We start from the raw sequence: 114,862 nt of genomic DNA on the forward strand, positions 1-114,862 counted from the left end.
CCGGGGTAAATTCCAGCCCAAGGCTCTCGGCAACCGCCTTGTTGGTTATGCGGCCACGATGCACGTTCAGTCCGTTGCGCAAATGCGGATTTTCCAGGACCGCGGCAAAGCCCTTGTTCGCGAGCATCAGGCCGAACGGCAGCGTCGCGTTGTTCAGTCCCTGGCTCGACGTCACGGGCACCGCGCCCGGCATGTTGGCGACGCAATAATGCACGACGCCGTCGACCTGATAGGTCGGATCGGCGTGCGTTGTCGGATGCGAGGTCTCGAAGCAGCCGCCCTGGTCGATCGCGACGTCGACCAGCACGGCGCCCGGCCGCATCGACTTGAGCATCCCGCGCGTGACGAGCTTTGGTGCACTGGCGCCCGGCACCAGCACTGCCCCGATCACGACGTCGGCGGCGAACACCTCGTCCTCGACTGCCTCGATGGTCGAGAAGCGGGTGCGCACCCGCCCGAGAAAGACATCGTCCAGCTCGCGCAGACGGGGAACCGAGCGATCGATCACAGTGACTTCCGCACCGAGACCCGCCGCCATGCGCGCGGCCTGCGTTCCCACCACGCCGCCGCCGAGCACGACGACGCGCGCCGGCTGCACGCCGGGCACACCGCCGAGCAGCACCCCGCGGCCGCCGGCTGATCGCTTGAGCGCGGCGCCGGCGGCTTCGATGGCGAGGCGGCCGGCGACTTCGCTCATCGGCGCAAGCAGGGGGAGGTGACCGGCCGCGTCGGTGACGGTCTCATAGGCGACCGCAGTGCAACCCGAGGTGAGCAGGCCCTTGGCCTGTTCGGGATCCGGCGCAAGATGGAGGTAGGTAAAGAGGATCTGACTTTCGCGAAGCTGGGCCCATTCGCTTTTCTGCGGCTCCTTCACCTTCACGATCATGTCGGAGCTGTCGAAGATGTCGCGGGCGTTCTCCGCGATCGCGGCCCCTGCCCGCTGGTACACCTCGTCAGACGCGCCGATGCCGCTGCCGGCGCCGGTCTCGACCGTCACCTGGTGCCCGGCCGCGACATATTCGCGGACGGCGCCTGGGGTGAGCCCGACGCGATATTCCTGCATCTTGATCTCCTTGGGCACACCGACGCGCATTTTGGGCTCCTTTTGATTCACCTCACGATCGTAACGAGGTGGCCAGTTTGGTTTCGTGCAAATATCCGCTAGCTTCGACCTCCCCGCGCCGGTTTCCGGCGTGCAAACGCCCTTTCACGCTGGAAACGAAACCTTGGCCCTCGACCGGAAAGATCTCGCCATCCTCGCGGAACTCACCACCAATGCGCGGGCCAGCCACACCGAGCTCGCCGCGAAGGTCGGACTGTCAAGCACGGCGCTGGCGCGGCGGCAGAAGGCGCTGGAGGACGACGGCTACATCCAGGCCTACCAGGCCGCGCTCGATCTCGCGCAATTCGGCCTGACCACGACGGTGCTGGTCCGCATTGCGCTGGAGAGCCAGAGCGACGAGGCGCTGAAGGCGTTCGAGGCGGAGGTGGTGAAATGTCCGTCCGTCGTGCGCTGCTTCCTGATGTCGGGCACCGACGACTACATCCTGATCGTGCTGGCCCGCGACATCCAGGATTTCGAGCGCATCCACCGTACCGAGTTGTCGCGCCTGCCGCGCGTGGCGCGGGTCCAATCGAGCTTCGCGCTGCGCGAGATCGTGAACCGCGCGGTGCCGACCGTGGTTTTCGGCGAAGCCAAGCGCTGACACTGTGTCGCGGGCGCCGTAATTCCCGGCAAGGAACCAAGCAGCCGGTCGTAAGTTGGACGCCATTGGCAAGCGGAGGCGACGGCGCCTCCGCGTCAGCTCGGCTGACGTCTCGGCTCGGTCGCCGTCGCAGGGAGCAGGACATGAGCGATGTCACGCACGAGATTCCCGAACGCATTCCAGTTCATATCGTCGTCAATGGCGTCGGCCACACGCTCGATCTCATGCCCTGGACCACGCTTCTGGATGCCCTGCGTGACCATCTTGCGCTGACCGGCACCAAGAAAGGCTGCGATCACGGCCAGTGCGGCGCCTGCACCGTGCTGATCGACGGACGGCGCGTCAATTCCTGCCTGACGCTCGCCGTCATGAAGGACGGTGCCGAGATCACGACCATCGAGGGGCTTGCCAAGGACGGGACGCTTCATCCCGTGCAACAGGCGTTCATCGACCACGACGCCTTTCAGTGCGGCTATTGCACGCCGGGACAGATTTGCTCGGCGGCGGGCCTTTTGGCCGAAGGCCGCGCCCGGGATGCCGACGAGATCAGAGAGCTGATGAGCGGAAATCTCTGCCGTTGCGGCGCCTATCCGAACATCGTCAGCGCGATCCAGCAGGCAATGGGCCGACCATGAACAACTTCCAGTATTCCCGCGCCACCGACATCGCCGATGCGATCCGCCTGCTGACCGCCGATCCCGGCGCCAAGCTGATTGCCGGCGGCACCAATCTGATCGACCTGATGAAAGAAAATGTCGAGCGGCCCTCCCGGCTGATCGACATCTCCCGTCTGCCGCTCCGCGACATCGAGGAGACGGCCGACGGAGGGCTGCGCATCGGCGCCTTGGTGCCGAATTCGGACCTCGCCTACCATCCGCTTGTCGAGCAGCGCTATCCCCTGCTCGCCGCCGCCATCCTCGCCGGCGCTTCCGCGCAGTTGCGCAATATGGCCTCCGTTGGCGGCAACCTGATGCAGCGCACGCGCTGCGCCTATTTTTATGACACGGCGACGCCCTGCAACAAGCGAGAGCCGGGCAGCGGCTGCTCGGCAATCGACGGCCTCAACCGCAACCACGCAATCCTCGGCGCGAGCGCGTCCTGCATCGCGACCAACCCGTCCGACATGAGCGTTGCACTTGTCGCGCTCGGTGCGCTCGTGCACATCGCAGGTCCCTCCGGCCAGCGCACGATCGCATTGACCGATTTCCATCGGCTCCCGGAGGATAATCCCCATGTCGATACAAATCTCGGCACCGGCGAGATCATCGCGGCCGTCGAACTGCCCAAGCATGGCTTTGCCCGCAACTACAGCTATCTGAAAATCCGCGACCGGCTGTCCTATGCTTTTGCTTTGGTCTCGGTCGCGGCCGCGCTCGAACTGGATGGCAACGCGATCAGCGAAGCTCGCCTGGCGCTCGGCGGCGTGGCTCACAAGCCCTGGCGCAGCCTTGAGGCCGAAGCGGCGTTGCGCGGCCGGGCGGCGACGCCGGACCACTTTTCGCGCGCGGCCGATCTGCTGCTGCTCGGGGCAACGGCCCGCGCGCATAACCGCTTCAAGATCGAGCTCGCACGCCGCGCCATCGTGCGTACGCTGATACAGGCCGCGAGCGCCACGCCACAATCACAGGCTCACAAGAAAATCGCGTGAGGGACCGATGAACGCCTATGTCGGAACGCCAACGTCCCGCGTCGATGGCCGCGCCAAGGTCACCGGAGCCGCCAAATATGCCGGCGAATTTCCGGCGGACGGCCTCCTCCATGGCTTCGTCGTCGAGGCCACGATTCCACGCGGACGCATCGCTCGCCTCGACGCCAGCGACGCGCTGCAAGTGAAGGGCGTGGTCGACGTGCTCACGCATGTGCATCGTCCGCCCCTCGCCGACAATGACGATGCCTGGAAGGACGAGGTGGCGCCGGAGAAGGGCTCGCCTTTCCGCCCGCTCTATGACGACAGGATCAGGTTCAACGGCCAGCCGATCGCGCTCGTCGTGGCGGATGACTGGGAAACCGCCAAATTCGCCGCGACCCGCGTGCGTGTTGAATACGAGCGGGAGGCATTTGCGACCGATCTCGAATCCGAACATGAGAAGGCCGGCAAAGTGGATCGGCCGCACCAGCCGCGCGGCAACGCTGCCGCGGCGCTGGCTGGGGCCGCTGTCCGGCACCAGGCGGATTACGTCCTGCCGACCGAGCACCACAACCCGATGGAGCTCTATGCGACCACGGTGGTCCGCGACGGCAGCGGCAGGCTTACCGTCCATGACAAGACGCAAGGTGTCCAGAACGTCCATAAATTTCTATGCAGTGTGTTCAACAAGAAGCACGATGACCTCCGCGTGGTCTCGCCCTATGTCGGCGGCGCCTTCGGCTCCGGATTGCGGCCGCAATACCAGGTCGTGCTGGCGGTGCTTGCCGCGCTCGAACTCAAGCGATCCGTTCGTGTCGTGCTGACACGGCATCAGATGTACGGGCTCGGCTACCGGCCCATGACCATCGAGCGTGTCGCGCTCGGCGCAAAGCCCGACGGCACGCTCGATGCCGTCACGCACGAGGCCACCGCCGTGACGTCGCGCTACGAGGATTTTTCGCGCAATGACACCGGCTGGGCGGAACAGCTGTACAAGAGTCCGAACAGCCTCTTCTCCCACAAGCTCGTCGAGCTCGACCTCTCCACACCCTGCGACATGCGCGCGCCCGGCGCCGCGTCCGGCGTCTGCGCGCTCGAATGCGCCATGGACGAGCTGGCCGTCGCGCTCAAGCTCGACCCGATCGAGCTACGGCTGAAGTGCTATTCGGACCGCGACCAGAGCGAAGACCTGCCCTACACCAGCAAGCAGCTGCGCGAATGCTACGCCCGCGGCGCGGACGCCTTCGGCTGGACCCGGCGCAATCCTGCGCCGCGCTCCATGCGCGACGGCAAGGAGCTGGTCGGCTGGGGCATGGCGACGGGGGTGTGGGAGGCGCTTCAGATGCCGGTCGCCGTCCGCATCGTGCTGACGTCGAACGGCCATGCCGAAGTATCCTGCGCCGCCTCCGATATCGGCACAGGCACCTACACCATCGTGGCACAGGTGGCCGCCGACGCACTCGGGCTGCCGATCGAGAATATCGACGTGAAGCTTGCCGATTCGACCTTGCCGCAGGCCCCCGTCGAAGGCGGTTCCTGGATGGCGGCGTCGAGCGCGCACGCCGTGCTGGGCGCGGCCGAAGACATTCGCCTGGAGCTCGCACGGCTCGCCAAGGCGATGCCCGCCTCGCCCCTCGGCGGCGTCGATGCGCCCGACGTGATCCTTGTCGACGGCGCGATCGCCAAGGCCGGCGACAAGGCTCGTGCCGTCTCGATCGCCGATGCGATGCGCCATGGCAAGCTCGAGCGGATCGAGAAGCAGAAGCTCAATCATTTCGCGGAGGACAGGTCGCACGCGCGCAACACCCATTCGGCGGTCTTCGCCGAGGTCAAGGTCGACGAAGAATTGGGCGTCATCCGCGTCACGCGCGTCGTGAGCGCGGTCGCAGCCGGCCGTATCCTCAATACCAAGACCGGCCGCAGCCAGATCATGGGCGGCGTGGTCTGGGGCATCGGAATGGCGCTGCACGAGGAGACGGTGATGGATCACCGCTTCGGCCGGATCATGAACGCGAACATCGCCGAGTACCACATTCCCGTGAATGCCGACGTTCACGACATCGACGTCATTTTCGTCGACGAACCCGACGACCGGATCAACAGGCTGGGCGTCAAGGGCCTTGGCGAGATCGGCATCGTCGGCGTGCCTGCGGCAATCGCGAACGCGATCTATCACGCCACCGGCAAGCGCATCCGGCGCTTCCCGATCACGCTGGACAAGTTGCTGGACTGATCGCCCGTCACACGATCCCCGCCGGATCGGGCGACTGTCATAGAACTGTCATCGAAAGTGCAGAGACCTGCCAGTCTCAGTACATTCGGGACACACCATGGATTATTTCAAGCGCTTCAACTTCCTGTTCGCCGCACCTGTGTTCGACGCCGACGATCTGGAAGGCATCCGCTTCAACCAGATTATCGAGGAGATCCAGCGCTCCGGCTTCGAGGTCGTGAGGGCCCGCAGACTGGAGGACGCCGAGATCGCGGTGCAGACCGACGCCGCGATCGGCTGCATGGTGGTGGACTGGGGCAAGAAGGGCCTCGAGGGGAAGACCTCGGCGCTGATCAACCTGATGCGGCGCCGCGGCCTCGACTTCCCGATCATCCTCCTGATCCGACGCAAGCGCTTCGAGGATTTGCCGGTCGAGGTGCTCGACTTCATCGACGGCTATGTCTTCCTGTCCGAGGAGACGCCGACCTTCATCGCCAAGAATTTGATCAGCCGGCTCAAGCAATATGCCGAGAACCTGAAGACGCCGTTCTTCGGCGCGCTGGTCGATTATGCCGAGGAAGGCAACCAGCTCTGGACCTGTCCGGGTCACAATGGCGGCGTGTTCTACAACCGCAGCCCGATCGGCCGGGTCTTCGTCGAGCATCTCGGCGAATCCGTGTTCCGCGACGACCTCGACAATTCCGTGCTCGACCTCGGCGACCTCCTCACCCACGAGGGTCCCGCCCTGAGGGCGCAGAAAGAAGCCGCGCAGATTTTTGGCGCGGAGAAGACCTATTTCGTGCTCAACGGCACCTCGACCTCGAACAAGGTCGCGCTCGGCGCCCTCGTCACCGACGGCGACCTCGTTCTGTTCGACCGCAACAACCACAAGGCCGCCCATCATGGCGCGCTGATGATCAATGGCGGCGTCCCGGTCTACGTACCGACCATCCGCAATGCCTGGGGCCTGATCGGCCCGATGCGCTGGGACATGCTCGACGAGAAGGCCCTGCGCGAGGCGATCCGGAACCATCCGCTGGTGACGGACAAGGACGCCTGGCGCAAGGAGCGGCCGTTCCGCGTCGCCGTGGTCGAGCAGTGCACCTATGACGGCTCGATCCACAGCGCCGAGATGATCCTGAAGCGCATCGGCCATCTCTGCGAGTACATCCTGTTCGACGAGGCCTGGGCCGGCTTCATGAAGTTCCACCCGCTCTATGCCGGCCGCTTCGCCATGGGGCTGGCGAACCTTCCTCCCGAAGCGCCCGGCATCATCGCGACGCAATCCACCCACAAGCAACTCGCGAGCTTCTCGCAGGCCTCCCAGATCCACATCAAGGACCGCCACATCCGCGGCCAGAAGCGGCGCGTCGAACACCGCCGCTTCAACGAGAGCTTCATGCAGCACGCCTCGACCTCGCCGTTCTACCCGCTGTTCGCCTCTCTCGACGTCGGCGCTCAGATGATGAAGGGCCGCTCGGGCGAGGTGCTGTGGGACGACACGATCCGGCTCGGCATCGAGCTGCGCAAGAAGATCCGCGCCATGCGCCGGGAGTTCGAGGAGAAGGAGCAAAATCCGGATCGCCGCTGGTTCTTCGAGCCCTTCGTTCCCGATCGCGTCGCGATTCCCGACGTCAGCCGCCCCGGCGCCGCGCACAACGTCGCCTGGGAGACCCTCTCAACCGATGAGCTCGCCACCAATCCGGCGCTGTGGCAGCTCTCGCCAGATACCAACTGGCACGGCTTTCCCGATCTCGCGGAAGGCTTTGCCATGACCGACCCGAACAAGCTGACGCTGCTGACGCCCGGCTTCGATCGCACCACCGGCGCCTATGCCGAGCACGGCATCCCCGCGCCTGTGGTCGCGCAGTATCTGCGCGAAAACCGCATCGTCCCTGAGAAGAACGACCTCAACTCCCTGCTCTTCCTGCTCACCCCCGGCGTCGAGGCGAGCAAGGCCGGCACGCTGATCTCCGGACTTGTCGCATTCAAAAGGTTGCATGACGACAACGCGTTGCTGGCCGACGTCATCCCTGAATTCTACCAGCGGCGCCAGGCGCGCTATGCCGGCGTGCGGCTGCGCGATCTCTGCGGCGACATGCACCGCTTCTTCCGCGCCGCCGATGTCAGCGCCCTCCAGGCCCGGCAGTTCATGCCCGAGCACATGCCCGAGATCGCGATGTCGCCCCGCGATGCCGCGCGCTATCTGTTCAAGAACGACGTCGACTATCTGCCGATCGAGGCGATCGCGGGCCGCATCGCCACCACGCCCTTCGTGGTCTACCCGCCCGGCATCGCCACCATCGTCCCTGGCGAGCGGCTGACGGAGCGGGCCAAGCCCATGGTGGATTATCTCAAGATGTTCGAGACCTGCTTCAACAAGTTCCCGGGCTTCGATGTGGAGATCCAGGGCGTCTACAAGGAGATCGATGCGCAGGGCCGCATCGGCCTCTATACTTACGTCGTTGCCGAGTAGGTGCCGATGAACGAAACAGCGATTGCGCGTACAGATGACGAACCGGTTCTGGTCCGCCCCTCACGGGAGAGCGATGTCGAGGCGATGCTGGCGATCTACCGCCATCACGTCCGAAATGGGGTGCCGCGCGACGTCGAGGGAACCGGCGCGCCCGAACCGGACGATCTGCGCGACCGCCGCAAGAACCTGAAGCAGACCCGCCTGCCGCATCTGGTCGCGACCTACCGCGGCGAGGTGGTCGGCTATGCCTATGCCGTGCTGTTCCGCAAGCGTCCGGCCTACCGCTACACCGCCAAGCATTCGATCTACGTCCACCACGAGCATCTCGGCCGTGGCGTCGGCCGGCTGTTGCTGCAGGGAATGATCGATGCGTGCGCGGCGGCCGGCTTCCGCCAGATGATCGGCTATATCGACGCCGACAACGCGCCGTCGCTGGCGTTGCACGAAAAGTTCGGCTTCGCGCGCGCCGGCCTGCTCTGCGGTGTCGCCTATCGCCACGGCCGCTGGTCGGACACGGTCATGGTGCAGCGATCGCTCGGCGCGGGCGTCACCGCTCCGCCGACGCTACCGGCACCGGGCCGTTAAACCTTACGAGGGAAAGTCAGCCGGTTTGACCTGGATCCGGTCGGCATGCAGCGACCAGTGATGCAACGCCTGGTCCTTGCAAAACCTCGCCTTCGCCCGCTCCCTGGCTTCGTTCTCATCGGTGGCGTCGATTTCGAGCGTGCCCTGGCAAACCTCGATCTGCCGGCCGTACTGGCCGAGCACGTCCTTCATGAACCTGACGACATAAGTTGACATGGGACCTCCTGCCTGCGCCAGCCTGCCCCGGCGGCACTCTAATCCCATTTAGCCTGAACCGGGAAAGGAGATTTTGACGCGGATCAAAGTCGATGAGGCAGTGCGGACAATCCATTGCGGAACCGGCCACCCGGGTCTAAGCCGGGATGCCGGCCGCTTCCATGAGGATCTTGCCTTGCACTTTGTCTCCGACACCGAAGTCACGAAGGTTTTGACGTTTCCGATCCTCATCGCGGCCCTGGAAGAAGCGCACCGCCGGCCGAAGATGGAGGTGCTCGACGCCTTCCTCGGCGGTGAGAAGGCGCAATACGTGATCCGGAGCGCGGTCGATCCCGGCCGGTACATGGCCAGCAAGATGTTCACCAGCTTTCCGGCCAATCTGGCGGAAGGGAAGATGCCGGCGGTGCAGGCCGTGTGCGTGCTGTTCGACGGCAAGAATGGACGGCCGTTGGCGGCGATGGACGGCACAGAGATCACGCATTGGCGTACGGCTGCGGACTCCGCCTTGGGCACGAAATTGCTGGCATCACCGAATCCCGAGACGCTGCTTTGCGTCGGCGCCGGTGAGATGTCGGAATGGCTGATCCGGGGGCATCGCACCGCGCGGCCGTCGCTGCAACGCGTGCTGATCTGGAATCGGAGCCCGGACCGGGCGGATGATCTCGCCCAGCGACTGACGGCGGACGGCGTGACGGCGGAGGTGATCACAGATCTCGACGCCGCGACGCGCGAGGCCGACCTCATCACCACCTGCACGAGGTCGCATCAACCGCTGATCAAGGGCCAAAACCTGCGGCCAGGCACGCATCTCGACCTCGTCGGCGGCTACACGCCACAAACGCGCGAAGCCGATGACGAGGCGGCAAAGCTGTCGCGCGTCTTCGTGGATCGGCGGGAATCCGCCTTCCACGGCGTCGGCGACATTCTGCAACCGATCGCGAGCGGCGCGATCAGCGAGACCGATGTCCTCGGCGACCTCTACGACCTCGCCGGCGGCCGCGTGCAAGGACGAACGTCACCGTCCGACATCACCTTCTTCAAGAACGCGGGCGGCGGCCATCTCGACCTCATGACTTGCGAGGCCGTGTTCCAACAACTTGGCGCGAAGCTGGGGTAGAGACGCCTTACCCCGGCGTTATGCCGATGGAGGGCGGACGGGTAGGATGCCGGCAAGACAGGCCGACATCAGCCATCACGTCTTGATATCGAGCAGCGTATCTTCAGTCTCGGCGTAGGCTTGAATGACCTTCGCATTGGCAATGAAGCTGTACTTTGCGGTCGCAAGCTCAGCGAATTCGCTGGCGAGATCGACATTGGGCGCGGCGACCAGGCCGTCCTCGTTTGCGAAGGGAGCGCCGGGGTCGGATTGCGCGATATAGCTCGGCGAAACCGCCGACACGGTCGCAACCGTACCGCCCGGCGTCGAGCCGCTCGATTGAGAGACCTGATCGACCCGCAGCGGCACATAAGCCGCGGGAAAAGTCGGGCCGATGCTGGGACTACCCGCACCGGCCGATGTGCCCGATCCACCTGACGCAGGTAGCGGGCCGGTCGTGCGGATGTTGGCGATATTGCTCGCGGCCACGTTCACGCGCAAACTCGCCGCAGAAAGTCCGGATGTCGCAATCGAAAATATGCTCATGAACCCTGATCTACAGCACAAGTCATACGTGTTCATTCACGCCATCAATAAAATCCGCCGCTTTCTGTTTTCATCCTCGTAACCAACGATCAGAGCGCGATCAGATTTCGCGCGCCCTTAGGGCGCGTACTCATGAATTCGCATATGTCCGCTTCGCTCCGACAGCGACCGCCGTTGTGCAGCCGCAGCAAATGACGCGATGGGCCAGTTGCAGAGGTGATCGCCTCAAATTGGGTAGCGCCATTTCAATGCGCGTCGCACAAGCAAGAGCGCTGCGAGCACGATGACCAATGAGGCGAGATAAGCCGCGACAGCCCACTGCTCGTGAGGCAGATAACTTGGGGCCAACATGAGCATCACGAGCACGCAGAGGAGTGCCGTTTGCGCGTGGAACAGCGGCGAGCGCAGCATTCCCGTCGGTTTCAGTTCCGCGAGCCGGTCGCCCGCTCGTGTCGCACGACGGTAGAAAAAAACTAAAACCGCCAAACCCACAATCCACGCCATGTAACTGAAGCTACCAGCGCAGGATTTAGAATAGCTTTATCCCTGGCGGAAAAAGCAACCGATGTGATGTCCACCTTGGGTCATTTTCGACCGATTCAGCGGAAATTGTTGGCTGGTCGATGTCCGCTTTGGCTTTAATGAGTCCGCGCCCTACCCCGGCGTCACACCGAACGCCTGCTTGAAGCGCTCCGCATAAACCGGCCAGACTTCGGGGTTGATGATGCGCGGCGGGCGTTCGCCGTCGAGCGTGTCCAGCACCTGCTCGGCGGCGATGCGGCCCATGTTCTGGCGCGCCTCGATCGTCACGCCCGCGGTGTGCGGGCTCGCCAGCACGTTGTCGAACTGGAGCAGCGGATGCTCGGGCGGCGGCGGCTCCTTCGACCAGACGTCGAGGCCGGCGCCGGCGATGCGCTTGTCGCGGAGCGCCTGGAGCAGCGCATCCTCGTCGTGAATGAAGCCGCGCGCCGTGGTGATGAAATAGGCGTGCGGCTGCATCAGCGCGAATTCGCGCGTGCTGATCATGTTGCGGCTTTTCTTGTCGAGCGGACAGGAGATCGAGACAAAATCGGCGCGGCGCAGCAACTCGTCGAGCTCCACCTTCTCGCCGCCCCGCTCGGCCATCACCTCAGCCGTCAGGTACGGATCGTAAGCCAGCACCTTCATGCCGAGCAGGCCCTTGCACAGCGCGCCAATACGGCGGCCGACATTGCCGAGGCCGATGATGCCGACGGTCTTGTGCTCGACCTCGTTGCCGACGAGCTCGTTGCGGTTGACGTTGGCCTCCCTGCGGAGCTTGCGGTCGGACTGGATGATGCGCTTGGACAGCGTCAGCATCATCGCCAGCGCATGCTCGGCGACGGAATGCGCGTTGCCGCCGGACTGGTTGACGACCAGCACGCCCGCATCGGTGCAGGCCTCGACGTCGACGGGGTCGAAGCCCGCGCCATTGCTGGAGACCAGCAACAGGTTCGGCGTGCGCTTCAGGAAGGCGGCATCGACATGGAAATGCGGGGCAAGTTCGTCGCGGGCGGCGCCGATCTGGTAAACATGCGCCGCGTTCAGGATCGGGGCGTAGAAATCTTCGGGGCTTTCGTTCTCGATGCGATCGAGCCGGACGTCGGACCGCGCCTTCAGGATGTCGATATAGATCGGATTGGCCAGGTATTTGACGTAGAAGACGCGCTTGCTATTGACGGACATCAGGACCCTTCCGGCTCTCTCAAGGAGACCCGCAAGGCCAGCGCTCCCCGCGCTCCGTCCATGCGTCCCTCCCGTTTTTGCATTATCGCCGCTTATGACATGGCGGTGCCGGCCACGGCAGGCCGTCTGGCGCAGATCACGGTGCCGGCCCGGACATGTTGACAATCCCGCTGCCTGCGTCAAGTTCGGCAGACCGCCGCGACGGCCAGAACCAAGAAGCATGCGCGGCTCAAGGGAGAACGTAATGGCGCTTGCGGAACAGCAGACCTCGCCCCAGGCGGCACAAGGCGCCAGCGACAGGAGCTGGCACGGCATCGTCCTGCAGACCCTGAAGCGGAACGAGATCAGCCTGATCCCTTACGTGCCCGACCGCGTGCTGACGCCGCTGATCAAGAATCTGCACGCCGACCCCTTCTTCACCACCTTTGCCACCGCCCGCGAGGAGGAGGCCGTCGGCATCGTCTCCGGCGCCTGGATGGGCGGGCGTCGCGGCGCGGTGCTGATGCAGACCTCCGGCTTCGCCACGCTCGCCAACGTGCTGGCCTCGCTCGCGGTGCCCTACCAGATCCCGCTGATCATGTTCGTCTCCGAGCGCGGCACGCTTGGCGAGTTCAATTACGGGCAGTCGCTGGTCTGCCGGACCATGCGCCCGGTGCTGGATTCACTCGCGCTGGAGCACCACACCATCACCCGGCTCGACGAGCTCGAATTCATCGCCGACCGCTCGATCAAGCAGGCCGTCACCACGCAGGCGCCGGTGGCGCTGATCCTCAACCCGCTGCTCACCGGCGGCAAGGTTTTCGACAAGTGAGGCCGGCAAGAATGAGCACAGATTCGGACAATCGCAACACCAAGGTCATGAACCGCTTCGATGTCACCTCGCGCCTGATCGCCAAGCTCAAGCACGAGGAAGCGGTGATCGGCGGCATCGGCAACACCAATTTCGATCTCTGGGCCGCCGGCCATCGCCCGCAGAACTTCTACATGCTCGGCAGCATGGGGCTGGCTTTCCCGATTGCATTGGGCGTCGCGCTGGCCCAGCCCGATCGCCGCGTCTTCGCGCTCGAAGGCGACGGCTCGCTGCTGATGCAGCTCGGCGCGCTCGCGACGATTGCGGCGTTGAAGCCGAAGAATCTCATCATGATCGTGATGGACAACGGCATCTACCAGATCACCGGTGCGCAGCCGACACCGGCCGCTGGCGTCGCCGACATCGTCGCGATCGCCACAGGCTCGGGACTTACCAACAGCGCCTGGGCCGCGGACGAGGAGGATTTCGAGCGGCTGGTCGACGGGGCCATGTCCGCCTCCGAGCCGAGCCTGATCGCGGTCCGCATCGACGACAAGCCGGGCGTCGGCACCACCCGCAGGGATCCCGTCCAGATCCGGGAACGCTTCATGCACGGCCTGGGCGTGCGCGAGCCACTTTAACGTTTCGTCATTAACTACACGGCGATCTGATCCCCGCCCCGTAACAGGCCGTTGCCAATCCGTGCTATCGGCACCGGATGCCTATTTTTGTTCGATTTTTTGCCTGGCTGCTCGCGGCCGCCGTCACTTTCGCAACCCTCGGCCCGCCCGGCCTGCGGCCCCATTCCGATCTCGGCCAGGACGGCGAGCACGCCCTCGCCTTCATCTTGGTGGGACTGGCCTTCGGCCTCGCCTACCGGAATCGCCGCTGGGCCGTCGCCGCCGTCGCGGTGGTCCTGATCAGCGCGCTCGAGCTGATGCAGTTCTGGGCACCGGGACGACATGCGCGGCTGGAAGATTTTTTGGTCGATGCCGGCACCGCCTGCATCGGCTTTGCGCTCGCCGCCGTCGCCGATTGGATCATGGCGCGCTTCCGCGCCAGTTCGGCCCTGACGAACTAGGGCCCCGCGGAGTGACGCTCCGCAGGGCCCGGCTCTTCAAAGCCTTCACGCTCTGACCGATCAGTCGATGATCTTGACGACGCGGCGCGTGCGCGGTTCGACGATGACGCGGCGGTCGTTCACGACCGCATAGCGATACTCGGTGTAGTTCGGCACGGGGCGCAGCACCACGGTCGGGGGCAGCGGCTCGCCGACGACGACGCGCTCGTGGATCACGACGGAGTCGTCGCGCGGGATTCCGCCGAGCACGGCATTCGGAATTTCGAGGCCCGCGCCGACGGCCGCACCGACAGTGCCGCCGACCATCGCGCCGATCGGCCCGCCGATGTCGCCACCGGCGCGCGCGCCGTCCCTGGCGCCCTGTTCGGTCGTTGACTGGGCAAAGGCTGCACTCGACGCCAGCAGCGACACGGCAGCCAGCGAAATCGCAAGACGGGTCTTCATGTCCACACTCTCCAGTGTTTGTTGATGCGCCGTCAACCGCGGGACCGGAGCATTGTTCCGGTTCCCCCATGATGAAAGGCACGTCAAATCTGGAGACTGTTACCGGGTAACAGTTCAGGTCGTGGCGATCTCGTGGCCCGCCATCAGTTCCAGTGCGCGCACCATCGCGGAATGATCCCAGGCCTTGCCGCCATGCGCCGCGCAGGACGAGAACAATTGCTGCGCCACCGCCGTGCTCGGCAGCGACAGGCCGAGCGCGCGCGCACCTTCCAACGCGAGGTTGAGATCCTTCTGGTGCAGCTCGATGCGGAAACCGGGCTCGAAATTGCGCTTCACCATACGCTCGCCGTGCACTTCGAGAATCCGTGACGAGGCAAAGCCGCCCATCAGCGCCTTGCGTACCAGCGCAGGGTTTGCACCGGCTTTCGATGCGAACAGCAGCGCTTCGCTCACCGCCTCGATCGTCAGCGCGACGATGATCTGGTTGGCCACCTTCGTCGTCTGGCCATCGCCATTGGCGCCGACATGCGTGACGTTCTTGCCCATCTTGTCGAAGATCGGCTTCATGGTGCCAAAGGCCCGCTCCGGGCCGCCGACCATGATGGTGAGGGTCGCGGCCTTTGCCCCGACCTCGCCGCCCGACACCGGCGCGTCGAGATAGTCCGCCCCCAGCGCCTCGATCTTCTTCGCAAACTCCTTGGTCGCCAGCGGCGAGATCGAGCTCATGTCGACGACGATCTTGCCTTTGGAAATGCCGCTCGCGACACCGTCCTTACCGAACAGCACCGCCTCCACATGCGGGGTGTCGGGCACCATGATGATGACCGCATCCGCCTCCTCCGCGACCTCCTTGGCCGACTTGCAGGCGATGCCGCCCGCCGCGATCAGCTCGGACGACACGGGCGCAACGTCGTGGAGCAGCACGCGATGGCCCGCGGCCAGAAGGTGGCCGGCCATCGGCCGTCCCATGGTGCCAAGTCCGATGAAGCCGATGTCGATCATGTCTACGTTTCCTCAGGTCTCAAATGTCTGCGCGGCGTGCCAGGACAGGCCTTCCAGCGTCGTGGTGCGCGGCTTGTATTCGCAGCCGATCCAGCCGCGATAGCCGATCGCGTCGAGGTGGCGGAACAGGAAGGGGTAGTTGATCTCGCCGGTGCCGGGCTCATGGCGGCCCGGATTGTCGGCGAGTTGGATGTGCGCGATCTGCGGCAGATATTCCTGCATGGTGCGGGCGAGATCGCCCTCCATGATCTGCATATGATAGATGTCGTACTGGACGAACAAATTGTTCGACCGCACCTCGGAGATCAGCTGCACCGCCTGCTCGGTGCCGTTGAGAAAGAAGCCGGGAATGTCGAGCGTGTTGATCGGCTCGACCAGGAGCTTGATGTTCTCGCGCGCCAGCGTCGAGGCGGCAAAGCGAAGGTTGCCAACCAGCGTTTCGTTGAGCTCGCGCGGGTCGGCGTCGGCAGGCGCGATGCCGACGAGGCAATTGAGCTGCTCGCAATCGAGCGCCTTGGCGTAGTCGATGGCACGGAACACACCGTCGCGAAATTCACTGACGCGATCGGGCAGGATCGCGATGCCGCGCTCGCCCGCCGCCCAATTGCCCGCTGGAAGATTGTGCAGCACCTGCGTCAGCCCGTGAGCCTCGAGCTGCTCGCGCAGCAGCGCCTTGTCGAAATCGTAGGGGAAGAGATACTCGACCCCGGAGAACCCCGCTGCTTTCGCCGCGGCGAAGCGGTCGGGAAACGGCATCTCGTTGAAGAGCATGGTGAGGTTGGCGGCAAATTTCGGCATGATGCTGTTCCCCCTATTCCGCCGGCTGCAGCACGCCCGGCCGCGCGGTCGAGACCTCGTCGAGCGGCAGATCCAGCACCTCCTCGAACTCGACGATGTTGTCGATCTCCGTGCCCATCGCGATGTTGGTGACGCGTTCGAGAATGAACTCGACCACGACGGGCACGCGGTGCTTCGCCATCAATTCACGCGCGGTCGCAAACGCGGCCTGCGTATCCTTGGGATCGGTGACGCGGATCGCCTTGCAGCCCAGGCCTTCGGCGACCGCGACATGGTCGACGCCGTAGCCACCGAGCTCCGGTGCGTTGACGTTCTCGAAGGAGAGCTGGACGTGGTAATCCATATCGAAGCCGCGCTGGGCCTGGCGGATCAGGCCGAGATAGGAATTGTTCACGACGACGTGGATGTAGGGCAGATTGAACTGCGCGCCGACCGCGAGCTCCTCGATCAGGAACTGGAAGTCGTAATCGCCGGATAGCGCGACGATCTCGCGATCCGGGCATGCCGCACGCACTCCGAGCGCGGCAGGCAGCGTCCAGCCGAGCGGGCCGGCTTGCCCGGCATTGATCCAGTTGCGCGGCTTGTAGACGCCCAGGAACTGCGCGCCGGCGATCTGCGACAAGCCGATCACGGTGACATAGGTGGTGTCGCGGCCGAACGCCTTGTTCATCTCTTCATAGACGCGCTGCGGCTTGATCGGGACGTTGTCGAAATGGCTCTTGCGCAGCATCGTCTTCTTGCGATCGCGGCAGGCCGCGGGCCACGCCTGGCGCTCGCGCAACCTGCCTGACCGCCGCCACTCCCTGGCGACGGTGACGAAGAGCTCGAGCGCGGCCTTGGCGTCCGAGACGATGCCGAGATCGGGATTGAACACGCGCCCGATCTGGGTCGGCTCGATGTCGACATGCACGAAGGTGCGGCCCTTGGTGTAGGTCTCGACCGAGCCGGTGTGACGGTTGGCCCAGCGGTTGCCGATGCCGAGCACGAAGTCGGATTCCAGCATGGTCGCATTGCCATAGCGGTGGCTGGTCTGAAGGCCGACCATGCCGGCCATCAGCACGTGGTCGTCGGGGATCGCGCCCCACCCCATCAGCGTTGGCACGACCGGCACGTTGGCAATCTCGGCGAATTCCACCAGCAGGTCCGAGGCGTCGGCGTTGATGATACCGCCACCGGCGACGATCAGCGGCCGCTCGGCGGCATTGAGCATCTCCAGCGCCTTCTCGACCTGCTTGCGCGTCGCGGTGGGCTTGTAGACCGACAGCGGCTCATAGGTCTCGTCGTCGAACTCGATCTCGGCCAGCTGCACGTCGAGCGGCATGTCGATCAGCACCGAACCCGGCCGGCCCGAGCGCATGATGTGAAAGGCCTGGCTGAACACACGCGGCACCAGCGCCGGCTCGCGCACGGTCACAGCCCATTTGGTCACGGGCTTTGCGATCGACTCGATATCGACGGCCTGGAAGTCTTCCTTGTAGAGCCGCGCGCGCGGCGCCTGACCGGTGATGCAGAGGATCGGAATGGAATCGGCGATCGCCGAATAGAGCCCGGTGATCATGTCGGTGCCGGCCGGCCCCGACGTGCCGATGCAGACGCCGATATTGCCGGCCTTCGCCCGCGTATAGCCCTCGGCCATATGCGAGGCGCCCTCGACATGGCGCGCGAGAATGTGGCGGATCGACCCGCGCTTCTTCAGCGCCGAGTACAGCGGATTGATCGCGGCCCCGGGAACGCCGAAGGCAGTCGAGATGCCCTCTTTCTCCAGAATTCGCACGGCAGCATCGACGGCTCGCATCTTCGCCATATCGGACCTCGCTTGAGTTGCGTCAGCGAGTGCGATCATCAGGCGTGCAAGATGCGATCTCAACGAGATCGATTTTATTTTCCACGATGCGGCAACCGCGGAAAAACTGCGGCGGTCTCAAGCGGTTAGATCGACATAGGCGTGAAAGCCGCTACTCGAACAGTGGCGCCAGCTCCATCTGCGGCACCAGCACGAGGCCCTTGTCTGTGATGCGAATTTCCGGAATGACCGATAGCGGAATCAAATTGAAGCCCATGTAGGGGATGGTGCAGCCGGCTTCCGCCCATTCCTTCTTCAGCACCTTGACCGCTTCGGCGACCTCGGTGACCCGTTTGTCGGAGAGCAGGCCGGCGATTGGCAGCGGGACCATCGCCCTCACCTTGCCGTCGGCGACGACGCAAACGCCGCCCTGCTCCGCCTTGATGGCCGATATCGCCGCCTGCATGTCGCCCTCGTTGGTGCCGGCGACGATGATGTTATGGCTGTCGTGCCCGACGCTGGAGGCGACCGCCCCGCGCTTCAGGCCGAAATCCTTCAGCAGGCCGTAAGCGACATTGCCGGCCGACTTGCCGTGGCGCTCGACCACCGTGACGAAGCACAGGCCGTAGCGCTCAAACAGCGACGGCCAATCCTTGGCCGGCTCGATCGCGAGCTTCTCATGGATCAGCGTAATGCCCGGCAGCGCGGTCTTGATGGCATTGACGGTACACGCCTTCGCCGGCAGCTCCGGCGTCAGCTTGACCTCCTCCGGAAGCTTGACGGTCGCATAGGCCGCCTTCGGATATTGATAGCGTTGCGACAGCGCCTGATCGAGCCGCGGCGTGATCTTGCCATGCTCGACCACCAGCTCGCCGCCATACCAGGTGCATTGCGGCTTGAGCTGATCGTCCATCAGTACGAGATCCGCGCGGCGGCCGCCGCCGAGCCCGCCAATATCGCCCTCCATGCCGAAGCGTGTGGCGCCATGCAGCGAGCCCATCGACCAGGCCTGTTCGGGCGACATGCCGGCCTTTACGGCCTCGCGCACCACCCAGTCGAGACCGAACAGCAGAAGATCGTCGGCATCACGGTCGTCGGTGCACACGGCCGTACGTTTGTGCGACGCGCCGAGCTCGGTGATGGTGCGGATCGCCTGCGGCAGCGAGTGCCAGGGCGTGGTCGGCGGACCGCCGCGCAGGAACACCCAGACGCCGGCGTCGAGCAGATCGTCGGCGATGTCGCGATCGATCGCCTCATGGGTGTCGGTGACGCCGCTCGCCGCATAGGCTGCGACGAATTCGCGGCCGTAAACGTGTCCGGACACCGGCCGTCCCCGCTTCAAGGCAGCGGCAAGGATGGCATGGCTACGCTCGTCACCCATCGTGACAGGCACGAAATCCATCTTCTCGCCGAGCGCGACCGCTTCGGGCCAGCGGTCGAACAGGCCGGCGATCTTGTCCGGCGTGAGATCGCCGCCCGCGGTCTCCAGTTCCGCCGACGTGGCCGGCACCGTGCTCGGCACCGTCAAAAAGATCGAGAGCGGCGCCTCGCGCGCGTCCTCGAGCATCGCCTCGACACCGGCGACATCCATGACGTTGCCGATCTCGTGGCTGTCGCAGAAGATCGTGGTGGTGCCGTTGAGGAGCGCAGCCTCGGCATAGGCGCAGGCCGTCACCATGGAGGATTCGATGTGGATGTGCGGATCGACCAGCCCCGGCGCGATGAGGCCGCCGGCGGCGTCGTAAAGCGGCACTCCGCCCCAGACCTTCTTCGCCGCCCCGGCCGGCTTCACCGCTGCGACGCGGCCGCCGGTGATCCAGACCTCCCGACCGGGATGGATGCGCTCCGAATAGGTCGAAAGCAGCCGCGCCCCCGTGACCACGAGATCCGGTGCGACGCGGGCGGAGGCGACATCGGCCAGACGCCGGGTCATCGAATGCAGCGGTGCGACGGCGAAGCGGGTAAGTCTGGTCATCGGACCCTCGCGTGGCGTTACGGCCCAGCGATGGTTACGCCCTGCGCTATAGCGGGCAAGCGCAAATATAACGGCAGGCCCTGCTTACGCCTTGGGCGCCGAACTGCCCGTCGTCCCCACCCTTGCAGGCCTGCGCGGGTTCCGCCTTCTCGGCGGTGCGGCGGCGGCGGGCTTGACCCGAATTCGCATCGACCGGCCCTTTGGCTCGTCGATCTCGAACGAATTCGTCTTGCGCACGAGGTCGCTCAGCTTGCGGAACCCGAACGTTCTCGGATCGAAATCCGAGGCCAGATTGGCGAGCTGCCGGCCGACTTCACCGAGCGCGACCCAGCCGTCCTCGCTCTCCATCTGGGTGATGACCTTCTTGATGATGGGCGTGGCGGCATCGGGCGGCTGAAGCGACGTCGATCTTGAGGCGGCATCCTGGGTGGTCGCCGGGACGGAGACCAGGTTCTCGGTGTAGACGAACCTTCGGCAGGCCTGCCTGAAGCTTTCCGGCGTCTTCTGCTCGCCGAACCCGAACACATCGACGCCCTGCTCACGGATGCGGGCGGCCAGACGGGTAAAATCGCTGTCGGACGAGACCAGGCAAAAGCCGTCGAACCGGCCGCTGTGGAGCAGGTCCATGGCGTCGATGACCAGGGTTATGTCGGAAGCATTCTTTCCCGTCGTATAGGCGAATTGCTGCTGCGGGATGATGGCGTGTTTGGACAGGATGTCGGCCCAGCCCCTGGACCGTGCATTGGAGAAGTCGCCGTAGATGCGGCGGACGCTGGCTTCGCCAATCTTGGCAATCTCCTCGAACAGGCCATCCGCAATCTTCGCAGAGGCGTTGTCGGCATCGATCAGAACGGCGAGACGGGGCGAGCGAAGTTCCGACGGCATGGCGTTTCCTCAACGGGCTGGACGCAGCATTAGAGGACGCGCGCGCCGGGACGGCTAGTCCTCGTTCGCCTTGAAGCGCCCCATCCCCTTCAGCACGAACGGGGCCAGCAGCGCAACCAGCGCGATGCCGAGCAGCGTCGCCGAGATCGGGCTCTGGAGCAGCGTTATGGGATCGCCGAGACTGATTGCGAGCGCTCTGCGCAGCTGGCTCTCGGCGATCGGACCGAGGATCAGGCCGACGACGACGGGCGCGATCGGAAAGTCGAACCGGCGCATCAGGAAACCGAGCACGCCGAAGCCGGCCAGCATCGACAATTCGACGACCGAGGGCTTTGCGGCGATGGTGCCCATGGTCGCGAACACGAGGATGCCGGCATAGAGCCAGGGCTGCGGGATCGCGAGCAGCCGCACCCACAGGCCGACCAGCGGCAGATTGAGCACCAGCAACATGCAATTGGCGATGAAGAGACTGGCGATCAGGCCCCACACGAGGTCAGGCCGCTCGGCAAACAGCAGCGGCCCCGGATTAAGGCCGTACTGCTGGAACCCCGCCAGCATCATCGCGGCCGTCGCCGAGGTCGGCAATCCCAGCGTCAGCAGCGGCACCAGCGTGCCGGCGGCGGAGGCGTTGTTGGCGGCCTCCGGTCCCGCGACGCCTTCGATCGCGCCTTTGCCGAATTCTTCCGGATGTTTTGTGAGTCGCTTCTCGGTGGAATAGGACAGGAAGGTCGGGATCTCCGCGCCGCCCGCGGGCAGCGCGCCGATCGGGAAGCCGAACATGGTTCCCCGCAGCCACGGCTTCCACGAGCGCTTCCAGTCTTCCTTGGTCATCCACAACGAGCCGCGCACCGGCTCGAGCTTCTCCTCGGTGTGGTGGCGGCGCGATGCGACGTAGAGCGCCTCGCCCACTGCGAACAGGCCGACCGCAAGCGTGGTCACCTCGACGCCGTCGAGCAATTCAGGAACACCGAACGCAAGCCGCGCCTGCCCCGTCAGCTTGTCGATGCCGACGAGGCCCAGCGTCAGGCCGATGAACAGGCTGGTCAGGCCGCGGATCGGAGAATCGCCGAAGGTCGCCGACACCGTGACGAAGGCGACGCACATCAGCGCGAAGTAGTCCTCGGGACCGAAGCGAACGGCGAAATCGACCAGCCACGGCGCAAGGAACGCCAGCCCGATGGTAGCGATGGTGCCGGCGACGAAGGAGCCGATCGCGGATGTCGCAAGCGCCGGCCCGCCGCGGCCGGCCTTGGCCATCTTGTTGCCTTCGAGCGCGGTCGCCATCGAGGCGCTCTCGCCGGGCGTGTTGATCAGGATCGCGGTGGTCGATCCGCCATACATGCCGCCGTAGTAGATGCCGGCGAACATGATCAGCGAGCCGCCGGGGTCGAGCTTGTAGGTCACCGGCAGCAGCAGCGCGACCGTCAGGGCCGGGCCGATGCCGGGCAGCACGCCGACGGCCGTGCCGAGGAACACGCCGATCAGCGCATAGAGCAGGTTCATCGGCTGGACGGCGACCGCCATGCCGTGGGCCAGCGCCGCAAAGGTGTCCATCACAGCAGTCGCTCCAGCGGGCCGGTCGGAAGGCTCAGCGTCAACAGCCGGTCGAACGCGAGATAGATGAGGGTCGACATCACGAGGGCGATGATGCTGTCGACGACGATGGCACGGCGCCCAAACGCCGCCGACGTCGTCACGAACAGCGCCGACGTCGCCAGGATGAAGCCGCCGCCGAAGCCGATGATGGCAATGAGGAGCGCAAGGCCTACCAGGATCAGAACCACCGGCACGGGATCGGCGCTCTCGCGCGCCGGCAGATTGCCGCGCAGCGCGTCGATGAAATTGCCGATCGCGAGCAGCGCGAGGCCGGTGGCGACCACGACCGGCATTGCCTCCGGTCCCATCCCGTACATCGCAGTGGATTGCAGCCCGCGCGCATCCCAGACCAGCACCGCAGCAAGACCTGCGAGCAATACAGCGATGACTATGCCGGCGCGATCGACGCGCCGCGGCAGGACGGGATCGCCTGAGGTCATGACTTGACCAGGCCGACCGATTTCAGCACGTCGGTGACGCGCACGGTTTCCTTCTTCAGGAAGTCGGCGAAGGCGTCGCCGCCGAGATAGGCATCCTCCCAGCCCTTCTGCTTGAGGATTTCCTTCCAGGCGTCCGACTTCACCATCTTCTCGACCGCATCGCTCAGCGTCTTGCGCTGCTCCGGCGTGATGCCGGGAGGCGCGACCACCGAACGCCAGTTGGCGATCACGAGGTCGATGCCTTGTTCCTTAAAGGTCGGGATGTCGCTGCCGGCGATGCGCTTCTCCGAGGTCACGCCGATCGCGCGCAGCTTGCCGGACTTGATCTGCCCCTCATACTCGCTCAGCCCCGAAATGCCCGCGGTGACCTTGCCGCCGAGGATCGCCGCCAGCGATTCGCCGCCGCCGGAGAACGGGATGTAGTTGATCTTCTTCGCATCGGCGCCGACGGCGCCCGCGAACAGCGCCGCCATGACATGGTCGACGCCGCCGGCCGAGCCGCCGGCGAAGGTCACCTTGGCGATGTCGGCCTTCACCGCGGCGGCCAGATCCTGCGCGGTCTTGATCGGCGAATTCGCCGGCACCACGATCACCTGGATTTCCTCGGTGAGGCGCGCGATCGGCGTCACCTGCTCGAGCGTGACAGGCGACTTGTTCATGGCGAGCGCGCCCACCATGACGAAGCCGTTGACCATCAGCTGGTTGCCGTCGCCCTTGGCGCCGTTGACGAACTGCGCGATGCCGACGCTGCCGCCGGCGCCGGGAACGTTGACGACCTGCACGCTGCGCGCGACGCCCGAAGCGACCAGCGCCTGCTGCATCGAGCGCGCGGTCTGGTCCCAGCCACCGCCCGGGGCCGCCGGCGCCATCAGCTTGAGCTCGAGCTGCTGGGCCAAGGCGGGCGCGGCCGCTGCAAGGGTCAGCGCGACGGCTGCGCCGACAAGGCGCGCGGGAAATTTGAACATGGGGGCATTCTCCAGGGCTCGTGCGGACGTCGTTGATCGGTTGCCGCATTGTGTCGTTTGGTCGCATATCAGCCAAAACGGCCGATGCTGTCCAGCGACAGGCCCGGTTGCTTGTTAGCCAGACTTCGGCATCACCCCGCCGAGCGCGACGGTCAATTCGCCGGCGACTTCGCGCACGATTTGGCCGATTTCCGGCAATCTGTCGTCGGTCAGGCGGCTGGTCATGCCCGAGACGGAAATCGCCGCGAGCGGCTCGGCGCAGTCGTTGTAGACCACTGCGGCAATACAGCGCAGGCCCATACAGGCTTCTTCATCGTCGAGCGCAAAACCCTGCTTGCGGATCTTCTCGAGCTCCTTGAACAGGTCGCCCGGCCGCACGATCGACTTCTCGGTCAGGCGGGGCATGCCGTGATGGCGGATGACCGCGCCGACGTCCTCGTCCGAATAAGTCGCGAGCACTGCCTTGCCGACGCCTGACGTCACCATGGCGACGCGGCCGCCGACCTGGGTCAGCGAGCGCATGATCTCGCGGCTCTCCATGCGGGTCAGCACGATGATGAACTCGTCGTCGACGACGGCGAGGTTGGCGGTCTCGCGGGTGAGATCACGCAGCTTGCGGAGATATGGAATCGCCTGCGTGGAGAAATTACGCCGCCGGGCAAAGCTCGCGCCCACGGTAAAACTGCGCACGCCGACATGCCATTTGGATTCGGCGCGGTCGAACTGCACGAAGCGGCGGTTTTCCAGCGTTGCCAGCAGGCGGTGGACGGTGGAGGCCGACAGGCCGGTGCGCACGGCGAGGTCGCTGAGGCGATAACCCTCGTCGTCTTCGGCCAGCGTTTCGAGGATCGACAGCGCGCGGTCGACGGACTGCACGCCGCCATCGCGCGCGTCGTGGTCGGCCTCCGATGGCGATCGAGGCTCGAGCGATTTGCGCCGGATCACGTTCTTGCTCATCGCGACCTGCCGCTTGTGCATCCGTCATTCCGGGATGGTGCGCCGGGACTGCGCGCAGCGCGGACCTGGCGTACCAGACCCGGAATCTCGAGATCCCGGGTTCGATGCTTCGCATCGCCCCGGGATGACAGGAGAGGTTACGCTCAGAGCAGCCCTGCCCCGCGCGCCCACTTGTACTTGGCGCCGAGCACCTCGACCGGAAGCTCGGTGGAGTAGGCGTAGGCCGGGATGCCGTTCTGGTAGAGATATTCGGCGGCTTCCTCGACCTCGACGTCGCCGGCGAGCGAGGCGACGATCGGCTTCACGAAGCCCTTGGCCTCCATCTCCTTCTTCACCTCGACCATGTTGCGGGCGAACACCATCGGCGGCGTGACGATGGTGTGCCAGTAGCCAAGGATCAGCGAATGGATCCGCTCGTCCGACAGGCCGAGCTTCACCGTGTTGACGTAGGTGATCGGCGGCTCGCCGCCGGTGATATCCACAGGATTTCCGGCCGCACCGAACGGCGGGATGAACTTGCGGAAGGCCGCATCCAGATCCGGCGGCATCGACATCAGCGAGAGGCCGTTGTCGACGCAGGAGTCCGACAGCAGCACGCCAGAGCCGCCCGCACCGGTGATGATCAGCACGTTCTCGCCCTTCGGCGTCGGCAGTACCGGCACGCCACGGGCGAATTCGAGCAGCTGTCGCAGCGAGCGGGCCCGGATCACGCCGGACTGCGCCAGGACGTCCTCGTAGATCTTGTCGTTACCGGCGAGCGCGCCGGTGTGCGACGAGGCCGCCTTCGCGCCGGCCGAGGTGCGGCCGGCCTTGAGCACGACGACCGGCTTCTTCTTGGAGACGCGCTTGGCGGCTTCCGCGAAGGCGCGGCCGTCCTTGAGGTCTTCGCAGTGCTGCGCGATCAGGTTCGTGTTCGGATCCTGCTCGAAGAAGGCCAGCAGATCGTCCTCGTCGATGTCGGACTTGTTGCCGAGGCCGACGATCGCCGAGACGCCCATCTTGGCCGAGCGCGAGAAGCCGATGATAGCCATGCCGATGCCGCCCGACTGCGACGAGAGCGCCGCGTGGCCCTTGACGTCGTAAGCCGTACAGAAGGTCGCGCAGAGATTGGCAGGCGTATAATAGAAGCCGTAGATGTTCGGCCCCATCAGGCGGATGTCATACTTCTTGCCGACCTCGACGATCTCGGCCTGGAGCTCCGGCGCGCCGGCTTCAGCGAAGCCCGACGGAATCAGCACCGCACCCGGGATTTTCTTCTCGCCGCACTCGGTGAGCGCCGCCGCCACGAACTTCGCGGGGATCGCGAACACGGCCGTGTCGATCACCCCCGGAACGTCCTTCACGCTCTTGTAGGCCTTGTAACCGAGGATCTCGGCGGCCTTGGGGTGGATCGGATAGATGTCGCCCTTGTAGCCGCCGTTGATGAGGTTCTTCATCACGGAGTTGCCGATCTTGCCGTCCTCGGCGGAGGCGCCGACCACGGCGACCGCCTTCGGCTGCATGATGCGGCTCATGGCCGCGACGATCTCTTCGGTCGGGCGCGGCTTCGGCTTCGGCACATAGGCGAAGTCGACGACGATGCGCACGTCGGCGGCGATCGCGTCCTTGGCCGTCGCGAACACCGGGTTGAGATCGAGCTCGACGATCTCAGGGAAATCGGTGACGAGCTGCGAGACCTTGACGATGACGTCGGCGAGCGCCGTGCGGTTCACCGCCTCGCCGCCGCGAACGCCCTTCAAAATCTCATGCGCCTGGATGCCGTCGAGCATCGAGAGCGCGTCTTCCTTGGTCGCAGGCGCGAGGCGGAAGGTGATGTCCTTCAGGACTTCGACCAGTACGCCGCCGAGGCCGAAAGCGACCAGCTTGCCGAACGAGCCGTCGGTGATCGAGCCGACGATGACCTCGGTGCCGCCGGCCAGCATCTGCTGCACCTGGACGCCCTCGATCTTGGCATCGGACTTGTACTTCTTGGCGTTGGAGAGAATGGTCTCGTAGGCCTTCTCGGCATCCTCGGCCGTCTTGAGGCCGACGATGACGCCGCCGGCTTCGGTCTTGTGGAGAATGTCCGGCGAGACGATCTTCATCACCACCGGGAAGCCCATCGAGGAGGCCATCTTGCCGGCCTCGCCCGCCGACCTGGCCACGCCCTCCTTCGGCACCGGAATGCCGTAGGCGTCGCAGACCAGCTTGCCTTCCGGCGCGGTCAGGCTGGTGCGGTTGTCCGCCTTGACCTGGTCGAGCACTTTGCGGACGGCATCTTTGGAATTGGACATATGGCTTCTCCCTTGACCTCAGTTCGTTCTTTTCAAAGCGCGCGCGTAGCGGCTGCCGGTGATGCTTGCCATTCGCCGCGCTCTGTTCCATGTCGCGGAACGGAGTGGCACAAAGCCCACATTACTCCGCCGCTTTGGATCAAAAATGGCTGGCGATGGCATTTGGTATGCCAGAAGCCAACTTGTCAAGCTGCTGCATGACTTAGAACGCCGCAAAAAATAGCCAGCTTGACATTCTGGCATGTGGTATGCCAAAAACTTTCCCGTTAATATTCCTGTAAAAGACGACTCCCACTGGAGGAGATTCGTCGTGTCACTGCGGAAACCAACCAAGGCGTTGCCGAACATGACCGAGGCAGATATCGCAATCGTTCGTATTGCCCCGGAGAGCAGCTTCAAGAACAAGGCGTATGACGCCTTGAAGGAAGCCATCCTCAAGATGGACATCTACTCGACGCCCGAGCCGGTGATGCTCGACGAGCGCGCGCTGTCCGAACGGCTGGGTGTCAGCCGCACCCCGATCCGCGAAGCCATCGCGATGCTCGAGCAGGATGGCTTCGTGAAGACGGTTCCGCGCCGCGGCATCATGGTGGTGCGCAGGACCAAGAGCGAGATCGTCGACATGATCCGCGCCTGGGCGGCGCTGGAGAGCATGGCGGCCCGCCTGATCACCACCACTGCACGCAAGAAAGACATCACGGCGCTGCGCGACTTCTTCAAGGATTTCGGCAAGGACCGCCTGCCCGAGGATCACGTCGAGGAATATTCGCGCGCCAACATCGCCTTCCACCAGGCATTGATCTCGCTGTCGGAATCGCCGGTGCTGGTCGATCTCACCAACGATCTGCTGCTGCACGTGCGCGGCTACCGCCAACTCACCATCGGACGCAAGGACCGCACCGCGACCTCGCTGCCCGAGCATCTTGCCATGATCGAAGCGCTGGAAGCGCGCGACACCGAGCTCGCCGAGAAGCGCGCCCGCGACCACACCCTTGGCCTTGCCGCCTACGTCGAAGCGCACGGTCAGGAACTGTTCACCTAGCAACGTCCACCAGAAGGGCGAGCCATTCGCCCGCAAAGCCTAAAACGGCATATGAGACCAGGGAGACAAGGCCCATGCTGAATACCGCGACCAAGTCCGAAGCACCGGGCACCGAGCAGGAATTGACGGATGGTTTTCATCTCGTCATCGACGCGCTCAAGCTGAACGGCATCAACACCATCTATAATGTGCCGGGCATCCCGATCACGGATTTGGGCCGCATGGCGCAGGCCGAAGGCATTCGCGTGATCTCCTTCCGCCACGAGCAGAACGCCGGCTACGCCGCGGGCATTGCCGGCTACCTCACCAAGAAGCCCGGCGTCTGCCTCACGGTGTCGGCGCCCGGTTTCCTCAACGGTCTCACCGCGCTCGCGCACGCCACCACCAACTGCTACCCGATGATCCTTATCTCGGGCTCCTCCGAGCGCGAGATCGTCGACCTCCAGCAGGGCGACTACGAAGAGATGGACCAGCTCGCGATTGCCAAGCCGCTGTGCAAGGCGGCCTATCGCGTGCTGCACGCCCAGGACATCGGCATCGGTCTCGCCCGCGCCATCCGCGCCGCGGTCTCGGGCCGTCCGGGCGGCGTCTATCTCGACCTGCCGGCAAAGCTGTTCGGCCAGGTGATGAACGCCGATGCCGGCCAGAAGTCGCTGGTCAAGGTGATCGATGCCGCGCCCGCGCAGATCCCCTCGCCCGCTTCGATCAAGCGCGCGCTCGACGTGCTCAGGGCGGCGAAGCGTCCGCTCATCATCCTCGGCAAGGGCGCGGCCTACGCGCAGGCCGATGAAGAGATCAAGTCGTTCGTCGAGAAGAGCGGCGTGCCGTTCCTGCCGATGAGCATGGCCAAGGGCCTCCTCCCCGACACGCATCCGCAATGCGCTGGCGCCGCGCGCTCCACGGTGCTGAAAGAATCCGACGTCGTGCTGCTGATCGGCGCCCGGCTGAACTGGCTGCTCTCGCACGGCAAGGGCAAGAGCTGGGGCGAAGCGCCCAAGAAGTTCATCCAGGTCGACATCGAGCCCAGGGAAATGGACTCCAACGTCGAGATCGTCGCACCCGTCGTCGGCGACATCGGCTCGGTCGTCGCGGCGTTCAACCAGGCCATGGCTTCGGGCTGGACCGCCCCGCCCGCCGAATGGACCAAGGCGATTTCGTCCAAGCGCGAAGAGAACGTCGCCAAGATGGCGCCGAAGCTCATGAACAACAAATCGCCGATGGACTATCACGGCGCGCTCGGCGTGCTGAAGAACGTGATCAAGGACCATCCCGAGGCGATCCTCGTCAACGAGGGCGCCAACACGCTCGACCTCGCCCGCGGCGTCATCGACATGTACAGGCCGCGCAAGCGCCTCGACGTCGGCACCTGGGGCGTGATGGGCATCGGCATGGGCCAGGCGATCGCAGCCGCGCTCGAGACCGGCCACCCCGTGCTGGCAGTGGAAGGCGACTCGGCCTTCGGCTTCTCCGGCATGGAGGTCGAGACCATCTGCCGCTACAACCTCCCGATCTGCGTCGTCATCTTCAACAATGACGGCATCTATCGCGGCACCGACGTCAACAGCGTCAACGCCGATCCCGCGACGACCGTGTTCGTCAAGGGCGCGCGCTACGACAAGATGATGGAAGCCTTCGGCGGCGTCGGCGTGAATGCCACCTCGCCCGACGAGCTCAAGCGCGCCGTCAACGAGGCGATGGCCTCGGGCAAGCCGACGCTCATCAACGCGGTGATCGATCCGGCCGCGGGCTCGGAGAGCGGCCGCATCGGCAACCTCAATCCGCAGAGCGTTCTGCAGAAGAAGAAGTAAGGCATGATCCGGAAAAGCGCGCAGCGGTTTTCCGAAGAGATCATGCCCAAACAAAAGAGCTAAAGCGCCAAGCGCGCTTTAGCCTCCTCTCCTTCAACCCTATTCCCTGCCGGGTGCAGGGGCAGACACAGAGTACGGAGCAATACGATGACCAAAGCGCTCAAGGGCGTTCGCATTCTCGACTTCACCCACGTCCAGTCCGGGCCGACCTGCACGCAGCTGCTGGCATGGTTCGGCGCCGACGTGATCAAGGTGGAACGTCCGGGCGTGGGTGACATCACCCGCGGCCAGCTGCAGGACATCCCGAACGTGGACAGCCTGTATTTCACCATGCTCAACCACAACAAGCGCTCGATCACGCTCGACACCAAGAACCCCAAGGGCAAGGAAGTCCTCACCGAGCTGATCAAGAAGTGCGACGTGCTGGTCGAAAACTTCGGCCCCGGCGTGCTCGACCGCATGGGCTTCCCCTGGGAGAAGATCCAGGCGATCAACCCGAAGATGATCGTCGCCTCGATCAAGGGCTTTGGCCCCGGACCGTACGAAGACTGCAAGGTCTATGAGAACGTCGCGCAGTGCACCGGCGGCGCCGCCTCGACCACCGGCTTCCGCGACGGCCTGCCGCTCGTCACCGGCGCGCAGATCGGCGACAGCGGCACCGGCCTGCACCTGGCGCTCGGCATCGTCACCGCGCTCTATCAGCGCACGCATTCGGGCAAGGGCCAGAAGGTCACCGCCGCGATGCAGGACGGCGTGCTCAACCTCGCCCGCGTCAAGCTGCGCGACCAGCAGCGCCTCGCGCATGGTCCGCTCAAGGAATACAGCCAGTTCGGCGAAGGCATTCCGTTCGGCGACGCCGTGCCGCGCGCCGGCAACGATTCCGGCGGTGGCCAGCCCGGCCGCATCCTGAAGTGCAAGGGCTGGGAGACCGATCCCAACGCCTACATCTACTTCATCACCCAGGCGCCGGTCTGGGAGAAGATCTGCGACGTGATCGGCGAGCCCACCTGGAAGACCGATCCGAACTACGCCAAGCCGGCCGTCCGTCTGCCGCGCCTCAACGAGATCTTCGCCCGCATCGAACAGTGGACGATGACGAAGACGAAATTCGAGGCGATGGAGATCCTCAACAAGGACGACATCCCCTGCGGTCCGATCCTGTCGATGAAGGAAATCGCCGAGGACCAGTCGCTGCGCGCCACCGGCACCGTGGTCGAGGTCGATCACCCGACCCGCGGCAAGTACATCTCGGTCGGCAACCCGATCAAGCTGTCGGATTCTCCGAGCGAGGTGGAACGCTCCCCGCTGCTCGGCGAGCACACCGACGAGATTCTGCGCAGCGTGCTCGGCTTCAGCGATCACCAGGTCGCCGACATCCACAAGTCCGGCGCGCTCGACCCGCCGCAGAAGCAGGCCGCTGAGTAAGCGGACTTACACCAGACTAACGAAAGGGCCGCCTGAGAGGCGGCCCTTTTTGCGTGAGAATGCCGTTGAGCACACAGGCTCGAACCAAAAACTGAAAAACAACCCCATACACAGTAGCCAAGTTCCTGATCACAAATTAATTTCTCTTTTGCCGAAATTCCTTTGACCCGTCGGGCAAAACAGGGGTATTATGCCATCATCCGAAAAAATGATGGTCCGTGCTCAGTGGAAGCACCGGGCCACCGTGCGGTATCGAGGCGGCCTTGCTTTGCTCCACCCGGTGGCGGAACACGCTCCAAACATAGCGTTGCAAAGATGCACCCGACGCAGAAATAGGGCGCGGAGCAAGCAGGTCAGTTAGAGAACGGCAACGGCCAGTTTCGGCGGATTCTTGATGGCAGTTCACCCCCTATGACAGTTCGCCCCATTCCGCCGGCTGACAGCCGTCATTGCGAGGAACGAAGCGACGAAGCAATCTAGACTACTTCTTCGTCCAAACTCTGGATTGCTTCGCTTCCGCCGTCGCTCTTCGAGCTATGGCGGACAAGTCGCTCGCAACGACGCATTCCGCGGCGTACCGCCGCGGATTCCTTTGTCCGACGTTCACCGTCAGAGCGCCTCTAATCCGAGCCGGCGGAACAATTTCCGGTCGGCTTCGTCTTGCGGATTGCCCGCCGTCAACAGCGTGTCGCCGACAAAGATCGAGTTTGCACCGGCAAAGAAGCACAGCGCCTGCATCTCGTCGGTCATCGCCGACCGCCCCGCCGAGAGTCGCACGAAAGAGGCCGGCATCATGATACGCGCCAGCGCGACAATACGCACGAACTCGATCGGACCTATCGGCGTCGCCTTCGCCATCGGCGTTCCCGGAATCGGGATCAGCATGTTGATCGGCACGCTCTCCGGCGCTTCCGGGAGGTTGGCGAGTGTAACCAGCATGTCGACGCGGTCCTCTTCGCTCTCACCCATGCCGAGAATTCCGCCGCAGCACACTTTCATGCCGGCCTCGCGGACATGCTCCAGCGTATCGAGACGATCGGCGAACGTGCGGGTGGAGATAACGCTCGGATAGTAGCGCTCCGAGGTATCGATATTGTGATTGTAGTAATCAAGCCCGGCTGCACTCAGCCGGTCGGCCTGATCCCGGTCGAGCATGCCGAGCGTCATGCAGGTCTCGAGCCCGAGCTCCTTCACGGCTCCGACGACCTCGACAATGGCATCCATGTCGCGCGGCTTCGGATTGCGCCAGGCCGCCCCCATGCAATAACGCGTCGCGCCGCTCTCTTTTGCCTTGCGTGCCTCGGCAACGATCTTCCCGACCTCCATCAACTTGGAGGCTGCAAGGGCGGTCGCATGATGCGACGACTGGCTGCAGTAACCGCAGTCTTCCGGACAACCACCCGTCTTGATGTTCAGCAGCCGGCTCAACTGCACGCGATTTGGGTCAAAATGCTCCCGATGTACGGATTGTGAACGGAAGAGCAGATCGTTGAAGGGCAGCCGGTAAGCCGCCCATGCATCTTCAACGGTCCATCTTTGAGACCTTTGCGGCCTTTCCTTTGCGGGGATTGTCTCCCCGTCGTTCGCATCGAGCATTACACATCTCCTGACATTGCGGCGGGACAATCGCACTATCGCAAACCTGGCGCCAGTCCGCAGGCTCCTTGGAACATAAGCGGCGGCGTGCCGTTGTTGTCTAAGCCGGCGTGCTATCCCGACGTACGAGCAACGCGGCCGCCAAGGCGAGTAACTGAAACACATCGCAAAAGCATCTGCGCAACGCTGCAGAATTGGCCTTCTTCTCGCCCCGAAAGGTAGCAAGCCCACGCACAGCGTTTGCGGGTGGGAGGCGTCGGCCAGCACTTGTCCTGTCACAGCTTGTTGATCAAAACGAGGTCGAAATGTTGAGAGATCAATCCTCGGATCGAGCCAGGCGTGAAGCCAACAAGGCGTTCAAGCCTGTCAAAACGCAGAAGCCGATGAATGACTATGCGAAGGATCAGCACTCCTTCAACGAGAATCGCGAACGGCTGAAGGCGGAGCGATTGGCCCGCGAGGCCAAGCCGAAGGGCCACTCTGAATAGGACGCGTTCCCTGCCGGGTTACGATGTTGCACCCGCGCGATGAAGGCTGGCGCTGAGCGCGCCGCGTCGAAATCGATGCTGTGCTAGCCTCGTGAGCGTCGACACGATGCCCCGCTACCGAGCGCTCACCGTACGCCACCAGCAAGCAGCTCTCGTAAGGACCGCACCACTCTCCCTCCAGCCAATCGACTGTGGGTACCGAAAGGCTGCCAAGCGCCACACGTGCCGGCTCCGCCGCGCTGAGATAGCAGATCGCACCCGACAGTACGGGATCGGACTGGAAGCGTGAACGACTTGCTCCCGGCGCTGGCGTCGAGGCAAAGTGCTGGAAACAGGGAGGTCAGCATGTCACTGCTTGGTCAGGCCGCCGTCGCGATGTGGTGGAGCGTCCGCCCCGGGCAGCGTGCGGAATTCGGCGACTGGCATTCCCACGAACATTTTCCCGAGCGGATGAGCATTCCCGGCTTCCGGCGCGGATCGCGCTGGACCAGCACGACGGGCACCGAAGGCTTCTTCGTGCTGTACGAGCTGGAGCGGTACGAGGTGCTCACGTCGAAGGGATATCTCGACCGGCTCAATGCGCCGACGCCATGGTCGACCAAGATGATGCCGCACCATCTCGGCATGGTCCGCAGCCAGTGCCGCGTCGCCGCCAGCTTTGGCGGTGGCGTCGCGACCTCGCTCGCCACCATCCGGCTTTCGCCGGAGGCCGGGCGCGAGGCGGAGTTGCAGGCACATCTCTCGGAGACGCTCGGCACATTGGCACAGATGCCGGGACTGACCGGCGCCCACCTCCTCCTGACCGACACGCCGCGGACCAGCTCGCCCACCACCGAGCAGCAGATCCGCGGCAAGGACGGCGCCGCGGACTGGATCATGCTGTTGTCCGGTTACGATGCCGACGCGATCGAGCAGGTGACCGCCGACCGACTTTCGCCGGCGGCGCTTGGCACCCTGGGCGCGCAGGACGATCCGACGATCGGCCGCTACCGGCTCGCCTTCACGATGACGCCGCAGGATGTGGCAACGATCTGACGGATCGGTCGTCCGGCCGGCCGCGAGGTCGATCTCGCGCCGGGCGAACTCGATTCGATTGAGCGCGCAAACGGCCAACCGTTGCGCATGGGGGGTGTGCTGACAATCGAGCTCGCGGCAGATCGCGGCCAAGGTCGAGAAGCGCATCGCCCTCGCCTTGCCCCGCCGGCTTCGGTGCCCCCCCGTTTATCTGCGATGCCATGTCGGATCGGCGGCATCCCGGTCGTCCTTGAGACATGAATGGGCCGTAGACGCCAAGGTCGGGCCCATCAATGCAAGAGATCAATGGAAGAGGATGAAGGAACATGCCCAGCACTGTACGTCTGCACCGCGTTCTCTCGACCAGTCCGGAGAAAGTCTATCGCGCCTTCCTCGAGGCGGATGCGCTGGCGAAATGGCTTCCGCCGAACGGCTTTACCTGCACCGTCCATCACCTCGAGCCCAAGGTCGGGGGCACGTTCAAGATGTCGTTCCGGAATTTCACGACGGGCAACAGCCACGCCTTCGGCGGCGAATATCTCGAGCTCGTCGCGGGCCAACGTCTCCGCTACACCGACAAATTCGACGACCCCAATCTGCCTGGCGTGATCGAGGTGACCGTGATCCTGAAGAAGGTCTCGGTCGGCACCGAGGTGGACATCACCCAGGCCGGCATCCCTGACGTGATTCCGCCGGAAGCCTGCTATCTCGGCTGGCAGGAATCACTGCGCAACCTCGCAAGGCTCGTGGAGCCGGAGATCAATCAGTAACCTAAAGCCACCATCCGCGGGCGATCTGTTCGATCCGAGGCGCGGATCCACCCACGTCATTGCGAGCGCAGCGAAGCAATCCAGAGTCCCTCCGCAGAACCATTCTGGATTGCTTCGCTGCGCTCGCAATGACGGAGAATGAGGAACCCTCCGAGAGAATAACTCACATCGAACCTGCGGATATCTGCAGGGTCGCATTGAACTGCGGCTGCCAACGATGCAGATCTGATTGCGAACGACTGTTACGCGCTCTTCGGCATAATCCCACCGCTTGCGGTCCATCGATCCGGATCGGGGCTGTGTCCGATCAGCGCGAGGCCGTAGGCGATCGACTCGAACTGATCGCCCGACATCAGCCGCTCGTTGCCGAACCGGTCGGCGAACAGCTTTCGCACCGCCGGCACGAACGAGGTCCCGCCGGTCAAAAACACCTTCTCCACCTCGCGCGCGGTGATGCCGGCCTCGCCCAGCACCTTGTCGACGGTGGCGCCCAATCTGGCGATGTCGTCGGCGATCCAGGCGTTGAAGTTCTTTCGCGTGATGGTCGAGCCGATATCGACCCCGCCGCCTTTGAAGCGGAATTCCACCTGATCCCGCGCCGACAGCGCCACCTTGGCGTCGGACACCGCGCGGTACAGCGAGAAGCCGAGGTCGAGATCGACGATGGAGATGAAGTCCTCGAGCAGAGCGGGCTTCAGCGCGGTGCGCGCAAGCTCGCGGAGCTCGCGCAGATCGCCATTGCTCTTCATCATCGCGAGCTGATGCCAGCGCGCGAGGTTGGTGTAGTGGCCGGTTGGGATCGGCAGCACCTTGTCGAACGAGCGGAAGCTGGACCCCTTGCCCAGCCGCGGCGAGACGACGTGGTCGACGATGCGGTAGTCGAACGTGTCGCCTGCGATGCCGATGCCGGCGTGTCCAAGCGGCTCGGCACGCAAGGCACCGCCCACGCGCGAGAAACGCATCACCGAGAAATCGCTGGTGCCGCCGCCGAAATCCGCAACCAGGACGGTGGCGTCACGCTCCAGCCGGCGGGCGAAGGAGAACGCGGCGCCCACGGGCTCGTAGACATAGCGCGCGTGGCCGGCGCCCAGGCGTTCGAACGCGGCCCGATAGCGCTGCATCGCCAGCGCCTCGTCGGGATTGCCACCGGCGAAGCGCACCGGGCGGCCGACCGTAATGGTTGACGTCTCGAAGCCGAACCTGTCCCCGCCGTGGCGCGCCAGCGTGCGCAGGAATGCCGCCAGAATATCCTCGAACTTGTAGCGCTGCCGGAACACCTGCGTGGTGTTGAAGCTGCTGCTCGCTGCGAAGGTCTTGAACGACTGGAGGAAGCGGTAGACGTGGCGGCCTTCAAGGAACTGCTCGATCGCCCACGGGCCGCCCTCGGCCTGGGCTCCGGCTCCCGGCCGGTCCTCCCAGAAGCACAGGGCCGACACGAAGACGCTGTGCCGGTGTCCGCCATGGTCGAAGCGGATGGCCTCGACCCGGCGGTCGTCCGCCGCGAGGGCAACGACCGTATTGCTGGTCCCAAAATCGATGCCGATCGAGACGGCGGCCGAGGCGCTCGACATGAACCACTCTGACAGTTGGTTGGAAGGGGGCAGACCACTAACGGCTTTGACCGGCCCTGCCAAGGCCCGGATCCTCACGATTTCCGTCAAAATCCGCTCAAATGCGCGGCTTCAGCAGCCGTTTTGCAATTTTCAGCCCGGGACGGCCCCTTTAACGCATCATTATGCTGCAATGCGGGATAGCACATGCTGCTATGCAATGGCATGCATAGACAGTGGCATCTGGTATACATAGATTGCCCTTCGAAATGAGACAGCAATACTGACTGTCTCGAGAAAGGGAATTCCGATGTCCAAAACCGCTTCCGTCGCGCTCGCCCCTCCGCCTCGCTGCTCGCCCGCTTCCTGGCCGCGGTCGACCGCTTCCTGATGGCGAGCGCCGAGATTTCGAATCACAACGGCGACCTGCCCCGCTTCGGCCTCTAAGACGGAGGTCCCAGCGCAGCCGACACGGCGCGCGGTTGGCAGATCCCGCAGACGCGACGTTTGATCAAATGGCCCCGCATGTCGGGGCCATTTGCTTTTGAGCCTGTCCTTGAATCCGCGGGCCGCTCGCCGACACAACTGCGACGATTGGTCCGCCGACGTGACCCGCTGATCCAATTGTTTGTCTACTGGCATCTCGCATACCATTCGTTCACCAAGAACGATTGCACCGTTGAAAGTGCAAGACAGGGGACAGGAACGTTCGAGTGCGCGGCACGCTCGCCGCGACCTTGCCGCGCTCCTCGCCGGAGCCTTAGCCGAAAGGAGCGGATGCCGGGCAACGTCCCCGCTCGTAGAGTTTCGTTTGGAACTGCCATGGGAGATCGACCGCACAAGGTGCCCCCAAGCAGGTGAATCGAGATGGGCTGACGCAAGCCGACAAAGAGCGGCTGCGTTCGAGGTTCGACAGGGAGAGAAGCAAGATGAAGCCATTCGTTCTGAATGTCGCCTTGGCGGCAATCGCGATGTCGTGCGCCAGCAGCACCGCAAGCGTTGCTGCCTGGGAGCCGGTCCGTCCGGTCGAGTTCATCGTGCCCGCAGGCACCGGCGGCGGCGCCGATCAGATGGCGCGCACCATCCAGGGCATCGTCACCAAGCACAATCTGATGAAGCAGCCGCTGGTCGTCATCAACAAGGCCGGCGGCGCGGGCGGCGAAGGCTTCCTCGACGTAAAGACGTCGACGAACAACCCCCACAAGATCATCATCACGCTGTCGAACCTGTTCACGACGCCGCTGGCGACGGGGATTCCCTTCAACTGGAAGGACCTGACCCCGGTCGCAATGCTGGCGCTCGACGAGTTCGTGCTCTGGGTGAACGCCGAGAAGCCGTACAACAGCGTCAAGGACTACGTCGACGCCACCAAGAAGGCGCCGAGCGGCTCGTTCAAGATGGGCGGCACCGGCTCGAAGCAGGAAGACCAGATCATCACGGTCGGCATCGAGAAGGTGATCGACGCGAAGTTCACCTACATCCCCTACAAGGGCGGCGGCGAAGTCGCGGTGCAGCTCGTCGGCAATCACGTCGATTCAACCGTCAACAATCCGATCGAGGCGGTGGCGCAATGGCGCGGCGGTAAGCTCCGTCCGCTTTGCGTCTTCGACGCCCAGCCGATGGCCTATGACGAGCCGATCGCCGACGGCAAGGCCTGGAAGGACATTCCGACCTGCAAGTCGCAGGGCCTTGCGATGGAATATCTCATGCTGCGCGGCATCTTCATGTCGCCCAAGGCGACGAAGGACCAGATCGAATATTACGTCGAGCTGTTCAAGAAGGTCCGCGCCACGCCGGAATGGCAGGAGTTCATGAAGAGCGGCGCCTTCAACACGACGTTCCTCGCCGGAGCCGATTACGCCAAGTGGATCGAGGCGGAGGAGAAGCGCCACGAGGGCCTGATGAAGGAAGCCGGCTTCCTCGCATCGGGGAACTGAGCCGCGACATCGACGACGGCCGAGGACGCTTGCCGTCCTCCCGTTTGCCGCGACCGCACACGACTTGCGATTCCGCCTGGAGGTCCCATGACTGAACGATCCGGATCCGACTCTGGCCCGGCACACAAGACGCTGGAAATCGGCATGGCGCTGCTGATCGGCGTCTTCGGCCTGGTCGTGATCTTCGGCAGCATCAAGGCCGGTATCAACTGGGGCGCGGAGGGCCCGCGCGCCGGCTTCTTCCCCTTCTATGTCGGCGCGGCCATCGTCGGCGCAAGCGCCATCAACCTCTGGAGCGCGCTGCGCGAGGACGATGGCCGGCTGTTCGCCGAATGGGGACAGCTTCGCCAGGTCATGAGCGTCGTGGTGCCGACCGCGATCTATGTCGGCTCGATGCCTTTCATCGGCCTCTACGTGGCGTCGATGGTGTTCATCGCATGGTTCATGCGCTGGCTCGGCGGCTATCGCTGGCTGACGGTCGCAGCCGTGGCGATCGGCATGCCGGTCGTGACCTATCTCGTTTTCGAACGATGGTTCCTGGTCCCGCTTCCCAAGGGGCCGCTCGAGGAATGGCTCGGTTTGTAAGAAGCCGCGCATTGATTCAATTGCTGTTGCAGGACGTCTTGATATGGAAGAGTTGGCCAATCTGTTTCACGGCTTCGCGGTCGCCCTGCAGCCCTACAACATCATGCTGATGATCATCGGCATCACGCTCGGGGTCATCATCGGCGTGCTGCCGGGTCTCGGCGGCGCCAACGGCGTGGCTATCCTGCTTCCGCTGACCTTCAGCATGCCGCCGACATCGGCGATCATCATGCTGTCCTGCATCTATTGGGGCGCATTGTTCGGCGGTGCCATCACCTCGATCCTGTTCAACATCCCCGGCGAGCCATGGTCGGTGGCGACCACCTTCGACGGTTATCCGATGGCGCAGCAGGGCAAGCCCGGCGAAGCGCTGACGGCCGCTTTCACCTCCTCCTTCGTCGGCGCGCTGTTCGCCGTCATCATGATCACGCTGGTTGCGCCGCTGGTCGCGGGCTTTGCGTTGAGATTTGGTCCGGCGGAGAAGTTCGCGGTGTATTTCCTCGCCTTCTGCAGCTTCGTGGGCCTCAGCAAGGAGCCGCCGTTCAAGACCATCGCGGCGATGATGATGGGCTTTGCGCTCGCGGCGGTTGGCCTCGATTCGATCACGGGGCAATTGCGGCTGACCTTCGGCGTCACCGAGCTGCTCAACGGCTTCGACTTCCTGATTGCGGTGATCGGCCTGTTCGGGATCGGCGAGATCCTGCTGACCATGGAGGAAGGCTTGGCCTTCCGCGGCGGCAATGCCAGCATCAACCTCCGCGTCGTGCTGCAGACCTGGCGGGAGCTGCCCAGCTACTGGATGACCTCGCTGCGCTCCTGCCTGATCGGATGCTGGATGGGCGTCACGCCCGCCGGCGCGACGCCGGCCTCCTTCATGAGCTACGGCATCGCCAAGCGGCTGGCACGACGCGGCAACAATTTTGGCAAAGGCGAGATCGAGGGCGTGATTGCGCCGGAGACGGCCGCCCACGCCGCCGGCACCTCGGCGCTGCTGCCGATGCTCTCGCTCGGCGTGCCCGGCTCGCCGACCGCCGCGGTACTGCTCGGCGGACTATTGATCTGGGGCCTGCAGCCCGGTCCGATGCTGTTCGTCGAGCAGAAGGAATTCGTCTGGGGCCTGATCGCCTCGATGTATCTCGGCAATCTCGCCGGCCTCATCGTCGTGCTCACCTGCGTGCCTCTCTTCGCCGCGATCCTGCGCGTGCCCTTCGGCATCATCGCGCCGCTGATCCTGGTGCTGTGCGCGATCGGCGCCTATTCGGTGCACAACAGCACCTTCGACGTGATGCTGATGCTGGTGTTCGGCGTGCTCGGCTATCTCCTGAAGAAGTGCAACTACCCGCTCGCGCCCCTGGTGCTCGCCATCGTGCTCGGCGACAAGGCGGAGGAAGCCTTCCGGCAATCGCTGCTGGGATCGCAGGGGTCGCTCGGCGTGTTCTTCTCCAACGGCCTCGTCAGCACGATCATGGCGCTCGGTCTCGTCGCCCTGTTCTGGTCCGCGATCCAGGAAGGCTACAGCCGGTTGCGCACGTCGATGGCGTGACCCGCGCGGCCTGCGTCAGGCTGCCGCGAGAGTCGCGTCAAATCCGCCGCACCCCCGACTTCTGGAATAAGGAATTCCAGGAATTACGCGCTCACCGGCGGTCGCGCGCCGATGCGCGCGGGCGGCGCACGCCGCCGTGCGAACGCTGAAGATCGAGCGCATTCCGGCTTCCCACAGCCTGTTTACAGCCTCGCGCGACAAGAAAGAAATCCCACGAAATCAAAGCATTGAGTGCGCACGATCGCTGCTATCGCCGCAACGCCGCTGGAATAGGGGCTTTACAATTTGCCTGCCAAAGCGCATGTGGACTGATCCCGCGATATTTCGCCGCACCCTCCAGTCCCCGAGTTGAATCTTGGCATAATGAATACCAAGATGCGGGACAGCGCACGCATAAAAATGATCGGCGCCTTCGGGAGGGTTTTTTATGACGGACATGGTGCAGTCAACAGTGGCCCCTAGTGCCGCGCGCGTCAGCGATGCCTATCGCTGGACGCAGTTGGCGGTCGGTGTAGCGGCGATGGTGATGATCGCCAATTATCAGTACGGCTGGACGTTCTTCGTCCCCGACATCCAGAAGAAGTTCGGCTGGGATCGCGCGTCGATCCAGTGGGCCTTTACGTTGTTCGTGCTGTTCGAGACCTGGCTCGTGCCGGTCGAAGGATGGTTCGTCGACAAATACGGTCCGCGCATCGTCGTGCTGGTCGGCGGCATACTCTGCGCCCTCGGCTGGGTGATCAACGCGCAGGCGACCACGCTCAACGGCTACTATCTCGGCATGATCATCGCAGGCATCGGCGCCGGTGGCGTCTACGGCACCTGCGTCGGCAATGCGCTGAAATGGTTTCCGGACAAGCGCGGTCTTGCCGCGGGCATCACGGCCGCGGGCTTCGGCGCCGGCTCTGCGCTGACCGTCGCGCCGATCCAGGCCATGATCAAGGACAGTGGCTTCCAGACCACCTTCCTCTATTTCGGCCTCGGACAAGGCATCATCATCTGCATCCTCGCCTTCTTCCTGCTCGCGCCGAAAGCAGGCCAGGTGCCGGCCGTGGCGGCGAACGCCAATCTGGTGCAGACACGTCGCAACTACCAGCCGACCGAGGTGCTGCGTCAGCCGATCTTCTGGCTGATGTACTTCATGTTCGTGATCGTCGGCGCCGGCGGCCTGATGGTGACGGCCAACCTCAAGCCGATCGCGGTCGACTGGAAGGTCGACAGCGTTCCGGTGACGCTGATGGCGGTAACGATGACGGCGGTGACCTTCGCGGCCACGATCGACCGCGTGCTCAACGGCCTGACGCGTCCGTTCTTCGGCTGGATCTCCGACATGATCGGCCGCGAGAACACGATGTTCATCGCCTTCGGCATGGAAGGCGTCGGCATCTGGATGCTCTACCTCTGGGGCCACGACCCGGTCTGGTTCGTGCTGCTGTCGGGCTTCGTGTTCTTCGCCTGGGGTGAGATCTACTCGCTGTTCCCCTCGACCTGCACCGACACGTTCGGCGCCAAGTTCGCGACCACCAATGCGGGCCTGCTCTACACCGCAAAGGGTACCGCCGCGCTGCTGGTCCCGATCGCCAACTACATGCAGCAATCGTCGGGCACGTGGGACAGCGTGTTCATCATCGCGGCCGGCGCCAACATCCTGGCTTCGCTGCTGGCGATCATGGTGCTCAAGCCCTGGCGCAAGGTCGTGGTCGCGAAATCGACGGCCGCCTGACGCGCTTCACCGCAACTGCTTCAAGCACGACGCCCGGCCTCACGGCCGGGCGTTTTCGTTTTTGCAGAACCCGCCTTGGCTACCGCTGACCTGAAGGGAACCGTGCACTTTTCTTGCGCTGCGTCACAAGATTGGGCTTGCCTTCTGGAATATGGTATACCAATGTCCCCGCCGTGCTTGCGACGATAAGCCACAATATTTGCGACACTGGGTCATCTTGCAATCCCAGACCGCAATCAATCAGGCGCGTTGGGAGGTTATTGATGATTTCCAGCACGGATGGCGCCGTCACAGCCGCGCCTCTTCGCACCGGTTTCCGTTGGTTCCAACTCGCCATGGGCATCGTCTGCATGGCGATGATCGCCAATCTGCAATACGGCTGGACGCTGTTCGTCGATCCGATCGATGCGGCGCACCATTGGGGACGCGCCGCGATCCAGCTCGCCTTCACCATCTTCGTCGTCACCGAGACCTGGCTGGTGCCGATCGAGGCCTGGTTCGTCGACAAATACGGTCCGCGCATCGTGATCATGTTCGGCGGCGTCATGATCGCGCTGTCCTGGGTGCTCAACTCCTACGCTGACTCGCTCGCCCTGCTCTACGCCGCCGCGGTCGTCGGCGGCATGGGCGCGGGCGCGGTGTACGGCACCTGCGTCGGCAACGCGCTGAAATGGTTTCCCGACCGCCGCGGCCTCGCCGCCGGCGCGACCGCCGCCGGCTTCGGTGCAGGTGCCGCGCTCACGATCGTGCCCATCGCGACCATGATCGCATCGAGCGGCTATCAGCACGCGTTCCTCACCTTCGGCATCGGCCAGGGCCTGATCGTGTTCGTGCTCGCCTTCTTCATTCAGCCGCCGCGGATCTCGATTCCGCCGAAGAAGAAGCAGCTCAACCTGCCGCAGACCAAGATCGACTTCACCCCGCCGCAAGTGCTGCGCAGCCCGATTTTCTGGGTGATGTATCTCGTCTTCGTCATGGTCGCCTCCGGCGGCCTGATGACCGCGGCGCAGATCGGCCCGATCGCGCACGACTTCAAGATCGCCGACACGCCGGTGACGCTCGCGGGCTTCCAGATGGCGGCATTGACGTTCGCGATCTCGCTCGACCGCATCTTCGACGGTTTCGGACGTCCCTTCTTCGGCTGGGTCTCCGACACGATCGGCCGCGAGCACACCATGTTCATCGCGTTCGGCACCGCGGCGGTGATGCTGCTGACGCTGTCGGCCTATGGACACATCCCGATCGTGTTCGTGCTCGCGACCGCGATTTATTTCGGCGTGTTCGGCGAAATCTACTCGCTGTTCCCCGCGACCTGCGGCGACACGTTCGGCTCGAAATACGCAACCACCAACAACGGCATGCTCTACACCGCGAAGGGCACGGCATCCCTGCTCGTCCCGCTCGCCAGCGTGATCTCGGCAACGTACGGCTGGAAGGCCGTGTTCGTGGTCGCGGTGGCGCTGAACGCGACGGCGGCGCTGACGGCGCTGTTCGTGATCAAGCCGCTGCGCCGCTCCTTCATTCTCGGCAAGGAAGCCGAGAGCGCCAACGCCGCGACCGGCACCGCCAAGACCGGCAGCGCCAAGACCGAGACAGCGTAGCGACCACACACGCCTTTCAATCGGTCGAAAGGGGCGCAGCGATGCGCCCCTTTTGCTTTTTGGCACGATGACAAACGTCAGTATTCCTGCCGCAAGAATTTTCGGATCAGCCAAATCGAATGCTTGACGATTGGCATTATGTATACCACACTTCCCCTGTCATTCACCCAGGGAGGTCGCAATGCTGGTCGGAGACATTCTGCGCAAGAAGACACCGCGCGTTGTCACGGTGCGAATGAACGAAACGGTGGGTATCGCCGCCAAGCTGATGCGCGCCAACAACATCAGCGCGCTGGTGGTCAAGGACGTGGTCCGCTCCGAAGGCAACACCGCGGTCGGCATGTTCACCGAGCGCGACGTGGTGCGCGCCGTCGCCGAGCATGGTGCCAACGCGATCAACGTCAAGGTCTCGCAGCTCGTGTCGGTGCAGCAGCTGGTGTCCTGCAGCTCCTCAGACACGATCGAGCACGTCCGGCATCTGATGAACCGCAATCACATCCGTCACCTGCCCGTCATCGACGACTACAGCCTCGTCTCCGTCATCAGCATGCGCGACATCGCAGCCGCCGTTGACGAAGCGCTCAACGGCACGCCGCAAGCAGCAGCTTAAAGCGTCACACTTCCCCTGCGACTACCGGCCCCGGCTCGGACCTCTCCGAGCCGGACCGGATCTTTCGTCCCAAAATTCCGGACACCCGCGAGGATTTCATGAAGATCTGCATCTACGGCGCCGGCGCGATCGGCGGATATCTCGGGGTTCAGCTCGCACGCGCTGGCGCCGACGTCAGCCTGGTCGCACGCGGTGCCCACCTTGCCGCGATGCGCGAGCGCGGGCTGACCCTGCTCGCGGGCGAGGAGAAGCACACCGTGCATCCGCGCTGCACCGACGATCCCGCCGAGCTCGGCGTGCAGGACTACATCATCATCACGCTGAAGGCGCATTCGATCACCGGCGTGATCGAGAAGATGCAGCCGCTGCTCGGGCCGCACACCCGCATCGTCACCGCCGTCAACGGCATCCCCTATTGGTATTTCTACAAGCACGGCGGCCAATACGAGAATTCGACGCTGGAGAGCATCGACCCCGGCGGACGGCAGTGGCGCGAGATCGGCGCCGAGCGCGCCATCGGCTGCATCGTCTATCCCGCCACCGAGATCGAAGCGCCCGGCGTGATCCGCCACGTCTACGGCAACAATTTTCCGCTCGGCGAGCCCTCGGGCGAAATCACCTCGGACGTGCAGCGCCTCGCCGATCTCTTCGTCGCCGCCGGGCTGAAAGCGCCGGTGCTCGACCGCATCCGCGACGAGATCTGGCTGAAGCTCTGGGGCAATGTCTGCTTCAACCCGATCAGCGCACTGACCCATGCAACGCTCGACGTGATCTGCACCGATCCCTCCACGCGTGCGCTGTCGCGCGCGATCATGGTGGAGACGCAAGGCATCGCCGAGACGTTCGGCGTCAAATTCCGCGTCGACGTCGAGCGCCGCATCGAGGGCGCCCGCAAGGTCGGCGCGCACAAGACCTCGATGCTCCAGGATCTCGAGCGCGGCCGTCCGATGGAGATCGACCCGCTCGTCACCGTGGTGCAGGAGATGGGCCGCCTCACCGGCATCGCCACGCCCGCGCTCGACTCGGTGCTGGCGATGGTGACCCAGCGCGCCCGCATCGCCGGCCTCTATGACGGCGTCTCGGCACCTCACGATCCCCGCGCACTGGCGGTGGCATGATGGCGGGCGAGATGAAACAATGGCTGCGCTTCCGCCATGCCGGTGCGACCGGTTTCGGCACGCTAACCTCATCGGGCATCAGCGTCCATGAAGGCGAGATGTTCGGCCGCAACGCGGCGACCGGCAAAACGCTTGCACTGTCGGAGGTCGAGCTGCTCGCACCTTGCGCGCCCAGCAAGATCGTCGCGCTCTGGAATAATTTCCACGCGCTCGCCGCCAAGCTGAACCAGCCCGAGCCGCCGGAGCCGCTCTATCTGCTGAAGGCGACCACCACGATCACGACGCCTGGCGCGGTGATCCGCCGCCCCTCTTATTACGACGGCAAGACCACCTATGAGGGCGAGCTTGGCATCGTCATCGGCAGGGCCTGCGCCCGCGTCTCGCCGGCGGAAGCGGACAGCTTCATCTTCGGCTACACCTGCGTCAACGACATCACCGCCAACGACATCCTGACCAGCGATCCCACCTTCCCGCAATGGGCCCGGGCCAAGGGCATCGATGATTACGGCCCGTTCGGCCCCGTCATCGCGACAGGCCTCGATCCGACCAAGCTTGCTGTGCGCACCATCCTCAACGGGGCGGAGCGGCAGAACTATCCGATCTCGGACATGATCTTCACCGCGCAGGAGCTGGTCAGCAAGATCTCCCACGACATGACCCTGCTTCCAGGCGACCTCATCGCCGTCGGCACCTCGGTCGGCGTCGGGGTGATGAAGGAGCCGGTGAATATTGTGACCGTCGCGATCGACGGCATCGGCGAGCTGACGAACGAGTTTCGGCTGTAGCCCTCCCAGTCATTCCGGGCGCAACTCCGTCGTGCCCCGGAATGAAAGCCCACCGGCCATTTTCGCCGCAGCGCGGCAAAATTGATCCTGCGCAAATCGCGCCGTCGCGGCTGCCTTTATCCTTTCCGGCAATCGATTTCTGATGCCAGGGAGGACGCCATGTCGAATGCCGGCTATGCGCTTTTGTGGACGGCCTTGTACTTTGCTCTCGCGTTCGCCGCGATCTTCGTGGTCTGGTTTGCCGACAAGATGCGCTCGAACTTCCTCGGCAAGTGATAGCGAGCACGACGTCGTAGCCCGGATGAGCGGAGCGTATACGGGACAGACCGTGACGCGGTCCCGCATATCACTACGCTCATGGGGACTACAGGCCTCGCATCTTCGGGAAAACTCGGCAACTCCAGCAGGCCCTTCCACCGTCTGCTGGCACAACCAGTCGTGGATTCGCGCGACCAAGCGCATCAGGCAATCCGCGCGCCCCTTGATCTCGGTTCCGCTCTCCAATAGCAACTATGGCGAGAATGTGTCCCGGGTGGGGAAGTCACGATGTGGCTGTTTTTCGTGGTTGCCTGGTTTGTCCTGCTAGCCGCCATCGCGATCCTCGCCCAGCAGGCGTTTGGTTACGACGTCGCGCACCTGCCCGCGATGTTTGCGGACCTGCCGATGCCGCAGCGTCTCGCAACCGGCGCGATCGTGACGCTCGGGCTGGCGCTGATCGGCGCCCCCGCCTGGCGGCTCTCGCGCCAGGACCGGCGCCTCAATACCCTGCGCGACCGCCTCAAGAAGACCCGCGAGGACGTCGTCGTCGCGCACGCCCTGCAAAACCACCTCGACGCCACCGTCCAGCACCTGATCGAAAGCGATCCCCGGGAGGCCGTCTCCGCCCTCCATGACAAGCTGGGCGAGGTTGAGCAGCGCGCGCTTCTCCAGCAGGGCCGCAACGAATCCACCGACATGCACGACCAGCTCGCCGAGATCCGCCGGCGCCAGCAGGGGGTGCGAGAGATGGTCGGCAAGGTCGCCGATCAGCGGCGCGCGGTCGAGCCTGTTTTCACCGAGATCCGCGACCGCCAGAACCAGCTCGAACGCTCCCTGCTCGACCTCGAGACCGACGACCGCAAGAACAACCTCGCCGACCGCCTGAAGGACGTGGCGCGCGACGTATCGGCGCTGCTGTCACGGGTGAACGCGGTCCAGGACACGTTCGTGACCCTCAACCAGTACAGGGAAGATCTGGCGAAATCCCATGCCGAGCTGGTCCCGCTGCGCTCGTCGGACGCCGGCATCAACGCCCTGATCGGCGAGCTCGGCCTCAGCCATGACCGGCTGGCCAAGAGCATCGACGAGCTCGAGACCGGCGGCGAGGCGCCGCTCGACACTCGCGTCGAGACGCTCTCGAAGAACAAGATCGAGATCGCGCAGCGCCTCGCCCGCATCGACGACAGCTTCAACATCCTGAAAGCGATCCGGCTCGATTTCGAGGAGCTCGGCCAGCGCCAGGCCCAGCTCGAACGCTCGCTCGCCGACGTCGAAACCGACCCCGACGGCAAGACCCTCGTCGATCGCCAGAACGCGCTGAACGATTTCGTCCTCCAGTCGCGCCAGCGGCTCGGCGCGTTGCAGGAGACGCTGGCGACGCTGAACGCCTTCAAGACGGAGCTGTCGAAGTCGCAGGCCGATCTCGTCCCGTTGAAGGCGCCAGTGTTCGGCATCGAGGCCATGATCGCCGAAGTCGGCGCCACCCGCGATCTCCTCGCGAAAGCCGTCGGCGAGATCGAGGCGAACGGCGACGTCACCCTCGCCTCACGTGTCGATGCCCTCGCCAGGAGCAAGCGCGAGGTTGAAGACCGCCTCGCCCGCATCTTCGACAATTTCAACGCGCTCGATGCGCTGCGCAAGGACATCGGCGGCATCTTCTCGACGATCCGGAACAGCCTGAACCGGATCGGATGAAGGCGCACGGCGCGTTCGAACCGCGACCCGCGACCGTGCGACCAACCACCGCATGCGCATCATCCTTGGTCTCCTCTCTGCCCTGCTCGGCGCACTCGCCGGCTGGTTCGCCCTTGCCACACTGGTGATCGCGTTGTCGGGGCCGGACCGCGATGGCGGCATCGCCATGGGCGCCTTCTTCGACATCGGTCCGATCGGCGGCGTCGCCGGCCTGATCGCCGGCGTCTGGCTGTTCACACGCATTGGCCTCGTTCGAAACAAGGCATTGCCTCAAGAGACGGGATCATCCGAGACCGCACCTCGCCCTGGGACGCGCTTGTCGTTTCCCTTTGCTGCGACGCTTTTGTCCGTCGCGGCCATCCTTTGCTGGTGGGGATGGCATGAATTCATCCGCTCGCCCTATCTCAGCCACGGCTACATGACCCTCGAGCTGCAATTCAGGCTTCCTGCCGGCACAGCGCTGCCGGACAACAAGGACGATGTGCGGATCGAGGTCGAGGAAGCGGAGGGATACGCGATGGCCGGACCGGCTGCGAATTGGCGCGCGCATGATGGCGACCGTCCGGCGATCATTGCCTCGGCCTCGCTGATGTACAAGACGCGCCATCGGGCCGTTCGCCTGACGCTCCCCGGCATTCCCACGCAAAGCTGGCCGATCGATCTTCCCGCCAATCCGGATCCGACGCCGGGCTATTCGCCCTGGCACGCTGCGAGCGAACCGTCGCCGACGAAGGTCGAGATGCACTTTCGCCTCACCGCCGACCACTGAAGCGCAGAGCGCAGGATTGCGGACTGACCGACGCACAGCGCCGCGCCGAAACATCCAGACACATCACATCTCCGCGCACCCGATCAATGCCGCCAACTTGTCCCGCGCGCGCCGCAACTTGGACGCATTCCGACGTCCTTTTGTGAAGCGTGTCTGGGGGCACGGCACTGCCGTGTTTGGACTAAACCTTCTAGGGGTATCACTGTGAAGAAGATTGTAATTGCTCTGGGTGCGACGCTTGCTCTGGTGACGGCTGCGAACGCTGCGGATCTGCCGCGTCGCCAGCCCGTCTATCCTGCGGAGCAGGCGCCGATCGGCAAGATGCCGATTGGCAAGAGCCCGATTGGAAAGGCCCCGATCGGCAAGGCGCCCGCCCCGGTCGCTGCGCGCTACTGATAGCGGCATCGCTGCATCAGTGTAACGGCCGGCAGTCGAGGGGGCACAGCGTGAAGAACAAATCTGATCGATCGGGATCCTGCATCCTCGCGGGATTCGCCCTCGCGGCGATGCTCGCCTGCACGACCCCCTCGGCCTCGGCCCACGAAGCGAACAAGCGCGTTGCCGATGCCGATGCGCTTGCTACGACCGACTCCGTATCACGGCCGGCGCCGCAATCGACGCGGCGCCCCGTCGCACGCGCAGAGAAAGGTCCCTACTACGTCGACTTCCGCGCGCGGACGGCGGCGAGCTGGGGCCATGCGTTCGTCTGGTACGGCAAGACCAGCGAGCGCGCCGTCGAAGTCGCGGGCCTCACGCCCGCCGGCGACACCTGGGCTTATGTGCTCGGTCACCTCACCTGGGTGCCAGCCGAAACCGGCGCGAGCTACGGCGATCTCGATCCGGACTATCTGACCGCGAGCTATCGCGTCTATCTGAACGAAGCCGACGCCAAGCGCGTGTTCGCCTACATCAAGAAATTGCAGGCGAGCTCGCCGGTCTGGAATGCCGAGACCACCAACTGCACCGGCTTCATCGGCGACATCGCCGAGTTCATGGGCCTGCAGGTTCCCTACCGCTGGCAGCGCCCGGAAAACTTCGTCAACAGCCTCAAGGAAATGAACGGCGGCCGCCAGATGGTGCGGCTGTCGGCGGAGTAGCCGTTCACTCCATACCCGGTGTCATTGCCCGCGAAAGCGGGCAATCCAGTATTACAGAGACAGCGAGGCTAGAGCCGAGCAGCCGCGGCGTACTGGATACCCCGCCTTCGCGGGGTACGACGGGGGAGTTTGAGGAAAGGGCTTGCCTCATCGGGCAACGACGCCCCTCGATTATCCGCTCCACGGAATCCCCTCACCCCCCGCATGATCGCCCCGCCCCACCGCACGGCGCCGCAATAGACATTTCCCGACCCCGGCGGCATCCTGCCGCCATCAACCGACAACAGAGCGCCACGCGAGGCGGGGGAAACAGATCATGCTGCAGACACGGTTCACAAAGCTCGTCGGCGTCGAGCACCCGATCGTCCAGGGCGGCATGCAATGGGTCGGACGCGCCGAGCTGGTCGCCGCGGTCGCGAACGCTGGCGCGCTCGGCTTCATCACGGCGCTGACCCAGCCGACGCCGGAAGACCTCACCAAGGAGATCGCACGCTGCCGCGACCTCACCGACAAGCCCTTTGGCGTCAACCTCACCATCCTGCCCGCGATCAAGCCGCCGCCCTACGCCGAATACCGCGCCGCCATCATCGAGGCCGGCATCACCGTGGTCGAGACCGCCGGCAACAAACCGCAGGAGCATGTCGACGAGTTCAGGCGGCACGGCGTCAAGGTCGTGCACAAATGCACCAGCGTCCGCCACGCGCTCTCCGCCGAGCGCATGGGCGTCGACGCCATCTCGATCGACGGGTTCGAATGCGCCGGCCACCCCGGCGAGGACGACACCCCCGGCCTGATCCTGATCCCGGCCGCCGCCAACAAGATCAAGATCCCGATGATCGCCTCGGGCGGCTTTGCCGATGCCCGCGGCCTCGTCGCCGCGCTGGCGCTCGGCGCCGAGGGCATCAACATGGGCACCCGCTTCATGGCGACCAAGGAAAGCCCGATCCACCAGCTCATCAAGGAGAAGATCGTCGCCAATGACGAGCGCGAGACCGAGCTGATCTTCCGCACCATGCGCAACACCTCGCGCGTCGCCAGGAACGAGATCTCGACCAAGGTCGTCGCCATGGAGAAGGAAGGCGCCAGGTTCGAGGACATCCGCGAGCTCGTCGCCGGGGCCCGCGGCAAGATGGTCTACGCGACCGGCAATTCCGACGAAGGCATCTGGTCGGCGGGTCAGGTGCAGGGCCTGATCCAGGACATCCCGAGCTGCGCCGAACTCGTCTCGCGCATCGTGCGCGAAGCCGAAGCCATCATTCGCAGCCGGCTCGAAGGCATGATCGCTCATCCGAGCGCGCAAGCCGCTGAATAATCACTGCAAGAAGCGAGAGTAATTCATGAAGGCTTATGTCTACGGCCCTGACGGCGCTCAGATTTCCGACGTCGCTCAACCAAAGCCTAAGGGCACGCAGGTGCTGGTCCGCGTCCGCGCCTGCGGGCTGAACCGCGCCGACACCGGCATGCGCAAGGGCCACGCCCACGGCACCGCCGGCGGTGCCGGCACCGTGCTCGGCATGGAATGGGCCGGCGAGGTCGCCGAGCTCGGACCGGATGCCAAGGGCGTGAAGGTCGGCGACCGCATCATGGGCTCGGGCGGCGCGGCGTTCGCCGAATACACCCTGGCCGATCACGGCCGGCTGTTCCGCGCGCCCTCGAACATGAACTTCGAGGAAGCCGCCACCCTGCCCGTCGCGCTCGCGACCATGCACAATGCGGTCGTCACCGTCGGCGGCATTCAGCGCGGCCAAGCCGTGCTGATCCAGGGGGCGAGCTCCGGCGTCGGCCTGATGGCGATGCAGATTGCGAGGCTCAAGGGCGCCAAGCTGGTGATCGGCTCGTCGACCGATGCCTATCGCCGCGGCCGGCTCAAGGAGTATGGCGCCGACCTCGCCGTCGACTCCTCCGACCCCAAATGGGTGGACGAGGTGCTGAAGGCGACGAACGGCGAAGGCGTCGACCTCATCGTCGACCAGGTCTCGGGCAAGGTCGCGAGCCAGAACCTCGCCGCCACCAAGGTCAAGGGCCGCATCGTCAATGTCGGCCGGCTCGGCGGCACCCATGCCGATTTCAACTTCGACCTGCATGCCGCACGCCGGATCGACTATGTCGGCGTCACCTTCCGCACCCGCACCATCGAGGAGGTCCGCGAGATCTTCGACGAGGTCCGCAAGGACATCTGGGGCGCGGTCGAGTCGCGCAAGCTCCAGCTGCCGATCGACAAGGTCTATGCCTTCGCCGACATCGACAAGGCGTTCGCGCACATGGAGGCGAACAAGCATCTCGGGAAGATCGTCGTCACACTGTAGCGGCAGCGGGGGTCTCGTAGGGTGGGCAAAGCGCAGCGTGCCCACCCTTTCAGCTGGCGATCGCGAAAAGATGGTGGGCACGGCGCTACGCGCCTCTGCCCACCCTACGAGAGCTGGGCAAGTGGCTTAAGCCCGCATTCAATTCAGAAGCATTCGCAATAGCTTCGCTCCTGCAACTCACTCGCGACTACAGCTGTGGATCGTCGCTTGATGTTCAGCCCTAGGCTGCTAAATCCCGGCCATGAGCGCACAGCACAACAAGACCTCGGTCGCCGCGATCTCGATCTTCGCCAGCGGCGGCATGGCGGCGGCCAAGTTCGCGGTCGGCATCGCGATCGGCTCGCTGGCGCTGATTTCCGAGGCCCTGCATTCCGCGATCGACCTGGTCGCGACCATCATCACCTGGGCGGTGGTGCGGGTGTCCGACAAGCCGGCCGACGAAGAGCACCATTACGGCCACGGAAAGCTGGAGAGCATCTCCGCGCTCGGGGTCACCGCCCTGCTCTACGTGCTGGCCGGGGGCATCCTGGTCGAATCCTACAGCCGCCTGCGCGAGGGAACTCCGCCGCCGACCATCTCGGCCGTACCGTTCGTGGTGCTGGTGATCGACATCGTCGTGAACCTGTGGCGTGCCCGCGCCCTGCATCGTGCCGCGCGGGAGACGCGCAGCCAGGCGCTCGCGGCGGACGCGCTGCATTTCGCCTCCGACGTGCTCGGCTCGTTCGCCGTGATCATCGGCCTGATCCTGGCCGCCCTCGGATTCTGGTGGGGCGACGCGGCGGCGGCCGCCGCCGTCGCCGTGATGATCGCCCTGCTCGGCCTGCGCATGGCCGGCTCGACCGTGCAGACGCTGGTCGATCGCGCCCCCGAGGGCGCGCAGGAGAAGGCCACGGCCGCGATCCTTGGCGTGCCCGGCGTGATCGACGTCGAGCGGCTGCGGCTGCGCATGGTGGGCGCGACCACGTTCATCGACACCATCGCGAAGGTGCCGCGGACCTATCCGATCGACCGCGTCGAGGAAATCAAGCGCAAGGCCCAGGCGGCGGTCGACAAGGCATTCGGCGATGCCGACCTCACCTTCACCGCCGTCCCCGTCGCGCGCGACAACGAGACCGTGCGCGACCGGATCATGGTCATCGCACACAATTCCGGCCTCGCCGTCCACCACGTCACGGTGCACGACCTCGGCGCCAAGCTGATCGTCGGCATCGACCTCGAGGTCGATGCCGGGATGCAGCTCGACGCCGCCCATGACATCGCCAACACGCTGGAGCGCAGCATCCAGGAGGAGTTCGGCGCGGACGTCGAGGTCGACGTCCATATCGAACCATTGGAACCGGAACTGCCGTTCGGGGTCGATGCCGTGCCGGACCGGGTGCGGGCCATCGCCTCCGCCCTGACGGAATATGCCGCCGGCGGCGAGATCTACGACATCCACAATGTGCGTGTCCGCAACACCGACGCCGGCGAGATCGTCAACTTCCACTGCCGTGCCACGCCCTCGATGAGCGTGATCAAGGTGCACGAGCATGTCGACGCGATCGAGCGCGCGCTCCGCCGCGCGTTCCCGAGCGTGAAGCGCGTGATCAGCCACGCCGAGCCGCCGCGGGCGTGACGCGACATGTGCGAGGGGTCACACGTTCTCGTTTCGGACTCGCCGCGCACGTAAGTTTGCGGACGCGCGACGCGCAAACTGCGCGTTGGATAAGAATAAATTCGCGTTAACGATTCGTTGACTCTCGACAGCCTGCGAAAACTGGATTCAAATCGGTCATGATTCGGAAGCGATGTGGGGCTGCTTCCGAACTCAAGTTGCAAGCAGGTTTTCCAGGGGGCAGAAGGCATGTCGCGTGCAGACGCCGCGAACGCGTGCGTCCAATCCGATTCGATCAAGGGATTGGCGCAATCGATCGCGAAACCTGCCTATCATCGGCTCCTGATCGCGGAGCCGGCGCTGCGCCGTGCCGTGCCGACGCTGATCATCGCGTTCCTGATCACGATCTGCCTCGGCGCGTTCGTGCAGGTCGTCGATCAGACGCGCCAGAAGCGGCAGGTGCTCCGCCACGACATCTCGGCGCTGGCCGACCTGCTCGCTGAACGGATCGATCGCCTGACCTCCTCGCGGCAGGAACGGCTCAAGAACATCGAGAACCTGCCGACGCTGCTGCCCGATCTCATCCCGTCCTGGGGCACGGCCTCCGGCCGCCACGTCGTCGTCACCTCGGCCGGCGTCGACCGCCGCATCCTCGCCCGCATTCCGATCGACCGCGACCCCTCAGGCAACGACCGCCTGCTCGATGCGATCACCACGGCGCAACTGCTCGCGGCGCCGCCGCGCGACAACAACGTATCCGACATGACCCTGCCGAACGGCAACGCCGCGATGGTGACCTCGCGGCAGATCAAGTCGCTGCCGGGCCTCGTCACCGTGATCCAGGAGCGCAACGAGCCGATCTGGGGCTCGGACGCTGCGCTGTCGGTGACGCTGTCGGCGACCACCGGCTTCGTCGTCCTGATCCTCGGCTTCGCCTTCCACTGGCAGTCGACCCGCGCCCGCGAGGGCGACCTCATCAACGACGCCGTGCGCGGCCGCATCGACACCGCGCTCAACCGCGGCCGCTGCGGCCTGTGGGACTGGGATCTGTCGCGCGGCCGGATCTTCTGGTCACAGTCGATGTTCTCGATGCTCGGCCTCGACGGCCGTAACGAGCTCCTCACCTTCGGCGAGGTCAATGCGCTGGTGAAGTCCGACGACATCGACCTGTTCGAGATCGCCGACCAGCTCATCTCCGAGAAGATCGACCATATCGACCAGACCTTTCGCATGCAGCATGTCGACGGCCACTGGATCTGGCTTCGCGTCCGCTGCGAGAAGACGCGCGGCGCGACCGATTCCAGCGTGCACCTGATCGGCATCGCCGTCGACATCACCGAGCAGAAGAGCCTCGCCGAACGCACCGTCGAAGCCGACCTCCGCCTGCGCGACGCCATCGAGACCATTCCGGAAGCCTTCGTGCTGTGGGACGCGAGCGACCGCCTCGTGCTCTGCAACTCGCACTTCCAGCGCCTGCACAAGCTGCCCGACAGCGCCGTCATCCCCGGCACCTCCTACGAGACCGTGCTCGAGGTCGGCCGCATGCCGGAGGTACGCACCCGCCACAACGAGACCGCCAGCCAGGGTCCTGGCGCACGCACCTTCGAGGCGCAGCTCGACGACGGCAGCTGGCTGCACATCAGCGAGCGCCGCACCAAGGACGGCGGCTACGTCTCGGTCGGCACCGACATCACCCGCATCAAGGAGCACGAGCAGAAGCTGGTCGACAACGATCTGCGCCTGCGCGCCACCGTCATCGACCTGAAGCGTTCCCAGGCCGCCCTCGAGCGCCAGACCAACGAGCTCGCCGACCTTGCCGAGAAGTATCAGCGCGAGAAGACCCGCGCCGAGGAAGCCAACCAGACCAAGTCGAAATTCCTCGCCAATATGAGCCACGAGCTGCGCACGCCGCTCAACGCCATCATCGGCTTCTCCGAGATCATGGGCTCGGGCATGTTCGGCGAGCTCGGCTCGGAGAAGTACCAGGAATACTGCCAGGACATCCTGACCAGCGGCCATTACCTGCTCGAAGTCATCAACGACATCCTCGACATGTCCAAGATCGAAGCCGGCCGCATGAAGCTCGACATGGAAGAGCTCGACCTCGGACAGACGCTCGCGGAGTCCCTCCGCGTCGTCTCCGGCCGCGCGCAAGACAAGCATCTGACGCTCGACGCCGGGATCGAGAAATCGATCTCGGTCGTTGCCGACCGCCGCGCGACCAAGCAGATCATCGTCAACCTGCTCTCCAATGCGGTGAAGTTCACGCCCGACGGCGGACGCATCGTGGTGCGCAGCCGGCAGCTCGACGACACGATCGTGCTGCTGATCGCCGACACCGGCATCGGGATCGCGCCGCATTCGCTGGCACGGCTCGGCCGCCCCTTCGAGCAGGTCGAAAGCCAGCTCACCAAGACCTATCACGGCTCCGGACTGGGACTTGCGATCGCGCGCTCGCTGGCGCAGCTCCACGGCGGCTCGATGCGGCTGCGCTCGAAGATCGAGGTGGGCACCGTCGTCCGCGTGACCCTACCGCGCGATGCGATCAAGGCGGCGTCCGGGATGTCGGCTGCGGCCTAGAGCATTATCGTTCTGATTGAATCAGAAACCGAAGCTCTGGATTCCTGTTTTGACGCGTTTTCTTCACGCGAACCGGTATCCACTTCGCTCGAAAACGCTGTAGACCCTACAATTGAAGCGACGGCGCGACTTCGCGCGCGACGTTGACCAGCGCCGCGATCAGCGGCGTCATCGGATCGCGCTGCGGGATCACCATGCCGATGCTGTAATTGACATCAGGATCGGTGATCGGGATCGAGCGCACCGTATCGGACAGGCCGAGCGTCTCGGCGAGCTTGGCCGGCATCACGCTCGCCCAGCGTCCCGTCTTCACATGCGTGAACAGCACGAGCAGCGAGTTCGAGGTCAGGGTCGGCGTCGCCTCCGCGCCGACCGAGCGGAGCGCGCGGTCGATGATGCGGCGGTTCTGCATGTCGGGCGTCAGCAGGCACAGCGGCACCTGCCCGACCTCCTTCCACGTCACCGTCTCGCGATCGCCGAACATTCCATCCGGCGCGGTGAGCAGGCGATAGCTCTCGTTGTAGAGCGGAATGGTGCGCACCTTGCCGATCGGCTCGTTCTCGATATAGGTCAGCCCCGCATCGACCTCGAGATTTTCGAGCAGCCCCAGCACCTCGGATGAGGTGGTGGACTGGATGCGGAAGCGCACCTCGGGATGCTTGGCGCGGAACGGCGTCGTCAGCTGGGCGACCATGCCGAGCACGGTCGGGATCGCCGCGATGCGGATTTCGCCGGAGAGCTGATGCTTCAGCCCGTTGATCTCGTCACGCATGGCGCGGGCATCGCCCACGATCCGCCGCGCCCAATCCAGCGCCCGCTCGCCCTCGGGGGTAAAGCCCTGGAAGCGGGAGCCGCGCTGCACCAGCATCACGCCGAGGATCTCCTCGAGCTGCTTGAGCCCGGTCGACATCGTCGGTTGCGTCACGCCGCAGACTTCTGCCGCGCGTCCGAAATGCCGCTCCTTCGCCAGCGCCAGCAGCAGTTCAAGCTTGTCGATCAACCGGTCGTCCCCTCGGATGCCATCGTGGCATGCAAGCTAGCACGGCAGGTCATTACCAACACGGAAAAACCGGCAAGCGGAACGCGATTAATTGCATTCCCGTATCGTCCGATTGCATTTCCAGATCGATCGGAATTCGCAATCGCAGCATGAGACAGCTTTATTGATCTTCGAACGATTCCAAATAGTTTGCGATCAAGGGACGCTCAATCTGAGAACAAAGAATGACAGCGGTTTACGAGCCTTGGGACGAGACGCGCGGCGCCGAGATCATCGCCGAACATGCGAAGCAAGAGGGCGCGACGCTGGTCATCCTGCATGCCCTTCAGGAGGCGTTCGGCTATGTGCCGGAGGCGGCGATTCCCATGGTGGCGCAGGCGCTGAATCTGTCGCGCGCCGAGGTGCATGGTGTGTTCACATTCTACCATGATTTCCGCCACAAGCCGGCCGGGCGTCATGTCCTGAAGCTGTGTCGCGCGGAAGCGTGTCAGGCTGCGGGGGGCGATGCTCTCGCCGCGCGCGCCGAGGCGAAGCTTGGCGTGCCCCTCGGCAAGACCACCGCCGATGATCGCGTCACGCTGGAGCCGATCTACTGCCTCGGGCTGTGCGCGACCGCACCGTCCGCCATGCTCGACGGCCGCCTCATTGGCCGGCTCGATGAAAAGCGCCTCGATGCACTCGTTGCGGAGGCCCAGCGATGAGCATGCGTCTATTCGTCTCACGCGACGCGGGTGCGGTGGCCGTTGGCGCCGACGAGGTTGCGCTGGCGCTGGAACAGGCTGCGGCCAAGCGCGGGGTGGCGATCGAGATCGTCAGGACCGGCTCGCGCGGCATGTACTGGCTGGAGCCGCTGGTCGAGGTTGCAACGCCGCAGGGCCGGATCGCCTTCGGCCCGGTCACCGAGGCCGATGTGCCCTCCCTGCTCGACGCCCTCGCCAGCAACACGCCGCATCTGCTGCGGCTGGGCGCAACCGAGGAGATCCCCTGGCTGAAGCGCCAGACCCGTCTCACATTCGCCCGCTGCGGCGTGATCGATCCGCGCTCGCTCGACGACTACCGCGCCCATGGCGGCTACAAGGGCCTCGAGCGCGCGCTGTCGCTCGGCTCGGATGCAATCCTCGCCGAGGTCACTGCATCCGGCCTGCGTGGCCGCGGCGGTGCGGGCTTCCCGACCGGCATCAAGTGGAAGACCGTTGCGCAAGCGAAGGCCGACCGCAAGTTCATCGTCTGCAACGCCGACGAAGGCGACAGCGGCACCTTTGCCGACCGCATGATCATGGAAGGCGACCCCTTCCTGGTGATCGAGGGCATGACGACCGCCGGCATCACCGTGGGCGCGACCAAGGGCTACATCTACATCCGCAGCGAATACCCGCACGCAGTCGAAGCGATGAACGCGGCCATCAAGGCGGCGAAGCGCGGCGGCTATCTCGGCGACAAGATCGGCGGCTCCACCTACAGCTTCGATCTCGAAGTGCGGGTCGGCGCCGGCGCTTACGTTTGCGGCGAAGAGACCTCGCTGCTGGAAAGCCTCGAAGGCCGCCGTGGCCTGGTGCGCGCCAAGCCGCCGCTGCCCGCGCATCACGGCCTGTTCGGCAAGCCGACCGTCATCAACAACGTGCTGTCATTCGCGGCGATCCCCTTCATCCTCGCCGAGGGCGCCAAGGCCTATGCCGATTTCGGCATGGGCCGCTCGCGCGGAACGATGCCGATCCAGCTCGCCGGCAACATCCGCCATGGCGGGCTGTTCGAAACGGCGTTCGGCGTGACGCTCGGCGAGCTCGTCGACGACGTCGGCGGTGGCACGTTCACGGGCCGTCCGGTCCGCGCGGTGCAGGTCGGCGGCCCGCTCGGCGCCTATTTCCCGCGCGCGCTGTTCGACACCCCGTTCGACTACGAAGCCTTCGCCGCCCGCGACGGTCTGATCGGTCATGGCGGCATCGTCGTGTTCGACGACAGCGTCGACATGCGCAACCAGGCGCGCTTCGCCATGGAATTCTGCGCCATCGAATCCTGCGGCAAGTGCACGCCCTGCCGCATCGGCTCGACCCGTGGCGTCGAGACCATCGAAAAGATCATCCGCGGCGAGCGCGTGAGCGAAAACCTCGCGCTCGTCGAAGACCTCTGCAACACGATGAAATTCGGCTCGCTCTGCGCACTCGGGGGCTTCACGCCCTACCCCGTGCTCAGCGCATTGAAGCATTTCCGGGAAGATTTCGTCCCGGCCCCGACCACGCTTCAGGCCGCGGAATAGGAGAACGACGATGTCTCTGATCGAAGAAATCGACTACGGCACACCGCGCTCCAAATCGACGACGATGGTGACGCTGACCATCGACGGCAACCAGGTCACGGTGCCGGAAGGCACCTCGATCATGCGGGCCGCGATGGACGCCGGCCACCAGATCCCAAAACTCTGCGCGACCGACATGGTCGACGCGTTCGGCTCCTGCCGCCTCTGCGTCGTCGAGATCGAGGGCCGCGCCGGCACGCCGGCCTCTTGCACCACGCCTGTCATGAACGGCCTCGTCGTGCACACGCAGAGCGAGCGGCTGAAGAAGCTGCGCAAAGGCGTGATGGAGCTCTACATCTCCGACCACCCGCTCGACTGCCTCACCTGCGGCGCCAATGGCGATTGCGAATTGCAGGACATGGCGGGCGCGGTGGGCTTGCGCGACGTGCGCTACGGCTATGAGGGCGAGAACCACGTCTTCGCGAAATCCCATGGCGAGATCAACGCCGCCTGGATGCCGAAGGACGAGTCCAACCCCTATTTCACCTACGATCCGTCGAAGTGCATCGTCTGCTCGCGCTGCGTCCGCGCCTGCGAGGAAGTGCAAGGCACCTTCGCACTGACCATCTCGGGCCGCGGCTTCGACAGCCGCGTTTCGCCCGGCATGAGCGAGAGCTTCCTCGGCTCCGAATGCGTCTCCTGCGGCGCCTGCGTGCAGGCTTGCCCGACCGCGACGCTGACGGAAAAGTCGGTGATCGAGATCGGCCAGCCCGAGCACTCCGTCGTCACCACCTGCGCCTATTGCGGCGTCGGCTGCGCCTTCAAGGCCGAGATGCGCGGCGAGGAGGTCGTGCGCATGGTGCCGTACAAGGACGGCAAGGCCAATCGCGGCCATTCCTGCGTCAAGGGCCGCTTCGCCTGGGGCTACACCAACCACAAGGAGCGTATCCTCAACCCGATGATCCGCGAGCGGATCGAGGATCCCTGGCGCGAAGTGTCCTGGGATGAAGCGTTCTCGTTTGCCGCTGCCAAGATGCGCGGCATCCAGAAGAAATACGGCCGTGACGCCATCGGCGGCATCACCTCGTCACGCTGCACCAACGAGGAAACCTATCTGGTGCAGAAGCTGATCCGCGGCGGCTTCGGCAACAACAATGTCGACACCTGCGCCCGCGTCTGCCACTCCCCGACCGGTTATGGCCTGTCGCAGACCTTCGGCACGTCGGCCGGCACGCAGGACTTCGACTCGGTCGAGGACACCGACGTCGCAGTCATCATCGGCGCAAATCCCGCCTCCGCTCACCCGGTGTTCGCGTCGCGCCTGAAGAAGCGGCTGCGCCAGGGCGCCAAGCTGATCGTGATCGATCCGCGCCGGACCGAGATGGTGGAATCGCCGCACGTAAAGGCGTTGCACCTGCCGCTGATGCCCGGCACCAACGTTGCGGTCGTGACCGCGCTGGCGCATGTCATCGTCACCGAGGGCCTCGCCAACGAAGCCTTCGTGCGCGAGCGCTGCGACTGGGCCGAGTTCGAGGAATGGGCCGCCTTCGTCGCCCAGCCGAAACACAGCCCGGAAGCCACCGCGATCCTCACCGGCGTCGATCCGCAGGTGTTGCGTGAAGCCGCGCGCATCTATGCCACCGGCGGCAATGGCGCGATCTATTACGGCCTCGGCGTCACCGAGCACAGCCAGGGCTCGACCACCGTGATCGCGATCGCCAACCTCGCGATGGCGACCGGCAATATCGGCCGCCCCGGCGTCGGCGTGAACCCGCTGCGCGGCCAGAACAACGTGCAGGGTTCCTGCGACATGGGCTCGTTCCCGCACGAACTGCCGGGCTATCGCCACATCTCGGGCGACGCCGTGCGCGACCAGTTCGAGGCGCTGTGGAACGTCAAGCTCAACCCGGAGCCGGGCCTGCGCATTCCCAACATGTTCGACGCCGCGATCGAAGGCACGTTCATGGGCATCTACGTGCAGGGCGAGGATATCCTCCAGTCCGATCCCAACACCAAGCACGTGGTGGCGGCGCTGTCGTCGATGGAATGCGTCATCGTTCACGACCTCTTCCTGAACGAGACCGCAAACTACGCCCACGTCTTCCTGCCCGGCTCGAGCTTCCTCGAGAAGGACGGCACCTTCACCAACGCCGAGCGCCGCATCCAGCGCGTCCGCAAGGTGATGACGCCGAAGAACGGCATGGCCGACTGGGAGGTCACCATCGCCCTCGCCAAGGCCATGGGCTTCGAGATGAACTACAGCCATCCGTCCGAGATCATGGACGAGATCGCGGCACTGACGCCGACGTTTACCGGCGTCTCCTACGCCAAGCTCGACGAACTCGGCTCGGTGCAGTGGCCCTGCAACGAGAAAGCGCCCGAGGGCACCCCGGTGATGCATATCGGCGGCTTCGTCCGCGGCAAGGGCAAGTTCATCGTCACCGAATATGTGGCGACCGACGAGCGCACCGGCCCCCGCTTCCCGCTGCTGCTCACCACGGGCCGCATCCTCAGCCAGTACAATGTCGGCGCGCAGACGAGGCGCACCGAGAACGTCGTCTGGCATGCCGAGGACCGGCTCGAGATTCATCCGCACGACGCCGAGCAGCGCGGTGTGCGCGACGGCGACTGGGTGCGGCTCGCGAGCCGCGCGGGCGAAACCACGCTGCGCGCGGAGATCACCGACCGCGTCTCACCGGGCGTCGTCTACACCACCTTCCATCACCCGGACACGCAGGCCAACGTCATCACCACCGACTATTCGGACTGGGCCACCAACTGCCCCGAATACAAGGTCACGGCGGTGCAGATCTCGCCGTCGAACGGCCCGTCCGACTGGCAGAAGGCCTATGACGCGCAGGCGCAGCACTCCCGCCGCATCGCGCCGGCCGAGGCCGCGGAGTAACACCATGCACGTGCCGGTCCAGGCCATCGACCGCGAGATCTGGCGCGACGGTGTCGCGTCCGAAGGCGCGCGCCTGATCCCGGAGGAGACGCCGCTGGCGCTGACCTATAATGGCGGCACCTATGCCGTCATGATGGGGACGCCGCAGAACCTCGAGGATTTTGCGGTCGGCTTCAGCCTGGACGAAGGCATCATCAAGTCGGTCGACGACGTCAAGTCGCTCGAGGTGGTCCGCCTCGACGACGGCATCGAGCTGCGCATGTGGCTGGCGTCGGAAGATGCCGCGCGCATCAGCGAGCGGCGGCGACACATCGCCGGCCCGACCGGCTGCGGCATTTGCGGCATCGATTCGATTGCCGAGGCCGTGCGGCCTGCGGCCGTCGTCCCGCAGGGACAGACGTTCACGCCCGAGCAGATCATGACGGCGATGCAGGCCATCGCGCCGCTGCAATCGATCAATTTGCAAACCCGCGCCGTTCACGCTGCTGCATTCTGGTCGCCTGCCGGCGGCATCATCGCGCTGCGCGAGGACGTCGGCCGCCACAACGCGCTCGACAAGCTGGCCGGTTCACTGGCACGCAGCCGCACCGGTGCGAGCGGTGGCATGGTGCTGCTGACCAGCCGCGTCTCGGTCGAGATGGTGCAGAAGACCGCCGCGATCGGCGCGCCGGTGATGGTCGCCGTCTCCGCCCCGACCGCGCTCGCGGTGCGCACGGCGGAAGCCGCCGGCATCACATTGATCGCCATTGCCCGCCAGGACGGGTTCGAGGTGTTTTCGCATGGCGGCCGGGTTGTCGCCCGCCATGCCACGGAGGTTGCCGATGTCGCCTGACCGCTTGATCTACATGGCCAACCAGATCGGCACGTTCTTCCGCAGCCAGGGCCACGACAAGGCCGTGCCGGGGATCGCCGACCACATCAAGAAGTTCTGGGATCCCCGGATGAAGCGGGCGATCTTCGCCCATCTCGACGCGGGCGGCGCAGGCCTGGAGCCGAACGTGCGCGAGGCGCTCACCTCGCTGAAGCAGACGACGTCCCTTCCAGCAGCGCCGTAAATACGCGCCTCACCTCGCTCTGCGTTTCCTTCACGCGTGCCTCCAGCGACGAGAAGTCGGGCGCATCGCCGGCGCGCGCCATCACGCGCTGAAGGTCGGTGCCGGCGGTCTCCGGCTTGAAGCGGTCGCTGACGCAGAGCCGCAGAATCTGCGTCAGGTCGTGATAGAGCCGCGCCGCCGCGCGCAGGATCTCCGCCTCCGATTGCGGGAGCGCGCCGAGCTTGGCGGCGTTGTCCAGAACCTGAAGGGTGCTGACGTCGAGAATTTCAGGCTTGTCGTGGGCGTGCACGAGCTGGAGATATTGCGCGATGAAGTCGATATCGACCATGCCGCCGGCGGCGTATTTGAGATCCCAATGGTCGCTCTCGCCCTTCTCCTGCGCGATGGCGCGCCGCATGTCGGCGACGTCGTTGGCAATGGTCGCCCGATCGCGGCGGCGGGTCAGGACATCGCGGATGATGCGCTCGATCCGCTCACGGAACTGATCCGAGGCCGACACCACGCGGGCGCGGGTCAGGGCCATGTGCTCCCAGGTCCAGGCCTCGTTCGCCTGGTAGTCCGCGAATGAGACGAGGCTCGATGCCACCGGACCGGCGCGTCCCGACGGGCGCAGCCGCATGTCGATCTCGTACAGCACGCCGTAATTGGTGCGTGTGGTGAAGGCGCTGATCAGGCGCTGGGTGAAGCGCGCGAAATAGTGGGCGCCCTGAAGCGATTTTGGCCCGTCGGAGTCCGGATTGTCGCTGTCGAAATCGTACAGCAGGATGAGGTCGAGATCGGACGATGCCGTCATCTCGCGGCTGCCGAGCCGGCCCATCGCGATGATCGCGGTCTCCTGATCCTTGATACGTCCGTGTTGGGCGGCGAAGCGTTCGGCGACAAGATCGTGCACGGTGTGGACGATGCCTTCGGCGACATCGGCGAAAGCCGTGCTGGCCTGCTGCGCCGAGACAGTACCGGAGAGAATGCGCGTGCCGATCAGGAACAGGCTCTCCTGCCCGAACAGGCGGAGACGGTCGAGAAATTCCTCATAGGAGTCGGCGTCGCGCACCGTCGCGGCCAATCGCGCCGACAATTCCTGCTTGTCCGGCATCGCGCCGAAGAATCTGGGATCGATCAGGCCGTCCATGAGCTGCGGCTTCCGCGCCAGCATCTCGCCGAGCCGCGGTGCCGCGCCGAGCACCAGCGCCACGAGCGCGACGAGATCGCGGTTCTGGCCGAGCAGCGTGATCAGCCGGCCGCCAAGCTGGAGTGCCTGGAGGAACTGATCGAACGCCACGACGGCGCGATCCGGCTCCTCGGCCCGCGCGAGGCCGTCGATCAGGGCCGGCACGAACTCGACGAAAGCGCTTCGCGTCTGGTCGTTGCGGAACACGCGGTAGTCGCCGGTGATCCAGTCGCGTATGGTCTGCGCGAGTGCGGCCGGCTTCTTGAAGCCGAGCGTCGTCAAATATTGCAGCAGGCGCGGATCGTCAGGACCTGCACCGTAGTCGAGCGCCGGCAGCTTTGCCGTGCCGGTCGGGTCATCGCCCTCGAACAGTTTTTCGTAGTGTCCCTGCACGATCTGGAGCTGCCGCAACAGGTCGCGCGCAAAGGCTTCGCGATCCGGATAGCCGAAGAAGCGCGCAAAGCGCTCGACCGCCTCCTTGTCTTCCGGCAGCGCATGGGTCTGCTCGTCGGCGATCATCTGGAGGCGGTGCTCGACGCGGCGCAGGAATTCATAGGCGATGGTCAGCTCGTCACGCGCGGCAATGGTGATCCAGTTGCTGGAGGCGAGAATATCGAGCGCGGCGAGCGTCGGCCGCACCCGCAACTCCGGATGGCGACCGCCGGCGATCAGCTGCTGCGTTTGCGCGAAAAATTCGATCTCGCGAATGCCGCCGCGGCCGACCTTGACGTTGTGCCCCTCGACCGCGATCTCGCTCTGGCCGCGATAGGTCTGCATCTGCCGCTTCATGTCGTGGACGTCCGCAAGCGCGGCGAAGTCGAGATGCTTGCGCCAGACGAAGGGCGCGATTTCGGCGAGCAGCGCCTCTCCCGCTTTGGGATCGCCGGCGCAGGCACGCGCCTTGATCATCGCGGCACGCTCCCAGGTGCGCCCTTCCCGCTCGTAATAGTTCAGCGCGGCGTCTCGCGAAATCGCCACTTGCGTCGAGGACGGATCGGGACGCAGACGCAGGTCGACGCGGAAGACATAGCCGTCATAGGTACGCTGCTGGAGAATGCGCGCGATGCCCTGCGTCACCCGCACGAAGAACGGCTGTGGCTCGATGTCGGGCGCGAGCGTCGTGGCATCGGGATCGAAGAACACGATGAGGTCGATGTCGCTGGAATAGTTCAGCTCGCCCGCCCCCATCTTGCCCATCGCGAGCACGATCAGGCCGCAGCCCTCTTCCGGAGCTTCGGGATTGGACGGCAGGATCTTTCCACGTGCGGCTTCCTGCCGCAGCTGGTACTGGAGCGCAGCCTGCACCGAGGATACCGCGACATCGGTCAGCGCCGCCGTCACCCGCATCACCGGCCAGACGCCGCCAATATCGCACAGCGCGGTGAGAAGCGCCGCTTCGGCCTTCATCCTGCGAAGCCGCCGCATCACCTCGGCTTCGTCGGTCGCCGCGAGGACCGCGTCCCTCGCCTCCGCGATGAGCGCGGCCAGATGCGCGTCCGGATCGCATTCGAGCAGCCGGATCAGGCGCGGCGCGTCGGCGCGCACGAGATCAAACAGATAGGGCGAGAATTCGGCGATGCCGGCCAAAATATCCCGCGTGAAGGGATGGACCAGCAGGACAGCGAGACGGGCTGATTGAACCGGCTCAAGCTCGGCCAGCCAGTTTTCAAGACGTCGTTCATCAATTGTGGAAGCGGCAATATGGGGAGCCTCCGCGAAACGCGCGGCCAGGCCCTCTCCATGCTTGTCCGCGTTTCCCGGCGCGGAGTGGTTCATGCCACCTTCTGTGGCACATCCTGCATTGGCGGAGCAACCCTGTCGCCGGCACGCGCCGGGAGCACCAGCGTGGCGACGAGGCCGGGCTGGGCATCACCCAGCCGCAATTCTCCACCATGCAATGTCGCAACCGCGGCGGCAAGGCTGAGACCGAGGCCGGAGCCCGGCAGCGTGCGGCTGGCTTCAAGCCGCACGAATCGCTCGACGACATGCTTGCGGTCGGCTTCGGGGATACCAGGGCCGCGATCGGTAACGCTGAGCAGCACCTGGTCGCCCTCGCGCTTCGCCTCGATCATGATCTGCCTAGAGTCCATGCTGACCACGGTTCCGCTGGTCTGCGCGACCGGCTTGCCGTATTTGATCGCGTTCTCGACCAGGTTGGCGAGCGTCTGGCTGACCAATTCGCGGTTGGCGTGAACCGGCGTCGGCTCGGCCTTGACCTTCAAGGTCATGCCGTCGTCTTCGGCCAGCGGCTCGTAGAGCTCGTGGATGCCATTAGCGACATCGGCGGCGTCGAAATCATCCATGTTGCCACGCGCCTGGCCGGACTCGGCGCGCGCGATCATCAAGAGCGCGTTAAAGGTGCGGATCAGGCCATCGGATTCCTCGATGGTCCGTTCCAGCGCGGCGCGGTAATCGCCCTCGCCGCCCGATTTCGCCAGCGCCTCCTCCGCGCGGTTGCGCAGGCGCGTCAGCGGCGTCTTGAGGTCGTGGGCGATGTTGTCGGAGACTTCCTTCAGCCCCGCCATCAGCGCCTCGATCCGCTCCAGCATCGCATTGAGGTTTTCGGCGAGGCGATCGAGCTCGTCGCCGCTGCGCCCGACCGGCAGGCGCTCGCTGAGGTCGCCGGTCATGATGCGCTGGGCCGTGCCGGTCATCGCGTCGATGCGGGTGAGCACGCGGCGCGCGACGAAAATGCCACCGCCGAGGCCGAGCACCACCACGATCAGGACCGACCATTGAGCCGCCTTGGCGACGATACCGAACAGCCTTCGCCGCTCGGCGAGATCGCGGCCGATCAGGAGCCGGAAGCCGTTTTCCAGTTCAGTGACGCGCACCAGGGCGCGGTGATCGCGGTCATCGGCATCCTCGATGCGGCGGTAGGCGGTCTCCGACCAGCCGCGCGTCGCCATCACGCCCGGAGCCAGCGAGCCGACATTGCCGGCGATCGCCTGCCCCGTCGGCGTGGTCACGAGGTAGAGGTTGGCGCCCGGACGCAGCGCGCGATACTCGATCGTTCGCACGAGGCCAACCAAGCCGCGGCGATCATAGATCACGTTGATCTCCGAGGTCTCGGCGTTCACCGTCTGGGTGATTTCCTCGGTGATCAGCCGCCGCGTATTCCAGGCGAAATAGCCGAGCAGCGAGGCGGCGAAGATCGCGAACAGGAACAGGTAGACCAGCGTGAGCCGGAATGCCGTGGTGCGGACGAGTTTACCGAATGCCGTCACGGATCAGGTACCCAATCAGAGCGCTGCGCGTGCTATCACCGGTCATCGCAACTTCTCATATTCCATTTTGTTTCAAATAGTTACCGCATTTTATGCCGCTTGGTTCCCGGCCATCTCTGGCGAAAAAGCGGCAAGTTGGCGCGGCTCTCTTCCCAGGCATCTGGTCAGCGGAACGGGAACGTTAAAGTGGCACTCAATTCGAACCAAGTTAAATCCCCGCAAGCTGGCGTTCATGCGGACGGCGGGGCCACCTGGTCGTGGGCGGGAGCGGCGATCGGGTGCGGCCTCACCAATGCGATCGCGGAAGCCTATATCGACGACCAGTTCGGCGCAAAATACCAGACGGTCACCCGCGCAGGCGCCTGGCTGCAGGACCGGATCAACGAGCTGAAGTCGAAGGCGGCGGCAGCCGATCGCGCCGTCCTGGAGTTCAAGGAAAAGAACAACATTGTCGACCTCGGCGGACCGAACGTATCGGCCGGCAGCGCCAGCCGGCTCATCGGCGAACAACAGCTGTTCGAACTGAACAGCCAGCTCGCCGCCGCGCGCGGCGCCACCAGCGAGGCCAAGGCCCGGCGCGACCGGATCGAGCAAGTCCGGAAAATGGACGTCAGCGAGGGCGCCGTCGCGGATATCCTGAAAAACGAGGTCATTCCGCGGCTTCGCAATCAGTACGTCGACCTGCCTGCGCGAGAGGCCAACATCTCGACGAGATATGGTGCGGATCATACGGCCGCGATCAACCTGCGCGACCAGATGGAGGAGACGCGCCGAAACATCCGCGGGGAGCTCGGACGGATCGCTGGCAGCTACAAGAGCGATTACGAGATCGCCAAGACGCGCGAAGAGAGTTTGGAGCGGTCGCTGGCCAGCCTGGTATCCGAAGGGCAGCTCACCAACCGCGATCGGCTTGGATTGGCCGAGCTCGAAAGCTCAGCCAAGGTATATCACACGCTCTACGACACTTTCCTGCAGCGTTATATGGAGGCGATACAGCAGCAGGCCTATCGCAGCCAGTATGGCAGCGACTTCATCAGCGTGACGCCGACCAATCTGTACGGGCCCGGCGATAATTATCACCCCGAGCTGAGCCACGTCGTCGCCGCCCTGATCCGCCGCTTCCACGAGGCGAAGGTTTCGGGAGCAAAGAGCGTCATCGTGTGGGGCACCGGCACGCCGCGGCGCGAGTTCCTCTATGTCGATGACATGGCGGATGCCTGCGTGCACCTGATGAAGACCTATTCGAGCGCGGAGCTTGTCAACATCGGCACCGGCGAGGACATCACCATCGCCAGCGCGCTGCACAGGCCCATCAGGGATACCATTGAAGCAGATTTGTGCTGTTGCGTCCGCATTCCGGCGGGATGGTATCGGCATCTCTGGCCCGACCCAACCGGCACATTTGACCTAAATCAAGCAGGTATCGGTTAGCGGTGACAGCCTCAATCCGCCAAATGGACTGCGGGAGGTCGGAATATGAAAATCCGTTGCCTCACCCTTGCGACCACAGCAAGTGTTCTCGCCCTCGGTTGCATCTCCGCGTCGGCTCAGCAGGTCACGGGCACCCCAGGCTCGCCTGCAGCCACGACTACAATTGACGGCAAGCTGCTTCCGCCGCCGCCTCCAGAATTTGGAGGGGTCATCAACGAGAGAGCGTCGGAGTCGAAGGCGTGGTGGGCACCGCGTGTCGTACCGCCGAAGGGCGCGCCCAATGTGTTGCTCATCATGACCGACGACCAAGGCTTCGGAGCGCCGAGCACCTTCGGCGGCGTTATCCCCACGCCCGCGATGGATCGTATCGCTGCGCAGGGCCTGCGCTACACCAATTTTCATTCCACCTCGCTGTGCTCACCGACGCGGGCGGCGCTCATCACCGGCCGCAATCATCATTCGGTCGGCTTCGGAGTCGTCGGCGAAATATCGACGGGATTCCCAGGTTACGACTCGATCATTCCGATCGAGAAGGGCACCATCGGCACCACCCTGAAGGCGAACGGGTACGCCACCTCGTGGTTCGGCAAGAACCATAACACGCCCTCATATCAATCGAGCCAGGCGGGGCCATTCAATCAATGGCCCAATGGCATGGGCTTCGAGTATTTCTATGGTTTTGTGGGCGGCGATGCCAGTCAGTGGCAGCCAAATCTGTTCCGCAACACCACAGCGATTTATCCATTCCAGGACAATCCAAGCTGGAACCTCACGACCGCGATGGCCGACGAAGCCATCCAGCACGTGAAGCAGCTCAAGGAGATCGCGCCCGACAAGCCGTTCTTCGTTTATTACGTGCCCGGCGGCACGCACGCGCCGCACCATCCGACGCCGGATTGGATCAAGAAGATCAGCGACATGCACCTGTTCGACCAAGGCTGGAACAAGCTGCGGGAGACGATCTTCGCCAACCAGAAGCGGTTGGGCATCATGCCCGACCACGCCAGGCTGACGCCATGGCCGAAGGAATTGCCGCAATGGGATTCCATCGGCGAGTTGGAGAAGAAGCTCTTCATCAAGCAGGCAGATGTCTATGGCGCCTACCTTGCCTATACCGACCATGAGATCGGCCGCGTCATTCAAGCCGTCGAAGACCTCGGAGAGCTCAACAACACGTTGATCATCTACATCGGCGGCGACAACGGCGCGAGTGCCGAAGGAATGATCAACGGTACGCCCAACGAGTTCACGACCTTCAATGGCGTCCCGGTGCCGGTGAAGGCTCAGTACCTCTGGTACCCGTTCTGGGGCTCGGACAAGACTTTCCCGCATTTTGCCGCGCCCTGGGCGTGGGCGATGGACACGCCATTCAAGTGGGTCAAGCAGGTGCCGTCGCATTTTGGCGGGACCGCCCAAGGCGTCGCCATGTCCTGGCCCGGCCATATCAGCGATGTGGGAGGTATCCGTCGCCAATTCCATCACGTCATCGATATTGCTCCGACCATCCTCGAAGCAACCGGCATTTCGCAACCTGACACGATCGACGGTATCAAGCAGAGCCCCATGGAAGGGGTGAGTATGGCGTACACATGGGACAAGGCGAACGCCAATGCCGAGACGGCCCACACGACCCAATATTTCGAGATGCTCGGTAATCGCGCCATCTATCACGATGGCTGGGTTGCGGCGACGACGCCGATCACGCTTCCATGGGAGCTAAGCAGCGCGCCCCCGCCAGATGTGATCACGGGATACAAGTGGGAGCTCTACAACGTCCGGGAAGACCTCACCCAGTTCGATGATCTGGCCGCCAAGATGCCGGAGAAGGTCAAGGAGTTGCAAGCCGTCTTCGATGTCGAGGCGAAGAAGTACAACGTGCTGCCGCTCGATAACACGACGCTCGCGCGTTGGAATACGCCGCGCCCAAGCCTGACGGCCGGGCAGACCGTATTCACCTATTCGGGCGAACTGACCGGTGTGCCGGCTAGCGCCGCGCCGAGCATCCTCAACAAGTCCTATACCATCACGGCCGACGTCGAGATTCCCAAAGGCGGCGCTGAAGGGATGATCGTCACCGAAGGCGGACGTTTCGGCGGCTACGGGCTGCTTCTGAGCAAGGGTGTGGCGGGCCTTCGGCGGGGTAAGCCCGTGTTCCTCTACAACCTGCTCAACCTCAAGCGCACGATCTGGTCGGGACCGGAGTTGAGCGTGGGCAAGCACACCATCGTCTTCGACTTCAAGTCGGATGGGCCCGGGTTGGGCAAGGGCGGTACAGGCGTACTTTCAGTGGATGCCAAGGAAGTAGACCGGAAATCCATAGAACACGGTACGCCGATCACGTTCCCGGAGGACGAGACCTTCGACGTCGGCCAGGACACCCGCACCGGGGTCGCGATGCTCGAGTATCGCTACGATCCTCCGTTCAAGTTCACGGGCAAGATCAACAAGCTGACGTTCAAGCTCGGACCTGAGTTGAAGAACCCGGCGCAAGCCAAGGCAGAACTTGGACCTATGCCAGCGCCGGAGCCGGATCCCATTGAAGAGTCGAAGTCTCAAAAGCCATCCGCGAACATTGGGAAGAAATGAAAGGCGCATTGGCGTTCGCCGCCATCAGCGAAGCTGCAACGGGATTGGCGCTGTTGATCGCGCCGTCGCTGGTTGGCCAGTTGTTGCTGGGCGAGCAGCTTTCCGGTGTCGCAACGCCGGTCGCGCGTGTCGCGGGCATTGCGCTGATTGCCTTGGGGATCGCCTGTTGGCCAGGGTGGCCGACACTCCCGGGCATGTTGATCTACAGCGGAGCCGTCACCCTATATTTGGCCTACCTCGGTTTCGCAGGTGGCTTGAGCGGCGTCCTTCTGTGGCCGGCGGTCGTCCTTCATCTCATACTGACAGTGCTCTCGATGCGCGGCGGTCCGCAAAGCCGCGACCTCTGAATTTTTCATCGACCCGGAAGCTTCAAAATTCTTCCGGCTCAGTGCCTTGCGTATTGAAGAGCATCCAAAGCTTTAACGGATCCCATCCCGGATCATGTACCCGGCGCCGCGGATCGTGTGCAGCAGCGGCCGCTCAAAACCCTTGTCGATCTTGGAGCGCAGCCGCGAAATGTGCACGTCGATCACGTTGGTCTGCGGATCGAAATGGTAGTCCCAGACGTTCTCCAGCAGCATGGTGCGGGTCACCACCTGGCCGGCATGCTTCATGAGGTATTCGAGCAGGCGGAATTCGCGCGGCTGGAGCGTCAGCTCGTCCTTGCCGCGGGCGACGCGATGGGACAGCCGGTCAAGCTCGAGATCGCCGACGCGGTAGAGCGTGTCCTCGGCCGGACCGCCGCGGCGCCGCGACAGCACCTCGACCCGGGCCAGCAGCTCGGCAAAGGAATAAGGCTTCGGCAGATAGTCGTCGCCGCCGGCGCGCAGGCCCTTGATGCGGTCGTCGACCTGCCCGAGCGCGGAGAGAATCAGCACCGGCGTCGAGTCGTCCTTGTCGCGTAGCGCACCGATCAGCGACAGGCCGTCGCGCTTGGGCAGCATGCGGTCGACCACCAGCACGTCGTAATCGCCGTTATCGGCCATGGCGAGGCCCTCCTCGCCGTCGGCGGCGTGGTCGGCAATGTGTCCGACTTCGCGAAACGCCTTCACGAGATAGTCGGCGGATTCGCGGTCGTCTTCGATGATGAGGAGGCGCATCGTGCGTTCGGCGGCGGTCAAGGGGGTCAACCTTCTCTGAACATGGCGCGAGCGGCAATCGCATGCAAGCCAAGCGAACGGGACTTGGGTAGGCAAAAAGGCGGGCGGTGAAGCTGGGGGGACCTCACCGCCCTAGGCCTTCCGACGGAGGGGGCGTAATTCCACCGGAAGGTAGGCTGGGGGAGCGGGCCTTGCGCTGCTCCCCCGAAGGGCGTCGGCGGCGGGGGCGACTGATGCCGAAGACACCCCTCATCTCGTAGACCTCCTGACGGCTTAGCCCTTGGCGATGGGCACGGCGACGAAGCGCGACTGCCCGCCGCTCTTCACGCGCATCAGGACGCTGTTCTTGTTGTCGGTCCGCGCCGTGTTGATGGCGTCGCGGACTTCGCCGGCGGTGCTCACGCTCTTGCCGCCGACTTCGAGAATGACGTCGCCTTCCTTGAAGCCGCGTTCGGCCGCGGCGCTCTTCGGATCGACTTCGGTGACCACGACACCTTCCTTGCCGGCTCCCGCCACGGAGTCGGCGGGCGCGACGGTCATGCCGAGCTTGGGCACATCGGTGCCGCGGCTCGCACCCTTGCCGCTATCCTTGCCGGTGTCGGCCTTGGCCTCGATCGTGTTCGGCAGCTGGCCGAGGGTGAGGTTCACGACCTTGTCCTGGCCCTTGTGCAGCACGTTGAGCTTCACGGTCGCGCCGGGCGCCATGCCGCCGATGGTGCGGGCAAGCTCGCGGGCGTCCTTGACGGATTCGCCGTTGACCGAGGTGATCACGTCACCGGACTCGATGCCGGCCTTCGCCGCCGGACCGTTCGCCTGCGGCTCCGCCACCAGCGCGCCTTCAGCCTTCTTCATGCCGAGGCTGTCGGCGATATCGGACGTCACCGGCTGGATCTGAACGCCGATCCAGCCGCGGCTGACCGAACCCTTGTCCTTGAGCTGGGCCACCACGCTCTTCACGGTGCTCGCGGGAATCGAGAACGCGATGCCGACGCTGCCGCCGGAGGGCGAGTAGATCGCGGTGTTGACGCCCATCACCTCGCCGTTGGTGTCGAAAGCGGGACCACCCGAATTGCCCTTGTTCACGGGCGCATCGATCTGGATGAAATCGTCATAGGGGCCGTTGCCGATGTCGCGGCCGCTGGCCGAGACGATACCGGCGGTCACGGTTCCGCCGAGGCCGAAGGGATTGCCGACCGCGAGCACCCAGTCGCCGATCCGCGGCTTGGCGTCAGCGAGCTTCGCGAACGGGAAGTTCGAGCCGCCCTCGACCTTGATCAGAGCGAGGTCGGTGCGCTGGTCGGTGCCGATCACCTTGGCGGTATAGGTCTTGCCGTCGTCGGTCGTGACCTCGACCTTGTCGGCCCCGTCGACCACGTGGTTGTTGGTCACGGCAAAACCGTCAGCCGAGATGAAGAAGCCGGAGCCCTGGCCCTGCACGACGCGGCCGCGACCGCCACCACCCTTCTGGCCCGGGAAACCATCCGGACCGCCGAAGCGGCGGAAGAAGCGCTCCATCGGCGAGCCCGGCTGGAACGGCGAGGAGGAATCATCGCCATCGTCGTTGCTCGCGGTCTTCTCTTTGATATTGACCTTCACCGAGATCACCGACGGTTTCACGCGCTCGACGATGTCGGCGAACCCGATCGGACGCTCAACCTTCCGGACCTCGTTGTTGACCTGCGCATGCGCCGGGCTGGAGAACAGATCGCTCGGCGAGGTCGACGGGCTGAAGCCGTGGACGGCAATCCCGAGGCCGGCGACGACCGAGGCCATCAGCGCGATCCTCCGCGCGGAGAAAACCGACCGGCGGGGCTGCCGGTAGGACGGAAGGTTCGTGAGGTCGGGACGGTCGGTCATGCAGGAATCTCCAAGGCCTTGAATTCTTTTGGTGCCGGATGGCAGCACGTTACGAACCTGAAGATGGGGGCTCCCGCCTTACCGTGCGCTGGCGACGGGGTTAAACTTTTGTAATGAAGGGTCGCGCCGTTGCGGCAGTTTATCGCACGCCGAAAGTGTGGCTCTACAGGAACTTAATCGAGTTCCCCTGACGAGCGCAGGGCACGCCTTTGGCGAGGTCAGCTCGCCCTGACGCTGACGATGAATTCGTCGACTTCACGCTTCAGGGTTTCGGCCTGCTGCGACAGATCGACGGCGGAATCGCGCGCTTCGGCCGCCATGCGGCCGGTCTCCGCCGACGTCGAGGTGATCTGGACGATGTGGTTGGAGACGTCCAGAGTTCCATGCGCGGCATCCTGCGCGCTGCGGGTGATGTCCTGCGTGGCGTTGCGCTGCTGGGCGGTGTCGACCTCGATGCCCGACATGATCGACGAGATCTCCGACAGCGTCTTCGAGATGCCGTCGATCGCGCCGCGCGTCTCCGCGGTGATGCCCTGGATGCTGGCGACGTGCGAGGTGATCTCCTCCGTCGCCTTGCTGGTCTGGTGCGCGAGGCTCTTCACTTCGGAGGCAACCACGGCAAAGCCCTTGCCGGCGTCCCCTGCCCGCGCCGCCTCGATGGTGGCGTTGAGCGCCAGCAGGTTGGTCTGCGAGGCGATCGCCTGCACGAGTTGCACAACCTCGCCGATCTTGTCGGCGGCATCCGACAGCGTGTGGATGGTGTCGCGGCTCTTCTCGGCCTGCGTCGCCGCGCCTTCGGCACGCTGCGTCGCGTCGGTGACGCGCCGGCTGATCGTACCGATCGAGTTCGTCATCTCCTCGGCCGAGCCCGCGACGATCTGCACGCTGGCGCTGGCCTGGTTCGCCGCGCTCGCGACCGCATTGGCCTTGGAGCTGGTGTCGTTGGCCGTCCGTGACAGCGTTTCGGCATTGCTCTTCAGGTGCACGGCCGAGGACGCCACGCTGTCGACCACACTGGCAACGAGATCGTTGAAGCGCTTGATCCGGGCGTCCAGGAAATTCGACCGCTCGGCCTGATGCTGCGCTTCGTGCAATTGCTGCTCGGTGAGGCGCCGCCGCTCCAGGCCGTTGGTCTTGAAAACCTCTAGTGCACCGGCGAGCAGGCCGATTTCGTTGGTGCCGCCGAGGCCCGGAACAGGCGTCTCGAATTTCTGATCGGCGACCTCGCGCATGGCGTGCACAATTGCCGCCAGCGGATTGAGGATGCCGTTGCGCACGGCAAACCAGGTGGTGAGGCAGATCGCAACGGCGACCACCGCGATCACGCCGCAAGCGATCAGAAAATAGGAGAATGCCAGCTGCGCCTGCTGGTAGATCAGCATTGCATGCTCGCGCGCGGGGCCGCTCAGCGCGGCGAAATCCGACGACAGGCCGGTGATCTCGTTGTTGAGGTAGAGCACCGCGACAAAGCCGGTGCCGCCGCCGATGCCCAGCAGGAACAATAATGCAGCGACGACGGCGCCGACCAGGAAGCGGATCGTCAGATTGCTGTTCGTGAACATCGGCTGAGGACTCAAAAATCTGGAATCGAATTTCGCGACAAGCTTCCAGACAAAGGTCAACAGAGCATGAAACAGGCTGCGGCAGACGGCCTACGTATCATTACGTAGGCCAGGACGACTTGAAGTCGCTAAGACGACTTCGTCTCGTCCGACATCAAGGCGGCGAGCCGCGCCTCTTCCTCGGGCGTGAGCGGCGGAGCTGGCAGGTCTGCACCGCTTCGCGCGCGCCGGCGGATTTGCAGCCAGAGCGCCAGGCCGCCGCTGATCAGCAGCAGCGGCGCGAGCAGCCACAACAGCACGGTCTGCCGCTCGAAGCGCGGCTTGAGCAGCACGAATTCGCCATAGCGCGCGACGAGGAAGTCGAGCACCTGCGAATTGCTGTCGCCGGCCGCGATCCGCTCGCGCACCAGCAGCCGCAAATCGCGCGCCAGCGGTGCGTCGGAATCATCGATCGACTGGTTCTGGCAGACCATGCAGCGCAGCTCGCGCGACAGGTCGCGCGCGCGCGCCTCCTTCGCGGGATCCGACATGATCTCGTCGGGCTGCACGGCGTGGGCGGCGGGCAAAGCCAGCAGCATGAGCGCAACGATCGTGACCATCATCCGCCGCATCGGATCACTCCGCCGGCTGAAGGCGCTGCTTGGCCCGCGCCGGCTTCGGTGCGCCGACCCGCAGGCGCCGGTCGGACAGCGACAGCATGCCGCCGAAGGCCATGAGCACCGGTCCCCACCAGATCAGCAGCACCAGCGGCTTGTGATAGATGCGCACCGCAATGGCGCCATCGGCAGTCGCGTCGCCGAGAGAAACGTAGAGTTGGCTCGCGCCGCGCGTCAGCAATGCGGCCTCGGTGGTCGAGGACCCGCGCGTCGTGAAGTTGCGCTTGGACGGCGTCATGACGCTGATCTTCTCGCCGTCGCGGCTGACGTTGAACTCGGCGATCATCTCGCGGAAGTTCGGCCCCTGACGCTGGGCCAGGCCGTCGAGCTTGAGATCATAGCCGGCGACGTGTGCCACGTCGTTCTGCTTCATGGTCGCGATATATTCGCTGTTCCAGGTGGTCTCGCAGACGATCCCGATCAGCGCGACGCCGAGGCCCGCATGGGCAAACGCCGCCCCCCAGGCCGAACGCGGCAGGCCGCGGGCCCGGTGCAGCGTCGTTGCGAACGGCAGGCGAAACAAGCCTGTCCGTTCGGACAGATCGGTCACGGCACCGGCGATGACGAAGACTCCGAGCCCAATTGCCAATGGCGCCAGCGCACTGCCACCACGGGTCCAGGCCCAGACGATGGCGATCACAACGAGCGCGGCAACGCCAGCCGCGAGCAGCCGCTGGGTGACGCCGAGCAGATCGCCGCGCTTCCACGCCAGCATCGGCCCGAACGGCACCACCAGCAGCAGCAGCGCGAACAGCGGAACGAAAGTGAGATTGTAGAAGGGCGCGCCGACCGACATCTTGAAGTCGAGCGCCTCCATCGCCAGCGGATAGAGCGTGCCGAACAGCACGACCGCGCAGGCGACGCTGAGCAGCAGATTGTTCAACACCAGCGCGCCCTCGCGCGAGATCGGCGCGAACAGGCCGCCTTGCTTCAAGGAGGTGGCACGACCCGCAAACAGCGAGAGGCTGCCGCCGATGAACAGGCAGAGGATCAGCAGAATGAACACGCCGCGCGTGGGATCGGTGGCGAAGGCGTGCACGGAGGTGATGACGCCGGAGCGCACCAGGAAGGTGCCGAGCAGCGACAGCGAGAAGGTCAGGATCGACAGCAGGATGGTCCAGACCTTCAGCGCGTTGCGCTTCTCCATCACCAGCGCTGAATGCAGCAGCGCCGTGCCGGCGAGCCACGGCATCAGCGAGGCGTTCTCGACCGGATCCCAGAACCACCAGCCGCCCCAGCCGAGCTCGTAATAGGCCCAGTACGAGCCCATCGCGATGCCGAGCGTCAGGAAGATCCAGGCCACCAGCGTCCACGGCCGCACCCAGCGCGCCCACGCCGCATCGATCCGCCCCTCCATCAGCGCCGCGATGGCGAAGGAGAACGAGATCGAGAAGCCGACATAGCCGAGATAGAGCATCGGCGGATGCACGGCGAGGCCGATGTCCTGGAGCACTGGATTGAGATCGCGTCCCTCGATCGGTGGATTGGCGATGCGCAGGAACGGGTTCGATGTCACCAGGATGAAGAGGTAGAAGGCGCTCGCGATCCAGGCCTGCACGGCCAGCACATGCGCGCGCAGCGACAGCGGCAGATTGTTGCCGAAGGCGGCGACCATTCCGCCGAACAGCGCCAGGATCGAGACCCACAACAGCATCGAGCCTTCATGGTTCCCCCACACGCCGGTGATCTTGTAGATCAGCGGCTTCATCGAATGGGAGTTCTCGTAGACGTTGGCGACGGAGAAATCCGAGTTCACGTGCAGCATCACGAGGGCGATGAACGACGCACCGACGAACAGCAGCTGCGCCAGCGCGGCGGAGCGCGCCACGTTCATCAGCGCGGCATCGCGCAAGCGTGCGCCGATCAGCGGCACGATGGACTGGATCAGCGCCAGGCCAAGGGCCAGCACCAGCGCGTAGTGTCCGGATTCCGCGATCAACGCACTGCTCCCTGCGGGTTGCCCTGCGCGGTCGTCGCCGCGGGCCTGACGCTATCAGAAGCTTTGGCGCCGTAATCGTCCTTCCAATGCCCCTGCTTCTTCAGGGCATCGGCGACTTCCTTGGGCATGTAGGTCTCGTCGTGCTTGGCGAGCACGGTGTCGGCCTTGAATACGCCGTTGGCGTCGAGCGCGCCTTCGGCGACCACGCCCTGCCCTTCACGGAACAGGTCGGGCAGGATGCCCTTGTAGGCGACCGGCAGCTTGGCGCCGCCATCGGCAACCTCGAAGGTCACGGCGAGATTGTCACCGCGCTGGAGCGAGCCGGGCTGCACCAGGCCGCCGAGACGAAACCGCTTGCCGGGCTCGACGTGCTTTTCGGCGACCATCGTCGGCGTCGAGAAGAACACGATGGAGTCGCGCAGAGCGTTGAGCACAAGCGCGGCCGCAAGCGCGAGCACTGCGAGGGAGCCGCCGATGATGGTCATACGTCGCTGCTTGCGCGTCATGGCGTATCCGTTCTCCGCTCGCCTCGTCCCGACATCGTCATCCGTCGAGCCCGAGAGTCTTGAGGCCTTCGTTGAGCTGGCGCAGCCGCGCGGCGTCGTTGGCGACCGCCTGTCGGGCGTCGGTCGAAGCGCCCATTGCCCTGTCACGATCGCCCATCACGAGATAGGCGCGCACCAGGCGCAGCCACCCCTCGACATCATCGCCGTTCTGCTTCAGCCGGGTGGCCAGGCGTTCGACCATGCCGCGCACCATCGCGTTGCGATCGCCCTCGTTCATGTCCTTGGAGGCTGCGACCGTCTCGTCCGACAGCGCCGGCATCGTAGCGCCACCGCCGCCGACCCGCGCGAGCGAAGTCTGCACCAGAGGACGCCATGGCGCATCCGCCGGCGCTTTCGCCAGCAGTGCGCGCCAGATGTTGGCGGCATCGTCCTTGCGGCCATCCTGCTCGGCGGCGAGCCCGAGGAAATAGTTCGCCTTGGGATCGTCCGCGTTCAGGCCACGCGCGCGCTCGAATTCGGTCTTGGCCTCGGCGGTCACCACGCCGCCGGCAGCAGCCGCGATCGCCTCGCCGAGATCGGCCCGGCGCTCCGAACTCTCACCATTGTAGGTGAGCGAGTTGCGATAGGCTCGCACCGCATCGTCGAAGCGGCCGAGCCGCACCAGCACCGGCGCGAGCACGTTCCAGCCACGCCCGTCGGTCGGATTCTTTTCCAGATGCTGCTCGACCTGCACGACGAGATTCTCGAGCGCCATGCCGGACCCGGCCCCGCGCTCCCGCTGCGCCAGGGGAAAGTCCTGAAGCCTGGGCGAGCCGAGCGGCATGTAGACGCCGATCGCAATGAGCGGCAGGCCGGCAAGCGCCAGCACAGCCGCCGCGCGGCGCCATTTGAGGCTCGATGTCGGTTCCGATGCGGGCTCGCTCCCGGCCGCGGCAAGCAGCCTGCGGCTGATCTCGACACGTGCGGCCTCGGCTTCCGGTGCGGCGATCAGTCCTGCGGCGAGATCACGCTCGATCTCGGCCAGCTGGTCCTTGTAGACCGCGACCTCGCTCCCCTGACTTTGCGCGCGTCCGCCGCGCCCGAGCGGAAGAAGCACGGCGAAGATCGCCGCGACCGTCATCAGCGCGAACACGAACCATAGCGTCATCTGGCAAGCTTCCGGCGGCGCGCAAACCGCGCCCATAGGTGGCTTTACACCACGGCCGGACGATGCGGCAATTGACAATTGTCAATTTGGCGCGACCGCACACAGTCCCCGAAACTGTGAAAATCCAACGGCTTAACGGATCTCGAAGTCCGCGCTTTGAGCGGCGTCCTCGCCGTGCCCGTTGAAGGCCCTCAGGAAGTATGTTCCCGGCTCGATTGCTTCAGGCAATTTGATGCGCAACGCCCCGACGGGAACGGGCGATGCAACCCTGGTGACGGTCTCAGGCAGTTGCCGGCCGCTTGCCTTCTCGATCAGCACCACCTTCGCGCCAACCATCAGCCTCTGATACTTGACAACGATGACGCGGTTTTCAATTTCGATGGAGCTGATAAGGGGTTTCATGCGCCCACAGATAGAAATTCCAAAAATTTGCACGGCGACCGTAGGGCCCGCCACCGGCACCGTCAACCACAAATTGTGATCACAAAAAATGCGCTTGATCAGCTTGCCCGCGACGATTTGCGCTCGCCCGTGGCCGCGTTCTCCGCGGCGCGGCTCATCAGCGACGCGTAATCATCGCCGAACAGCACCTGGCAGAAGCGGATCGCGGCCCGCACCTGCTGCTGCCGATAGGTGCGGACCTTATGATCGGCCGCGCGCAGCGACTGCACCAATTGTTCCGTCGAGCGTTCGACATATTGCTGGAGATCGGAATAGGTGCGCAGCGTCACTTCGTTGATCGCAAGTTCGCTCGCATAGTTGCGGCAGGTCGCGACGAAATCGATCAGCGCCGCGGTTTCCTCGACCTCGGTGCTGTCGATCCGCGCCCCCGGCGGAATGTCCTTCTCGGCCCGCTGGCGCAGGATGCGGCGAACCCGGCCGGGAACGCTGTCGATCTCCGATTGCAGCGCATTGGAGATGTCGGCCCGGATCGAGGTCAGCTGCTTGCCCCAGACGGAATCATTGCGCAGATCGAGCTCCGTGCGAAGACCGCGCACACCGTCATGCAGCGCCTTGAGATTATCGGCGACGTTCTCGAAATGGCCGCGCTTGATGTCCATGCGCAGGATCGAGGCAACGCAGGACAAATCATGCAGCGCGATCGTGACGGCCACGCCGTAGGGCGTCGCTGCAACGCGGATCTCGTCGTCGGACGCGGCAATCTTGATGGCGAGGCGGATGATCTGCCACGGCGCGGTCATCCGCTGCACGACCATCGATAGCGCGAAGGGCAGCATCTGCGGCGTCTGGAGCGCGGGGATGTTGAGCGTGGACGTCACTGACGCGATCTGGGCTTCGCCGAAGGCACGCAGGAAGCGCGGCAGCTTCTCGTTCAGCGTGGCGATGGCTTCCCGGACCTGAAGCACCGCTCCGATCGAATAGAGGTCCTCGATCACGTTGGGCGGGCCGACGCGGGCGAGCGCGCGCGACTTGTCGCCGCCGCCAGGACCTGTCAGCCCGAAGATGGCATCCGCGGCCACCGCCTGGAGTTTCGAGGCGAGGGCTTCGACCTGCCCTGCACTGTCTGAAGCCGGCATGCGCGCCAGTGCCGCCTCGAATTCGTTGACCTTGTCGGGGGCGCCATCGCGGCCGAGCCATTGCCAGATCGGATGCAGCGAGGAGCGACGGATCTGGCCGACCCTGACAGGGGCACCCGTCTCGACCAGGAACGGTTCCAGCACCTGGAACAACAGCCGCGACAGATCGTCCGTGCGCGGCGGCGCAGCCTCGTCGACTTCGGTCTTGCGGACGATCTTGCGCAGCTGCTCGAGCACGAGGGTCGCCACCGCCGTGTCCTGGCCGCGCTCGAGCGCGCGCTCGAACTCCCGCATCAGCAGCGCCTGCGACTGCGGCGGGAGCTGCGCGAGGTATTCCCTCAGCCGCTCGATCGATGTCTGGCTCATGCGCCCGGGTAATGCACGATAAGATGGCAGACGTGGGATGCGTCCTGCGCGATCATAGATGGGCCCACTTAAGAAGCCGTTTAGGAAGTCGCTCCGAAATAGCTCCGGTTTGGTCCCGATCGGTGCCGGACCGGCCAAATAGTCGTGCCGGAACAAAGGATTATATTCCGGGGAGGACCAGCTCTGCCCGCAGGCCGCCGGTCGGGGCGCCGGCGAGCGAGAGGCTGCCGCCATAGAGCGCGGCGAGGTCGGTCACGATGGACAGGCCGAGCCCCGAGCCGGGCTTGGACTCGTCGAGCCGCTGGCCGCGCCGGGAGACCTGGGCGCGCTCGGCCTCCGACAGGCCGCGGCCATCGTCGTCGACGATGATCCGCAGGCGCGGGCCGGCGCCCGCCTGGTGCGGCGCTTCCACCAGAACCTCGATGAAGACCTGCGAGGCCGCCCATTTGCAGGCATTGTCGACGAGATTGCCGACCATCTCCTCCAGATCTTGCCGCTCGCCGCGAAATTTTGCGGACGGATCGGCCTTGGCCTCGACCAGGATGCCGCGATCGCGATGGATCTTCTCCATGGTCCGCCGAAGCGCCTCGATGGCGGGCGCGACCTCCGTCACGGTCGCCACCACCGAGACGCGTGCCGCGATGCGCGCGCGCTCCAGATGATGGGCGACCTGGTCGCGCATCACGTCCGCCTGCTCCATCACCTTGGCCGCGAACGGATCGGCGATGTGGGCGCCGGCCTCGTTCACGATGACAGAAAGCGGCGTCTTGATCGCATGGGCGAGGTTGCCGACATGGGTGCGCGCGCGCTCGACGATCTCGCGATTGGCATCGATCAGCGCGTTGGTCTCGCGCGCCAATGGCGCGATCTCGACCGGGAATTCACCTTCGAGCCGCTCCGCCCGGCCCGAGCGGATGTCGGCGATGGACTCGGAGATGCGCTTGAGCGGCGCGAGACCGAAGCGGACCTGGAACACCGTGGTCAGCAGCAGCACGATGCCGAGCGCGGTGAAGGTGCCGCCGAGATAGTAGTCGAAGCTCCGCGTCTCGTCGAAAATCTCGGTGTCGTCGCCGGCGACGCTGACCAGGTATTTGCCGTCCGCGCCGAGATCGACCGGCCGCTCCACCATGCGGAGATTCTGCCCCTCGGGCCCGTCGACATAGGCGAGGCGAATGCCGGCAGCGGTGAGCTCGGTGCCCTGCTCCTCCAGCTTCGGCAGCTTCTTGTCCCAGAGCGAGCGCGAGGAGCGCACCTCCGGCTTCTCGGTATCGGTCCGCGTGATCTGCCAGTACCAGCCCGACAGCGGCAGCTCGAACAGGGGCTCGCCGAGCGACTGGAATTGACGGTCCGGCGGCTCGTCGGGGGTCGCGACCTCGGCGATGAGGGTGCGCAGATAGAGATTGAGCCGGCGGTCGAAGGCGCGCTCGGTGGCGCTCTTGTAGACCGACGACAGCACCACGCCGGTGATGGCCAGGATCACCACGAGCCACGCCGTCGCCGACAGGAACAGGCGGTTGGCAAGCGAGCTAGCGGGCATCGGAAGTATCCCGGCAGGCGCAGGGTGGCGGGGCGTCGGACGTCATGGCCGGACCAAGGCCCCTGTTCGGCCTGCCGTCAAGTCCTGACGCCTCAAGCGCCGGGAGCAGGCGGCGGGGTCAGGAGATAGCCGAGGCCGCGGACGGTCTGGATGATGTCGACATCGAGCTTCTTGCGGATGCGGCCGACGAAGACCTCGATGGTGTTGGAGTCGCGGTCGAAGTCCTGGTCGTAGAGGTGTTCGACCAGCTCGGTGCGGGACACGACGCGCCCCGAATGGTGCATCAGATAGGCCAGAAGCCGATATTCGTGCGAGGTCATCTTGACGGGATTGCCGGAGACGCTGACCCGCCCGGTCCTGGTGTCGAGCGTGACGGGGCCGCAACTCAATTCGCTCTGGGCATGGCCGGTGGAGCGGCGCAGCAGCGCGCGGATGCGCGCCAGCACCTCCTCCAGATGGAACGGCTTCGGCACGTAATCGTCGGCGCCGGCATCGAACCCCTGGACCTTGTCGCTCCAGCGATCGCGGGCGGTGAGGATCAGGACCGGCATGGTGCGGCCGTTGCGGCGCCAGGCTTCCAGCACCGAGATGCCGTCCTTCTTGGGCAGGCCGATGTCGAGCACAACGGCATCGTAGGGCTCGTTGTCGCCGAGATAGTGCCCCTCCTCTCCGTCGAAGGCGCGGTCGACGACATAGCCGGCGTCCGTCAGCGCCTTGGTGAGCTGGCGATTGAGATCAGGGTCGTCCTCAACAACAAGCAGGCGCACGCTTCTCTCCAGACATAGGCCGCATGAACACCGCTACAGATGAGCAATTCCGGCGTGAACTGAATATGAACGCGGGGAACCGGCCGCGTTACTTTTTGGTCATATAGAGCTTCTCATGGGCCCACGCGACGGCGCCCGCCAAGCCACCGGACGAGTTGGCGGGCGTGGCGGGCGCAATGTGCCGCGTTGCGCGGCGAGTCGGAAGGTCCGAACCGTCCCCTCGATCGGCCGTCAGGTCCGGAAGAACACGAACCAGATGACGGCAAGGATCAGGATCGCGAGCCCGGTCGAGATGGCAAGCAGGGCGGCCACTGACGGCCCGGGCTCGCCCTGACGCGCCTCGGTGGCGGTTTCGACGATCTGATCGTGCTCTCGCGTGGTTGCCATAGTGCCCTCAATCTCTGGATGTCGGCCGCGGTGGTCGCGCCCCTCTCGTGGCCTGATGTCTGGAGCCAACGCGTGATTGGATATGATGTTCCGGCTTTTGCCGCTGCATCGGGCTGCAAACGCGCCTCAGGCGGCCGGTTAACGCAGTTGCAAGATTCCGCAATCCGTCTTGCTATGATTCGTTGTTCCCCGATGGTATCCTCGTCCTCTGTCCCCGTTGCGTTTGGAGTAGCCCATGGCCCCCCGCGCCAATTGGAAGGGTTTTCTGCGTCTGTCGCTCGTGACCTGCCCGGTCGCGCTGTATCCGGCCACTTCGGATACCGAGAAGGTTTCGTTCAACCAGATCAACCGCAAGACCGGCCACCGGATCAAGTACCTCAAGGTCGACGCCGAGACCGGCGACGAGGTGACCTCCGAGGACATCGTCAAGGGCTACAAGGTCGACACCGACACCTATATCGAGGTCACCAAGGACGAGCTCGACGACATCGCGCTGGACTCCACGCACACGATCGAGATCGACGAGTTCGTGCCGAAGACCGATATCGACAGCCGCTATTTGATCCGCCCCTACTATCTCGTGCCTGACGGCAAGGTCGGCCACGACGCCTTCGCGGTGATCCGCGAGACCATCCGCAGCATGGACAAGGTCGCGATCGGTCGCGTCGTGCTGACCAACCGCGAGCACATCATCGCGCTGGAGCCGCTCGAGAGCGGCCTGATGGGCACGCTACTGCGCTATCCCTACGAGGTCCGCAGCGAGAAGGAATATTTCGACGACATCCAGGACGTGAAGCTGACCAGGGACATGCTCGACCTCGCCAAGCACATCGTCGAGAAGAAATCCGGCGCGTTCGAGCCCGAACTGTTCGAGGACCACTACGAGACTGCGCTGATCGACCTCATCAACAAGAAGCGCAGCGGTGCACCGATCGCGGCGAAGGCGGCGCCGAAGACCGGAGGCAACGTCATCAACCTGATGGACGCGCTGAAGAAGAGCATCGCCAGCGAGAAGGACATGGCGCCCGCGGCCAAGGCCACCAAAGAGGCCGTCAGGGAGACCGTCAAGGGCAAGAAGCCGAAGAAGCGCGTCGAGGGCCAGCGCGAGATGCTGCTGCCGATCGCCGGCAAGGGCGGCAAGACAGCAGCAGCCAAGGAAGCGCCCCCCAAGAAGGCCGACAAGCCGGTGCGCGCGCCGGCACGGGCGAAGAAAGCCGGTTAGACGCAATCCGCGTCTGCAATCGCGCCGTGATGTCTCCCCTCGCCGATCGGCCGGCCTGACATGCCCTGGTCGACGACGTTCGACGATCCCGTTCGCGCAAGTCACAAGCGCAAGCTGCTGACGCTGCAAGACGCGGCGGACTACATCATGCAGCTGCCTGAGGACGCGCAGCACGAGGCGCACTGGCAGACCGCGATCGAGACCTTGATCAACGCAGCCGAGACAGGCGGCGGCTGGGTGATGTTCGCCCGCATCGCGATGTTGCGGGCGCTGAATGCGGACGGCCGCGGCCAATGAGCGCCTTGGCTGTCGTCCTTGGTTGTCATCTCTGGCGCGCATCCGTGCCGACCGTGACGAACAGGCTCAACAAACCGTTAATCGGCGCCCTCGTGTCCGGCACGACAGGGTATTCCTACGGGCGACAAAATTAACCGTTGGTTCCCCTTATGCGCAGCATGGTTCCGGCTCCGATCGAGCCAAGGTTCGCGTGCCCCGTGCAGCAGGACGTCAGAAAGAACTACATCAGCATCGTGAACGACGCGCCTGATCACGAGCAGGCGGCGAGCACGGCGCCGCGGCCGCAGCCTGGTACGATGAAGGACCTCGTCGGCCGTCTCGCGACCGTGCTGAAGCGCCGCCTCCCCGCCGCACCGGGCCCGACCATCACGCCCTGACAGACGCCGCGGCTTCCGCGTGTCCTTGCGGGGGGCGGTCGATTTGAATCCATTTGGATGGATCGATGGAACCTTAATTTAATGGATGCCATCGTATGTGACGGAGGCGCGGCCGCCCGGGCTTCATTCTTCCGTCGCGCAGAAAAATCTATTCGATCTATTACCAGTCCGAAAACGACGCTGCCACACATTGGATCGGATGAAGAGGAGTTGGCAATGACTTTGCTTAGGTCTTTCCTTGCCGATGAGACTGGCGCAACCGCCATCGAATACGGCCTGATTGCCGCCGGCATTGCGCTGGCGATCGTGACCGTCGTGAACAACACGGGCAGCCAGCTTCTCAACAACAAGTTCAACTCGATCAGCTCGTCGCTGAAGTAAGGGCCGCCTCGTAACGGCCGCCCTGGCCTGAGGCGACGTCCCTGCACGCGCCGACCTCGGCGCATGCTCCCTCCCCGATCTCATCATTGCGAGCGATAGCGAAGCAATCCAGAGTCCTCCCGCGGAGGAATTCTGGATTACCCCGCTGCGCTCGCAATAGCGCGTGGCCCGTAACGCACTCAAAATCGTGTCCCGGACGCTACGCAACGTCCTTCAAGCAACCACATCCTCGCGCTCCCGCGCTTTGACGGCCTTTTGAGTCCTGATAGTCTTCGGCCCGGCGTGGTTCGACGGGCCATGCTCAATCATTGGACCAGAGCGATTTGAAGGATGCGGATGAGAAGCGTGACGATCTTGGCTCTCAGCCTCATGTTTGTCGGCGCCTGGTCGCACGACGGCGCGAGAGGACAGACTTCGGTCGCACCGCCGGTCTCGCTTGCTCCGCCCAACGCATCGCCGCCGCGCGCGAACGCCAAGACTTCCAGAATTCCGCCGGCGACACCCGGCAGGGAGGTTTCGCCACCTGTGATCGGCGGGCCTCCGCCGATGCCTAATCCAGCCGCCGACTACGACGGCTTCAGCGTAGGCACCGTCGACGACAGTGACGCCTCAAGCCAGGTGACGCCGCCTGTGAGGTCACGCGCAGCAAAGGGCGCCAAGTCCAATTCCACGTCCAATCCCGATACAAATGGTCTCGGCGGCCAGTCATCGGTCGATCAGGAAGACGAGGCGCTGAAACGAAAGCTGACGATCTGCAAAAACTGCAAGTAGGGCGTTCGTAGACCGGATTGCGCTTCTGCCTTCGCTCTTCGAGCTACGGCGGACAAATCGCTCCATCCGGGCTACGGCAGCGCGCTGCATGGCTGACCTACCGCGACCGTCGCCTACCCGTGCTTTACCCTCCTGCAAATTCCTGATCCTCTCACCCCAATCGGCCGGAGCAACCGGCCAAGCCTGAGGAGAGAGACGCCATGAAGCTCGGCACCGCCATTGCGGAAATCATGAAGCGCGAGGGGATCGAGATCCTCTGCGGCTATCCGGTCAACCATCTGATCGAGCATGCGGCCAAGGCCGAGATCCGGCCGGTGATGGTGCGGCAGGAGCGCGTCGGGGTGCACATGGCGGATGCGATCTCGCGGGTGACGTCGGGGCGTTCGATCGGCGCGTTCTGCATGCAGCACGGGCCCGGCGCCGAGAACGCGATGGGCGGTGTTGCGCAATGCTATGGCGAATCCGTGCCCGTGCTGGTGCTGCCGATGGGCTATCAGCGCCGGCTCGCGCATATCGAGCCGAACTTCAATTCCAGCGAGGCGATGAAGCCGTTCGCGAAGTCGTCCGAGCCGATCATTCTGGCGGCCGAGGTGACCAACATTTTTCGCCGTGCCTTCACCAAACTGAAGAACGGCCGTGGCGGTCCCGTCATCGTCGAGATCCCCGCCGACATGTGGAACGAGGAGGTGCCGGAGCCGCTGAACTACACGCCGGTGCTGCGCACGCGCTACGGCGCCGATCCTGTTCATGTGAAGGAGGCGGCAGCCCTGCTCGTCAACGCGAAGCGCCCCGTGATCTATGCCGGCCAGGGCGTGCACTACGCGCAGGCCTGGCCGCAACTGAAGCGGCTCGCCGAGCGGCTCGCCATTCCCGTCACCACCAGCCTGGGGGGCAAATCATCGTTCCCGGAAACGCATCCGCTGTCGCTCGGCTCGGGTGGCCTCGCGGTGCCGCGCGCGGTCCCGAAATTCCTCGCTGAAGCCGACGTGATCTTCGGCATCGGCTGCTCGTTCACGGAAACCAGTTTCGGCATCGCGATGCCCAAGGCCAAGACCATCATCCACTCCACGCTCGATCCGAACCATCTCAACAAGGATGTGGAAGCCAAGGTTGGCCTCGTCGGCGATGCCGGCCTCGTGCTCGATGCGCTGCTGGAGGAGATCGGCAAGACCGTCGCGGCGGATCGCGACGCATCAGCGGTCGCGGCCGAGATCGCCGCTTCGCACAAGGAGTGGCTGGCGAAATGGATGCCGAAACTCACCAGCAATGACGCGCCGCTCAGCCCCTATCGCGTGCTCTGGGATCTCCAGCACACCGTCGACATCAAGAACACCATCATCACCCATGATGCCGGCAGTCCGCGCGACCAGCTCTCGCCGTTCTGGAAGGCGGTCGAGCCCCTCAGCTATCTCGGCTGGGGCAAGACGACGCAGCTCGGCTACGGCCTTGGGCTCGCGATGGGCGCAAAACTCGCAAAGCCCGACAAGCTCTGCATCAATGTCTGGGGCGACGCCGCCATCGGGTTCACCGGTATGGATTTCGAGACCGCGGTGCGCGAGCGCATCCCGATCATGTCGATCCTGCTCAACAATTTCTCGATGGCGATCGAGTTGAAGGTGATGCCGATCTCGACCGAGAAATACCGCTCGACCGACATCTCCGGCGACTATGCCGCGATGGCGCGCGCCTTCGGCGGCCATGGCGAGCGGGTGACGAGGCCGGAGGACATCATCCCAGCTATCAAGCGCGGCATCCAGAAGACAAAGGAAGGCGTGCCGGTGCTGCTGGAGTTCATCACCAGCAAGGAGACCGAGGTGTCGCGGCCGGGGACTTGAGCCTGCACCAAAGGACAGCAGTCAGCGGCAAGGATATCGCTGGCGGGATGGGATTTGGGATGGAATAATCCGGCTTTCAGCGATTGGGCCCGGCCCACTAGGCGCCGGGCCATATGGATTTCCCGAATGACCGCGCTTCCGCAGGACGTGGCCGCCGAGCTGAGACGCAGGATTGCAGAGCTTGAACAGCAATTGCGGGCGGGCGCGGACGAGAATGCGCGCCTGCAAAACGAGCTCGCCGTCGCGAGGGACCGCCAGAACGCCAGCACCAAGATCCTGCGAACCATCGCCAGCTCATCCGGCGATGCCGACGCCGCGCTGCATCAGATCGCGGAAGCCACCATGGGTCTGTTCGGCGCGCCGAGCGCGGCCATCCACATCGCGGACGGCGACGGCTGGTCAAAAATCATCCGGGTCGGCGACAGCTCCAAGCGCGTCGGCGCCGGCGTGCCGCTGTCCCAGCTCAAGATCGGCGGCCGCAACATGCCCGGCGTCATCGTCGCCGAGAACCGCCAGGTCCACGTCCCCGACCTCGACAACGTCGATCCCGCCATCGCCGACTGGCCCGGCCTGCCCTTCGTTCGCGCCGCCGGCACACGCTCGATGTCGGGCTCGCCGCTGCGGCTCGACGGCAAGGCGATCGGCGCGCTGATCGTCTACCGCGACCACATTGCGCCCTTCACCGACGACGAAATGGCGCTGCAACAGAGCTTTGCCGATCAGGCCGCGATCGCCATCGAGAACACGCGGCTGTTCAACGAGGTGCAGCAGCGCACCAACGATCTCGGCGAGGCGCTTCAGCAGCAGACCGCGGTCGGCGACGTGCTCAAGACCATCAGCCGCTCGACATTCGACCTGCAGCCGGTGCTCGACACGCTGGTGGCGACCGCGGCCCGGCTGTGCGATGCGGAGATGGCCTTCATCATGCGCCGCGAGGGCGAAGAATATTGGGCGGGCGCGGCGGTCGGCTACACCCAGGCCTATATCGAGTTCCTGCAGACCCATCCGCTGAAAGTCGATCGCGGCACCATCACGGGCCGATGCATCCTGGAAAGACGGCCGGTGCAGATCCTCGATGTCGTCACCGACCCCGAATATACCTTGCGGGAATCGAGCACCCTCGCCCACCAGCACACCGCGCTCGGCGTACCGCTGCTGCGCGAGAACGAGCCGATCGGGACAATCGTGCTGGCGCGCCAGCGCGTCGAGCCGTTCACGCAGAAGCAGATCGACCTCGTCACCACCTTCGCTGACCAGGCGGTGATCGCGATCGAGAATGTCAGGCTGTTCAACGAAGTCCAGACCAAGGCGCGCGACCTCTCGGAGGCGCTGACCTACCAGACCGGCAGCGCCAACATTCTGAAAGTGATCGCCTCGACACCAACCGACGTCGAACCGGCACTCAAAGCGATCGTCGAATGCGCCTGCGAGCTATGCGACTCTTACGACGCCACCGTGGTGCTGAAAGACGGCGACGACCTCCGCTTCAGCGCCCATCATGGCCCGATCCCGATCGACCTGGAGAAATGGCCGATCAACCGCCGCTGGACCGCTGGCCGCGCCTTCATCGATCAAGCCCCGATCCACGTCGAGGACCTCCACGACGAGACGAATGCGGATTTCTCCGATGGCCGCGAGCTCGCGCTCCGGATGGGCCATCGCAGCATCCTCAGCGTGCCGCTCGTGCGCGAAGGTGAAAGCATCGGCGCCATCATTCTTCGGCGCAAGGAGGTGCATCCGTTCACCGACAAGCAGATCGCGCTGTTGCAGACCTTCGCCGATCAGGCCGTGATCGCGATCGGCAACGTCCACCTGTTCGAGGAAGTACAGGCCCGCACCAAAGAGCTCGCCCAGTCCCTCGACGATCTGCGCGCCGCGCAGGATCGCCTCGTCCAGACCGAGAAGCTCGCCTCCCTCGGCCAGCTCACCGCCGGCATCGCGCATGAGATCAAGAACCCGCTCAACTTCGTCAACAATTTCGCGGCGCTGTCGGCCGACCTGACGGCGGAGCTGAACGAGCTGCTCGCGTCTTCAGCGCTCGCCGAGAACATCCGCGGCGAGGTCGACGACCTCACCGCGCTCCTGAAGGACAATCTGCAAAAGGTGGTGCAGCACGGCAAGCGCGCCGATTCCATCGTCAAGAACATGCTGCTGCATTCCCGCGCGGGCAGCGGCCAGCTCGGGATGGCCGACGTCAACTCGCTGGTCGAGGAGAGCCTCAACCTCGCCTATCACGGCGCCCGCGCCGAAAAGCCGCAATTCGACGTCGCGCTGAAGCGCGAGCTGGACCCCGGCGCCGGCACGGCCGAGCTGTTTGCACAGGAGATCACGCGGGTGCTGCTCAACCTGGTCTCGAACGGCTTTTATGCGGTGGCGAAGCGCAAGTCGGACGATGGCGCGGCCGGCTACGAGCCGGTCGTGATCGCCGCCACGTGCGACCGCGGCAGCCATGTCGAGATCCGCATCCGCGACAACGGCACCGGCATTCCGCCGGAGGTGAAGGACAAGATGTTCAATCCCTTCTTCACCACCAAGCCGGCAGGCGAAGGCACCGGCCTTGGCCTGTCAATGAGCCACGACATCATCGTGAAGCAGCACGGCGGCACCATCGACGTCGATACGCGCCCCGGTGAATTCACCGAGTTCACCATCCGTTTGCCGCGCAGAAGTAATTTCACGGACAAAACCCGGGGTAAGCCGTGACTGTGATGGTTCTGGTTGTGGATGACGAACCCGACGTGGAGACCTTGTTTCGACAGCACTTCCGGCGCGATCTCCGCGCCCAGCGCTTCGTGATGGATTTTGCGCGTTCGGCGGCGGACGCGCTGACCCGCATCGCCGACAATCTCGGGCAGTCGCTGATCCTGATCCTGTCCGACATCAACATGCCCGGAATGACCGGGCTCGAAATGCTGCCGAAGGTGAAGGAGATCCGGCCCGAAGTGGCGGTGATCATGGTCACCGCCTATGGCGATGCCGACACCAGGCGCAAGGCGCTGGAGAACGGCGCGACCGGACTTTTGACGAAGCCGATCGACTTCACGCTGCTGCGCCAGGAGATCGACAACCGGCTGGCCCAGGCGGGATAGGGCTGCCAAAAGGCTGTGGGCGCTGGCTCCGGCCGCAGGAGATGTGATAATCGGGCTTGGTACCGCGTACGTCGCGGCGCTTAGCCGGATTATCAATGACCGCGCCTCCCCAGGACAAGGCCGCCGAGCTCGAACGGCAATTGCGATCCCAAGCGGCCGAGAATGCCCGCCTGCAGGCCGAGCTTGCCATTGCGCGCGACCGCCAGAACGCCAGCATGGAGATCCTGCGCACCATCGCCAACTCCTCGGGCGATGCGGAGGGCTCGCTGCAACAGATCGCGGAAGCGACCATGCATCTGTTCGGCGCGCCGAGCGCCACAATTCACATTGCGGAAGGCGACGGGTGGTCCAGGGTGATCCGGGTCGGCGACAGCTCCATGCGCGTCGGCGCCGGCGTGCCGCTCGCCCAGCTCAAGATCGGCGGCCGCAACATGCCCGGCACCATCGTGGCCGAGAACCGGCAGGTTCATGTCCCCGATCTCGACAATGTCGATCCGGCCATCGCCGACTGGCCCGCCATGCCTCACGTTCGCGCCGCCGGCACGCGTTCGATGTCCGGCTCGCCGCTGCGGCTTGAAGGCAAGGCGATCGGCGCGTTGATCGTCTACCGCGACCGTCTCGCGCCCTTCACCGATGACGAGATGGCGCTGCAACAGAGCTTTGCCGACCAGGCCGCGATTGCGATCGAGAACGCGCGCCTGTTCAACGAGACGCGGGAATCACTGGAACGGCAGACCGCGACCGCCGACATTCTGAAAGTGCTGGCGAGCTCGCCCTCGGACGTGCAGCCGGTATTCGACGCCATCGCCGCCAACGCCAACCGGCTGATTGGCGGCTTCTCTACCGCGGTGCTGCGCTACGTCGACGGCGCGGCGCACCTCGTGGCATTCACGCCGGGCGATCCGGCCGGCGACCGCGTGCTCCAGGCCTCTTTCCCGGTGCCGTTCGCGCAGTTCCCAGCCTACCAGCTCACGGCCCATGGTGAATCGGCGCAGCTCCCCGACACCGAGCTCGAGCCGGCGGCACGCGACATCGCGCGCGCCCGCGGCTTTCGCAGCATGCTGTTCACGCCGCTGATGAGCGAGGGCGAGGCCAAAGGCGTCATCATCGCCACGCGGCGGACGACCGGCGCGTTCGCCGAGCATCATGTGCGGCTGCTGCAGACCTTCGCCGACCAGGCGGTGATCGCGGTCAAGAATGTCAGCCTGTTCAACGCCACCAGGGAAGCGCTGGAACGGCAGACCGCGACCGCCGACATCCTCAAGGTGATCGCGGCCTCGCCGGCCGACGTCACGCCGGTGTTCCAGGCCATCTCCGACAGTGCCAAGGCGCTGGTCGGCGGACATTCCTCCACCGTCACCCGCGTCATCAACGGCATGCTGCATCTGGCCGCCTTCACCACCGACAACGAGGCCGGCAACGCGGAGCTGCGCAGCTCGTTCCCGGCGCCGCTTGCGGCATCGGGCATTCACAGCCGGGTGGCGACGAGTGGTGAATACGCCTTCCGCAGCGACATGCAGAACGAGCCCGACCTCACGGAGGCCATGCGGGAGCTGGCGCGGACGCGCGGCTATCGCAGCATCCTCGTGATTCCGATGCTGCGCGACGGGATTGCAATCGGAACCATCGGCGTGACGCGCCCCGAGGCCGGCCCTTTCCCGGACAAGGCGATCAGCCTGCTCAAGACCTTTGCCGACCAGGCCGTGATCGCGGTCGAGAACACGCGCCTGTTCAACGAGGTGCAGGACCGCACGCGGGAGCTCGCCAGGTCGCTCGACGATCTGCGCGCGGCGCAAGACCGTCTGGTCCAGACCGAAAAGCTGGCCTCGCTCGGCCAGCTCACCGCCGGCATCGCGCACGAGATCAAGAACCCGCTCAACTTCGTCAACAATTTCGCCTCGCTCTCGGCCGAGCTGACCGACGAGCTGAACGAGGTGCTTGCGCCCGTCCCGCTCGCCGCCGATCTGCGCGCGGAGGTCGACGAGCTGACGGGGCTGCTGAGGGACAATCTTGGAAAGGTCGTGCAGCACGGAAGGCGCGCCGATTCCATCGTCAAGAACATGCTGCTGCATTCGCGCGAGGGCGGCGGCGAGCATCGGCTGAGCGACATCAACGCGCTGGTGGAGGAGAGTCTCAACCTCGCCTATCACGGCGCGCGTGCCGAGAAGCCGCTGTTCGGCGTCACGCTGAAGAGCGAGCTCGACCCGGCGGCGGGTTCGGCCGAGGTGTTTCCGCAGGAGATTTCCCGGGTGCTTTTGAACCTGATCTCGAACGGCTTCTATGCGGTGACCAGGCGCCAGATGGGCAGCGGCGCCGGTTACGTGCCGATGGTGATCGCCGCGACCCGCGACCGCGGCGACAGCATCGAGATCCGCATCCGCGACAACGGCACCGGCATTCCGGAAGACGTGAAGGCGAAGATGTTCAATCCGTTCTTCACGACCAAGCCTGCCGGCGAAGGTACTGGTCTCGGGCTGTCGATGAGCCACGACATCATCGTGAAGCAGCACGGCGGCACGATCGACGTCACGACGGAGCCCGGCGTGTTCACGGAGTTCACGATCCTGTTGCCGCGAAAGAGCAGCTTTCCGGACCCGACCGGAGGATAGCGTGGCTCGCGAGGTGGCTTCATGAATCCAGCGCGGCTCATTCGGCGACAATTGCTGTCGCTGTCCGGCGTCGGCCTCGCGCTGGGTGCGCTGTTCTTCGCGGCCGCGCTGACGCCGACGCTGATCCCGCGCAGCTATCTCACGCAGGGCGCCCTCGCCGGCGGTTGCTTTGCGATCGGCTATTTCGCCGGTGTCCTGTGGCGTCGGCTGTGGCACTATCTCGAACTGCCCGAGCCTTCGGCGCGCGCAAGATCAGTTGCGAATGCGCTCGTCGCAGTCGGCTGCCTGCTCGTCGTCATCCTCGCTCTCGGGCGCACCGCCGAATGGCAGAACTCGATCCGCACCGTGATGAAGATGGCGCCGGTGGAGACCGCCCATCCGCTCAAGGTCTGCGCCATCGCCCTGATCACGTTCGTCGTGCTGCTGGCCCTGGGGCGGCTGTTCGCGCTTGTCGCCCGCTTTCTCGCCGCGCGCACACCACGCCTCGTTCCGCGGAAGGTCGCGAACGTGATCGGCTTGCTTGTCGCGGCCCTGCTGTTCTGGTCGATCGCCAGCAATGTCCTGATCCGCACGGCGTTCAACGCACTCGACTCCTCCTTCCGCGAACTCGATGTTCTGCTCGAGCCCGAGCGGCCGCAGCCGACAGATCCCGGTCGGACGGGAAGCCCGGCGTCGCTGGTGAAATGGACGGAGCTCGGGCGCATGGGACGCCGGTTCATTGCCTCAGGCCCGACTGCGACGGAGATCAGCGCCGTTACGGGAGGGCCCGCGCAGAATCCCGTGCGCGTCTATGTCGGGCTCGGCAGCCGCTACACCGCGCAAGCGCGCGCCAGGCTTGCGCTCGAGGAGCTCAAGCGCCAGCACGGCTTCGACCGCAAAATCCTGATCGTCATCACGCCGACCGGCACGGGCTGGATCGATCCGGCCGCGATGGATACGGTCGAATATCTCCACCATGGCGATGTCGCGAGCGTCGCGATGCAGTATTCCTATCTCAACAGCCCGCTGTCGCTGCTGTTTCAGCCCGAATACGGCGCTGAGGCGTCGCGCGCGCTGTTCGCGGAAATCTACGGCTATTGGACGACGCTGCCGAAGGATAAGCGGCCGAAGCTGTATCTGCACGGACTGAGCCTCGGCGCCATGAACTCGGAGAAATCCGCGGAGCTGTTCGAGACGATCGGGGATCCCATTGCCGGCGCGCTGTGGAGCGGGCCGCCGTTCGAGAGCCGCATCTGGCGCTCGGTCACCGCGAACCGCAATCCGGGATCGCCGGCCTGGCTGCCGGAATTCCGCGACAGCCGCTTCGTCCGCTTCATGAACCAGAACGGACCGACGGTGCCGCCGGATGCGCCCTGGGGGCCGATGCGGGTCGTCTATCTGCAATATGCCAGCGATGCGATCACCTTCTTCGCCTACCGCGACGCCTATCAGGCGCCGGACTGGATGAATGCGCCGCGCGGACCGGACGTGTCACCGGAGCTGCGATGGTATCCTATCGTGACGATGCTGCAGCTCGCCCTCGACATGGCGGTCGCGACCGCGACGCCGATGGGCTTTGGCCATGTCTATGCGCCCGAGCATTACGTCGATGCCTGGGTCGCGGTGACAGATGTCGGGGACTGGTCTGGCGACGCGCTGGCGAAGCTCAAGGAACAGCTTGCGGCGAAGGCGCGAAAGACGAGCGCAGGTGATGCCGACGACGATCCCGATCGCGGCGGCTAACCCCTACTCCGCCATCTCCACCTGCTGCGTGACGGAGGGGCCGGCGAGCGGCCGCTCCTCCATCATGATCAGGCAGAGCGCAGCGGTGGTCATCAGCGCGGTGGCGGCGCCGAAGACGTAGCGGAAGGCGTGCCGCATGTCGTCGGCGGGAATGGCGACGGCGCCCGCGGCGTGATGCTCGCCGGCCAGCGGAACGTCGGCGCCGAGCGCGATCAGCAGGATCGCCGCGAACGCCGCGACCGTGAACGAGGACATCAGCGAGCGGAAGAAGTTCATCGCGCCGGTGATGGTGCCGACTTGCGGGCGCGCGACCGAATTCTGCAGCGAGACCACGCAGACAGGGAAGGTCGTGCCGAGCCCGAGCGCGAACGCAGCCATCAGCGTCAGCAGACCCCACAGCGGCAAGGTGGTGACCGTGAGGGCGAGGCCGCACAGCGCGGCCCAGGACGTGCCGATGATGGCAACGCGCTTGTAGTGTTTTGCGCGCGCCATGGTACGGCCGGCAATCGCCGCGCCGCAGGTCGAGACCGCCGCGAGCGGAATCAATGCGAGCCCCGCCTCGCTGGCGCTGAGATGGTAGACCGACTCGTAATAGAGCGGCAGCTGCACGGTGAGGCCCGTGATCGCACCGAGCCCGCAGCCGCCGGCTGTCAGGGCGAAAGGCGCCACCGAACCCGTCAATAGCTTCAACGGCAGGAACGGCTCGTCGGCCCGCCGCGCGTGCCAGACGAAGGTGACCGCGAGCGCGACGGCGCCGCCCACCATCGCAAGCACGGTCGGCGAGAGCCACGGATAGCGCGTGCCGCCCCAGGTCAGCACCAGCATGAAGACCACCGCAGAGGCCATCAGCAGCACGCCGCCGAGCCAGTCGACCTTGCGCTTGCGGTGGAACACCGGGATCTTCTTCATCTTCGGCAGCAGCATCGCGATCGCAGCGGCCGCGAGCGGGAGATTGATCCAGAAGATCATCGACCAGTGCAGATGCTCGGCGAACACGCCGCCGATGACCGGACCCAAAATGCCGCCGACCATCCAGACGCTGGAGAAATAGGCCTGGTACTGCCCGCGCTCGCGCGGGGAGACGACGTCGGAGATCACGGTCTGCACGACCGGCATGATGCCGCCGCCGCCAAGGCCCTGAAGGCCGCGCGCCAGGATCAGCATCGGCATGCTCGGCGCGATCGCGCACAGCACGGAGCCGGCGACGAACAGACTGAGCGAAATGATGATCATCACGCGGCGGCCGTAGATGTCGCTCAGCGTCCCGAACACCGGCGCGACCGCGGTCGAGGCGAGCAGATAGGCAGTGATGACCCAGGAGAGATTGGAGACGTCGTGAAACTGGCGCCCGATGGTCGGCAGCGCGGTCGCGACGATGGTCTGGTCGAGCGCAGCCAGGAACATCGTCAGCATCAGGCTGATCACGATGGTCCGGACCTCGTCCTGCGACAACGGTGCCGGCGGCGCGAGCGAGGGCGCGTCGTCGACGCTCAAGACCTCGCTGGGAAGGCGGGACAGCTCTTCGGCAATGTCGTCAGGCAACGCCTGAATGTCGGCAGAACTGCTCTGCCGGTCGAACTTGTTCATCTCGATCGGAAGCCGTGAGGCGGCGCAACGCCGCGAAGGATTCGTTCTATGGACACAATGTAGAGAGGAAAGTTCTTCTCAGGCAGGCACCGCGGCGCATGGGTGCATCCCGCCACGGGGTCATCGCGATGACGTGATTCGAGGTCGCAGGCGGGTCAGTCCTTCGGACGTCGCTTCAGGCGCGCCCGTTTCGGCAGCTGCGCCGGCCATTGCACGATATGGTCCTCGAGCTCCTCGTCCGGGATCTCCTCCTCGCTGCCCTCAACCCGGCCGCGAACGGAGACGCCAGCTTCATGAACGGTGTTGGGATCGCCCGAGACCAGCGGATGCCACCAATAGAGGTCGCGCCCTTCCGCGACCAGCTTGTAGCCGCAGCTCGGCGGCAGCCAGTTCAGGGTGCGGACATTGGCCGGAGTCAGCCGGACGCAGTCGGGAACCTTGGCGGACCGATTCGGATAGTCCTTGCAGCCGCAGGTCCCGGCATCGAGCAGCTTGCAGCCGACATGGGTGAAATAGATATCGCCGGTATCCTCGTCCTCGAGCTTGTTCAGGCAGCAGCGGCCGCAGCCGTCGCACAGGCTCTCCCATTCGGCCGTCGACAACTCTTCCAACGTCTTGGTTTTCCAGAAGAATCCTTCCTGGCCTGAGGGTCGTTTGGGAGCTGCGGTCATGCGCCTCAACAAGGGTTCGAAAGAGCTACGGCTCGTTCCATCTACGGCGTGCGGCCGGGACGCTGCAAGCAACGCCCAATTGAGGCCCGTAATGAACCGGGGTCAATTAGGCCTGTTGTTCAAAATCGCGAGCCTGACCATTGGTTTATGGGCCCTGCTCGGCTAGAAGGAACAGCAAGTCCCCCGGACGCGAAACCGGCGCCTTGGGTTTGCCGTAACATTCCCTCAAGACGTCTCGGTGCCGCCCGGCCGGGTGCCTGAACGCTGTCGAGCCGAGCCTCAAGGGTTCTAGGTGGTCCAGAACACACCATCCAACTGGAAAAGCCGCGTCCGGAATTTCTTTCTGGACCTCGACGCGCGCATCGATTCCTCGCTGTTCTCCTCCGCCAAGGGCATCCGCGAGCTCTACGAGCGCTACTCGACCTTCATGGACCGCTTCTATGTCGGGCGGTGGAAGCGCTGGGTGTTCATCGAGCCGCTGTCGGAGGCCGCGACGCTGGGCCTCGGCGGCCTGGTCGTGATGCTCACCCTCGCCATCCCCGCCTTCCGCGAGACCGCGGACGAGGACTGGCTGAAGAAGTCCGACCTCGCGGTGTCCTTCCTCGACCGCTACGGCAACCCGATCGGCAGCCGCGGCATCAAGCACAACGACTCGATCCCGCTGGAAGACTTTCCGGACGTGCTGATCAAGGCGACGCTGGCCACCGAAGATCGGCGCTTCTACGAGCATTTCGGCATCGACATCGCCGGCACCGCGCGTGCGCTCGTCACCAACGCCCAGGCCGGCGGCGTCCGCCAGGGCGGCTCCTCGATCACCCAGCAGCTCGCCAAGAACCTTTTTTTGAGCAACGAGCGTACCATCGAGCGCAAGGTCAACGAAGCCTTCCTCGCGGTCTGGCTGGAATGGCGCCTGACCAAGAACGAGATCCTCAAGCTGTACCTCGACCGCGCCTATATGGGCGGCGGCACTTTTGGTGTCGACGGCGCAGCCCACTTCTACTTCAACAAGTCCGCGCGCGACGTGACGCTGGCGGAAGCCGCGATGCTCGCCGGCCTGTTCAAGGCGCCGACCAAATACGCCCCGCACATCAACCTGCCCGCGGCGCGTGCCCGCGCCAACGTCGTTCTCGACAACCTCGTCGACGCCGGCTTCATGACCGAGGGCCAGGTGTTCGGCGCCCGCCGCAACCCGGCCTTCGCGGTCGATCGCCGCGACGAGGCCTCGCCGAACTACTATCTCGACTACGCCTTCGACGAGATGCGCAAGCTGGTCGACACCTTCCCGAAATCCTACACCGAGCGCGTCTTCGTGGTGCGCCTCGCGATCGACACCAACGTGCAGAAGGCGGCGGAAGACGCGATCGAGAACCAGCTGCGCCAGTTCGGCCGCGACTATCACGCGACCCAGGCCGCGACCGTCGTCTCCGATCTCGACGGCGGCATCCGCGCCATGGTCGGCGGCCGCGACTACGGTGCGAGCCAGTTCAACCGCGCCACCGACGCCTACCGCCAGCCCGGCTCGTCGTTCAAGCCTTACGTCTACACCACCGCGCTCCTCAACGGCTTCACGCCGAACTCGATCGTGGTCGACGGTCCGGTCTGCATCGGCAATTGGTGTCCGCAGAATTATGGCCATTCCTATTCCGGTTCGGTGACGCTGACGCAGGCGATCACGCGCTCGATCAACGTCGTGCCCGTCAAGCTGTCGATCGCGATCGGCCAGAAGGAGCAGCCGAAGGCGCCGAACCCGGCCAAGCTCGGCCGCGCCAAGATCGTCGAGGTCGCCCGCCGCTTCGGCCTCAAGGCGCCGCTGCCCGATACGCCGTCGCTGCCGATCGGCTCGGACGAAGTCACCGTGCTCGAGCACGCCGTCGCCTACGCCACCTTCCCCAACCGGGGCAAGGCGGTGACGCCGCATTCGGTGCTGGAAGTGCGCACCGGCGCCGGTGATCCGGTCTGGCGCTGGGACCGCGACGGTCCGAAGCCGCGGCAGGCGATCCCGGCCTCCGTTGCCGCCGACATGGCCGGCATGATGAGCCACGTCGTCAGCGAAGGCACCGCGCGCCGCGCCGCGCTCGACGGCATTCCGACCGCCGGCAAGACCGGCACGACCAATGCGTATCGCGACGCCTGGTTCGTCGGCTACACCGGCAATTTCACCTGCGCGGTGTGGTACGGCAATGACGACTATTCGCCGACCAACCGCATGACCGGCGGCTCGCTGCCGGCGCAGACCTGGCACGACATCATGGTCGCCGCGCATCAGGGCGTCGAGGTCCGGGAAATCCCCGGCATCGGCATGGGCCAGAAGCTGCCGCCGCAGCCGGTGGCAGCGCAGGCCAACGCGGCGCCGAAAGTGCTGGAGACCAAGCCCGGTCCGCCGCCCGTGCTGACCAAGCGCGGCGCCGACGTCCTGGTACGCGTCGAGAAGCTGCTCGATGACGCCGCCAGGACCGCGACCAAATCAACCAGCAACGACGCCAACGCGGCCAAGCCGGCCTCGTCGACGAGCGCGCTCGCCTTCCCGCAGAACTATGCGGAAGAGAATGCGAATGCATCCGCCCCGCGCAAGAACTGATCGAAACCCGTGCGGCTGATCCTGATCACATTGACGGCCCTTCTGCTCGCGAGCGTGGTCGGCGTCGGCGCGACCTGGATGACGACGACGCGCGGCACCGAGATCGGCGCGCTGACCATCGGCGCCTGGACCGCCCGCCCCCGCACCGGCACCGCCGACGTCGATCCCTATTCGCGCGCCACCATCGTGCGCAACGGCGAGCTGCCGATCGGCACCGGTGACGGCGTCGCCTTCACCGCGACCGCCGACGACAAGAAGAAGGCGCTCGACGGCCGCTGCGACGTCGTCGTCTCCGGCGTGACGCCGCCGGCGCGGTTCTGGACGCTGACGCTGTACGACCGCAAGGGCCACCTCGTCGCCAATTCGCTGCAGCGCTACGGCTTCACCAGCCAGGAGATCGTGCGGCAGTCCGACGGGACGTTCGAGATCCGCATCGCTTCGCGCTCGCGCGCCGGCAACTGGCTGCCGACCGGCGGCATCGAGCGCTACGCGCTGATGCTGCGCCTCTACGACACCCCTGTCGGCGTTGCGACGCGCACCCAGCGCGATGCGCCGATGCCCACGATCAAGACGGTGGGCTGCTCATGATCCGCCTGATGTTCACCATCGTCGCGGGCGTGGTGCTGGGCCTCGTGGTCCATCTCGTCAGCGTGCTGGCGCTGCCGCGGATCGCGACCCAGGACGCCTATTCGCGGCTGACGCCGATGACCAAGCTCAACGCCGTGACGCAGCTTCCGCTCGCCGATCCCAACAATTCGCCGATGCCGTTCATGGACCCGGCCTTCGCGATCGCGATCTGCCGCTATGACCTCACGGGCGGGCCGCTCAAGCTCACGGTGCCGGTGAGCCAGGCCTACACCTCGGTGTCGTTCTACACCCGCAACGAGATCGCCTATTACGCCATCAACGACCGCTCCGCCGGCAAGAAGGTGATCGAGCTCGACCTCATGACCGAGCCGCAGCACAACGAGCTGCCCGAGGACGAAGAGATCACCGCGGCCGACCGCTTGATCATCGATTCCCCCAGCACCACCGGCCTGATCGTGATGAAGGCGCTTGCCGCCGAGCCCGGCCTGATGCAGCAGGCGCAAAGCTCGCTTCAGGCTGCGACTTGCGCGCCCCAGACCGAACCGCCGGCCAAGGCCGAGACGCCGCGCGGACGGCGTTGAGCTCCGCGTTTCGGCACGCTCAAAACAAAAACATGAAAAACAACCCCATGCGCAGTAGCGGGGGCATTGAAGCTACTAGCTATTTTGCGTTCAAGCCAGGCAGGCTCGGTCGAACTGAGGCATCCCTGCCCGCCGCACCTCCGCATCTTTGACACGTCGGGCAAAACACTGGCATATTGGCATCATCGAAGATTAGCAGCATCCGCGCGGAACAGTCCGTCGCGGTTTTTTTATGTCGGAGCACGCGCGCTCAGGATAGCGGCTTCTCTGGCTGAGCCATCCGCGACCACTGCAACGCGAGCGGACCCAACGCGATTCCCGCGGCGAGAACGATGAACACCAGCAGCCAGCCGCTTGCGCTCTGCGGCCCACCCGCAACATCGAGCGCAGCGCCGGTTCCCCAGGCACCAACGGCCGAGAGACCGAAGCCCACGGTGGAGTGCAGGGCCAGAGTTGCACCACGATGCTCGGAGACGGCCGCCGCGGACATGCCGGCAGTCAACGCGCCGGAATCGGCAGGCACGGTCAGGCCATAGATCAATAGCAGCGGCGCGAGTACCCATGCTGGCGCTGTTGCGTTGAGGCCGATGATGATTGCAACGCAGGCCGATGCGATCATCACCACCGTGATCGCCCGATGGCGGCCGAACTTCAGCGCGGCCTCATTGCCGAGGATGCTTGCGGGCATCGAGATCACCGCGAAGCAGAAGCTCAGCACAACGGGACTCAACCACGAAGGCGCGCCTTGATGAGCGATGACGAACGTCCAGAACCCGACCAGCCAGGTGCGGATGCCGTAGAGCTCGAAGCAGTGCGCGCCGTAGCCGAAGATGTATCCGAGCGCTTCGCGGTTGGCGAAGACAGGCGCGAAATTGAGAAGACGCCCTGCCTTCGGCGCGGGCCGTCGCTCCTGCATCAGAAGGCACGCGACGACCATCGCGATGGGACCAAACCCGGTGACGAGGAATGCGCTTCGCCACCCCCAGCGGTCGGCGATCACTTGCGCGACCAGGAACGAGAGGCCGACGCCGACGGAGAAGCTCGACGTGTACAGCGTGACGGCCCGTGAGGTGTCGCCGGCAGGAAGCCGATCCGTCAGCGCTTTCAGGCCCGGCATGTAGGCGCCGGCAAATCCAAGTCCCGCAACGGACCAGATCGCAGTCGCCGACCAGAACCCCTGAGCGAAGATTCCGAACGCCGCGGTTGCGATCCCGCTCACGATCGAGCCCCAGAGCAGGACGAGTCGCGCGTCGATCCGGTCGGTCAACGTCGTCAGCACGGGCACCGCGAGCATGTAGCCGAAGGCATAACCACTCGCCATCAAGCCGCCTTCGGCGGCGGAAAGCCCCCATGCCGGCATCAGGTGCTGCGCCAGATTTGCGGACAGCGTGACATGCGGCAGCAGATTGCCGACCTGCCCTATGCACATCACCGCAATCAGAGACCGACCGCCGAGCTTACGAATTTTGTTCTCCCACCTGAAGCGGCGTTGAGTTTGCCCGCTCCGTACGAAGCAGCAAGAGCGCGAAGAAAGCCGAGACCGAGACGAGCGCGCTGATCCACAGAGCACTGCTGCCGATGTGCTCCACCATCAGCCCCAGTGCGAGCGGCGCGGCGGCACCCGTCAGTCTAGAAGGCAGCGAGATCATGCCGACCCGCTTGCCGAATCCGGCCGGCCCAAACAGCGCCAACGGAAGTGTACCACGGGCAATGGTGATGATGCCGTTGCCCGCTCCGTACAGCACCGTGAAGGTCGACGCGAGCAAGGGTCCGCCCGCGACCAGCGCAACGACACCGATCGGGTTCATGAGCATGGCCAGCCTCGCCGAGAGCAGCGGGTGAAACCGGGCGAGCCATCCTGCTTCCAGCAGACGCGCGCCGACCTGCGCAGGCCCAACCAGCGCCCCCGCGAGCAGGGCCTGAGCCGGTGTCGCGCCGAACGCAACCAGCATGGTCGGCAGAATGGCCGAGATTCCCGAACTGACGAAGCTAGCTGCCGCGAACATGTAAGCCAGCAGCACCATCGCGAAGGTCTCGCTCTGGCGTCCCGTGCGTTGGCCTGCTCGGGCACTCGGTTGAGGCATCTGGTCCAATGGAACCGCACGCGGCAGCGAGAGATTGAGCGGCAACGCCAGAGCGATATGGATCGCTGCCCAGACCTGGCAGGCCACGCGCCAGCCGTACTCGGCCTCCAGCCACGTCGTAAGCGGCCAGCCGAGCGTGCTGGCGAAGCCGGCGATCAGGGTGATCCCGGTAATGGTTCGCCGCGCATGGGTCCCGTAAATGCGAGCGAGCGTCGCGAAGGCCGCCTCGTAGAGGCCCATGCCCATGCCGATCCCGAGTAACACCCATGCGGTGATCAGCACCGCCACGCCATGGGCCACGGACAGCAGGAGCAAGCCTGCCACGAACACGAGGTTCGAGATCACAAGCAGACTGCGCCCTCCAAACGTGTCAATGGCATGCCCGACGCGCGGGCCAAGAAGCCCTGAGATCACGAGCGCCCCTGAGAGCGCGCCGAACACGTAAGTCGGCGCGAGACCAAGATCACGCGCGATCGGCGCAGCCAGGATCGCAGGAAGATAGTAGCTCGACGCCCACGCAATTGTCTGCGCGGTGCCGAGCGCCAGCACAATGGCGAGCGGACCTCGAGTCTGGCCCGCAGAAACTCGCGTCATGAGCAGCCGCACCCCGCAGCGCCAGCCTTCTTGGCCGATTCATCAGCGGCACAGCAGGCTGACGACGCCTCCTTCGGCGGGCCGCCGCAGCAACCTGCTTCGCTCGCTGCCTCCAAGCCCCCTCGTGTACAGACGCCGGTCTCCGGCAACACAAGCTCCACCCTCGCCGCGGCTTCCTTGTCGCCAGCGAGATCGGCCGCAATCGAGCGAACCTGCTCATAACCCGTCATCATCAGGAAGGTCGGAGCGCGGCCGTACGACTTCATGCCCGCCATGTAGAAACCCGCTTCATCATGCACGAGCTCGCGAGCCCCGTGGGGACGCACCGTCCCGCAGCTATGCTCGTTGGGGTCGATCAGCGGCGCGAGAGCGACCGGTGCGTCGATGGCGGGATCAAGCCGCAGACGCAGTTCAGACAGAAAGGAGAAGTCGGGACGGAAACCTGTCGACACGATCAGCTCGTCCACGACCACGCTTCGCCCACCGCAACAGGACCCTACCGCGATCTTGAGGCGACCTTCGGAGTCCGAGAGGTGCGTGACGCCGAATTCGGTTTCGACCTTGATCTTCCCGGAGGCAACAAGCGCGGCGAAGGCGCTGCCGAGTTCGCCACGCGCCGCGAGTTTATCGTTACGGCCGCCGCCAAAAGCCTTCGCGGGATCGGCGCCGCGCAACAGCCAGACGGGCCGAGTGCCCGGCACCTCGTTGGCGAGATGTACGAGATCGATCAGCGTGCCCACCGCAGAATGGCCCGCGCCGAGCACCGCGACAGTCTTCCCGGCATATTTTGAACGGCCGGCCCCCCGCACATCCGGCATGCCGTAGGCAATACGGTCGCCGCGTTCGGACTCACCGATCGCCGGCAAACCGTTGGGGCCGGCTGGATTGGGAAAGAACCATGTGCCTGAGGTATCGATCACGGCATCTGCGCGCAGAACCTCGGGCCCCTTGCCGTTCTTGTAGCGGATTTCGAAAGGCGCCTGCTCTCTGCCCTTTGTCTTCGCCTTGTCGAAGCCGACGCGGCTGATGGCCGAAACGCGGCTGGAGGTCCGGATCATCTCGCACAGCGACGTTCGCGTCGCGAGCGGCTTGATGTATCCTTCAAGAAGTTCGCCGCCGGTCGGATAGGCCTGAGGGTCCGGTGAATTCCAACCCGTCGGCGCAAGCATGCGTGCGGCGGCCTTGTCGACGTTGTACTCCCAAGGCGAGAACAGCTGGACATGCTGCCACTGCCGGATCGCGTATCCTGCCTCGGGGCCGGCCTCGAGTACGATGGGCGACATTCCGCGTTCGAGCACATGCGCGGCGGCTGCGAGGCCGACGGGCCCCGCTCCGACGATGGCTACCGTCTTTTCACTCATTCGAGTTCTCCCATCCTTCTAGAATCATCGAATAATTTCAACCAAAAAAATCAGGCCGCGCTTTGCGCGTCCTTGCATCCGACTTCGTCGGCGCAACACTCCGCCGCCAGGAAATCGACCAGCCCCTGCATGGCCTCGAAGTTGGCGTGACAGACGAGGGTCGTCGATTCCCTGATCTGACTGACGAGCCCGACCGAGACCAAGGCCTTGATGTGATGCGACAGCGTCGATGCCGGGATCTTCAGCTTTGCCTGCAACCGACCGACGGACATACCCGAGTGCCCCGCCCGTACCAGGGCGCGATAAATCTGAAGCCGGGTCTGATTGCCCAGGGCTTCCAAGCGTGCTGCTGCGTCCGCTATCTTCATGCGTGCACCATGCACCTGATCGTCCGCGCCGTCAACCATATTTCTAGAATATTGGAAATATTGATTGCGCTTTTTGGGCTCAAGCTGGCTTTAACAGCATTTTCCCCTGCCCTCAGTGTCAGTCCAAGCCTAGATCAATATCTCGGGCGGTGCGACTTCGCCCACTCGCGGGCATGCGCAATGGGCGCGCGCGGCGGCAGGATCGCGCGCAGCTTCTGCGTTGTCGGCAGGCTCTCCATGCGCTCCCGCCATCGACAGAAGGCCGGATATTTCGGGTACATGGCCTTGCCTTCCTCCGTCAGGCTGAACGCAAATGTGCTCGGTAAAAGGTAGAAATCCGCGATCGAGAGCTCTGGACCGAGGAGGTAGTCCCGACCATCGGCGAGCTCGCGCTCGATGGTCACGAGTGCGTTCTCGACCTTGGGCAGTGCGTGCGCCACCACCTTCTCGTCGGATGCAATCCCGAGCTCGGGAAACACCAGCCGCTCGTGGGTCACATGGTAGATCATGTAGGGATAGACGTAGGAATCGACGACACCGATCCATTGATTCATGCGAGCCCGCGCGTGCGGGTTCTGCGGCGTCAGCCGCGCTCCCGCGAACACCTCGTCGATGTAGCCGACGATGGCGCGCGTCTCGTAGACGGTGAAGTCGCCGTGCCGGAAGATCGGAACGCGGTTGAACGGATGGAGCGCGAGATGCTCGCTCCTGCCCATCACGGGCTCAAGGTCCTCGAAGCGGTAGGCCACGTCCTTGTGGGTGAGGACAAGCCGCACGATGTTGACGAACGTGCTGCGGGGAAAGCCGTAAACGATGGTCTCGGACATCTTTTCTCCTCCCGGTTCGCTTGCTGTCGATCGGGCTCGATCAGCGCCAGAACGGCTTGTTCGCTTGCTCCAAGGCCTCTTCCCGAGTGAGCCCGAGATCGGCACGGAGATGGGGATTGGCGGCAATCGCGCGAAGATCGTCGCGCTGATTTATCCGCTCGATGCGGGCAAGCCATCTGCCGATCAACGCCTCCCATGAATTTTGTTTATGATCCGCAGCCGTCGCGCTGCGTCGAACTCGCGCCGGAAAACCGCGAACGGCAATAGGTATTGACATTTATTGCCTCCAACTCCCATCATTTCGTGTCGTGGCCGCCTGCATAGGGCCGACAGGGCAAAGTCCGCAAAGCATCGTTTCTCGGGCCAGCCCGAATTTTTCTCATGAAGTCCCTCAGGAAGGTTCGTCATGCGCCCGCGTTTGCCGCCGCTGAACGCACTAAAGGCCTTCGAAGCCGCAGCCCGCCACGAGAGCTTCACGCGGGCCGCCGAAGAGCTGTGCGTCACGCAAGGTGCGGTGAGCCATCAGGTCAAGGCGTTGGAAACGGAGCTCGCCATCAAGCTGTTCAGCCGCGAGCGCCAGCGCCTGATCATCACGGAAGCGGGCCGCGACTATCTCGCGGTGATACGCGATGCGCTGGACCGAATTGCCGCGGGTACGGAGCGGCTGTTGCAGCGACAGAACGCAGGCGTGCTCACGGTCAGCACGTCCCCGGATTTTGCCGCCAAATGGCTGGTGCATCGCCTCGGCCATTTCGCGGAAGCGCATTCGGGAATCGATCTCCGCGTCTCGGCAACGATGCATCACGTCGATTTTGCGCGTGAGGAGGTCGATCTTGCGGTCCGCCATGGCGATGGAAACTGGCCGGGCCTCGATGCCACAAGGCTCTGCACGGAACGGCTCTTCGCCGTCTGCAGTCCCAAGCTGCTGTCGGGACGCCGCCGCATCGGCGGGGTCGCGGATATCCTGAGATTTCCCCTGATCCACCTCGACAGCAGATCCGACTGGGCAGATTGGCTACGTGGCGTCGGCATTGACGACGCCGATGTCACGCATGGTCCGGTGCTCAATCGCGCCAGCATGGTCATCGATGCCGCAATCAACGGCCAGGGCATCGCCCTCGCCCGCACGACGTTAGGGGCCTGGGACCTGATCAATGGACGGCTGGCACTGCCCTTCCCGGAGTCGGTGCCATTGTCGAAGAGCTATTGGATCGTCTGCCCCAAAGCGACCGCGTCACTTCCGAAGATTGCGACATTTCGTGACTGGCTGCTCGCGGAGGCCGCGAGCGACCTGCGCCTGCTTAAATCCGTCACCGGGACTTCAAAGGCTGCGAAGCGGCGATAAGGCCCTCGTTTCCGGCGATTTTCTTACGCGCGGAGCAATCCGCCACGGGTTCTTCATATTGAGGCAACTGACATTATCGGAGTGCGAGTTGCACCACTGACGCCACCAGTGACAATCCCGCGAGCAGCAAGAGAGCCAGCACCGTGTTGCGGAAGGTCTCGTCGTTGATCTTGCCGAAAAGCTTGAAGCCGGACCAAAGGCCAGCGACCATGAAGGGAACACCCAATGCGTACAGCGTCAGCGTTTCCTTCGTAATGGTACCGGCTACGGCCTGAGAGCTCGAGATGACAACGAACGCCACGAACAGCACTGGCTGAAACACCGCGCGCTGCATGTCCTTGGGCCAGCCACGCCATTGGCAGGAAATCGTCGAGATGACGCCGCCGAGCCCGGTCAGGCCGCCAAGCAAGCCGTTGGAGACGCCAATGGCGATATCGGCCCCGACTCCGATCTTCACCGGAGCGAATACGGGCTTCGTCAGGCCATAGATTGCGTAGAGCACCAGCAGAACCCCCACACCAAATCGGAGGTAGCCGGGGTTCAGGCAAGCGAGAATGCTGACGCCGATCGGGATGCCGATGACAGTTCCGAGCGAGAGCGGCCAAGCCTTCCGAAGGTCGAGGACATGTCGCAGCTTGAAGATGCCGTAGCCCTGCGTGAGCAAGCCGTAGCCTGCGATCAAGGTAGCGGTCTGCATCGGCGTGATGATGTGCAGCCATACGCCCGACACCACGAGGCCCATGGCGAATCCGGAAAAGCCGCTGACGAAGCCGCCAGCGAGCGCGGCAAGTGCGAAGAGAGCGAAGACAGGTACCTCCATGGGTCGTCTCCCCAAGAACAATGCAGGCGAGCACTTGGATGGATATCCATCTGACGGGGAGGTCGCGGGTCCCCGCAATCTTTGGCTCAACTCTTCGTGCTGGCAGTCTTGTCCAAGGCCGCGCGCAAGCCTTCGGCGAGCTTGACGGCGTCGTCGTTCGCCCAGAAGTGCATGAAGAAAAGTCGCGGCTGCTCATCCAGCATGTGGCTATGCAGCGCGGTCACCTCGATGCCGTGCGTGCGCAGCGCCAGAATGACAGGGTTGACCTCGTTGCCCGTCAGCACGAAGTCGCCCGTGATGGCCGCCTTCCCGCCCCCGGTCGGCTGGAAGTTGATACCGATCGCAACGCCCATGGGAGCGACGGGGGTCAACGGCATGCCGTCCTGCGTGATTGGATCACGTCGCTTCACGTTGAATTGGTAGACCCCACCGTTGGCCTGGCCTTTGCTGCCGATGATCTGGTCGAGCTTCGCGGTGTCGAGGTCTACGGCGGGCGCCGGGCTCGCCGGCGCTGCGACGGTCAACGGAGTCTTGCTTTCGGCAAGTGCATCGTGGATCGCAGAGGCGAGCTTGACCGGGTCCCCGTGCCCGGCGACATGCATGTAGAACGTCGCCGGACTGGCGCGCAGCAGATGATTGTGGATGGCGGTGATCTCGAGCCCGTTCGCGATCATCTTTGCCATCACGGGATTGATCTCGGTTTCGAGCAGCACGAGGTCGCCCATGACCATGGCGCCGCCGTGCGCAGGCTTGAACGCGACCCAGCCGCCGAGCGCCAGCGCCGGCTTGATCGTCACCCCGTCCAACGTCACGGAGAGATCGCTGCGGGGAAAGCCGTAGCGGTGGACGTCGTCCGAGACGGCGGGCTTGCGGCCCAGCGTCTCGTCAACCTTCTGCCAGTCGACGTTCTGCGCTTGAGCCTCCGAGACCGAGCCAAGGAGGCACGCGCCGAGACCGATGAACGCGAAGAGTGTGTTTCTCATTGATGTGCTCCTAAGCGATGCGAGCGCCGCACGGCGCCGGGGATCGGCTGAGACGACCTCGTCAATGCGCGCATCGATAAGCGCCGGCGCATTCGCCGTACCGATCGGTCCAGATAATTTGCCGGAAGAAATGGAGGGGTATGGTGCTAACATGCTGCGCCCTTGGTGATTAAGGACGCGATACTTGGGCATGTCGCCTCACGGGGAGATCGCACATCCCCGTAGCGGCCAATTAAAGCCCAGATGGCCGAACTGTCAATCTGCTCATTTTGGGGAACGCAGAGATCATCGAGGCACGGCACGAGGATTTCGCCGATCGAATGGAACGAAGTCGATTGCACGACAACTTGCCCTCGGCGAACGCGAGCCGGGTTCCAATCGGGTCCGGATCGTTCGCTAACGCTCCTCGGTCGGATGCACCCATTTGTACGGCGTGATGCTTTGCGCCGCGCGTGATCGTCGTGCGGTCATACACTTCCGGTTGACTTCCAGATGTATCGGCCAAATCGCGGCTCAATCCGCTTCCAGTGAGGCGTACTTCTTCTCGAAAGCCCACACCTCCTGAAAACCAATCAACGAGCTGAACTCGTTGAAGTCATAGAGCGGCTCCAGCACCGGCTTATCTTCGGCCAGCGCACTATAGATGTTGTTCAGAACATAAGCGGTGGCGAGCAGGCCGGCCGTCGGATAAATAGCCATCCGGTAACCGATTTCCCTAAGTTTATCCTGGCTGAGAATGGGGGTCCGGCCCCCGTGTAGTTGGTTCGAGACTAGCGGCACGTCCAAGGCCATTCCGATCTTTCGCATCTCCGCTTCTGACTCCGGACTCTCGATGAAAATGATGTCGGCCCCGGCTTTAGCATAGGCTTCGCCACGGCGGATCGCCTCATCGAGACCGAGTTGCGTGCGAGCGTCCGTGCGCGCGATGATTAGGAAATCTTTCGACGAGCGCGCATCGTTGGCGACGGCCAACTTGTTGACCATTTCCTTGACGGAGATCACGTGCCGGTTCGGCGTGTGGCCGCATTTCTTGGGGTTCTGCTGATCTTCAAGCTGGATCGCCGCGGCTCCGGCCTTCTCGTAGCCGCGGACCGTATGATGAACATTCAGCAGACCGCCGTACCCGGTATCGCCATCGGCGATCAGCGGCTTGTGCACGGTTTGGGCGATAATCTGCACGCGGTCCAGCATCTGCGAATAGGTCGCTAGACCGGCATCAGGCAGTCCGAGGTAAGACGCCACGACCCCATAGCCTGTCATGTAAAGCGCGTCGGCCGTGGTGCGATCGGCGAACTTAGCCGAGACCAGGTCGAAGACACCGGGACAGGTTACAAACGGCTTTTCCTCGATCAACCTTCTAAGAGTTTTGGATGTCATCGTGATCTCCTCAACTGATTTTGGATGATGAGGTGGCTGCGATCGTCACGATTGCCCGGAGGCGGCCAGCGCCGCAGTCCTCCTGCGCGGAAGCATTCAACAGATTGCTCATGGCCTCTATTGCTATCCGTCAATAGCTATTTGATAGTAGCAATATGAAAATTCAACGCTTGAACCTCGACATCACGCAATTGCGAAGGCAGTTGATGGACGCTTCCCGCCGGTTGCGCAATGAAGCCACCGCGGACGATCGATCCTGGGCGCGGTTGCTGGTGCTGGGTGCGATCGACCGCCACGTCGAATCGGCCACACCTTCGGTGCTCGCGGCCGATGAAGGCATGCGCTCTTCAAATCTTGCTGCAGCGCTGCGCTCCCTCGAAGCGCGCAAGCTGATCGTGCGCACGCCGGACACGAAGGATCGGCGCAAGGTTAGGCTTCGGCTTAGTTCAGCGGGGCGGCGATTTCTTGATGACAGCCGCGCCCGCGGCGAGCGCTGGCTCACCGAAGCCATGGATGCATGCCTCACAGCCAGCGAGCGCTCGGACCTGATCAAAGCCGGGGCGTTGCTCGACCGCATCACAGCTTATTCCAAGGCGGCAATGCCGCGCAGCCGAAAATCGTGAGAATTCCGTAGGACTAATTTCAGTTTGAATGCCAGCAATTGGCCGATAGCGGGCCTACCGCGCCTGCTGCGCGACGGCAGCTTTTGATCCAGAGTAGACGACGGCCCTCGCTCTCGCAATGTCAGCAATTGCCCCGTGCGGACGTCGTCCAGTTCCT

The 114,862-nt window shown here is 64.6% G+C and carries 97 protein-coding genes and 2 pseudogenes (1 of these 99 running past the window's edge); 56 read left to right on the plus strand and 43 right to left on the minus strand.

The genetic code is table 11. The features are described from left to right. Positions 1 to 1,093 carry the 5' portion of an alanine dehydrogenase gene (gene ald, locus BJ6T_RS31615; RefSeq protein WP_014496632.1) on the minus strand. 23 nt of this gene lie to the left of the window's left edge, so the window shows 1,093 of its 1,116 coding nt (coding positions 1–1,093); the start codon lies at positions 1,091 to 1,093; its stop codon lies off the left edge, out of view. 133 nt (positions 1,094 to 1,226) lie between these two features. On the opposite strand from ald, the gene BJ6T_RS31620 reads away from it, so the two are divergent. The 6 genes from BJ6T_RS31620 (at position 1,227) to BJ6T_RS31645 (ending at position 8,606) form a co-directional block, all read left to right on the plus strand. Next, positions 1,227 to 1,706 (plus strand): Lrp/AsnC family transcriptional regulator, encoded by a 480-nt coding sequence (locus BJ6T_RS31620; RefSeq protein ID WP_014496633.1) that lies wholly within the window; start codon positions 1,227 to 1,229, stop codon positions 1,704 to 1,706. A 143-nt stretch (positions 1,707 to 1,849) separates the two neighbouring features. Further along, positions 1,850 to 2,341, plus strand: a complete 492-nt coding sequence (locus BJ6T_RS31625) for a (2Fe-2S)-binding protein (protein ID WP_014496634.1) — start codon at positions 1,850 to 1,852, stop codon at positions 2,339 to 2,341. Next, positions 2,338 to 3,354 (plus strand): FAD binding domain-containing protein, encoded by a 1,017-nt coding sequence (locus tag BJ6T_RS31630; protein ID WP_014496635.1) that lies wholly within the window; start codon positions 2,338 to 2,340, stop codon positions 3,352 to 3,354. Before BJ6T_RS31625 ends, BJ6T_RS31630 begins: the two co-directional genes overlap by 4 nt. 7 nt (positions 3,355 to 3,361) lie before the next feature. Next, positions 3,362 to 5,566: a xanthine dehydrogenase family protein molybdopterin-binding subunit gene (locus tag BJ6T_RS31635; protein ID WP_014496636.1), complete on the plus strand. Its 2,205-nt coding sequence runs from the start codon at positions 3,362 to 3,364 to the stop codon at positions 5,564 to 5,566. A 97-nt stretch (positions 5,567 to 5,663) separates the two neighbouring features. Beyond that, positions 5,664 to 8,021 (plus strand): Orn/Lys/Arg family decarboxylase, encoded by a 2,358-nt coding sequence (locus BJ6T_RS31640; RefSeq protein WP_014496637.1) that lies wholly within the window; start codon positions 5,664 to 5,666, stop codon positions 8,019 to 8,021. Between the two features lie 6 nt (positions 8,022 to 8,027). After that, complete coding sequence (locus tag BJ6T_RS31645; protein WP_014496638.1) at positions 8,028 to 8,606, plus strand: GNAT family N-acetyltransferase; 579 nt, start codon at positions 8,028 to 8,030, stop codon at positions 8,604 to 8,606. Between the two features lie 3 nt (positions 8,607 to 8,609). On the opposite strand, the gene BJ6T_RS47565 is transcribed toward BJ6T_RS31645, so the two are convergent. After that, the gene (locus tag BJ6T_RS47565; protein ID WP_014496639.1) at positions 8,610 to 8,822 is read right to left on the minus strand and encodes a hypothetical protein; all 213 of its coding nucleotides are present in this window, start codon (positions 8,820 to 8,822) and stop codon (positions 8,610 to 8,612) included. A 175-nt stretch (positions 8,823 to 8,997) separates the two neighbouring features. On the opposite strand from BJ6T_RS47565, the gene BJ6T_RS31655 reads away from it, so the two are divergent. Next, complete coding sequence (locus BJ6T_RS31655; protein ID WP_014496640.1) at positions 8,998 to 9,939, plus strand: ornithine cyclodeaminase family protein; 942 nt, start codon at positions 8,998 to 9,000, stop codon at positions 9,937 to 9,939. 75 nt (positions 9,940 to 10,014) lie between these two features. Here BJ6T_RS31655 and BJ6T_RS31660 read toward each other — a convergent pair whose 3' ends face one another. From BJ6T_RS31660 to BJ6T_RS31670, 3 genes are all read right to left on the minus strand, one after another. Then, the gene (locus BJ6T_RS31660) at positions 10,015 to 10,464 is read right to left on the minus strand and encodes a flagellar basal body rod protein FlgC (RefSeq protein WP_028169604.1); all 450 of its coding nucleotides are present in this window, start codon (positions 10,462 to 10,464) and stop codon (positions 10,015 to 10,017) included. A 225-nt stretch (positions 10,465 to 10,689) separates the two neighbouring features. Further along, on the minus strand, positions 10,690 to 10,968 hold the full coding sequence (locus tag BJ6T_RS31665) for a hypothetical protein (RefSeq protein ID WP_014496642.1): 279 nt from the start codon (positions 10,966 to 10,968) through the stop codon (positions 10,690 to 10,692). 150 nt (positions 10,969 to 11,118) lie between these two features. Further along, complete coding sequence (locus BJ6T_RS31670; protein ID WP_014496643.1) at positions 11,119 to 12,168, minus strand: hydroxyacid dehydrogenase; 1,050 nt, start codon at positions 12,166 to 12,168, stop codon at positions 11,119 to 11,121. A 244-nt stretch (positions 12,169 to 12,412) separates the two neighbouring features. On the opposite strand from BJ6T_RS31670, the gene BJ6T_RS31675 reads away from it, so the two are divergent. The 3 genes from BJ6T_RS31675 (at position 12,413) to BJ6T_RS31685 (ending at position 14,039) form a co-directional block, all read left to right on the plus strand. Next, positions 12,413 to 12,979 (plus strand): thiamine pyrophosphate-binding protein, encoded by a 567-nt coding sequence (locus tag BJ6T_RS31675; protein ID WP_014496644.1) that lies wholly within the window; start codon positions 12,413 to 12,415, stop codon positions 12,977 to 12,979. Between the two features lie 11 nt (positions 12,980 to 12,990). Then, entirely contained in the window at positions 12,991 to 13,599 is a 609-nt protein-coding gene (locus BJ6T_RS31680; RefSeq protein WP_014496645.1) for a thiamine pyrophosphate-dependent enzyme, read from the plus strand. A 77-nt stretch (positions 13,600 to 13,676) separates the two neighbouring features. Next, on the plus strand, positions 13,677 to 14,039 hold the full coding sequence (locus BJ6T_RS31685; protein ID WP_014496646.1) for a VanZ family protein: 363 nt from the start codon (positions 13,677 to 13,679) through the stop codon (positions 14,037 to 14,039). A 60-nt stretch (positions 14,040 to 14,099) separates the two neighbouring features. On the opposite strand, the gene BJ6T_RS31690 is transcribed toward BJ6T_RS31685, so the two are convergent. The 11 genes from BJ6T_RS31690 to BJ6T_RS31740 all read right to left on the minus strand — a co-directional run bounded on the left by BJ6T_RS31690 (position 14,100) and on the right by BJ6T_RS31740 (position 27,157). Next, positions 14,100 to 14,483: a DUF1236 domain-containing protein gene (locus tag BJ6T_RS31690; protein WP_014496647.1), complete on the minus strand. Its 384-nt coding sequence runs from the start codon at positions 14,481 to 14,483 to the stop codon at positions 14,100 to 14,102. A 114-nt stretch (positions 14,484 to 14,597) separates the two neighbouring features. Next, positions 14,598 to 15,485, minus strand: a complete 888-nt coding sequence (locus BJ6T_RS31695; protein ID WP_014496648.1) for a 2-hydroxy-3-oxopropionate reductase — start codon at positions 15,483 to 15,485, stop codon at positions 14,598 to 14,600. A gap of 12 nt (positions 15,486 to 15,497) precedes the next feature. After that, positions 15,498 to 16,283, minus strand: a complete 786-nt coding sequence (hyi, locus tag BJ6T_RS31700; protein WP_014496649.1) for a hydroxypyruvate isomerase — start codon at positions 16,281 to 16,283, stop codon at positions 15,498 to 15,500. A 13-nt stretch (positions 16,284 to 16,296) separates the two neighbouring features. After that, a complete protein-coding gene (gene gcl, locus BJ6T_RS31705; RefSeq protein ID WP_014496650.1) occupies positions 16,297 to 18,087 on the minus strand; it encodes a glyoxylate carboligase in 1,791 nt (596 codons plus the stop codon). Positions 18,088 to 18,238: 151 nt separating this feature from the next. Then, entirely contained in the window at positions 18,239 to 20,041 is a 1,803-nt protein-coding gene (locus tag BJ6T_RS31710; protein WP_014496651.1) for an adenine deaminase C-terminal domain-containing protein, read from the minus strand. A gap of 84 nt (positions 20,042 to 20,125) precedes the next feature. Next, complete coding sequence (locus tag BJ6T_RS31715) at positions 20,126 to 20,926, minus strand: NYN domain-containing protein (protein WP_014496652.1); 801 nt, start codon at positions 20,924 to 20,926, stop codon at positions 20,126 to 20,128. A gap of 54 nt (positions 20,927 to 20,980) precedes the next feature. Further along, complete coding sequence (locus BJ6T_RS31720; protein WP_014496653.1) at positions 20,981 to 22,480, minus strand: tripartite tricarboxylate transporter permease; 1,500 nt, start codon at positions 22,478 to 22,480, stop codon at positions 20,981 to 20,983. Next, the gene (locus BJ6T_RS31725; RefSeq protein ID WP_014496654.1) at positions 22,480 to 22,962 is read right to left on the minus strand and encodes a tripartite tricarboxylate transporter TctB family protein; all 483 of its coding nucleotides are present in this window, start codon (positions 22,960 to 22,962) and stop codon (positions 22,480 to 22,482) included. Before BJ6T_RS31725 ends, BJ6T_RS31720 begins: the two co-directional genes overlap by 1 nt. After that, positions 22,959 to 23,927: a Bug family tripartite tricarboxylate transporter substrate binding protein gene (locus BJ6T_RS31730; protein WP_014496655.1), complete on the minus strand. Its 969-nt coding sequence runs from the start codon at positions 23,925 to 23,927 to the stop codon at positions 22,959 to 22,961. Before BJ6T_RS31730 ends, BJ6T_RS31725 begins: the two co-directional genes overlap by 4 nt. A gap of 114 nt (positions 23,928 to 24,041) precedes the next feature. Beyond that, the gene (locus tag BJ6T_RS31735; protein WP_028155576.1) at positions 24,042 to 24,884 is read right to left on the minus strand and encodes an IclR family transcriptional regulator; all 843 of its coding nucleotides are present in this window, start codon (positions 24,882 to 24,884) and stop codon (positions 24,042 to 24,044) included. 143 nt (positions 24,885 to 25,027) lie between these two features. Then, positions 25,028 to 27,157 (minus strand): acetate--CoA ligase family protein, encoded by a 2,130-nt coding sequence (locus tag BJ6T_RS31740; protein ID WP_014496657.1) that lies wholly within the window; start codon positions 27,155 to 27,157, stop codon positions 25,028 to 25,030. A gap of 346 nt (positions 27,158 to 27,503) precedes the next feature. Here BJ6T_RS31740 and BJ6T_RS31745 point away from each other — a divergent pair, with 346 nt between their 5' ends. The 3 genes from BJ6T_RS31745 (at position 27,504) to frc (ending at position 31,432) form a co-directional block, all read left to right on the plus strand. Continuing rightward, on the plus strand, positions 27,504 to 28,199 hold the full coding sequence (locus BJ6T_RS31745) for a GntR family transcriptional regulator (RefSeq protein ID WP_161170717.1): 696 nt from the start codon (positions 27,504 to 27,506) through the stop codon (positions 28,197 to 28,199). 74 nt (positions 28,200 to 28,273) lie between these two features. Continuing rightward, the gene (gene oxc / locus BJ6T_RS31750; protein ID WP_014496659.1) at positions 28,274 to 30,007 is read left to right on the plus strand and encodes an oxalyl-CoA decarboxylase; all 1,734 of its coding nucleotides are present in this window, start codon (positions 28,274 to 28,276) and stop codon (positions 30,005 to 30,007) included. A 147-nt stretch (positions 30,008 to 30,154) separates the two neighbouring features. Continuing rightward, entirely contained in the window at positions 30,155 to 31,432 is a 1,278-nt protein-coding gene (frc, locus tag BJ6T_RS31755; protein WP_014496660.1) for a formyl-CoA transferase, read from the plus strand. 609 nt (positions 31,433 to 32,041) lie between these two features. Here frc and bioB read toward each other — a convergent pair. After that, a complete protein-coding gene (gene bioB, locus BJ6T_RS31760) occupies positions 32,042 to 33,028 on the minus strand; it encodes a biotin synthase BioB (RefSeq protein WP_014496661.1) in 987 nt (328 codons plus the stop codon). A gap of 305 nt (positions 33,029 to 33,333) precedes the next feature. Between bioB and BJ6T_RS31765 the strand changes: the two genes are divergently transcribed. From BJ6T_RS31765 to BJ6T_RS31775, 3 genes are all read left to right on the plus strand, one after another. Further along, positions 33,334 to 33,516 carry a hypothetical protein gene (locus BJ6T_RS31765; protein ID WP_014496662.1) on the plus strand — a complete coding sequence of 61 codons (183 nt, stop codon included), beginning with the start codon at positions 33,334 to 33,336 and terminating at the stop codon, positions 33,514 to 33,516. Positions 33,517 to 33,861: 345 nt separating this feature from the next. Further along, positions 33,862 to 34,551 (plus strand): hypothetical protein, encoded by a 690-nt coding sequence (locus BJ6T_RS31770; protein ID WP_014496663.1) that lies wholly within the window; start codon positions 33,862 to 33,864, stop codon positions 34,549 to 34,551. A gap of 305 nt (positions 34,552 to 34,856) precedes the next feature. Further along, the gene (locus tag BJ6T_RS31775; protein WP_014496664.1) at positions 34,857 to 35,300 is read left to right on the plus strand and encodes an SRPBCC family protein; all 444 of its coding nucleotides are present in this window, start codon (positions 34,857 to 34,859) and stop codon (positions 35,298 to 35,300) included. 242 nt (positions 35,301 to 35,542) lie between these two features. Here the strand turns inward: BJ6T_RS31775 and BJ6T_RS31780 are convergent, their stop codons facing one another. Continuing rightward, positions 35,543 to 36,871 (minus strand): Hsp70 family protein, encoded by a 1,329-nt coding sequence (locus BJ6T_RS31780; protein ID WP_028169603.1) that lies wholly within the window; start codon positions 36,869 to 36,871, stop codon positions 35,543 to 35,545. Positions 36,872 to 37,779: 908 nt separating this feature from the next. Here BJ6T_RS31780 and BJ6T_RS31790 point away from each other — a divergent pair. The 16 genes from BJ6T_RS31790 (at position 37,780) to BJ6T_RS31870 (ending at position 57,048) form a co-directional block, all read left to right on the plus strand. Then, positions 37,780 to 38,787, plus strand: coding sequence for a Bug family tripartite tricarboxylate transporter substrate binding protein (locus tag BJ6T_RS31790; RefSeq protein WP_014496667.1), 1,008 nt, complete (start codon positions 37,780 to 37,782; stop codon positions 38,785 to 38,787). Between the two features lie 87 nt (positions 38,788 to 38,874). After that, complete coding sequence (locus tag BJ6T_RS31795; protein WP_014496668.1) at positions 38,875 to 39,372, plus strand: tripartite tricarboxylate transporter TctB family protein; 498 nt, start codon at positions 38,875 to 38,877, stop codon at positions 39,370 to 39,372. 43 nt (positions 39,373 to 39,415) lie between these two features. Beyond that, on the plus strand, positions 39,416 to 40,915 hold the full coding sequence (locus BJ6T_RS31800) for a tripartite tricarboxylate transporter permease (protein WP_014496669.1): 1,500 nt from the start codon (positions 39,416 to 39,418) through the stop codon (positions 40,913 to 40,915). A gap of 427 nt (positions 40,916 to 41,342) precedes the next feature. After that, the gene (gene oxlT / locus BJ6T_RS31805; RefSeq protein WP_014496670.1) at positions 41,343 to 42,635 is read left to right on the plus strand and encodes an oxalate/formate MFS antiporter; all 1,293 of its coding nucleotides are present in this window, start codon (positions 41,343 to 41,345) and stop codon (positions 42,633 to 42,635) included. Positions 42,636 to 42,898: 263 nt separating this feature from the next. Beyond that, positions 42,899 to 44,236, plus strand: coding sequence for an oxalate/formate MFS antiporter (oxlT, locus tag BJ6T_RS31810; RefSeq protein WP_014496671.1), 1,338 nt, complete (start codon positions 42,899 to 42,901; stop codon positions 44,234 to 44,236). Between the two features lie 181 nt (positions 44,237 to 44,417). Further along, positions 44,418 to 44,846, plus strand: coding sequence for a CBS domain-containing protein (locus BJ6T_RS31815; protein WP_014496672.1), 429 nt, complete (start codon positions 44,418 to 44,420; stop codon positions 44,844 to 44,846). A gap of 98 nt (positions 44,847 to 44,944) precedes the next feature. Further along, positions 44,945 to 45,964, plus strand: a complete 1,020-nt coding sequence (locus tag BJ6T_RS31820) for a 2-dehydropantoate 2-reductase (RefSeq protein ID WP_014496673.1) — start codon at positions 44,945 to 44,947, stop codon at positions 45,962 to 45,964. Next, a complete protein-coding gene (locus tag BJ6T_RS31825) occupies positions 45,961 to 46,749 on the plus strand; it encodes a fumarylacetoacetate hydrolase family protein (protein WP_014496674.1) in 789 nt (262 codons plus the stop codon). Before BJ6T_RS31820 ends, BJ6T_RS31825 begins: the two co-directional genes overlap by 4 nt. A 546-nt stretch (positions 46,750 to 47,295) precedes the next feature. After that, the gene (locus tag BJ6T_RS31835; protein WP_014496676.1) at positions 47,296 to 48,702 is read left to right on the plus strand and encodes a coiled-coil domain-containing protein; all 1,407 of its coding nucleotides are present in this window, start codon (positions 47,296 to 47,298) and stop codon (positions 48,700 to 48,702) included. 52 nt (positions 48,703 to 48,754) lie between these two features. Next, positions 48,755 to 49,471: a hypothetical protein gene (locus BJ6T_RS31840; RefSeq protein WP_014496677.1), complete on the plus strand. Its 717-nt coding sequence runs from the start codon at positions 48,755 to 48,757 to the stop codon at positions 49,469 to 49,471. Between the two features lie 204 nt (positions 49,472 to 49,675). After that, positions 49,676 to 49,867, plus strand: coding sequence for a hypothetical protein (locus BJ6T_RS31845; protein ID WP_014496678.1), 192 nt, complete (start codon positions 49,676 to 49,678; stop codon positions 49,865 to 49,867). Between the two features lie 50 nt (positions 49,868 to 49,917). Next, entirely contained in the window at positions 49,918 to 50,568 is a 651-nt protein-coding gene (locus tag BJ6T_RS31850) for a hypothetical protein (RefSeq protein ID WP_014496679.1), read from the plus strand. A 316-nt stretch (positions 50,569 to 50,884) separates the two neighbouring features. Next, positions 50,885 to 51,880 (plus strand): NAD(P)H-dependent flavin oxidoreductase, encoded by a 996-nt coding sequence (locus tag BJ6T_RS31855; protein ID WP_014496680.1) that lies wholly within the window; start codon positions 50,885 to 50,887, stop codon positions 51,878 to 51,880. A gap of 25 nt (positions 51,881 to 51,905) precedes the next feature. Next, complete coding sequence (locus tag BJ6T_RS31860) at positions 51,906 to 52,874, plus strand: zinc-binding dehydrogenase (protein ID WP_014496681.1); 969 nt, start codon at positions 51,906 to 51,908, stop codon at positions 52,872 to 52,874. A 241-nt stretch (positions 52,875 to 53,115) separates the two neighbouring features. Beyond that, entirely contained in the window at positions 53,116 to 54,489 is a 1,374-nt protein-coding gene (locus tag BJ6T_RS31865; RefSeq protein WP_014496682.1) for a cation-efflux pump, read from the plus strand. 228 nt (positions 54,490 to 54,717) lie between these two features. Further along, a complete protein-coding gene (locus BJ6T_RS31870; RefSeq protein ID WP_014496683.1) occupies positions 54,718 to 57,048 on the plus strand; it encodes a PAS domain-containing sensor histidine kinase in 2,331 nt (776 codons plus the stop codon). Between the two features lie 106 nt (positions 57,049 to 57,154). On the opposite strand, the gene BJ6T_RS31875 is transcribed toward BJ6T_RS31870, so the two are convergent. Beyond that, positions 57,155 to 58,048, minus strand: a complete 894-nt coding sequence (locus BJ6T_RS31875) for a LysR family transcriptional regulator (protein ID WP_014496684.1) — start codon at positions 58,046 to 58,048, stop codon at positions 57,155 to 57,157. A gap of 224 nt (positions 58,049 to 58,272) precedes the next feature. On the opposite strand from BJ6T_RS31875, the gene BJ6T_RS31880 reads away from it, so the two are divergent. The 5 genes from BJ6T_RS31880 to BJ6T_RS31900 are packed head-to-tail and all read left to right on the plus strand — an operon-like array spanning position 58,273 to position 64,241. Then, positions 58,273 to 58,749, plus strand: a complete 477-nt coding sequence (locus BJ6T_RS31880) for a formate dehydrogenase subunit gamma (protein WP_014496685.1) — start codon at positions 58,273 to 58,275, stop codon at positions 58,747 to 58,749. Continuing rightward, on the plus strand, positions 58,746 to 60,302 hold the full coding sequence (locus BJ6T_RS31885) for a formate dehydrogenase beta subunit (RefSeq protein ID WP_014496686.1): 1,557 nt from the start codon (positions 58,746 to 58,748) through the stop codon (positions 60,300 to 60,302). The genes BJ6T_RS31880 and BJ6T_RS31885 overlap by 4 nt, the downstream gene beginning before the upstream one ends. Before the next feature lie 10 nt (positions 60,303 to 60,312). Further along, positions 60,313 to 63,186 carry a formate dehydrogenase subunit alpha gene (fdhF, locus tag BJ6T_RS31890; RefSeq protein WP_014496687.1) on the plus strand — a complete coding sequence of 958 codons (2,874 nt, stop codon included), beginning with the start codon at positions 60,313 to 60,315 and terminating at the stop codon, positions 63,184 to 63,186. Between the two features lie 4 nt (positions 63,187 to 63,190). Next, positions 63,191 to 64,018 (plus strand): formate dehydrogenase accessory sulfurtransferase FdhD, encoded by an 828-nt coding sequence (fdhD, locus tag BJ6T_RS31895; protein ID WP_014496688.1) that lies wholly within the window; start codon positions 63,191 to 63,193, stop codon positions 64,016 to 64,018. Then, a complete protein-coding gene (locus BJ6T_RS31900) occupies positions 64,008 to 64,241 on the plus strand; it encodes a formate dehydrogenase subunit delta (protein ID WP_014496689.1) in 234 nt (77 codons plus the stop codon). The genes fdhD and BJ6T_RS31900 overlap by 11 nt, the downstream gene beginning before the upstream one ends. Here BJ6T_RS31900 and BJ6T_RS31905 read toward each other — a convergent pair. Both BJ6T_RS31905 and BJ6T_RS31910 read right to left on the minus strand, forming a co-directional pair. After that, positions 64,198 to 67,185: a bifunctional [glutamine synthetase] adenylyltransferase/[glutamine synthetase]-adenylyl-L-tyrosine phosphorylase gene (locus BJ6T_RS31905; RefSeq protein WP_014496690.1), complete on the minus strand. Its 2,988-nt coding sequence runs from the start codon at positions 67,183 to 67,185 to the stop codon at positions 64,198 to 64,200. The genes BJ6T_RS31900 and BJ6T_RS31905 overlap by 44 nt on opposite strands. Further along, positions 67,182 to 68,636: a sensor histidine kinase gene (locus BJ6T_RS31910; RefSeq protein WP_014496691.1), complete on the minus strand. Its 1,455-nt coding sequence runs from the start codon at positions 68,634 to 68,636 to the stop codon at positions 67,182 to 67,184. Before BJ6T_RS31910 ends, BJ6T_RS31905 begins: the two co-directional genes overlap by 4 nt. A 999-nt stretch (positions 68,637 to 69,635) precedes the next feature. On the opposite strand from BJ6T_RS31910, the pseudogene BJ6T_RS44025 reads away from it, so the two are divergent. The 3 genes and pseudogenes from BJ6T_RS44025 to BJ6T_RS31925 form a co-directional block, all read left to right on the plus strand. Further along, positions 69,636 to 69,929, plus strand: a pseudogene (locus BJ6T_RS44025) (NAD-dependent epimerase/dehydratase family protein); the annotation flags it as partial. A gap of 183 nt (positions 69,930 to 70,112) precedes the next feature. Continuing rightward, on the plus strand, positions 70,113 to 72,653 hold the full coding sequence (locus BJ6T_RS31920) for an arylsulfatase (RefSeq protein WP_014496693.1): 2,541 nt from the start codon (positions 70,113 to 70,115) through the stop codon (positions 72,651 to 72,653). Continuing rightward, positions 72,650 to 73,000 carry a hypothetical protein gene (locus BJ6T_RS31925; RefSeq protein WP_014496694.1) on the plus strand — a complete coding sequence of 117 codons (351 nt, stop codon included), beginning with the start codon at positions 72,650 to 72,652 and terminating at the stop codon, positions 72,998 to 73,000. The genes BJ6T_RS31920 and BJ6T_RS31925 overlap by 4 nt, the downstream gene beginning before the upstream one ends. Positions 73,001 to 73,072: 72 nt before the next feature. Here the strand turns inward: BJ6T_RS31925 and BJ6T_RS31930 are convergent, their stop codons facing one another. From BJ6T_RS31930 to BJ6T_RS47570, 12 genes are all read right to left on the minus strand, one after another. Continuing rightward, complete coding sequence (locus BJ6T_RS31930; protein ID WP_038931645.1) at positions 73,073 to 73,753, minus strand: response regulator transcription factor; 681 nt, start codon at positions 73,751 to 73,753, stop codon at positions 73,073 to 73,075. 273 nt (positions 73,754 to 74,026) lie between these two features. Continuing rightward, complete coding sequence (locus tag BJ6T_RS31935) at positions 74,027 to 75,610, minus strand: Do family serine endopeptidase (RefSeq protein WP_014496696.1); 1,584 nt, start codon at positions 75,608 to 75,610, stop codon at positions 74,027 to 74,029. A 218-nt stretch (positions 75,611 to 75,828) separates the two neighbouring features. After that, positions 75,829 to 77,172, minus strand: coding sequence for a methyl-accepting chemotaxis protein (locus BJ6T_RS31940; RefSeq protein ID WP_014496697.1), 1,344 nt, complete (start codon positions 77,170 to 77,172; stop codon positions 75,829 to 75,831). 128 nt (positions 77,173 to 77,300) lie between these two features. Continuing rightward, positions 77,301 to 77,783: a cytochrome c-type biogenesis protein gene (locus tag BJ6T_RS31945; protein WP_014496698.1), complete on the minus strand. Its 483-nt coding sequence runs from the start codon at positions 77,781 to 77,783 to the stop codon at positions 77,301 to 77,303. Between the two features lie 4 nt (positions 77,784 to 77,787). After that, positions 77,788 to 79,767: a heme lyase CcmF/NrfE family subunit gene (locus BJ6T_RS31950; RefSeq protein WP_014496699.1), complete on the minus strand. Its 1,980-nt coding sequence runs from the start codon at positions 79,765 to 79,767 to the stop codon at positions 77,788 to 77,790. Next, complete coding sequence (gene ccmE / locus BJ6T_RS31955) at positions 79,764 to 80,273, minus strand: cytochrome c maturation protein CcmE (RefSeq protein WP_028169602.1); 510 nt, start codon at positions 80,271 to 80,273, stop codon at positions 79,764 to 79,766. Before ccmE ends, BJ6T_RS31950 begins: the two co-directional genes overlap by 4 nt. A gap of 37 nt (positions 80,274 to 80,310) precedes the next feature. After that, positions 80,311 to 81,420, minus strand: a complete 1,110-nt coding sequence (gene ccmI, locus BJ6T_RS31960) for a c-type cytochrome biogenesis protein CcmI (protein WP_014496701.1) — start codon at positions 81,418 to 81,420, stop codon at positions 80,311 to 80,313. Positions 81,421 to 81,552: 132 nt separating this feature from the next. Next, on the minus strand, positions 81,553 to 81,822 hold the full coding sequence (locus BJ6T_RS31965) for a hypothetical protein (protein ID WP_014496702.1): 270 nt from the start codon (positions 81,820 to 81,822) through the stop codon (positions 81,553 to 81,555). Positions 81,823 to 81,920: 98 nt separating this feature from the next. Further along, a complete protein-coding gene (locus BJ6T_RS31970; protein WP_014496703.1) occupies positions 81,921 to 83,324 on the minus strand; it encodes a hypothetical protein in 1,404 nt (467 codons plus the stop codon). Positions 83,325 to 83,484: 160 nt separating this feature from the next. Next, positions 83,485 to 84,861 (minus strand): ATP-binding protein, encoded by a 1,377-nt coding sequence (locus tag BJ6T_RS31975; RefSeq protein WP_014496704.1) that lies wholly within the window; start codon positions 84,859 to 84,861, stop codon positions 83,485 to 83,487. 92 nt (positions 84,862 to 84,953) lie between these two features. Continuing rightward, positions 84,954 to 85,628, minus strand: a complete 675-nt coding sequence (locus BJ6T_RS31980) for a response regulator transcription factor (RefSeq protein ID WP_014496705.1) — start codon at positions 85,626 to 85,628, stop codon at positions 84,954 to 84,956. A 231-nt stretch (positions 85,629 to 85,859) separates the two neighbouring features. Then, entirely contained in the window at positions 85,860 to 86,015 is a 156-nt protein-coding gene (locus BJ6T_RS47570) for a hypothetical protein (RefSeq protein WP_014496706.1), read from the minus strand. 235 nt (positions 86,016 to 86,250) lie between these two features. On the opposite strand from BJ6T_RS47570, the gene ku reads away from it, so the two are divergent. The 10 genes and pseudogenes from ku (at position 86,251) to BJ6T_RS32030 (ending at position 98,318) form a co-directional block, all read left to right on the plus strand. Next, entirely contained in the window at positions 86,251 to 87,237 is a 987-nt protein-coding gene (gene ku / locus BJ6T_RS31985) for a non-homologous end joining protein Ku (protein WP_014496707.1), read from the plus strand. A 60-nt stretch (positions 87,238 to 87,297) separates the two neighbouring features. Further along, entirely contained in the window at positions 87,298 to 87,534 is a 237-nt protein-coding gene (locus BJ6T_RS31990; protein ID WP_014496708.1) for a hypothetical protein, read from the plus strand. 149 nt (positions 87,535 to 87,683) lie between these two features. Beyond that, positions 87,684 to 87,911: a hypothetical protein gene (locus BJ6T_RS31995; protein WP_014496709.1), complete on the plus strand. Its 228-nt coding sequence runs from the start codon at positions 87,684 to 87,686 to the stop codon at positions 87,909 to 87,911. A 216-nt stretch (positions 87,912 to 88,127) separates the two neighbouring features. Next, positions 88,128 to 88,292, plus strand: a complete 165-nt coding sequence (locus tag BJ6T_RS32000; protein WP_014496710.1) for a Flp family type IVb pilin — start codon at positions 88,128 to 88,130, stop codon at positions 88,290 to 88,292. A 336-nt stretch (positions 88,293 to 88,628) separates the two neighbouring features. Further along, positions 88,629 to 89,063, plus strand: coding sequence for a hypothetical protein (locus tag BJ6T_RS32005; RefSeq protein ID WP_014496711.1), 435 nt, complete (start codon positions 88,629 to 88,631; stop codon positions 89,061 to 89,063). Between the two features lie 191 nt (positions 89,064 to 89,254). Beyond that, positions 89,255 to 90,898 (plus strand): annotated as a pseudogene (locus tag BJ6T_RS32010) (thiamine pyrophosphate-requiring protein); the annotation flags it as partial. Positions 90,899 to 91,024: 126 nt separating this feature from the next. Beyond that, positions 91,025 to 93,601 (plus strand): GAF domain-containing protein, encoded by a 2,577-nt coding sequence (locus tag BJ6T_RS32015; protein ID WP_014496713.1) that lies wholly within the window; start codon positions 91,025 to 91,027, stop codon positions 93,599 to 93,601. Next, entirely contained in the window at positions 93,598 to 93,987 is a 390-nt protein-coding gene (locus tag BJ6T_RS32020) for a response regulator (RefSeq protein WP_014496714.1), read from the plus strand. The genes BJ6T_RS32015 and BJ6T_RS32020 overlap by 4 nt, the downstream gene beginning before the upstream one ends. 95 nt (positions 93,988 to 94,082) lie before the next feature. Then, positions 94,083 to 96,596: a GAF domain-containing protein gene (locus tag BJ6T_RS32025; protein ID WP_014496715.1), complete on the plus strand. Its 2,514-nt coding sequence runs from the start codon at positions 94,083 to 94,085 to the stop codon at positions 96,594 to 96,596. A gap of 21 nt (positions 96,597 to 96,617) precedes the next feature. After that, positions 96,618 to 98,318 (plus strand): alpha/beta hydrolase, encoded by a 1,701-nt coding sequence (locus BJ6T_RS32030; RefSeq protein WP_014496716.1) that lies wholly within the window; start codon positions 96,618 to 96,620, stop codon positions 98,316 to 98,318. Between the two features lie 3 nt (positions 98,319 to 98,321). On the opposite strand, the gene BJ6T_RS32035 is transcribed toward BJ6T_RS32030, so the two are convergent. After that, positions 98,322 to 99,905: an MDR family MFS transporter gene (locus BJ6T_RS32035; RefSeq protein WP_014496717.1), complete on the minus strand. Its 1,584-nt coding sequence runs from the start codon at positions 99,903 to 99,905 to the stop codon at positions 98,322 to 98,324. Between the two features lie 155 nt (positions 99,906 to 100,060). Further along, the gene (locus BJ6T_RS32040; protein ID WP_014496718.1) at positions 100,061 to 100,576 is read right to left on the minus strand and encodes a YcgN family cysteine cluster protein; all 516 of its coding nucleotides are present in this window, start codon (positions 100,574 to 100,576) and stop codon (positions 100,061 to 100,063) included. 292 nt (positions 100,577 to 100,868) lie between these two features. Here BJ6T_RS32040 and BJ6T_RS32045 point away from each other — a divergent pair, with 292 nt between their 5' ends. The 3 genes from BJ6T_RS32045 to BJ6T_RS32055 are packed head-to-tail and all read left to right on the plus strand — an operon-like array spanning position 100,869 to position 104,323. Continuing rightward, positions 100,869 to 103,154 carry a transglycosylase domain-containing protein gene (locus BJ6T_RS32045; RefSeq protein ID WP_014496719.1) on the plus strand — a complete coding sequence of 762 codons (2,286 nt, stop codon included), beginning with the start codon at positions 100,869 to 100,871 and terminating at the stop codon, positions 103,152 to 103,154. A 9-nt stretch (positions 103,155 to 103,163) separates the two neighbouring features. Next, on the plus strand, positions 103,164 to 103,742 hold the full coding sequence (locus BJ6T_RS32050) for a DUF1214 domain-containing protein (protein ID WP_014496720.1): 579 nt from the start codon (positions 103,164 to 103,166) through the stop codon (positions 103,740 to 103,742). Continuing rightward, positions 103,739 to 104,323 carry a DUF1254 domain-containing protein gene (locus BJ6T_RS32055; protein ID WP_014496721.1) on the plus strand — a complete coding sequence of 195 codons (585 nt, stop codon included), beginning with the start codon at positions 103,739 to 103,741 and terminating at the stop codon, positions 104,321 to 104,323. Before BJ6T_RS32050 ends, BJ6T_RS32055 begins: the two co-directional genes overlap by 4 nt. Positions 104,324 to 104,573: 250 nt before the next feature. Here BJ6T_RS32055 and BJ6T_RS32060 read toward each other — a convergent pair whose 3' ends face one another. The 5 genes from BJ6T_RS32060 to BJ6T_RS32080 all read right to left on the minus strand — a co-directional run bounded on the left by BJ6T_RS32060 (position 104,574) and on the right by BJ6T_RS32080 (position 109,557). Then, entirely contained in the window at positions 104,574 to 105,752 is a 1,179-nt protein-coding gene (locus tag BJ6T_RS32060; RefSeq protein WP_014496722.1) for an MFS transporter, read from the minus strand. 28 nt (positions 105,753 to 105,780) lie between these two features. Further along, complete coding sequence (locus BJ6T_RS32065; protein ID WP_014496723.1) at positions 105,781 to 107,013, minus strand: MFS transporter; 1,233 nt, start codon at positions 107,011 to 107,013, stop codon at positions 105,781 to 105,783. Then, the gene (locus BJ6T_RS32070) at positions 106,998 to 108,362 is read right to left on the minus strand and encodes an NAD(P)-binding domain-containing protein (protein WP_014496724.1); all 1,365 of its coding nucleotides are present in this window, start codon (positions 108,360 to 108,362) and stop codon (positions 106,998 to 107,000) included. The genes BJ6T_RS32065 and BJ6T_RS32070 overlap by 16 nt, the downstream gene beginning before the upstream one ends. A gap of 50 nt (positions 108,363 to 108,412) precedes the next feature. Next, positions 108,413 to 108,730 (minus strand): ArsR/SmtB family transcription factor, encoded by a 318-nt coding sequence (locus tag BJ6T_RS32075; RefSeq protein WP_028169599.1) that lies wholly within the window; start codon positions 108,728 to 108,730, stop codon positions 108,413 to 108,415. A 134-nt stretch (positions 108,731 to 108,864) separates the two neighbouring features. Then, complete coding sequence (locus BJ6T_RS32080; RefSeq protein ID WP_014496726.1) at positions 108,865 to 109,557, minus strand: glutathione S-transferase family protein; 693 nt, start codon at positions 109,555 to 109,557, stop codon at positions 108,865 to 108,867. On the opposite strand from BJ6T_RS32080, the gene BJ6T_RS47575 reads away from it, so the two are divergent. Both BJ6T_RS47575 and BJ6T_RS32085 read left to right on the plus strand, forming a co-directional pair. Further along, positions 109,544 to 109,756 carry a hypothetical protein gene (locus BJ6T_RS47575; RefSeq protein WP_155256716.1) on the plus strand — a complete coding sequence of 71 codons (213 nt, stop codon included), beginning with the start codon at positions 109,544 to 109,546 and terminating at the stop codon, positions 109,754 to 109,756. The two genes, BJ6T_RS32080 and BJ6T_RS47575, sit on opposite strands and share 14 nt — an antisense overlap. Positions 109,757 to 109,963: 207 nt before the next feature. Then, a complete protein-coding gene (locus BJ6T_RS32085) occupies positions 109,964 to 110,902 on the plus strand; it encodes a transcriptional regulator GcvA (protein ID WP_014496727.1) in 939 nt (312 codons plus the stop codon). 73 nt (positions 110,903 to 110,975) lie between these two features. Here the strand turns inward: BJ6T_RS32085 and BJ6T_RS32090 are convergent, their stop codons facing one another. The 3 genes from BJ6T_RS32090 to BJ6T_RS32100 form a co-directional block, all read right to left on the minus strand. Continuing rightward, positions 110,976 to 111,722, minus strand: a complete 747-nt coding sequence (locus BJ6T_RS32090) for a sulfite exporter TauE/SafE family protein (protein WP_014496728.1) — start codon at positions 111,720 to 111,722, stop codon at positions 110,976 to 110,978. A gap of 86 nt (positions 111,723 to 111,808) precedes the next feature. Further along, positions 111,809 to 112,705 (minus strand): DUF1259 domain-containing protein, encoded by an 897-nt coding sequence (locus BJ6T_RS32095; protein WP_014496729.1) that lies wholly within the window; start codon positions 112,703 to 112,705, stop codon positions 111,809 to 111,811. 513 nt (positions 112,706 to 113,218) lie between these two features. Beyond that, positions 113,219 to 114,082 (minus strand): isocitrate lyase/PEP mutase family protein, encoded by an 864-nt coding sequence (locus tag BJ6T_RS32100; RefSeq protein WP_014496730.1) that lies wholly within the window; start codon positions 114,080 to 114,082, stop codon positions 113,219 to 113,221. A 170-nt stretch (positions 114,083 to 114,252) separates the two neighbouring features. On the opposite strand from BJ6T_RS32100, the gene BJ6T_RS32105 reads away from it, so the two are divergent. Next, the gene (locus BJ6T_RS32105) at positions 114,253 to 114,705 is read left to right on the plus strand and encodes a MarR family winged helix-turn-helix transcriptional regulator (protein WP_197538865.1); all 453 of its coding nucleotides are present in this window, start codon (positions 114,253 to 114,255) and stop codon (positions 114,703 to 114,705) included. Positions 114,706 to 114,862: the final 157 nt, after the last annotated feature.

Origin of the sequence: Bradyrhizobium japonicum USDA 6, assembly GCF_000284375.1 — a bacterium.
Taxonomy (GTDB): domain Bacteria; phylum Pseudomonadota; class Alphaproteobacteria; order Rhizobiales; family Xanthobacteraceae; genus Bradyrhizobium; species Bradyrhizobium japonicum.

What these genes read in the sequence shown, in the direction of transcription:
- BJ6T_RS31625 (WP_014496634.1), top strand. Translation starts at nt 1,850, where the DNA reads ATGAGCGATGTCACGCACGAGATTCCCGAACGCATTCCAGTTCATATC.
- BJ6T_RS31630 (WP_014496635.1), top strand. Translation starts at nt 2,338, where the DNA reads ATGAACAACTTCCAGTATTCCCGCGCCACCGACATCGCCGATGCGATC.
- BJ6T_RS31635 (WP_014496636.1), top strand. Translation starts at nt 3,362, where the DNA reads ATGAACGCCTATGTCGGAACGCCAACGTCCCGCGTCGATGGCCGCGCC.
- BJ6T_RS31640 (WP_014496637.1), top strand. Translation starts at nt 5,664, where the DNA reads ATGGATTATTTCAAGCGCTTCAACTTCCTGTTCGCCGCACCTGTGTTC.
- BJ6T_RS31645 (WP_014496638.1), top strand. Translation starts at nt 8,028, where the DNA reads ATGAACGAAACAGCGATTGCGCGTACAGATGACGAACCGGTTCTGGTC.
- BJ6T_RS47565 (WP_014496639.1), bottom strand. Translation starts at nt 8,822, where the DNA reads ATGTCAACTTATGTCGTCAGGTTCATGAAGGACGTGCTCGGCCAGTAC.
- BJ6T_RS31660 (WP_028169604.1), bottom strand. Translation starts at nt 10,464, where the DNA reads ATGAGCATATTTTCGATTGCGACATCCGGACTTTCTGCGGCGAGTTTG.
- BJ6T_RS31665 (WP_014496642.1), bottom strand. Translation starts at nt 10,968, where the DNA reads ATGGCGTGGATTGTGGGTTTGGCGGTTTTAGTTTTTTTCTACCGTCGT.
- BJ6T_RS31670 (WP_014496643.1), bottom strand. Translation starts at nt 12,168, where the DNA reads ATGTCCGTCAATAGCAAGCGCGTCTTCTACGTCAAATACCTGGCCAAT.
- BJ6T_RS31675 (WP_014496644.1), top strand. Translation starts at nt 12,413, where the DNA reads ATGGCGCTTGCGGAACAGCAGACCTCGCCCCAGGCGGCACAAGGCGCC.
- BJ6T_RS31680 (WP_014496645.1), top strand. Translation starts at nt 12,991, where the DNA reads ATGAGCACAGATTCGGACAATCGCAACACCAAGGTCATGAACCGCTTC.
- BJ6T_RS31685 (WP_014496646.1), top strand. Translation starts at nt 13,677, where the DNA reads ATGCCTATTTTTGTTCGATTTTTTGCCTGGCTGCTCGCGGCCGCCGTC.
- BJ6T_RS31690 (WP_014496647.1), bottom strand. Translation starts at nt 14,483, where the DNA reads ATGAAGACCCGTCTTGCGATTTCGCTGGCTGCCGTGTCGCTGCTGGCG.
- BJ6T_RS31695 (WP_014496648.1), bottom strand. Translation starts at nt 15,485, where the DNA reads ATGATCGACATCGGCTTCATCGGACTTGGCACCATGGGACGGCCGATG.
- hyi (WP_014496649.1), bottom strand. Translation starts at nt 16,283, where the DNA reads ATGCCGAAATTTGCCGCCAACCTCACCATGCTCTTCAACGAGATGCCG.
- gcl (WP_014496650.1), bottom strand. Translation starts at nt 18,087, where the DNA reads ATGGCGAAGATGCGAGCCGTCGATGCTGCCGTGCGAATTCTGGAGAAA.
- BJ6T_RS31710 (WP_014496651.1), bottom strand. Translation starts at nt 20,041, where the DNA reads ATGACCAGACTTACCCGCTTCGCCGTCGCACCGCTGCATTCGATGACC.
- BJ6T_RS31715 (WP_014496652.1), bottom strand. Translation starts at nt 20,926, where the DNA reads ATGCCGTCGGAACTTCGCTCGCCCCGTCTCGCCGTTCTGATCGATGCC.
- BJ6T_RS31720 (WP_014496653.1), bottom strand. Translation starts at nt 22,480, where the DNA reads ATGGACACCTTTGCGGCGCTGGCCCACGGCATGGCGGTCGCCGTCCAG.
- BJ6T_RS31725 (WP_014496654.1), bottom strand. Translation starts at nt 22,962, where the DNA reads ATGACCTCAGGCGATCCCGTCCTGCCGCGGCGCGTCGATCGCGCCGGC.
- BJ6T_RS31730 (WP_014496655.1), bottom strand. Translation starts at nt 23,927, where the DNA reads ATGTTCAAATTTCCCGCGCGCCTTGTCGGCGCAGCCGTCGCGCTGACC.
- BJ6T_RS31735 (WP_028155576.1), bottom strand. Translation starts at nt 24,884, where the DNA reads ATGAGCAAGAACGTGATCCGGCGCAAATCGCTCGAGCCTCGATCGCCA.
- BJ6T_RS31740 (WP_014496657.1), bottom strand. Translation starts at nt 27,157, where the DNA reads ATGTCCAATTCCAAAGATGCCGTCCGCAAAGTGCTCGACCAGGTCAAG.
- BJ6T_RS31745 (WP_161170717.1), top strand. Translation starts at nt 27,504, where the DNA reads ATGACCGAGGCAGATATCGCAATCGTTCGTATTGCCCCGGAGAGCAGC.
- oxc (WP_014496659.1), top strand. Translation starts at nt 28,274, where the DNA reads ATGCTGAATACCGCGACCAAGTCCGAAGCACCGGGCACCGAGCAGGAA.
- frc (WP_014496660.1), top strand. Translation starts at nt 30,155, where the DNA reads ATGACCAAAGCGCTCAAGGGCGTTCGCATTCTCGACTTCACCCACGTC.
- bioB (WP_014496661.1), bottom strand. Translation starts at nt 33,028, where the DNA reads ATGCTCGATGCGAACGACGGGGAGACAATCCCCGCAAAGGAAAGGCCG.
- BJ6T_RS31765 (WP_014496662.1), top strand. Translation starts at nt 33,334, where the DNA reads ATGTTGAGAGATCAATCCTCGGATCGAGCCAGGCGTGAAGCCAACAAG.
- BJ6T_RS31770 (WP_014496663.1), top strand. Translation starts at nt 33,862, where the DNA reads ATGTCACTGCTTGGTCAGGCCGCCGTCGCGATGTGGTGGAGCGTCCGC.
- BJ6T_RS31775 (WP_014496664.1), top strand. Translation starts at nt 34,857, where the DNA reads ATGCCCAGCACTGTACGTCTGCACCGCGTTCTCTCGACCAGTCCGGAG.
- BJ6T_RS31780 (WP_028169603.1), bottom strand. Translation starts at nt 36,871, where the DNA reads ATGTCGAGCGCCTCGGCCGCCGTCTCGATCGGCATCGATTTTGGGACC.
- BJ6T_RS31790 (WP_014496667.1), top strand. Translation starts at nt 37,780, where the DNA reads ATGAAGCCATTCGTTCTGAATGTCGCCTTGGCGGCAATCGCGATGTCG.
- BJ6T_RS31795 (WP_014496668.1), top strand. Translation starts at nt 38,875, where the DNA reads ATGACTGAACGATCCGGATCCGACTCTGGCCCGGCACACAAGACGCTG.
- BJ6T_RS31800 (WP_014496669.1), top strand. Translation starts at nt 39,416, where the DNA reads ATGGAAGAGTTGGCCAATCTGTTTCACGGCTTCGCGGTCGCCCTGCAG.
- oxlT (WP_014496670.1), top strand. Translation starts at nt 41,343, where the DNA reads ATGACGGACATGGTGCAGTCAACAGTGGCCCCTAGTGCCGCGCGCGTC.
- oxlT (WP_014496671.1), top strand. Translation starts at nt 42,899, where the DNA reads ATGATTTCCAGCACGGATGGCGCCGTCACAGCCGCGCCTCTTCGCACC.
- BJ6T_RS31815 (WP_014496672.1), top strand. Translation starts at nt 44,418, where the DNA reads ATGCTGGTCGGAGACATTCTGCGCAAGAAGACACCGCGCGTTGTCACG.
- BJ6T_RS31820 (WP_014496673.1), top strand. Translation starts at nt 44,945, where the DNA reads ATGAAGATCTGCATCTACGGCGCCGGCGCGATCGGCGGATATCTCGGG.
- BJ6T_RS31825 (WP_014496674.1), top strand. Translation starts at nt 45,961, where the DNA reads ATGATGGCGGGCGAGATGAAACAATGGCTGCGCTTCCGCCATGCCGGT.
- BJ6T_RS31835 (WP_014496676.1), top strand. Translation starts at nt 47,296, where the DNA reads ATGTGGCTGTTTTTCGTGGTTGCCTGGTTTGTCCTGCTAGCCGCCATC.
- BJ6T_RS31840 (WP_014496677.1), top strand. Translation starts at nt 48,755, where the DNA reads ATGCGCATCATCCTTGGTCTCCTCTCTGCCCTGCTCGGCGCACTCGCC.
- BJ6T_RS31855 (WP_014496680.1), top strand. Translation starts at nt 50,885, where the DNA reads ATGCTGCAGACACGGTTCACAAAGCTCGTCGGCGTCGAGCACCCGATC.
- BJ6T_RS31860 (WP_014496681.1), top strand. Translation starts at nt 51,906, where the DNA reads ATGAAGGCTTATGTCTACGGCCCTGACGGCGCTCAGATTTCCGACGTC.
- BJ6T_RS31865 (WP_014496682.1), top strand. Translation starts at nt 53,116, where the DNA reads ATGAGCGCACAGCACAACAAGACCTCGGTCGCCGCGATCTCGATCTTC.
- BJ6T_RS31870 (WP_014496683.1), top strand. Translation starts at nt 54,718, where the DNA reads ATGTCGCGTGCAGACGCCGCGAACGCGTGCGTCCAATCCGATTCGATC.
- BJ6T_RS31880 (WP_014496685.1), top strand. Translation starts at nt 58,273, where the DNA reads ATGACAGCGGTTTACGAGCCTTGGGACGAGACGCGCGGCGCCGAGATC.
- BJ6T_RS31885 (WP_014496686.1), top strand. Translation starts at nt 58,746, where the DNA reads ATGAGCATGCGTCTATTCGTCTCACGCGACGCGGGTGCGGTGGCCGTT.
- fdhF (WP_014496687.1), top strand. Translation starts at nt 60,313, where the DNA reads ATGTCTCTGATCGAAGAAATCGACTACGGCACACCGCGCTCCAAATCG.
- fdhD (WP_014496688.1), top strand. Translation starts at nt 63,191, where the DNA reads ATGCACGTGCCGGTCCAGGCCATCGACCGCGAGATCTGGCGCGACGGT.
- BJ6T_RS31900 (WP_014496689.1), top strand. Translation starts at nt 64,008, where the DNA reads ATGTCGCCTGACCGCTTGATCTACATGGCCAACCAGATCGGCACGTTC.
- BJ6T_RS31905 (WP_014496690.1), bottom strand. Translation starts at nt 67,185, where the DNA reads ATGAACCACTCCGCGCCGGGAAACGCGGACAAGCATGGAGAGGGCCTG.
- BJ6T_RS31920 (WP_014496693.1), top strand. Translation starts at nt 70,113, where the DNA reads ATGAAAATCCGTTGCCTCACCCTTGCGACCACAGCAAGTGTTCTCGCC.
- BJ6T_RS31925 (WP_014496694.1), top strand. Translation starts at nt 72,650, where the DNA reads ATGAAAGGCGCATTGGCGTTCGCCGCCATCAGCGAAGCTGCAACGGGA.
- BJ6T_RS31930 (WP_038931645.1), bottom strand. Translation starts at nt 73,753, where the DNA reads ATGCGCCTCCTCATCATCGAAGACGACCGCGAATCCGCCGACTATCTC.
- BJ6T_RS31935 (WP_014496696.1), bottom strand. Translation starts at nt 75,610, where the DNA reads ATGACCGACCGTCCCGACCTCACGAACCTTCCGTCCTACCGGCAGCCC.
- BJ6T_RS31940 (WP_014496697.1), bottom strand. Translation starts at nt 77,172, where the DNA reads ATGTTCACGAACAGCAATCTGACGATCCGCTTCCTGGTCGGCGCCGTC.
- BJ6T_RS31945 (WP_014496698.1), bottom strand. Translation starts at nt 77,783, where the DNA reads ATGCGGCGGATGATGGTCACGATCGTTGCGCTCATGCTGCTGGCTTTG.
- ccmE (WP_028169602.1), bottom strand. Translation starts at nt 80,273, where the DNA reads ATGACGCGCAAGCAGCGACGTATGACCATCATCGGCGGCTCCCTCGCA.
- ccmI (WP_014496701.1), bottom strand. Translation starts at nt 81,420, where the DNA reads ATGACGCTATGGTTCGTGTTCGCGCTGATGACGGTCGCGGCGATCTTC.
- BJ6T_RS31965 (WP_014496702.1), bottom strand. Translation starts at nt 81,822, where the DNA reads ATGAAACCCCTTATCAGCTCCATCGAAATTGAAAACCGCGTCATCGTT.
- BJ6T_RS31970 (WP_014496703.1), bottom strand. Translation starts at nt 83,324, where the DNA reads ATGAGCCAGACATCGATCGAGCGGCTGAGGGAATACCTCGCGCAGCTC.
- BJ6T_RS31975 (WP_014496704.1), bottom strand. Translation starts at nt 84,861, where the DNA reads ATGCCCGCTAGCTCGCTTGCCAACCGCCTGTTCCTGTCGGCGACGGCG.
- BJ6T_RS47570 (WP_014496706.1), bottom strand. Translation starts at nt 86,015, where the DNA reads ATGGCAACCACGCGAGAGCACGATCAGATCGTCGAAACCGCCACCGAG.
- ku (WP_014496707.1), top strand. Translation starts at nt 86,251, where the DNA reads ATGGCCCCCCGCGCCAATTGGAAGGGTTTTCTGCGTCTGTCGCTCGTG.
- BJ6T_RS31990 (WP_014496708.1), top strand. Translation starts at nt 87,298, where the DNA reads ATGCCCTGGTCGACGACGTTCGACGATCCCGTTCGCGCAAGTCACAAG.
- BJ6T_RS31995 (WP_014496709.1), top strand. Translation starts at nt 87,684, where the DNA reads ATGCGCAGCATGGTTCCGGCTCCGATCGAGCCAAGGTTCGCGTGCCCC.
- BJ6T_RS32000 (WP_014496710.1), top strand. Translation starts at nt 88,128, where the DNA reads ATGACTTTGCTTAGGTCTTTCCTTGCCGATGAGACTGGCGCAACCGCC.
- BJ6T_RS32005 (WP_014496711.1), top strand. Translation starts at nt 88,629, where the DNA reads ATGAGAAGCGTGACGATCTTGGCTCTCAGCCTCATGTTTGTCGGCGCC.
- BJ6T_RS32015 (WP_014496713.1), top strand. Translation starts at nt 91,025, where the DNA reads ATGACCGCGCTTCCGCAGGACGTGGCCGCCGAGCTGAGACGCAGGATT.
- BJ6T_RS32025 (WP_014496715.1), top strand. Translation starts at nt 94,083, where the DNA reads ATGACCGCGCCTCCCCAGGACAAGGCCGCCGAGCTCGAACGGCAATTG.
- BJ6T_RS32030 (WP_014496716.1), top strand. Translation starts at nt 96,618, where the DNA reads ATGAATCCAGCGCGGCTCATTCGGCGACAATTGCTGTCGCTGTCCGGC.
- BJ6T_RS32035 (WP_014496717.1), bottom strand. Translation starts at nt 99,905, where the DNA reads ATGAACAAGTTCGACCGGCAGAGCAGTTCTGCCGACATTCAGGCGTTG.
- BJ6T_RS32040 (WP_014496718.1), bottom strand. Translation starts at nt 100,576, where the DNA reads ATGACCGCAGCTCCCAAACGACCCTCAGGCCAGGAAGGATTCTTCTGG.
- BJ6T_RS32055 (WP_014496721.1), top strand. Translation starts at nt 103,739, where the DNA reads ATGATCCGCCTGATGTTCACCATCGTCGCGGGCGTGGTGCTGGGCCTC.
- BJ6T_RS32060 (WP_014496722.1), bottom strand. Translation starts at nt 105,752, where the DNA reads ATGTGCATAGGGCAGGTCGGCAATCTGCTGCCGCATGTCACGCTGTCC.
- BJ6T_RS32070 (WP_014496724.1), bottom strand. Translation starts at nt 108,362, where the DNA reads ATGAGTGAAAAGACGGTAGCCATCGTCGGAGCGGGGCCCGTCGGCCTC.
- BJ6T_RS32075 (WP_028169599.1), bottom strand. Translation starts at nt 108,730, where the DNA reads ATGAAGATAGCGGACGCAGCAGCACGCTTGGAAGCCCTGGGCAATCAG.
- BJ6T_RS47575 (WP_155256716.1), top strand. Translation starts at nt 109,544, where the DNA reads ATGGTCTCGGACATCTTTTCTCCTCCCGGTTCGCTTGCTGTCGATCGG.
- BJ6T_RS32080 (WP_014496726.1), bottom strand. Translation starts at nt 109,557, where the DNA reads ATGTCCGAGACCATCGTTTACGGCTTTCCCCGCAGCACGTTCGTCAAC.
- BJ6T_RS32085 (WP_014496727.1), top strand. Translation starts at nt 109,964, where the DNA reads ATGCGCCCGCGTTTGCCGCCGCTGAACGCACTAAAGGCCTTCGAAGCC.
- BJ6T_RS32090 (WP_014496728.1), bottom strand. Translation starts at nt 111,722, where the DNA reads ATGGAGGTACCTGTCTTCGCTCTCTTCGCACTTGCCGCGCTCGCTGGC.
- BJ6T_RS32095 (WP_014496729.1), bottom strand. Translation starts at nt 112,705, where the DNA reads ATGAGAAACACACTCTTCGCGTTCATCGGTCTCGGCGCGTGCCTCCTT.
- BJ6T_RS32100 (WP_014496730.1), bottom strand. Translation starts at nt 114,082, where the DNA reads ATGACATCCAAAACTCTTAGAAGGTTGATCGAGGAAAAGCCGTTTGTA.